Origin of the sequence: Petrocella sp. FN5, assembly GCF_029210395.1 — a bacterium.
Taxonomy (GTDB): Bacteria; Bacillota; Clostridia; order Lachnospirales; family Vallitaleaceae; genus Petrocella.
The window spans coordinates 1-102,993 of record NZ_JARGDP010000004.1 but is presented as its reverse complement, the minus strand read 5'-3'; the positions used below and the strand labels follow the sequence as shown (position 1 = coordinate 102,993).

General features: G+C 36.4%; 88 protein-coding genes and 1 other RNA gene. 77 read left to right on the top strand and 12 right to left on the bottom strand.

Annotated elements, in window-relative coordinates; all coding sequences use genetic code 11:
- Positions 1-286 precede the first annotated feature (286 nt).
- The 5 genes from P0N36_RS02415 (at position 287) to P0N36_RS02395 (ending at position 2,447) form a co-directional block, all read left to right on the top strand.
- Positions 287-661 carry a hypothetical protein gene (locus P0N36_RS02415; RefSeq protein ID WP_275841227.1) on the top strand — a complete coding sequence of 125 codons (375 nt, stop codon included), beginning with the start codon at positions 287-289 and terminating at the stop codon, positions 659-661.
- Positions 648-1,265 (top strand): GGDEF domain-containing protein, encoded by a 618-nt coding sequence (locus P0N36_RS02410; RefSeq protein ID WP_275841226.1) that lies wholly within the window; start codon positions 648-650, stop codon positions 1,263-1,265. The genes P0N36_RS02415 and P0N36_RS02410 overlap by 14 nt, the downstream gene beginning before the upstream one ends.
- Positions 1,266-1,349: 84 nt before the next feature.
- Complete coding sequence (locus tag P0N36_RS02405; protein ID WP_275841225.1) at positions 1,350-1,604, top strand: permease of phosphate ABC transporter; 255 nt, start codon at positions 1,350-1,352, stop codon at positions 1,602-1,604.
- Positions 1,605-1,777: 173 nt separating this feature from the next.
- Positions 1,778-2,119, top strand: coding sequence for a hypothetical protein (locus P0N36_RS02400; protein ID WP_275841224.1), 342 nt, complete (start codon positions 1,778-1,780; stop codon positions 2,117-2,119).
- Between the two features lie 10 nt (positions 2,120-2,129).
- Positions 2,130-2,447: a hypothetical protein gene (locus P0N36_RS02395; protein WP_275841223.1), complete on the top strand. Its 318-nt coding sequence runs from the start codon at positions 2,130-2,132 to the stop codon at positions 2,445-2,447.
- A 146-nt stretch (positions 2,448-2,593) separates the two neighbouring features.
- Here the strand turns inward: P0N36_RS02395 and ansA are convergent, their stop codons facing one another.
- Both ansA and P0N36_RS02385 read right to left on the bottom strand, forming a co-directional pair.
- Positions 2,594-3,607, bottom strand: a complete 1,014-nt coding sequence (gene ansA / locus P0N36_RS02390; RefSeq protein WP_275841222.1) for an asparaginase — start codon at positions 3,605-3,607, stop codon at positions 2,594-2,596.
- 33 nt (positions 3,608-3,640) lie between these two features.
- Positions 3,641-4,297 (bottom strand): DUF2179 domain-containing protein, encoded by a 657-nt coding sequence (locus P0N36_RS02385; RefSeq protein WP_275841221.1) that lies wholly within the window; start codon positions 4,295-4,297, stop codon positions 3,641-3,643.
- 434 nt (positions 4,298-4,731) lie between these two features.
- On the opposite strand from P0N36_RS02385, the gene P0N36_RS02380 reads away from it, so the two are divergent.
- From P0N36_RS02380 to P0N36_RS02230, 31 genes are all read left to right on the top strand, one after another.
- Positions 4,732-7,296: an HD domain-containing phosphohydrolase gene (locus tag P0N36_RS02380; protein WP_275841220.1), complete on the top strand. Its 2,565-nt coding sequence runs from the start codon at positions 4,732-4,734 to the stop codon at positions 7,294-7,296.
- 292 nt (positions 7,297-7,588) lie between these two features.
- Positions 7,589-8,209 carry a TetR/AcrR family transcriptional regulator gene (locus P0N36_RS02375; RefSeq protein WP_275841219.1) on the top strand — a complete coding sequence of 207 codons (621 nt, stop codon included), beginning with the start codon at positions 7,589-7,591 and terminating at the stop codon, positions 8,207-8,209.
- Position 8,210: 1 nt separating this feature from the next.
- Complete coding sequence (locus P0N36_RS02370; protein ID WP_275841218.1) at positions 8,211-8,603, top strand: response regulator; 393 nt, start codon at positions 8,211-8,213, stop codon at positions 8,601-8,603.
- A 369-nt stretch (positions 8,604-8,972) separates the two neighbouring features.
- Positions 8,973-10,226: a sensor histidine kinase gene (locus tag P0N36_RS02365; protein ID WP_275841216.1), complete on the top strand. Its 1,254-nt coding sequence runs from the start codon at positions 8,973-8,975 to the stop codon at positions 10,224-10,226.
- Between the two features lie 50 nt (positions 10,227-10,276).
- Positions 10,277-10,633 carry a response regulator gene (locus tag P0N36_RS02360; RefSeq protein WP_275841214.1) on the top strand — a complete coding sequence of 119 codons (357 nt, stop codon included), beginning with the start codon at positions 10,277-10,279 and terminating at the stop codon, positions 10,631-10,633.
- An 18-nt stretch (positions 10,634-10,651) separates the two neighbouring features.
- Complete coding sequence (locus P0N36_RS02355; RefSeq protein WP_275841213.1) at positions 10,652-12,751, top strand: chemotaxis protein CheA; 2,100 nt, start codon at positions 10,652-10,654, stop codon at positions 12,749-12,751.
- A gap of 18 nt (positions 12,752-12,769) precedes the next feature.
- Positions 12,770-13,267, top strand: coding sequence for a chemotaxis protein CheW (locus P0N36_RS02350; RefSeq protein WP_275841212.1), 498 nt, complete (start codon positions 12,770-12,772; stop codon positions 13,265-13,267).
- Positions 13,268-13,279: 12 nt separating this feature from the next.
- A complete protein-coding gene (locus P0N36_RS02345; RefSeq protein ID WP_275841211.1) occupies positions 13,280-15,013 on the top strand; it encodes a HAMP domain-containing methyl-accepting chemotaxis protein in 1,734 nt (577 codons plus the stop codon).
- Positions 15,014-15,069: 56 nt separating this feature from the next.
- Positions 15,070-15,885: a CheR family methyltransferase gene (locus P0N36_RS02340; RefSeq protein ID WP_275841209.1), complete on the top strand. Its 816-nt coding sequence runs from the start codon at positions 15,070-15,072 to the stop codon at positions 15,883-15,885.
- 15 nt (positions 15,886-15,900) lie between these two features.
- A complete protein-coding gene (locus P0N36_RS02335) occupies positions 15,901-16,911 on the top strand; it encodes a protein-glutamate methylesterase/protein-glutamine glutaminase (protein ID WP_275841208.1) in 1,011 nt (336 codons plus the stop codon).
- A 3-nt stretch (positions 16,912-16,914) separates the two neighbouring features.
- Complete coding sequence (locus P0N36_RS02330; protein ID WP_275841207.1) at positions 16,915-17,391, top strand: chemotaxis protein CheD; 477 nt, start codon at positions 16,915-16,917, stop codon at positions 17,389-17,391.
- Between the two features lie 9 nt (positions 17,392-17,400).
- Positions 17,401-19,689, top strand: a complete 2,289-nt coding sequence (locus P0N36_RS02325; protein ID WP_275841206.1) for an ATP-binding protein — start codon at positions 17,401-17,403, stop codon at positions 19,687-19,689.
- 57 nt (positions 19,690-19,746) lie between these two features.
- Positions 19,747-20,136, top strand: a complete 390-nt coding sequence (locus P0N36_RS02320; protein WP_275841205.1) for a response regulator — start codon at positions 19,747-19,749, stop codon at positions 20,134-20,136.
- A gap of 15 nt (positions 20,137-20,151) precedes the next feature.
- Positions 20,152-20,619: a methylated-DNA--[protein]-cysteine S-methyltransferase gene (locus tag P0N36_RS02315; RefSeq protein WP_275841203.1), complete on the top strand. Its 468-nt coding sequence runs from the start codon at positions 20,152-20,154 to the stop codon at positions 20,617-20,619.
- A 266-nt stretch (positions 20,620-20,885) separates the two neighbouring features.
- Positions 20,886-22,013, top strand: coding sequence for an S-layer homology domain-containing protein (locus P0N36_RS02310; RefSeq protein WP_275841202.1), 1,128 nt, complete (start codon positions 20,886-20,888; stop codon positions 22,011-22,013).
- A 17-nt stretch (positions 22,014-22,030) separates the two neighbouring features.
- Positions 22,031-24,271, top strand: a complete 2,241-nt coding sequence (locus P0N36_RS02305; RefSeq protein WP_275841200.1) for a vWA domain-containing protein — start codon at positions 22,031-22,033, stop codon at positions 24,269-24,271.
- A gap of 179 nt (positions 24,272-24,450) precedes the next feature.
- Positions 24,451-25,188 carry a 23S rRNA pseudouridine(2604) synthase RluF gene (gene rluF / locus P0N36_RS02300; protein ID WP_275841199.1) on the top strand — a complete coding sequence of 246 codons (738 nt, stop codon included), beginning with the start codon at positions 24,451-24,453 and terminating at the stop codon, positions 25,186-25,188.
- 45 nt (positions 25,189-25,233) lie between these two features.
- The gene (locus tag P0N36_RS02295) at positions 25,234-25,803 is read left to right on the top strand and encodes a hypothetical protein (RefSeq protein ID WP_275841197.1); all 570 of its coding nucleotides are present in this window, start codon (positions 25,234-25,236) and stop codon (positions 25,801-25,803) included.
- A gap of 22 nt (positions 25,804-25,825) precedes the next feature.
- Positions 25,826-26,026 (top strand): YwbE family protein, encoded by a 201-nt coding sequence (locus P0N36_RS02290; protein ID WP_442957179.1) that lies wholly within the window; start codon positions 25,826-25,828, stop codon positions 26,024-26,026.
- 182 nt (positions 26,027-26,208) lie between these two features.
- Positions 26,209-28,122, top strand: coding sequence for an NAD(P)/FAD-dependent oxidoreductase (locus P0N36_RS02285; protein ID WP_275841194.1), 1,914 nt, complete (start codon positions 26,209-26,211; stop codon positions 28,120-28,122).
- A gap of 100 nt (positions 28,123-28,222) precedes the next feature.
- Positions 28,223-29,203, top strand: coding sequence for a polyprenyl synthetase family protein (locus P0N36_RS02280; protein ID WP_275841193.1), 981 nt, complete (start codon positions 28,223-28,225; stop codon positions 29,201-29,203).
- Between the two features lie 22 nt (positions 29,204-29,225).
- A complete protein-coding gene (locus tag P0N36_RS02275; protein WP_275841191.1) occupies positions 29,226-29,609 on the top strand; it encodes an FMN-binding protein in 384 nt (127 codons plus the stop codon).
- Complete coding sequence (locus P0N36_RS02270) at positions 29,609-31,189, top strand: Spo0B domain-containing protein (RefSeq protein ID WP_275841188.1); 1,581 nt, start codon at positions 29,609-29,611, stop codon at positions 31,187-31,189. Before P0N36_RS02275 ends, P0N36_RS02270 begins: the two co-directional genes overlap by 1 nt.
- Complete coding sequence (locus P0N36_RS02265; protein ID WP_275841187.1) at positions 31,152-31,844, top strand: response regulator; 693 nt, start codon at positions 31,152-31,154, stop codon at positions 31,842-31,844. The genes P0N36_RS02270 and P0N36_RS02265 overlap by 38 nt, the downstream gene beginning before the upstream one ends.
- Complete coding sequence (locus P0N36_RS02260) at positions 31,834-32,790, top strand: 1,4-dihydroxy-2-naphthoate polyprenyltransferase (protein WP_275841186.1); 957 nt, start codon at positions 31,834-31,836, stop codon at positions 32,788-32,790. The genes P0N36_RS02265 and P0N36_RS02260 overlap by 11 nt, the downstream gene beginning before the upstream one ends.
- A gap of 258 nt (positions 32,791-33,048) precedes the next feature.
- Complete coding sequence (locus P0N36_RS02255; RefSeq protein ID WP_275841185.1) at positions 33,049-33,246, top strand: cold shock domain-containing protein; 198 nt, start codon at positions 33,049-33,051, stop codon at positions 33,244-33,246.
- Between the two features lie 231 nt (positions 33,247-33,477).
- Entirely contained in the window at positions 33,478-33,675 is a 198-nt protein-coding gene (locus P0N36_RS02250) for a cold-shock protein (RefSeq protein ID WP_125138068.1), read from the top strand.
- Positions 33,676-33,809: 134 nt separating this feature from the next.
- Positions 33,810-34,745, top strand: coding sequence for an AEC family transporter (locus tag P0N36_RS02245; RefSeq protein WP_275841181.1), 936 nt, complete (start codon positions 33,810-33,812; stop codon positions 34,743-34,745).
- A 49-nt stretch (positions 34,746-34,794) separates the two neighbouring features.
- On the top strand, positions 34,795-35,460 hold the full coding sequence (locus tag P0N36_RS02240) for an HAD family hydrolase (protein WP_275841180.1): 666 nt from the start codon (positions 34,795-34,797) through the stop codon (positions 35,458-35,460).
- Positions 35,461-35,662: 202 nt separating this feature from the next.
- Positions 35,663-35,926 (top strand): TfoX/Sxy family DNA transformation protein, encoded by a 264-nt coding sequence (locus P0N36_RS02235; protein WP_275841179.1) that lies wholly within the window; start codon positions 35,663-35,665, stop codon positions 35,924-35,926.
- A gap of 86 nt (positions 35,927-36,012) precedes the next feature.
- Entirely contained in the window at positions 36,013-37,641 is a 1,629-nt protein-coding gene (locus P0N36_RS02230) for a putative manganese-dependent inorganic diphosphatase (RefSeq protein WP_275841178.1), read from the top strand.
- A 66-nt stretch (positions 37,642-37,707) separates the two neighbouring features.
- On the opposite strand, the gene P0N36_RS02225 is transcribed toward P0N36_RS02230, so the two are convergent.
- A complete protein-coding gene (locus tag P0N36_RS02225) occupies positions 37,708-39,459 on the bottom strand; it encodes a M3 family oligoendopeptidase (protein WP_275841177.1) in 1,752 nt (583 codons plus the stop codon).
- 175 nt (positions 39,460-39,634) lie between these two features.
- On the opposite strand from P0N36_RS02225, the gene P0N36_RS02220 reads away from it, so the two are divergent.
- On the top strand, positions 39,635-40,438 hold the full coding sequence (locus tag P0N36_RS02220) for a hypothetical protein (RefSeq protein WP_275841176.1): 804 nt from the start codon (positions 39,635-39,637) through the stop codon (positions 40,436-40,438).
- Between the two features lie 64 nt (positions 40,439-40,502).
- Here the strand turns inward: P0N36_RS02220 and P0N36_RS02215 are convergent, their stop codons facing one another.
- On the bottom strand, positions 40,503-40,931 hold the full coding sequence (locus P0N36_RS02215; protein WP_275841175.1) for a DUF3783 domain-containing protein: 429 nt from the start codon (positions 40,929-40,931) through the stop codon (positions 40,503-40,505).
- Between the two features lie 283 nt (positions 40,932-41,214).
- Between P0N36_RS02215 and P0N36_RS02210 the strand changes: the two genes are divergently transcribed.
- The 8 genes from P0N36_RS02210 (at position 41,215) to ssrS (ending at position 49,471) form a co-directional block, all read left to right on the top strand.
- The gene (locus P0N36_RS02210; protein WP_275841174.1) at positions 41,215-42,222 is read left to right on the top strand and encodes a deoxyguanosinetriphosphate triphosphohydrolase; all 1,008 of its coding nucleotides are present in this window, start codon (positions 41,215-41,217) and stop codon (positions 42,220-42,222) included.
- A 136-nt stretch (positions 42,223-42,358) separates the two neighbouring features.
- The gene (dnaG, locus tag P0N36_RS02205) at positions 42,359-44,122 is read left to right on the top strand and encodes a DNA primase (RefSeq protein ID WP_275841173.1); all 1,764 of its coding nucleotides are present in this window, start codon (positions 42,359-42,361) and stop codon (positions 44,120-44,122) included.
- Positions 44,123-44,162: 40 nt separating this feature from the next.
- Complete coding sequence (gene rpoD, locus P0N36_RS02200; protein ID WP_275841171.1) at positions 44,163-45,287, top strand: RNA polymerase sigma factor RpoD; 1,125 nt, start codon at positions 44,163-44,165, stop codon at positions 45,285-45,287.
- 121 nt (positions 45,288-45,408) lie between these two features.
- Positions 45,409-46,098 (top strand): tRNA (adenine(22)-N(1))-methyltransferase, encoded by a 690-nt coding sequence (locus tag P0N36_RS02195; protein WP_275841170.1) that lies wholly within the window; start codon positions 45,409-45,411, stop codon positions 46,096-46,098.
- Positions 46,085-46,867, top strand: a complete 783-nt coding sequence (locus P0N36_RS02190) for a Nif3-like dinuclear metal center hexameric protein (protein ID WP_275841169.1) — start codon at positions 46,085-46,087, stop codon at positions 46,865-46,867. Before P0N36_RS02195 ends, P0N36_RS02190 begins: the two co-directional genes overlap by 14 nt.
- 11 nt (positions 46,868-46,878) lie before the next feature.
- Entirely contained in the window at positions 46,879-48,534 is a 1,656-nt protein-coding gene (locus P0N36_RS02185; RefSeq protein WP_275841168.1) for a nucleoside kinase, read from the top strand.
- A 5-nt stretch (positions 48,535-48,539) separates the two neighbouring features.
- Positions 48,540-49,217, top strand: a complete 678-nt coding sequence (locus tag P0N36_RS02180) for an RluA family pseudouridine synthase (protein WP_275841167.1) — start codon at positions 48,540-48,542, stop codon at positions 49,215-49,217.
- Between the two features lie 78 nt (positions 49,218-49,295).
- A non-coding RNA gene (ssrS, locus tag P0N36_RS02175) (6S RNA) lies at positions 49,296-49,471 on the top strand.
- A 91-nt stretch (positions 49,472-49,562) separates the two neighbouring features.
- Here ssrS and aroA read toward each other — a convergent pair.
- The 3 genes from aroA to hisC all read right to left on the bottom strand — a co-directional run bounded on the left by aroA (position 49,563) and on the right by hisC (position 53,212).
- On the bottom strand, positions 49,563-50,843 hold the full coding sequence (gene aroA, locus P0N36_RS02170; protein ID WP_275841166.1) for a 3-phosphoshikimate 1-carboxyvinyltransferase: 1,281 nt from the start codon (positions 50,841-50,843) through the stop codon (positions 49,563-49,565).
- Positions 50,844-50,862: 19 nt separating this feature from the next.
- Positions 50,863-51,954, bottom strand: a complete 1,092-nt coding sequence (locus P0N36_RS02165; protein WP_275841165.1) for a prephenate dehydrogenase — start codon at positions 51,952-51,954, stop codon at positions 50,863-50,865.
- A gap of 169 nt (positions 51,955-52,123) precedes the next feature.
- Positions 52,124-53,212, bottom strand: coding sequence for a histidinol-phosphate transaminase (gene hisC / locus P0N36_RS02160; protein WP_275841164.1), 1,089 nt, complete (start codon positions 53,210-53,212; stop codon positions 52,124-52,126).
- Between the two features lie 503 nt (positions 53,213-53,715).
- On the opposite strand from hisC, the gene fusA reads away from it, so the two are divergent.
- The 5 genes from fusA to mnmA all read left to right on the top strand — a co-directional run bounded on the left by fusA (position 53,716) and on the right by mnmA (position 59,190).
- Positions 53,716-55,791 (top strand): elongation factor G, encoded by a 2,076-nt coding sequence (fusA, locus tag P0N36_RS02155; RefSeq protein WP_275841163.1) that lies wholly within the window; start codon positions 53,716-53,718, stop codon positions 55,789-55,791.
- A 210-nt stretch (positions 55,792-56,001) separates the two neighbouring features.
- Entirely contained in the window at positions 56,002-56,442 is a 441-nt protein-coding gene (locus tag P0N36_RS02150; protein WP_275841162.1) for an RrF2 family transcriptional regulator, read from the top strand.
- A 9-nt stretch (positions 56,443-56,451) separates the two neighbouring features.
- Positions 56,452-57,645 carry a cysteine desulfurase NifS gene (nifS, locus tag P0N36_RS02145; protein WP_275841160.1) on the top strand — a complete coding sequence of 398 codons (1,194 nt, stop codon included), beginning with the start codon at positions 56,452-56,454 and terminating at the stop codon, positions 57,643-57,645.
- Between the two features lie 12 nt (positions 57,646-57,657).
- Entirely contained in the window at positions 57,658-58,104 is a 447-nt protein-coding gene (gene nifU, locus P0N36_RS02140; RefSeq protein WP_275841158.1) for a Fe-S cluster assembly scaffold protein NifU, read from the top strand.
- Between the two features lie 9 nt (positions 58,105-58,113).
- A complete protein-coding gene (mnmA, locus tag P0N36_RS02135) occupies positions 58,114-59,190 on the top strand; it encodes a tRNA 2-thiouridine(34) synthase MnmA (protein ID WP_275841156.1) in 1,077 nt (358 codons plus the stop codon).
- 105 nt (positions 59,191-59,295) lie between these two features.
- Here mnmA and P0N36_RS02130 read toward each other — a convergent pair whose 3' ends face one another.
- A complete protein-coding gene (locus P0N36_RS02130; protein ID WP_275841155.1) occupies positions 59,296-60,105 on the bottom strand; it encodes a histidinol-phosphatase HisJ family protein in 810 nt (269 codons plus the stop codon).
- Positions 60,106-60,412: 307 nt separating this feature from the next.
- On the opposite strand from P0N36_RS02130, the gene P0N36_RS02125 reads away from it, so the two are divergent.
- From P0N36_RS02125 to P0N36_RS02030, 20 genes are all read left to right on the top strand, one after another.
- Positions 60,413-62,083, top strand: coding sequence for a Na/Pi cotransporter family protein (locus P0N36_RS02125; protein WP_275841154.1), 1,671 nt, complete (start codon positions 60,413-60,415; stop codon positions 62,081-62,083).
- 873 nt (positions 62,084-62,956) lie between these two features.
- On the top strand, positions 62,957-63,991 hold the full coding sequence (locus P0N36_RS02120) for a 2-hydroxyacid dehydrogenase (protein ID WP_275841152.1): 1,035 nt from the start codon (positions 62,957-62,959) through the stop codon (positions 63,989-63,991).
- 220 nt (positions 63,992-64,211) lie between these two features.
- Positions 64,212-65,252, top strand: coding sequence for a sugar-binding transcriptional regulator (locus P0N36_RS02115; RefSeq protein WP_275841151.1), 1,041 nt, complete (start codon positions 64,212-64,214; stop codon positions 65,250-65,252).
- A gap of 92 nt (positions 65,253-65,344) precedes the next feature.
- A complete protein-coding gene (gene gap, locus P0N36_RS02110) occupies positions 65,345-66,352 on the top strand; it encodes a type I glyceraldehyde-3-phosphate dehydrogenase (RefSeq protein ID WP_275841150.1) in 1,008 nt (335 codons plus the stop codon).
- A gap of 150 nt (positions 66,353-66,502) precedes the next feature.
- On the top strand, positions 66,503-67,693 hold the full coding sequence (locus P0N36_RS02105; protein ID WP_275841148.1) for a phosphoglycerate kinase: 1,191 nt from the start codon (positions 66,503-66,505) through the stop codon (positions 67,691-67,693).
- A 27-nt stretch (positions 67,694-67,720) separates the two neighbouring features.
- A complete protein-coding gene (gene tpiA / locus P0N36_RS02100) occupies positions 67,721-68,467 on the top strand; it encodes a triose-phosphate isomerase (protein ID WP_275841147.1) in 747 nt (248 codons plus the stop codon).
- A 202-nt stretch (positions 68,468-68,669) separates the two neighbouring features.
- The gene (gene gpmI / locus P0N36_RS02095; protein ID WP_275841145.1) at positions 68,670-70,211 is read left to right on the top strand and encodes a 2,3-bisphosphoglycerate-independent phosphoglycerate mutase; all 1,542 of its coding nucleotides are present in this window, start codon (positions 68,670-68,672) and stop codon (positions 70,209-70,211) included.
- A gap of 204 nt (positions 70,212-70,415) precedes the next feature.
- Complete coding sequence (fabV, locus tag P0N36_RS02090) at positions 70,416-71,606, top strand: enoyl-ACP reductase FabV (RefSeq protein ID WP_275841143.1); 1,191 nt, start codon at positions 70,416-70,418, stop codon at positions 71,604-71,606.
- A gap of 176 nt (positions 71,607-71,782) precedes the next feature.
- The gene (gene eno, locus P0N36_RS02085; protein ID WP_275841141.1) at positions 71,783-73,084 is read left to right on the top strand and encodes a phosphopyruvate hydratase; all 1,302 of its coding nucleotides are present in this window, start codon (positions 71,783-71,785) and stop codon (positions 73,082-73,084) included.
- Positions 73,085-73,230: 146 nt separating this feature from the next.
- Positions 73,231-73,479 (top strand): preprotein translocase subunit SecG, encoded by a 249-nt coding sequence (gene secG, locus P0N36_RS02080; RefSeq protein ID WP_125138100.1) that lies wholly within the window; start codon positions 73,231-73,233, stop codon positions 73,477-73,479.
- Positions 73,480-73,702: 223 nt separating this feature from the next.
- Complete coding sequence (locus P0N36_RS02075) at positions 73,703-74,941, top strand: MFS transporter (protein ID WP_330683929.1); 1,239 nt, start codon at positions 73,703-73,705, stop codon at positions 74,939-74,941.
- Positions 74,942-75,048: 107 nt separating this feature from the next.
- Positions 75,049-76,134 (top strand): aspartate-semialdehyde dehydrogenase, encoded by a 1,086-nt coding sequence (gene asd / locus P0N36_RS02070; protein WP_275841228.1) that lies wholly within the window; start codon positions 75,049-75,051, stop codon positions 76,132-76,134.
- 182 nt (positions 76,135-76,316) lie between these two features.
- The gene (locus P0N36_RS02065; protein ID WP_275841136.1) at positions 76,317-77,141 is read left to right on the top strand and encodes a pirin family protein; all 825 of its coding nucleotides are present in this window, start codon (positions 76,317-76,319) and stop codon (positions 77,139-77,141) included.
- Between the two features lie 335 nt (positions 77,142-77,476).
- Positions 77,477-78,982, top strand: coding sequence for a replicative DNA helicase (locus P0N36_RS02060; protein WP_275841135.1), 1,506 nt, complete (start codon positions 77,477-77,479; stop codon positions 78,980-78,982).
- Positions 78,975-79,721: a DUF6063 family protein gene (locus tag P0N36_RS02055; protein WP_275841134.1), complete on the top strand. Its 747-nt coding sequence runs from the start codon at positions 78,975-78,977 to the stop codon at positions 79,719-79,721. Before P0N36_RS02060 ends, P0N36_RS02055 begins: the two co-directional genes overlap by 8 nt.
- The gene (locus tag P0N36_RS02050) at positions 79,699-84,132 is read left to right on the top strand and encodes a hypothetical protein (protein ID WP_275841133.1); all 4,434 of its coding nucleotides are present in this window, start codon (positions 79,699-79,701) and stop codon (positions 84,130-84,132) included. The genes P0N36_RS02055 and P0N36_RS02050 overlap by 23 nt, the downstream gene beginning before the upstream one ends.
- A gap of 27 nt (positions 84,133-84,159) precedes the next feature.
- Positions 84,160-85,146, top strand: a complete 987-nt coding sequence (locus P0N36_RS02045) for a lipoate--protein ligase (protein WP_275841131.1) — start codon at positions 84,160-84,162, stop codon at positions 85,144-85,146.
- A 9-nt stretch (positions 85,147-85,155) separates the two neighbouring features.
- Positions 85,156-86,064 (top strand): lipoyl synthase, encoded by a 909-nt coding sequence (lipA, locus tag P0N36_RS02040; protein WP_330683927.1) that lies wholly within the window; start codon positions 85,156-85,158, stop codon positions 86,062-86,064.
- Complete coding sequence (locus P0N36_RS02035) at positions 86,058-86,969, top strand: D-alanine--D-alanine ligase (RefSeq protein WP_275841126.1); 912 nt, start codon at positions 86,058-86,060, stop codon at positions 86,967-86,969. The genes lipA and P0N36_RS02035 overlap by 7 nt, the downstream gene beginning before the upstream one ends.
- Before the next feature lie 174 nt (positions 86,970-87,143).
- Positions 87,144-87,989 (top strand): rhomboid family intramembrane serine protease, encoded by an 846-nt coding sequence (locus P0N36_RS02030; protein WP_275841125.1) that lies wholly within the window; start codon positions 87,144-87,146, stop codon positions 87,987-87,989.
- Between the two features lie 5 nt (positions 87,990-87,994).
- On the opposite strand, the gene P0N36_RS02025 is transcribed toward P0N36_RS02030, so the two are convergent.
- Positions 87,995-88,420 carry a hypothetical protein gene (locus tag P0N36_RS02025; RefSeq protein WP_275841122.1) on the bottom strand — a complete coding sequence of 142 codons (426 nt, stop codon included), beginning with the start codon at positions 88,418-88,420 and terminating at the stop codon, positions 87,995-87,997.
- Positions 88,421-88,842: 422 nt separating this feature from the next.
- On the opposite strand from P0N36_RS02025, the gene serC reads away from it, so the two are divergent.
- The 6 genes from serC to argC all read left to right on the top strand — a co-directional run bounded on the left by serC (position 88,843) and on the right by argC (position 95,957).
- Positions 88,843-89,925, top strand: coding sequence for a 3-phosphoserine/phosphohydroxythreonine transaminase (gene serC / locus P0N36_RS02020; RefSeq protein WP_275841120.1), 1,083 nt, complete (start codon positions 88,843-88,845; stop codon positions 89,923-89,925).
- Positions 89,926-89,942: 17 nt separating this feature from the next.
- On the top strand, positions 89,943-91,106 hold the full coding sequence (locus P0N36_RS02015; RefSeq protein ID WP_275841119.1) for a phosphoglycerate dehydrogenase: 1,164 nt from the start codon (positions 89,943-89,945) through the stop codon (positions 91,104-91,106).
- 102 nt (positions 91,107-91,208) lie between these two features.
- On the top strand, positions 91,209-92,453 hold the full coding sequence (locus P0N36_RS02010; RefSeq protein ID WP_275841117.1) for a DUF1015 domain-containing protein: 1,245 nt from the start codon (positions 91,209-91,211) through the stop codon (positions 92,451-92,453).
- 402 nt (positions 92,454-92,855) lie between these two features.
- Positions 92,856-93,791 (top strand): FtsH protease activity modulator HflK, encoded by a 936-nt coding sequence (hflK, locus tag P0N36_RS02005; RefSeq protein WP_275841116.1) that lies wholly within the window; start codon positions 92,856-92,858, stop codon positions 93,789-93,791.
- A gap of 1 nt (position 93,792) precedes the next feature.
- Positions 93,793-94,812: a protease modulator HflC gene (gene hflC / locus P0N36_RS02000; RefSeq protein WP_275841114.1), complete on the top strand. Its 1,020-nt coding sequence runs from the start codon at positions 93,793-93,795 to the stop codon at positions 94,810-94,812.
- Positions 94,813-95,003: 191 nt separating this feature from the next.
- A complete protein-coding gene (argC, locus tag P0N36_RS01995; RefSeq protein WP_275841113.1) occupies positions 95,004-95,957 on the top strand; it encodes an N-acetyl-gamma-glutamyl-phosphate reductase in 954 nt (317 codons plus the stop codon).
- A gap of 38 nt (positions 95,958-95,995) precedes the next feature.
- Here argC and P0N36_RS01990 read toward each other — a convergent pair whose 3' ends face one another.
- On the bottom strand, positions 95,996-97,168 hold the full coding sequence (locus P0N36_RS01990) for an MFS transporter (protein ID WP_275841111.1): 1,173 nt from the start codon (positions 97,166-97,168) through the stop codon (positions 95,996-95,998).
- A 297-nt stretch (positions 97,169-97,465) separates the two neighbouring features.
- Here P0N36_RS01990 and glgB point away from each other — a divergent pair, with 297 nt between their 5' ends.
- Positions 97,466-99,652: a 1,4-alpha-glucan branching protein GlgB gene (gene glgB, locus P0N36_RS01985; protein WP_275841110.1), complete on the top strand. Its 2,187-nt coding sequence runs from the start codon at positions 97,466-97,468 to the stop codon at positions 99,650-99,652.
- Between the two features lie 161 nt (positions 99,653-99,813).
- Here glgB and P0N36_RS01980 read toward each other — a convergent pair whose 3' ends face one another.
- Together P0N36_RS01980 and P0N36_RS01975 are read right to left on the bottom strand one after the other, a co-directional pair.
- Positions 99,814-102,300, bottom strand: a complete 2,487-nt coding sequence (locus P0N36_RS01980; RefSeq protein WP_275841107.1) for an FAD-dependent oxidoreductase — start codon at positions 102,298-102,300, stop codon at positions 99,814-99,816.
- A 138-nt stretch (positions 102,301-102,438) separates the two neighbouring features.
- Positions 102,439-102,885 carry a nucleoside-diphosphate kinase gene (locus tag P0N36_RS01975; protein WP_275841106.1) on the bottom strand — a complete coding sequence of 149 codons (447 nt, stop codon included), beginning with the start codon at positions 102,883-102,885 and terminating at the stop codon, positions 102,439-102,441.
- Positions 102,886-102,993 lie beyond the last annotated feature (108 nt).

The following is a 102,993-nucleotide window of genomic DNA, read 5'->3' as shown; positions in this document are numbered from 1 at the left end:
ATAGGAAAAGGGTAAGGAGAAATAAATTGAATAAACGTTTATATTATAAGACATTTTTTTATATAACGTCATTCTATCTTATTTTTACATTAGTAATAATGGGTAGCCGACAATTAATGGGTCTTGAAATAAGCCTAGTGGCTGTTGGTGTAGGACTTATATTTTCTTATCTTTTGATTTTATCATTATTTACTGTTTTTTTCATATTTATATCGCCATGTTCGAAAAGGCAAAAAAAGAATCAAATCTTAACAGGATTTTATTTGAACTCATACAAAAATCAGTTATGGTAACAAATAGTGATGATTTATATCAAATGATTCTAGACAGTGCTATAGCTTCCATTCCTTCTGCGCAAAAAGGTTGCATCATGTTGCTAAATCCCAAGACGGATATCCTTCGATTTGTTGCAGCCCAAGGTTATGATTTTGATGTTCTTAAGAATACTTATTTAAGATTGGACCAGACATATCTCTATCGTGAATCAAAAGGTGAGATTAAAGAAACAGTGGTTATTGATGATCCCTTCGACTATGATAGATTGAATCTTCATGATGATAACATTGACACCATCTTAGAAGCGGGTTCAGACGCCGTATACACGACATTAAGCACGCCAGTTATGTTAGGGAGACACGCTTTATGGCATGATCAATATTGACAGCAAGTATAGAGAGGCATATGACAAAGATGACAAGCACATTATTGAGTTATTTGCTTTTGAAGTGATTAATGTTATAAAACTTTATCAATCTCTAGAGAAGGTTAATTATTTTATGCATCATGATATACTGACGAACGCTTATAACCGTCATTACTTTAATAAGTTTTTAGAGAAAAAATTAGAGGAAGCGGAGCTTAATAAGACGAGATTGACACTGGTTACAATAGATCTCAATAATCTAAAGGTTACCAATGACACTTATGGCCATGAATGCGGAGACAAGCTATTGATGACTTTTGCTTTAGGGATTAAGAAAGAGATTCGATCCACGGATTGCTTTGCACGTTATGGAGGCGATGAATTCCAACTTTTACTCATTGATTTAAAAGATCAAGAAGTGGATGCTTTGATTAGTAGAATCCAACAATATTTTGAAGGTCATCCCCTAATGTATAAAGAACAACGTATACATATTAGTTTTTGCTATGGAATAGCACGGTTTCCGGAAGATGATTTTTCCTTTGGTGGCTTAATATCTAAAGCAGATCAATATATGTATGTACAAAAGAAGCAGTTTCATTTAAGACAAACTATGCAATAGAGTAAACCATGTTAATACCAATACAATAAATGCTATATCAAAACTACTCTCAACCACGAATAAAATATATAAGGAGGTTTCATTATGGAGAAATGTAAACAATGTTTTGAAAAATGTATGACCGTTACAGATACGTATATGAAGGCATCAACGTGGAAAGATTTGGCTCTTATTAAGTTATGTGTATTCTCAGTAGGTGTATTATTAGGGATCTGTATACCTAAAAAGCATAAAACTGTCTATAGTATCATAGGGGCATTGGTCATTGGTGTAACATTGACACCAATTATGATGAAATTTGTACCGATGTTGATAGACGAATTTGAAGATTTCGAGTAATAGGAATGGATATACTTTAGCTAAAATCAGAAATGATTTTAGCTTTTTATTTTTAGTGTAGTTGATTAGCTAGTGTTAAAAAACTTTGTTGGTTTGAGTAATAATCATGGGGTATGTTATAATAGTATTAAGAATCTTAAGAATCCCCTTATTATTCTAGAAGGAGTGAGATCATGCCCTATTGTCCTAAATGTAAACGTGACTATGAAAAAGGCAAGACAACCTGTACTTACTGTGAAGTGACGCTAGTGGAAGAGGAATCAGATGAAGTCGGAAACGACCAATTAGAGGAGATTAAAAAACTCTGTAGTGTTTATACCTTACAAGAAGCAGACATCATCATTGCTTTATTGAACAGCTATGAGATACCGGCCATTAAGAAGAGTGAACAAATTGGCGATTACTTGACAGTGGCCATGGGAAGTAGCATGTACGGTTATGATATATATGTGCCGATTAGGTTGTTTGACCAAGCGGAGTTATTACTAAACGCTCAAAACATAGAAGAAGACTAGAGGTTTTCACATGGCAAAGCGTACTTTTAAGAAAGATAATAAAGAGTATTTGGAACTTAAAACCGAAACAGTCAAAAAAGGAGAACATATTATGAAAGATATAGGAAAAAAAATAAAAAAAGATGCAGAGCATTTAAAAGATAAAATTGAAGGTGGCGTAAAAGAAAATGTTGGTAAGGCGACAGGTAATCAAGAAATGGAGTTTGAAGGCAAAGTGAAGAATAAAGTCACTAAAGCAAAAGAAGAGGCAGCGGATATGAAAGAGAGTATTCTTGAGAAAGTCAATGACAAGATGGATGAAAAAGATAAGAAAAACCAAAAGAAGTAAATGAAAAAATTAGATGCTTAGTTTTGACCCTATAACCAGTAATGGGAGGTTGAGAAAAAACAAAATAAGGCATAATTATTTAAAGCAAGGCTATTAGTATTATTTAGGCCTTGCTTTTTATGTTTATATTTTATTTCGTTTCTATTCTATTTTCTTGACAGTTCGCCCCTTAAGTTCTCTGACATCAAATGTTTAATTTTTTCCTGATTATAACCCTTGCTCATTAAGTAATAGAGCTTTGTCGCAGCAGCTTCCGGTGTCATATCATACCCGCTGACAGCGCCTGCTTCTACTAAAAAAGCGCTGGTTTCATACTCGCCTATATGTGCAAAGCCTTTTAGACATTGAGTACATACCACTATAATGACCCCTCTATCAGCCGCTTCTTTTAATACCAAACCAAGTCTCTCATCCCTACTTGGAATATTCCCAGCTCCAAGTGCTTCGATAATAATGCCTTTAAGGGGTGGCTTTAGAATGTTTTCCATGACTTCCGTTGAGATACTCGGAAAAATCTTCATATCTGTAATTGGATAGTTCCCATACTCAAATGCTTTCATCTTTTTTCCGTTTTTCTTATTAATTAGAGATTCATTAATCTCAATGTGCACGCCTGCAATGGCAAGAGGTGGAAAATTAGGTGATTCAAAAGCATCAAGGGCATCTGAACTGGTTTTAACCGCTCGGCACCCTCTTAATAACTTCCCTCCAAAATAGAGGCAGACTTCCGGAACATCACATTCTGCTGCAATCTGTACCGCTGCAATAATATTTTCTCTGGCATCGTTTCTAATCTCACATAAAGGTATCTGAGACCCTGTCAATATAACCGGTTTGCTTAGGTTTTCAAGCATAAAGGATAGTGCAGACGCAGTATAGGCCATAGTATCTGTCCCATGTAAGATTACAAACCCATCATAATCATCATAATTGCTTTCAATATCTTTTGCGATCTTTATCCATTCTTGTTGGGTCATATTGGAAGAATCAAGCAAGGGTTCATACTCTTTTATAGTATAATCCGGCATGATATCTGCTTTTAACTCTGATATATTATCAAGCTCTTTTTGCATATAACCTTTTTGGGGGGCATAACCTTTTTGGGTTCTAATCATGCCTATCGTACCACCGGTATAGATAATATATACTTTTTTATTCATATCTTGCTCCTTGAATATATTTATTTTCTTATTTTATTCTGTTGAATCATGACTAGAAAGCTCTTTAAGTTCAAAAGCGATTTCTTCGGCGGTTTTCTTAATCCAGGATGGCGAGGTTTCTTCCGTTTGTGTTGGAGGAAGTTTTTTACCCATGAACCCTTTGGGGAAAACTTTGCTTTGTTTTTTCATCATAACAGCAAGGTAACCACCCTGAAAGCGTGTTGGTTCATAAACAATAACGAAAGCGCTCGGCTCATAATGATCGATGATACCCATAAGCTCAAGTTCACGCGTACGCTTTGTTAAAATATCCATTCGATATCTGGAACTGTCTTTTCCTTCTCCTTGAAAAACGGTGACGCCAAACCCTTGAAGTCTTAAGTGATCAATCAGATCATCATTTTTGTGGCTGATATTAACAACAACAGTGTTATAACCAATAGCAATTTTTTTCTCTATATGTATTCCTACTACAAGTCCCAATCCAAACCCAAGTGCATAAACAAGCATCTGTAAGATGCTTTGTTCACCAGAGATAACGATTGCAAGACCAAACACATAAATTAGACTTTCAAGAAATCCGAATATGGCTGTAAGTAAGGTGAGTTTTTTAACCATACTAATGGTTCTTAGTGCCAACATAGGAACATAACAGAGTTGTAAAATAAGGATTAGTATGATTTCTTTCATAATAGCCTCCTAAGCTGCAGGGATGATTGTGTCTTTGGATTCGGATTTGAGTGAGACACTTGCCATTTTACACCATTCATCTTGGAATTGCCAGTGGTGCAGCAAGATAAATCCTAGATAGCCCACATTAATAGGCACATTGACCTATTTATATACAAAATCAGTGTTGCATAGGTAAAAGGAACTACAAATAAGTTGATTACGCCATCTGATGGTGGTAGAATAGAATGATTATTATATATTGGGTTAAGGCATCAAAATCGTGTAGTTGAACCTAGACATATAATATATGTGAACTTAGTGAAACTTAGTTTTGATGCAATAGCCATAAAGAATTATCAATCATTAGGATGTATATTACGGGGAGAGTTCAAGGAATAAGGGTTTTTTGCAACCAATCTTAGAAAGAACTGAACAGACTTAGGAGCAACTAGATGAAATCCTTTATAAAAAATTACTATAGTATTGGTATAATAATGGCTGCTATCATCGGCCTAACCATGTGGATTCAGTACAATAATTATATTGAATCTATTAAGATGGAAGTGGAAAATACAATTGATAGCAGATTAGATTATATGGCCAGTGAAATCAATGGACATATACAGAGAAATCAGAAAGCATTGGAAGCAGTGGAAAGCTTTATCCTTATAGAGAAAGATGAAGAGAAAATAATTGATTTTATGCAAGCTTTGATGACAAGCAATCCAACATTTCAATCCATCTATTTTGGCACACCGGAAAACAAAATGATCAATGGTAGTGGTTTTATACCGCCGGCGACATTTGATTTACTGGCAAGGCCTTGGTATATTGCGGCCTTAAATGAGAATAAGCATATTATAACCCGTCCATACTTGAATGCATCAAAAGACAAGTGGATTGTAACGCTTGCAAAACCGGTTTATGATCATCAAAACCGTTTATTAGGTGTGGTAGCAGGCGATAGTTTACTTGAAAGCACCTTGAATTTACTTGAAGAACAGAAAATATCAGATGAAAGTTATACCTTCTTATTGGATAATGATCGCAATGTATTATTGCATCCGGACTATGAAAACATGACGGATTTAACCCTTTCTTTAGGTGATTTATCAGTGGACCTTTTAACAGAATTATCAAAAAATAAAAATGGGATTATACTTACATCTTTAGATGGTGTTATTGGCTATGTGGGATGGCGTACCTTTGATGATTCGGGATGGGTTATTGGTGGTTTTGCACCTATGAGTGATTTTGTAAATCAACGCCTCCAAAACATGACCATCTTCTTAATTACCGCCTTGTCCACCACTATAATTTTGTTCGTCGTCTTTATTTTGCAGAAGAAATATGTCATTAACCCAATTAGTGAATTGGATGAAGATATACAAAAAATATCAGTGGATAAGAACGTCACCTACCGCCTACCAATAAAACCAGGTGATCCTTTTTCTGACCTTCGAACAACAACAAATAAAGTACTTGAAAAAACCGAAGATTATTTTAAAACAATGAACAAAAACCAAAAGGCCTTAAAAAATGCTAATAAAGACCTTTACGCTACGTTACAACAATTAACAGCAGTGGAAGAAGAACTAAGAAGTCAGAATGATGAGCTGGTAGAAAACAAGCAAGCTCTAGAAGTTAGTGAAAGAAAAAATAGAGCAATTATTGAGGTCCTACCGGATATTATTTTCATTTTAAACGAAGAGGGTATCTTCTTAGATTGTTTAGTGAATCAGGAGGATATGCTGTATACTAAAAAAGAACACTTTATGAATAAAGCATTAAGTGAAATCATGCCTGAGTCAATTGTTGTTATAGGTATGCGTGCAATTCATCAAGCAATGAACACCGGACAACTTCAAAGATTTGAATACGCTTTAGAGATAGAAGGCAAACAGCATTATTATGAAATGCGTATGATTAAGTTTATGGATCAAGGTGTTTTATCTATTGTGAGGGATATTACTGAGCAAAAGCAGGACCAAATACGCATAGAAAAACTAAGTTATCACGATCAACTAACAGACCTCTATAACCGTCGTTTTTATGAAGAAGAACAAAGACGATTGGATGTACCCCGTAATCTACCACTATCAGTCATGATGCTAGACGTAAACGGCCTTAAGTTAACCAATGATGCATTTGGACATCTGGTAGGTGATCAGTTATTATTGCATGTGGCCAAAGTCATTAAAGATCACTGTCGTTTAGATGATATCATCGCCAGAATTGGTGGGGATGAATTTATTGTTCTATTACCAAAAACAGATACAAGAGAGGCAAAAAGAATAGCAGATCGAATACGTAAAGGTGCTCTTGAACAAAAGATGGATAATGTGGTCATATCTGTATCCATAGGATGTGCTACAAAAACCATTGAAGACCAGTTGATATCGGATGTTTTTATTAGTGCAGAGGATCAGATGTACCGTGAAAAACTAACAGAAAGCCAAAGTATGCGCAATAAAACCATACAAGTCATTATAAAAGCTTTGAATGAGAAAAGCGCAAGAGAAAAAGTACACTCTGATCAAGTTGCTCATTTGTGTCAAGAAATGGGCAAGGCCATGAATCTAGGCGCTCAGACTTTAAATGAACTGGTAACAGCCGGTCATCTACATGATATTGGTAAAATTGCTATTAGGGATGAAGTGTTGAATAAATCAGATCGATTGACAGAACAGGAATATGAAGAAGTCAAAAAGCATTCTGAAAGTGGCTACTTGATTCTAAAATCCGTGGATACTTATTCTTCATTGGCAGAGGATATATTATCACACCATGAAAGATGGGATGGACAAGGTTATCCTAGAGGCCTAAAAGGCACAGAGATTCCATTGATTGCAAGAATCATAAGTGTAACAGATGCATACGAAGCGATGACATCTCAACGACTTTACAAAGCGACTTTTAACCATAAAGAAGCCAGAGCGGAACTTAGAAAACATGCAGGAACACAGTTTGATCCTGAGATTGTTAACATTTTTTTGGACCATAATATCGGACTATAATATAAGCAACAATAGGAATAAGACCTTTAGGGGTCTTATTTTTTGTTCTTCTCAAGGAGCGTGTCCAGCAAAGCTGGCCACTTGCAAGTTATACTTTAGTATATACGTCAAAGACCTTTCCTATCGAACGTTTAGAAATATGAGCAGAGCTCATAACGAGGCGAAGCCTCTTTTCTTGATTTATAAGATGAACTTGTGCAAATATACTAAAAATTAAAAATATATTTTCTGACTATTGAATTGAATTTAGATGAATGCTATACTAGGTTAGTGAACACTAACGAGGTGAAATATGATAAAAAGAAAAGACAAGATTTTAATCAGTGCCATTGATCTGTTATACAGTGAAGGTGTAAATGGTGTAACGACGAAAAATCTCGCAAAACTTGAGAAGGTAACAGAACCGGCATTATATCGACAGTACAATAATAAGCAGGAGATATTGAACCATATTGTGGAAGCCTATGCGCAGTATGATGAAAGAATCATCAACACCATCAAAGAGAGTCCATTATCCGGTTATGATGTTATTAGGTATTATATTAAAAGATTTATTGAGTTTTATGAGAATTACGTTGAACTGACCACAGTAATGTTTTCAATGGATCTATATTATTATCACGAAACAACGAAGACAAGAATGGAAGAAATTGTAAAGAAACGCATAAGTTTTTTAGAAAACCTAATAAGACTCAATAAAGAAACACTTCTAAAAAACAGTAGATTCAACAGTGAAGAAATGGCTAGTATGATACATGGCACCTTATTTGCCCAGATTTATGAATGGCGTATGACAGGCATGCATTATTCTTTAAAGGAACGTGTTCTGGATTATGTAATGAAGCTTTTAGGCAATAGTAATGAAAATGAACACATAGAAGAGAAAGATGAAGAGAGAAAAGAGGAGATGTAATATGAAGATTCTTATTGCAGAAGATGATTTGACCAGCCGCTTATTTATGAAAAAATACCTATCTAAATATGGTAACTGTGATGTGGCCATGAATGGCCTTGAGGCCATTGATTTGGCAATGAATGCCATTGAGATGGAGAACCCATATGAATTAATTTGTTTAGATATCATGATGCCAAAAGTAGATGGCATCAAAGCTTTGAAGGCCATACGAGAGATTGAAAGCACCTCTATGAAGGAAGGGATGAAGCCTTCTAAAATCATTATGACCACCGCTTTAAATGATAAGGAAACCGTTGAAGAAGCTTATAAATATGGTTGTGAAGCATACGCCTGGAAACCGATTGATGTTGAGAAATTTGATGAAGTTCTAAAAAAAATCAGTTTAATTTAGAGTTACTTTTAAATGGGGGGTACAAGTGTGGCTTATTGGAAATATAGAGAAAGCTCATTAAGATTCATTAATATTGTATATATAATTGTATATTTTATATTAGTTCGTTTGTACAGGACCACAAGTGGTAGTCACTTTTTCTTTAATATCTATGTGAATATAGTCATCTTTAGTTTATTGATTCTTGTACTTGGCTCAAGTTTTATAAAAGCTTGGACAGAACAATACCAACTAAGGTTAAATCATTTACTATGGACAATAACAATAGTCAGCACAGTTATAGCCTATTATTCTAGGAGCGATATTTATATCACCAGTCATTTACTACTTCTCTTGATTTCACTTTATTCTTTATATAGTAGAAGTAGGATGAAAAATTATATTCATATTTACCTTATAGTTATCTTGCCATTTGCCACCATATCAGAGGTTGATTTTGACAGAAAACTGATTTCAATAATTGCCATGGTTGTTGTTATAACTATGGCCTACATCAGAAGTATCTATGATGAACACATTTATAACGCCTATGCGGATACGAATCAGTCTCAAAATATGTTGCTCATGAATGCTCAAGAAGGCTTTGCTCTACACCGGATTATTCTAGATGACTCAGGTAAACCGGTAGATTATATATTTTTAGCGGTTAACGCTGCTTTTGAGAAAATCACGGGCCTTAAAGGAACGGATATTATCGGTAAGACAGTATTAGAGGTACTCCCTAATACAGAGGATTACTGGATTGACATCTATGGTGAGGTGGCGATTGAAAGAACTTCCAGAAGTATGGTCAACTATTCTAAGACCTTTGATAAATATTATGAAATTAGAGCCTATCCGACAGAAGACCAGGAATTTGCTGTACTATTTATGGATGTTACAGAACGTATTCACAATGAGAATAAGCTAAAGTATGCTATGAAACAGTCGGACAAGGCCAATCAATTAAAAAATCAATTTCTCAAAGATATCAACCATCGTTTAAGAACACCCCTTAACGGTATGATGGGGATGATGCAACTTATAGATGTTAACGAAGTAGGTCAAAATAATAGAGAGTTATTTGAAGCCATGGTTCTTGAGATGAAACATACCAGAAATATAATCAATCAGATATCAAAATACATTGATATACAGGGGATGGAATTTGAATACACCCATCATAATATTTATAACTTGGTTATGAGTGAATTAAAGAGCCTTGATGGAGAAGATATGGATATAAGCATTGAACAATCAGAAGATAAAGATTTAGAAATCTTTATTGAGAAAAAAGTGCTAGTATCTGTCCTCAGAGAATTGGTAATCAATGCAAAAAACCATACAAGAAATAATAAAGTACATATCAAACTTCAAAGTCAACGAAACCGAGAAAATAAGATTAGCTATATGAAGATTAAAGTAATAGATTACGGAGAAGGTATTGAGAAAGACCGACTTAAGTATATATTCAATGAATTTTATCATCATGATTTTATTCATATTTATAAGGAAAGTGATAGTATCAGCATACCAATGTGCAAGCAGATGTTAATGTGCTGTGGTGGTGATTTGATTGTGGAAAGTGTTCAGGATTATGGCACTACTTTTACAATGATTCTACCGGTCTATACCATACGATAACCATCAACATAATACAAAATCAAAGATATATAAATAACGGAGGGAAAACGATGAGATTAATGATTGTAGATGATGCGTCTTTTATGAGGGTCGCGATTAGAAGGATGATTGAAAAAGAGGATTATGAGGTTGTGTGCGAGGCAGAAGACGGTCAAGATGCTGTAGATAAGTTCAAAAAGTATAGACCGGATGTAATTACCATGGACATTACCATGCCAAACCTTTCCGGTATAGAAGCCCTAAAGGAGATAAAAAAAATAAGTTCTACAGTAAAAGTCATCATGGTCTCAGCTATGGGTCAGGAAGCACTCATTCGAGAAGCAGTAATGAATGGTGCAAACTCATTTATTGTTAAGCCTTTTAAAGAAGATAAACTTATTGAAGTATTGGAGAGTATGAAATCATAAACGAGGGGGGGAGAAGAGTTGGAAAATTCATATATTGATGAACCGATGTTGGAAGCTTATGTCTATGAGACGTCACAGATCATAGAAACCCTTGAGCAACTGATGATACAAAGCGAAAAAGTAGGCACATTTTCAGAGGAAGCTATGAACGAAATCTTTCGTTTTATGCATACCATTAAAGGCTCGTCGGCCATGATGATGTTTAATGAAATCAGTACATTAGCTCATAAGATTGAAGATATATTCTATGTGATTAGGGAAAACAAGACCATAGAATATGATTTTGCTACTTTAGTGGACTGTATACTTGAAAGTGTGGACTACTATAAGATCGAAATGATCAAAATCAGAAACGGAGAAAGGCCGGATGGTGATACTGCAAGTCTAACTGATAAAGTCAATGATTACCTTGTTAAGCTAAAAAAAGATAACGGACTTGATAAAAGCAAAAAAGAAGACAAAGAAAAGCCTAAGGCCGATCAGAAATACTATATTAGTCCCAATAGAAAAGAAGATCAAGCTAAGTATTATAAAGTCAAAATCACTTTTAAAAAAAACTGTGAGATGGAGAACATCAGAGCTTATACGGTCATACATAATATTGTGGATTTGGTTGAAGAGGTGCTTTACAAACCAAGTGATATCATAGACAACGATCAATCGGTTGATGAAATACGATCCAATGGCTTTCACATGGCCATCAGATCAACAGCTCATGAAGCAGACATTCAGAAATATCTAGATAGTACCATTTTTTTAGAAAAACTAGACTTTGAAGAAACTAATCAGGAATGGTTCAAAGAATTTGAAGTCATCTATCAAGACCAAGAGATATCTGACGAAATCAAGATACCGGAAACTTCAAAAAAATATGTTGAAATTCAAAAAAATAAAAAAGAAAAAGAAGATAGTAAGCAAGAAGTCACAGCGACAGCAGCCCAAAGCATTATCAGTGTGAATGTAGATAAGCTGGATAAACTCATGGACATGGTAGGTGAACTGGTCATAGCAGAGGCCATGGTATCACAGAATCCGGAAGTGGTGCGACTGGAGATAGAGAGCTTTGATAAAGCCTCAAGACAACTGCATAAAATATCCAGTGAACTCCAAGATATGGTCATGGCCATACGGATGGTGGCACTGTCTACAACGTTTATGAAGATGCACCGAATTGTTAGAGACATGACAAGAAAGCTATCCAAAGATGTGGTTCTTGACGTATATGGAGAAGAAACAGAAGTAGATAAGAACATTATTGAAAAAATAGCAGACCCCTTGATGCATATCATAAGAAATGCTATTGATCATGGCATAGAAGACGCAGAAGAAAGAAAGATTGCTGGAAAAGACCCTCAAGGTAATCTGACTCTAGAAGCTAAGAACTCAGGCAGTGACGTACTGATCATCGTCAAAGATGACGGTAAAGGTCTAAACAAGGAAAAAATTTATGAAAAGGCCTATAATCTGGGCTTAATATATCAATCTATAGAGGATATGAATGACAAGGATATCTACCGGTTAATATTGCACCCAGGCTTTTCCATGAAAGAACAAGTGACGGAATTTTCCGGTAGAGGTGTGGGTATGGATGTGGTCGCCAAAAACATCGAAAGCATTGGCGGCTCTGTCATCGTAGACAGTGTTCTTGGTAAAGGCACAACCATCATACTGAAAATACCTTTAACCTTAGCCATCATAGAAGGTATGAACGTTAAGGTAGGCGACTCCAGATTCACAATACCCATTGTATCCATAAAGGAATCCTTCAGACCCCTTAACAAAGAAATTATAAGAGACCCTGAAGGAAGAGAAATGATTATGGTTAGAGGTCTATGTTATCCTATCATAAAGCTCTACGAACACTATGGACTTCAAACAAATGTACAGGATTATGAAAAGGGTATATTAATTATGGTGGAGGAAGATGACCGTAGCTGTTGTTTAATGGCCGATGAATTACTGGGTCAACAACAGGTTGTGGTCAAGTCGTTGCCTAATTATATAAAAAAATATAAGCAAATAAAAGGTTTAGGTGGTTGCACTTTACTAGGGGATGGCAGTATCAGTCTAATACTGGATGTGGGAGAATTCGAACTATCCAACGTTCATGAAAAATAAAAGGATGAAGGTGATAAGATGAATGAAGATATGAATAGTTTTATGGATGAACAAGAAGAAGACACCCAAAAGGGCAAGTTTTTAACCTTTTATTTGGGAGACGAATGTTATGGCATCGACATCTTGTATGTGACGGAGATTATAGGCATTCAACCCATCACAGTGGTACCGGAATTGCCTCATTTTATAAAAGGTATTATTAACCTAAGAGGTAAGATTATACCAGTCATGGATGCCAGACTTAAGTTTAACAAAGAAGCTAAGGATTATAATGACCGAACCTGTATCATCGTCATAGATGTGGCACAACTGTCCATTGGCATCATCGTAGATGCTGTAGCGGAAGTCTTAAACATAAGTGATGATAACATTGTACCGCCACCGAACTTGAATACCGGTGGACGCAAATACATAAAAAGCGTGGGAAAAAGTGAAGAAAAAATAACCTTAATCTTAGATTGTGAAAAGCTACTGGATGAGAACGAAGTCAATGAATTAAATCATGCAAACGACTAGGAGGAGAATCATATGAAATGGTATTTAAACTTAAAAATAGGGGTAAAACTGATTATCGGCTTTATAGCGGTTGCAATAATAGCTGGAGCAATCGGTGTGGTGGGATATATAAGTACAAATACATTAAACGATCATTTGCAAGAGGTAGCAGATGTGAGGCTACCAAGCGTGAATGCACTTTTAATGATTCGTGAATCTCAAACAGCAGTGCGAGCAGGACTTAGAAACTTAGCGAACCCTCAAATTTCAGTTGAGCAAAGAACAATAGAGTATAAATATATAGAAGACGCATTTGCACGAAGCGAAAAATACTGGGCAATATATGAACCTTTACCTCAATCGGAAGAGGAAGCAAAAGAATGGGAAAAATTTGTACCCTTATGGGATGCATGGCGCATTACAGTTGATAGATCCGTTGAAGCCTCAGAAAAATATGATGTAGCGGTTAGAGAGAATGCAACTAATCAGGACAGCCTTCTAAATGATTTGCTAAATACAAACAGCATTTCGGCAGAAGCATTTATACCAGCAGAGGAAGCTTTATTAAGAGTAGAAGAGATAAATCTTGATTTAGCAGATGAAGCAAATATTGCTGGAGACGAAGCGGTAGCGACAGCGATAACGCTAATTGTGACAATATCTGTATTAGGTGTAGTTGTATCTATTATACTAGGTGTATATATATCCAATATCATCAAGAATCCTATTAATAAAATGGTAAGGGCAGCAAAAAGTATTGCAGATGGAGATCTTGATGTTGAGATTCACGTTGAATCCAAGGACGAGATTGGTATATTGGCTGAGGCATTCCTTAGAATGACGGATAACATCAATGAAGTTATGACCAATATTAATTCAGCCTCCGAACAAGTGGCATCTGGATCAACACAAGTCTCTGATTCCAGTATGTCTTTATCACAAGGTGCTACAGAACAAGCAAGCTCAGTAGAAGAATTAACAGCATCTATAGAAGAAATCGCAGCTCAGACCAGACAAAACGCTGCTAACGCAGAAAAAGCCAAAGAAATGTCCGCTTCCGCACAAAAATATGCAGAAAAAGGGAATACACAAATGGCAGGTATGGTCAAAGCCATGGAAGGCATCAACGATTCCTCCAACAACATATCTAAGATTATCAAAGTAATAGACGACATAGCCTTCCAAACCAATATATTAGCCCTCAATGCAGCTGTTGAAGCCGCAAGAGCAGGACAACATGGCAAAGGATTTGCTGTTGTAGCCGAAGAAGTAAGGAATTTAGCTGCAAGATCAGCCAATGCAGCCAAAGAAACCACCAGCATGATAGAAGGTTCTATCAAAGAAGTAGAAGGTGGTACTAAGCTTGCCAACGAAACAGCCGAAGCTTTAAACATGATTGTAGAAGGTGTGTCCAAAGCAGCGGAACTTGTTGGAGAAATAGCCGTAGCATCGAATGAACAAGCCCAAGGCGTTGAGCAGATTAATCAAGGCATTATGCAAATATCCGATGTGGTTCAAACCACAAGTGCAACAGCAGAAGAAACCGCTGCAGCCAGTGAGGAACTATCCGGTCAAGCGGATATGCTTAAGACCCAAGTGGCAAAGTTCAAACTAAAACAAGCTAAAAGCAATAGAAACCAAGGGTATGATGATATACATCCGGATGTACTAAAGATGTTAGAAGATATGAAAAAAGGTGAAGACTCAAAACCCCAAAAACAAAACAAAAAGATTACTCTAAGTGATACGGATTTTGAGAAATATTAAGCAATCATCATAAATTATGAAGGGAGACTTGTCTCCCTTCAATAAGTGGGTGTGGCATGATACATATATCAGAAGATGAGTTTAGACTTATTACGGACTTTATAAAAGAGCATAGTGGTATACATCTAAAAGATGAAAAAAAGACATTGCTGGTTGGTCGATTGGGTAGCATTGTCAGAGACCATAACTTAAATAGTTTTATGGCTTATTATCAACTTTTGAAGAAGGACAAAGAAGGTAAGGAACTAAGTCGTCTGATTGATAAAATCACCACCAACCATACCTATTTTATGCGCGAAGCAGAACATTTTAGTTTTCTGACACAAGACGTGTTACCCTATTTGAAGAGGTCCATTCAGAACAAAGACTTACGGGTTTGGTGTGCAGCCGCTTCTTCAGGAGAGGAACCTTACACTCTGGCGATACTTTTAGCAGACTATTTTAAAAATGAAGCTTTTTTATGGGATAAAAAACTACTGGCTACGGATCTGTCTTTAAGTGTTCTTGAAGAAGCCAAGAGAGGCGTATACTCAAAAGAAAAGCTAAGCGCTCTGCCTAAGATATGGGTACTAAACTACTTTAATAAGATCAATGACCATCAATTTCAGATCAAAGAAAGCCTAAAAAAGGAAGTCATTTTCCGTAGATTCAACCTTCTTGAACCGCAATTTCCTTTCAAAAAAAAGTTCCATATCATCTTTTGTCGTAACGTTATGATCTATTTTGACCATGAGACAAAAGCACAACTGATTAGCAAACTATATGATGCCTTAGAACCTGGAGGTTACTTATTTATAGGGCATTCAGAATCCATCAGTAGAGAAAGCACCAAGTTCAAATACATTAAGCCGGCGGTCTACAGAAAAGTATAAGGGGGATGAGCAAGGATGGCTATAAAAGTATTGATTGTTGATGATAGCCGTGTTTTTAGAGAAATTTTATCAAGGGGCATTCAAATAGACCCTTCCATCATGGTAGTAGCAACGGCTATAGACCCTTATGACGCAGTCGACAAAATCCTTGAGTTTGAACCGGATGTGGTCACCTGTGATATTGAGATGCCCAAAATGAATGGTATAGAATTCATTAGACGTTTGATGCCACAATACCCTGTACCGGTTATTGTGGTAAGTGCTGTTAGTAATAAAGTCTTTGATGCTATGAACGCCGGTGCAGTTGAGTTTGTCTCTAAGCCAAGTGCCCATTCTCCGGAAAGCGTACAAGGTTTTATTCTTGAGTTGGTAGGCAAGATCAAGGCAGCTTCTAAAGCAAGTGTCAAAATCAATGAAAAGCCCATAGTGGTAGAAAAAAATGATCATCAAGAAATAAAACAGTTTGACTTAATCGGGATTGGTGCATCCACAGGGGGTACAGAAGCCATATTCAAGGTACTAAAGCAACTGCCTAGTGATATGCCGGGTATTGTTATCGTTCAACACATACCACCTGTTTTCTCGGCCATGTTTGCAGAAAGGCTAAACAATCAAACCCATTTCACAGTCAAAGAAGCAGTTAATAACGACATCATCAAGAAAAACCATGTATATCTGGCGCCGGGTGATCAGCACATACAAGTCAAAAAAAGTGGCGCTGGTTACAGTTTGAAAGTATATTTTGGTGAAAAAGTCAGTGGACATTGCCCTTCCGTAGATGTCTTATTCCTATCTATAGCAGAACAAGTAGGTAGTCGTGCAATGGGTGTTTTACTCACAGGTATGGGGTATGATGGAGCAAAAGGTATAACAGCTATGAAAAGAAAAGGTGCTATTACCATAGGCCAAGATGAAGCATCCAGTGTGGTATATGGTATGCCAAAGGTGGCTTATGAACTAAATGGCATAACTAAGCAGACGTCCTTAGATCTAATGGGTCACTATATGATGAAATACTTGAGGTGATATATGTTAAATGTAGGTATTGGTGAAGTTGTAATATCCAACGATCCGAGTGAAACCATTGTCACCCATGCCCTTGGATCTTGTGTTGCATTAATCATTCATTGTAATCATGCAAAACATACAGCAATGGCTCATATAGTACTTCCTGAAAATTCAAGTACTAGAAATCAGGCTCTTTATAAAATGAAGCCGGGTTATTTTGCATCGGATATAGTGCCCCTTATGGTAAACTATTTTTTAAAAAAGCTAGGTTGTAGCAAAAGCCAATTAGAGATAAAACTGGTAGGCGGTGCAGTATCAAGCCAAGAGACAGATCGATTTTTAGTCGGACAAAAGAACATAGCTATGGTGAGGCATTTAATTAGGGCCTATGGTTTAAAGATGGATGATACAGAAACCGGTGAGCGTTTTAGCCGGACAGTTACAGTTAAGGTCTCAAATGGTCACGTACATGTCAAACGGCAAAATATGATTTTATAGGTGATAAATATGAAAAATAAACTCGACTACTATAATATTTTGGAAGCCCTAGGTGACGGTGTCATTACGGTTAGCGCCTTTAATGAGATTGAGTATATTAATAAAAAAGCGATAGAGATTATTGGTAGTAGACCTAAAGAACTTGAAGATATCTCCCTTTTTTTTCCGGTGAAAACAGATGAAAAGGGAGAAATCATTAGAGGTATTATTGAAGAAGTTAAAACTTCTGGAAATACAAGAGGGCTTGAGAGAGGCGCTTATATTAATGTGCCCCAAATAGGTAAAAGATATATGTCGGCCAGCATCACACGCATACAGGTTCAAAATCAATACCAAGTGGTGCTTAGTATTCGCGATGTAACGAATTTAATAGAACTTGAAAATGATCATATTGAGCAGAAAAAAAACCTAGAAATCATCAACGATGCTTTACCTTTAGGTCTTGTTGTTGTGGATAAGCAAAGAAAGGTTGTTAAGATTAACCGATACATCTCTCATAACTTTGATGTGAAACACTTACAAGCCGGTGAGGAACTATTAGGGAACTTGTTAAAGTGTTCAAATGCCAAGGATAAACTATGTGGGTTAAGTGAACGATGTGCTGACTGTCAAATGAAACAAAGTGTTTATGCTCTATATGAAGACAATCAAGACTATCTAACCAATAGGCTACAGTTTAAACATACTATTTTTGACAAGAATATTTACAGAGATTATCAACTGGGATTTGTAAAAATCATGAGTCACGATGAAATACAGACCTTAATTATCATTCAAGACATAACGGAACAAGTTAATTATGAAAAAAGAATACAAAAGGCAAAAGATGATGCCATAGAAGCCAATCGTTTAAAAAGTGAATTTTTGTCCAATATGAGTCATGAAATTAGGACGCCTTTAAATGGTATCATTGGTATGGTGGATCTTACGAGACGCTATTTAACAGATGCATCATTAATTGATAACCTTGATATAGCAAAATCATCCAGTATGAATTTGCTTAATATTATCAACAGTATTCTAGATATTTCAAAGATTGAAGCAGGTAAGCTGACTTTACTAATGAAGCCTTTTTACATAGATCGTCTATTTGATGAAGTCTATAGAGAAAATCTATTTAAGACCCAAGAGAAAAACATACTGCTTAGTGTACAAAAATGTCCCACATCCATAGGTAGGGTTATTGGTGATAGGGTGAGGCTAAAGCAAGTGTTGACCAATCTGGTGGATAATGCCATCAAATTCACAGATGAGGGAGAAGTCATAATGCAGTATCGTTTTTCTATGACTGGGCATAATAAATTAGAATTGCATGTACATGTAAAAGATACCGGTATTGGTATTAGCGAAGAATTTATGACGAATTTGTTTGAAAGCTTTACCCAAGCCGATGGTTCTTTCACAAGAAAAAAAGGTGGTACAGGCCTTGGCTTAACTATTTCCAAAAAAATCATTAAACTATTTGGCGGGAATCTAACCGTTGAATCAAAAGAAGGCATCGGTTCGGATTTTTATTTCTGCATACCTTTTGAGGTTGAGACAGATTCGGGACAGGATGTAGAGGCTAATTATAGAAATTTAGAAACCTTGCATGAGCCTTACAACAAGAAGGAAACATCTATGAGTAGTCATAAAAAAGGAAGAATCTTGGTGGTTGAAGATGATGATATTAACCGTAGGATTATTTGCAAACAGCTAGAACTTGACGGTCATATAGTAGATATAGCAGAAAATGGGAAGATGGGTGTGGATATAGTAGAAAATACTTCGGCCTATGATGTGATTTTCATGGATATTCAGATGCCGGTTATGAGTGGGTTGGAGGCCATTGATATCATTCGAAAAAACGATAAAGGCAAAAAGCCAATTATTATCGCATTAACAGCCTTAGCATTAAAGGAAGACAGAGATGTGATTATGAAACATAGCTTTGATTTATATATGACTAAACCAATTCAGCTTCAGAAAATATCTGAGGTGGTAGAGTCTCTATTGTCCGGTGATAAAAGGATTATTTATGATGGTAGATACAATGAAGCATTGGTTGTTCAACATGACGAGACTATGATCGAAGAAGACCCAACAATAGAAGCCATCTTAGAGAAAATAAGACGCCTGTATGAAGCTAAAGCCATCGATGAGATTACCATACATGCTCAGACCTTGGTTGATTATTTTGAAAAAATGAAGAAAGAAGATTCAAGGATATTGGCATTTAAACTGGTAATGGAAGCACGAAAGGGAAAAAGGGAAAATATTTTAGACCTAATAGAAAAAATAGCTTTAGATTTAGAATAAAATGTAGTAATCTTATAGTATAGAGAATAAAAAAGAATATATGGGGAGTGACGTGATTTGAAAATACTTATAGCAGAAGATGATGTGGTCAGTAGAAAACTCATGTGGAAAATATTGTCCGATTATGGTGACTGTGATTTGGTGATTAATGGGCTTGAAGCAATTGATGCCTTCCTTTTAGCCTTAAAAGACCATGAACCTTATGACTTGATTTGCTTGGATATCATGATGCCTAAGGTAGATGGCGTAAAAGTATTAAAAACCATTCGAGATTTGGAGATTCAAAATCAAATCAAGAACCCAGCTAAAATAATTATGACAACGGCCCTTGGTGAAACAGAAGTGGTAGATGATGCTTTTATAAAAGGTGCAAATGCTTATGCGACCAAACCCTTGGATATAGAGAAACTTATTGATGTTATTAAAAACCTACAGTTGATAAGCTAAAGAAGGAGCCGACCAATGAACTTAAATATTGCTTATTATGAGTCGCTTATTGGATTAATCATGATAGAAGCAAAGGATGAAACCATTGCAGGCGTGTCTTTTGTAGAAAGTGCAATAATACCTGAAAACATAACACCAATACTTCAATTAGCAAAAAAGCAAATGGTTGAATATTTTGAAGGTAAAAGAAAAGAGTTTGATTTACCTATAGTATTAGAAGGTACAGATTTTGAGATGAAGGTGTGGAAGGCACTTACAGAGATAGGATATGGAAAAGCGACTACATACAAAGACATTGCACAAAACATTGGACATGAGAAAGCGTATCGTGCCGTTGGTGGAACCAACCACAAAAATAAACTGGCTATTGTAGTACCGTGTCACAGAGTTATTGGTAGCAATGGCAAGATGACCGGATATGCAGCCGGTATCTGGAGAAAAACATGGCTCATTGATCATGAAAAGAAATATAGTAGCCAATAATTGAATAAGGGTCAAAACTAAGTTTTGACCCTTAATTGTAGCCTGAATAAAAAATATCCAAGCTTTACGCTTTGGTATTTTTTTAATGTAAAGACATCACAACGGACCTTTTTATTAGGGTTATGTACATGAAATTCTTCAATCTGGGACCTATGAACTTACAATAATTTATGTTATAATTAATTAAATCTATAGTGCTTTAGACGCATTTTGCAGGCATAAGTACTATTGGCGGATAATTTGTAAACAGCTTGAGGGAGGGTTATATGTTGAGGAAAATATTAAAACCATTTGTAGGAATTTTAATGCTGCTAGCTATGACAACGACGGTTATTCTTGGCAATGAAAGTACACCAAGCAATTGGGCAATAACTGAAGTCAATGAAGCGATTGGTCATGGACTCATTCATGAGAGCCTAATGGAAGGCTATCGTCAGCCAATCAAACGTTATGAGTACGTACTCTTAGCATTATCGATTGTAGAAAAAACAGGCAGAGATATTATACTAGAATCAGAATATGCCTTTTCAGACATATTAGGACATCCATATGAGCGTGAAATATTAAAAGCTTATAGTTTTAAGATTATTGATGGGTATGGTAACGGATTGTTTAAGCCGGATGCCAATATTACGCGCCAAGAGGTAGCAAGCCTTGTGTATAAACTTATGAAGGTCTTAGCTCTTGATGATGATACTCTTATTCAAGCAGACACCCAATATTCTGATGGAATCCACATCAGTAGCTGGGCAAAAAAGGCAGTGGACTATTGTTATCAGAACGATATTATGAAAGGTGTCGGTAAAGATCAGATCGGTCTGGATATTATAAGACCATTAGGCACCACAACACTAGAAGAAGCCATTTTACTGATGTACCGACTGGCCAATCAGGAACAGATCATCAATGCACCTTCTATTGGACAAATAACGATCGATGAAAACAATACCGATAGCACGGTACTTAAAGAAGCAGGAGACCTTTTTGACCTCACACTTTTTTCGAGACAGTTTTCCGAAGAAACAGCAACCGTATTGTTGGGATTAGAAGACTCGGAGGAAGTAAGAATTGTTGATGTATCAGATCGTTCCGCCTTGCTAAGTATTGGTGGAAACAGCACGATTTATATGGTTCGAGACTCAAGAGGTATTATTTTGGAACTTAATAGTCAGACAAACATAGATGCAAGTCTAGAGACATTATATAAAGAATTACTAAAAGCAATGAACGGCAATGATTTTGTCCTAGGAAGAATCGAAGATGGCATAAAGGGACTAAGGAACAATGGAATAAGATTCGAAGAAAGTATTGGAGAAACCTATCAAATTATGGGATATTTTGATGATACGGTAGATGATGTATATATCGTCAAATTCCATGATGTAGCGCGATGATAAGAAGGAGGGCTATAATGACAAAAATAAATGTAAAATCATGGATGAGTATGCTTTTGGTAATGGTGATGGTTGTTAGTATGGGTGCATCGGTACAGGCCAATACTGTTAGCTATGAAGCGCCGATCTATATGAACAAAACAATTGTTGAAAACAAGACACAAGTATTGGTTGATGATACTTTTCAAGTCTCTTATAAGTTTCAACCTCAAGACATTCCGGCAGATATGTTGTTGCCGGAGGATTATAATACGCCAAAAGATATAATATTGATTATTGACACTTCAGGAAGTATGGCTTTTGATATAGAGGGCAATGATAGATACAATTGGTATGAAATATCATATAGTCAATACATAGATAAAAGAGAAGATTATAAAAAAACAAGCCATTGGTGGTGGGGTGTTCGTTATTATAAAGGTGTTCTGATTGATAATACAATTCCATCTAGAATGGAATTGGCAAAAAATTCAGCTAAAAATTTTCTGAAACAATTGGAAGGCTTACCAAATACCAATGTTGGTATAATTGAATATAATACATATACATCCGTTAAAGACGGAAATAATAGTGTTTTACTTCCTATAGACAACACATCCAATTATAACCACTTGGTTTCAGCGGTTAATAGCCTAAGTGCAAATGGCGGAACCAATATCGGTTTAGGAATGTACGAAGGCTTCAAGGCTTTGAATACAAATAGTGATTCGGAAAAATATTTTATTTTTATGACTGACGGTGTACCAACCTACTATTCATACTATGTAAGCAATGGTTATTCATATTATTACAATACTGAAACTAATTTAAGCATACAACTAGGTGGGACCGGAAATAGTGACAACGATGGGAATGCCCTTAATTATGGAAAAAATATAGGAAGACTGATAAAAAACAGTAACCTTGATATTCAAAGTTATTTTATTGCATTTGCAGATAATGATGCTGGCAATACTTTAAGAGCTATATCTGATACAGCAAGTGGAACTTATAAAAAAGCATTAACGGGTAATGCTTTGGAAGATATTTACAATGAACTTGGCGAACAGATCAGCAGTGATTTTTCACTGAAAAATGTCTACTTCCAAGAGACTTTTGATGAAGGTTTTGAGATTGTTAGTTATCCTTCAAGCATGGAGAAAGTTAATAATACAGTAAAAGGTCAGTTCGGTAGCATCAATTATAATCTGAATTCAGCAGGAACACATTTTGTAGCTAGTCCGATGGAGTTCACCATAACCCTAAAGGCTAAGACGCCGGGTGAGTACGTCCTTGGTGAAGGGCAGAAATCCTTTATCCGTTATAGAGACTTAGATGGTGAGGAAAAAATCAGAGGATTTGCGGAACTTGAGATGATTGTAACAGAAACGCAAGTCCCTAATATGAATGTGAATTTGTCCAATACAAAAGAGCATTTATCAAACTACATTTTGACCATTGATATTAATATTAATGCGAGTCTTCAAGTATACGACATCAACGATACGCTCTTATTCACACTTGCAGGTGCAAAAGGTGAGAATGCGTTTGATATGACTAGAAATCAGCTCATAGGAACCTATCTAAAGGTCAGGGCAACAGATCCATATGGCAATGTAACCAATGAAACAGTTCCAATTATTACAGTTTTATCTATTGGGAGTCAAGTGCATTCAGAGTTGGTATTACAAACTCAGATTAACAGTACTATTAGCAAAATCGATGTCAATGAGGTAAATATTATAACCAATGGGTTTATCGATGCACTGGGTCAATCTTCACACAGCCTACCTTTAGTGGAGGGTGGTAATCTGATTGAAATCGGTGTAGAAAATGCCTTCGGAAATACAAGTAACCTGTATCATGAAAAAAGTATTGAAGCGGATAACACGCCGCCGATCATAAAATACGATCATATGAAAGGTTTTGTATTAGATGGTTCAGCTATGCCAGTCTATGTTGAAAGTAACGGAACCGGTTCTAGAATTGTTGAGACCCACTATATGAAGCTACCTGATGGTATAACCAATGCTGATGTATCCGACTTTAGTGGTTTGATTGGAAGCAATCAAGGTCTAATGGTTGAGATGACGGAGGCAGAGATTGATGCTATCGATAATTTTGCGCCTAATATAAATGCCTACGAATACCTTCATGAAAGATTTGATGTAACCGAAAATGGTTATTATGCTGTGTATGCAAAAGACGAAGGTGGCAATGAAACAGTTATTGTAATAAGAATTAATAATAGAATGGATGAATTACCAAACCTACTATAATACATAGCTTTGACGCTTAACCATACCTTAGTATAAATAAAAGAGTAGCAAAGCCTTTGCTACTCTTTTATGATGTCTACGTATAACTTAGTTTTGACACTTTAACCATTCATGATATAATAAAAAAAGAGATAAAATAACCAAATATATTGAAATCTAAATTTAAAGGTGTGGTATATATGACTGATTCAATGCGACTGAATAAATACATTAGTGAATCCGGTACTTGTTCTAGAAGAGAAGCCGATAAGTTGATTCAAAAAGGCGTGGTTACGATAAATGGTAAGATCGCTCTGGTAGGCTCAAAAGTAGAAAATGAGGACAGTGTAGCAATAGAGGGGGAAATCATAAAGTCTAAAACCGATAGGGTTTATATGGCCTTTAACAAGCCTGTAGGTGTAACCTGTACCACGGATATGAAGGACCCTACTAATATTGTGGATTACATTGGTTATAAAGAACGCATTTTTCCTATTGGTCGTTTGGACAAAATGTCAGAAGGCTTAATTTTTATGACCAACGATGGTGATATTGTTAACAAAATACTACGGTCTGGTAACCAACACGAAAAAGAATATGTTGTAACCGTGGACAAACCAATAACGGATGACTTCATTAGGAAAATGGAACGTGGTGTTCCTATACTAAAAACAAAGACCAAGCCTTGTAAAATAGAACGTATTGGTAAGAGCAGGTTTAAAATTATTTTGGTTCAAGGTTTGAACAGGCAAATCAGGCGTATGTGTGAGGTCTTTGGCTATACGGTTGTGAAGCTTAAGCGTATAAGAATTATGAATATTGAGCTTAGAGGCATCGAATCTGGTCAGTGGCGTTATTTAGATCAGGGTGAAATAAAAGAAATTAATCGACTCATAAGAAGTTCCAGTAAAACAGAAGAGGCTTCATTAAAAGAATAAAGCAATACGATGGTATAGTTTCTTAGAAATGATTGGGGAGAACTTATGAATGAAAAGATGCTAAAATCAATATACCGTTATGATAAAAAAGAAAAAACCTATCATATAGATGTGCATCTTGACAATTATCGGGATGTGTACAGTGAATGGGACTATTCACCTTTTGTGAATAGAGATATGGACGAAGACTTATTAGAATATTTGATGTCATGTTCTTATGAAATACCCATGAAAAAGAACTTGGCTATTAACTTTTTCTTGTTAAAAACACTACAAGATGCCAATCGAGAAAAAAGAAGTATAGAGGGTATTCATAATTATTTTGGGTATCGTATTCGTCAAGTGAAAACACAACGGTTTCGCCAGATGCGTAATACCTTTACTTTCTTTATAATAGGCGTAATTTTGTTAATATTCGCCGTTTTTTCAAGCAACTTAATTAAGAATCCGATTCTGGAACAATTGTTATCAGAAGGCCTTTACATTGGTGCTTGGGTAGCTATGTGGGAAATGTTTTCTATTTGGTTTTTTCATATCAATGGATTCAATTACCAAATTAAACATTATTTGCGATTAAAATCCGGTAATATTTATTATCATTATGTTGATAAATGAACATTGTCGACAAAAAGGAGGTATGCCTGTGGAAGGTAGTGAAAGAGATTCAATTCGATTAGGTATGACTGTGAAAGTTGTCCAGAAACAGGATCAAAAAAGTGGTCAATTAACGGAAGGTGTGGTCAAGAAAATATTGACCAATTCCAAAAATCATCCTCATGGTATTAAAGTCATGCTAGAAAATGGTATTGTCGGCAGGGTTAAGATGATTGTTTCCTGACAAACGAAGAACAAAAAGAACAAAAAGAACTAAAACGACCGTAATATTGACAAATAAATGTCAAACTTGTATATTTGGTTAAAGGGTCAAAACTAAGTTTCACCAAATTCACATACAATATATAGATTTGACACCTTAATCATATTTAGTTGAGTGAATAAAACGGATAGGAGCGAAAAAAAATGGGAAATGAAAAACACATCGTGGTCTTAGGTGCAGGTTATGGCGGTATTCTCACAGCTAAAAAGCTTGCAAGAAGATTCAAGAAAAAAGAAGATATAAAGATTACATTAATTGATAAAAATACATATCATACTATGTTGACGGAGTTACATGAGGTTGCTGCTGGTCGGGTACCGGAAGAATCTATAAGAATTGACCTTGATAAGATTTTTGAGGGTCGTAATGTGGATGTGGTATTAGATGAGATTAAAAACATCGACTTTGACAAGAAAGAATTAGCCGGTGATTTGAATACTTATAACTATGATTATTTGGTACTGGGAACAGGCTCGAAACCAACTTTCTATGGTTGTAAGGGTGCAGAGGAAAACGCTTTGACCTTATGGTCTTATGAAGACGCTTTGAAGATTAAGTATCATATTTTAGAAGCTTTTGGTAAGGCAAGTGTAGAAAAGACACCTGATAAAAGAGCCCACCTTCTAACGTTTGTTGTTGTTGGATGTGGTTTCACAGGTATAGAAATGATTGGTGAACTCGCTGAATGGACAGATAAATTATGTTTTAATTTCAACATACCAAGGGAAGAAGTTAAACTTATGGTAGTTGACTTGTTACCAAGAGTGTTGCCAATGTTTAAAGACAAATTAATTCATAAAACAGAGAAGCGCTTGGAAAAACTAGGTGTAGAAGTCTTAACCCATTCCAATATTATCGAAGTAAATAGAAACAGCATAAGCATAGAAGGTAAAGAGCCTATTCCGACCTATACCACTATTTGGGCCGCTGGTGTTGAAGGCAGCGACTTGATGGGGACTTTGAAAAAAGAGCATTTTAGTAAAGGACCAAGAAATCGTGTTCAAACGGATCAGTACCTAAGATCTGAAAGTCATGATGATGTTTTTGTGGTAGGAGATAACATCTTCTTCATTCCGGAAGGTGAGGAACAACCTGTACCGCAGATGGTTGAAAATGCTGAGCATTCATCTGCTTTGGTTGCACAAAATATAGTAGCAACGATTAAAAAAGAACCTCTTAAACCTTATAAACCGAAGTTTCATGGTGCTATGGTAAGCATCGGTGGTAAGTACGGTGTAGCTCAAGTCGGTTCGCCCAAAAACCAAATGGTATATTCCGGATTTATCGCGATGTTGATTAAACACATGATTAATATGGTTTATTTTTTACAGGTATCCGGATTTAACAAAGCATGGACTTATATGATGCATGAATTTTTCCATGTTGAAGACCGACGTAGTTTTTTGGGTGGGCACTTTTCAAAACGATCACCTAATTTTTTCTTAGTGCCACTCAGGTTGTTTGTTGGTTTGAAATGGTTGTTAGAAGGTCTTGCAAAATTACCGAGAATCATGGAAAATCCAAATGATATTTTCTTGATACCAGCAAAAATACCAACGTCCGGGGCATCAGAACCATGGGTTGAAGAGGCGACAGAAGCCATCGTATGGACAACATCATTGCCCTTGCCACAATTTGTTGAAGATACCGTTAGTTGGATGCTTAACTTAAGCCAAGGTGCGGCCCTTCCGGTTCCGGAATTCATAACGAACATGGTAGATGCTTCTATGGATATGATGTTCTATACATCTACGGGAGACTTTACAGCCATGGCATCCGTTTTTCAAACAGCCATGATCCTTGGTGAAATTGCAGTCGGTGGTGCGCTTATACTGGGTCTATTTACAGCACTAGCATCTATTGGTTCTATTATAATGGGTATTATGATTTGGTCTTCTAATATGGCACCTGTGGAGATGTTATGGTATCTTGCAGGCGGATTTGCATTGATTGGAGGCAGTGGCAGTACATTTGGTTTAGACTATTATGTCTTACCCTTCTTGAAGAAACAATGGATGAAACTAAATTTTGTTAAAAAATGGTATTTATTCACATAATAATACAATGCTTGGGTAGGATGCTGGCCAGTGGCCTGCATCCTAAACTAAAGCGGTTCCTATAGTATCTAAGAAATGACATAAAACAAGTGGTGATAATATGAATACAAAAATAACAGAAGCATCTTTGTTTCTACAACTTGAAAAAGTAAAAGAGAATATGAAATCTCAAACGGCTTCAGGTGATGCCTTTTTAAATGGATCTCTTGATTATTTAATGGCTACTGGTGGAAAAATGTTAAGACCTACATTTCTTTTGGTTGGAAGTAGAATGGGTGAAGCCTATATGGAGCGAGAGTCTGAAATTATAAAACTGGCAACGGCTATAGAAACCATACACCTTGCAACCCTAATTCATGATGACATTATTGATGAAGCAACCATGCGAAGAGGTAAAGCTTCTATACAAGGCAAGTATGGCCAATCCTATGCCGTCTATATGGGCGACTATTTGCTTAGTCAATGTTTTTTGATGCTTACTAACCTTGATCTTGAAAAACCCCTTGCAATTGCCCTTGCAAAAGTTGTTAGTAGAATTTGTCTGGGTGATATGAAACAAAATCAGTTGCGGTACAATGTTAAGATTACACCTTACAAATACATTAAGATGGTATCAGGTAAGACGGCTGCATTGTTTTCTGTAGCGATGAGTTCGGGCGCATACTATGCAGGCGCCGATGAGAAAGATGTCAAGATTCTCAGTAGAATTGGCTATGAGATAGGAATGGCTTTTCAACTTGTAGATGATCTTCTTGATTTTGAAGGAGATACGACAACGGTGGGTAAGGAAGTTCAAATGGATGTACGTCGCGGCTACTATAGCATGCCAATCATCTTTGCACTTCAAAAAGAAAATCATTACTCCGAAAGACTAAAAACGTTGTTGGGCCAAGATATGGATGATGATAGCCTAATTGAAATGTTTGAAGCGGTCAAGCTTACAGGTGGTGTTGAACAAACAAGGGCTTTGGCTAATAAGTATCATATGAGAGCCATGGCTTTATTGGATAAGTTACCTAAAGGCGATACTAAAACAATACTTAAAGACATGATTCCTCCTTTATTGAGTCGGATGAACTAAGGTAGAAGAAAAAGAGGCGATAATGGTGTATACAAAAAAAACAAGAGGGTTAAGGGGTTTCTTCTCATTAACCTTTTTTCTCATAGTTATGATGATTATGGCAACGGGCTGTACTGAAAAAGAGCCCATTTTCATACCGGGAACATATATTAACGAGACAGAGGGTTATTACAGTAACCTTAGAGTCAGTGTTACGGTGGATCATAGTCATATAACCAATATTGAGATATTAGATCATGAGGAGCCGGAATTATTGGCGAATGTGGTTTTTGAAAAATTACCTAAGGCCATTATAAAAAAAAATAATACGGATGTGGATATTGTATCAGGTGCGACTTATACAAGTGAAGCCTTGATTGATGCCGTAAAAAAAGCCCTTGAACAAGCAAAGGTGGCGGAGGAATAATGAAGCTACATTATAAAATCATGATTGTTGTGACAACGGCCATTATCTTAGTAATTGGCTTAATATCTCTAGTAGCAAATCATCAACTGAAAGCTTCTATGGAACAACATATGGGGAGTGCGGCAAGTGACATGGCTGTGGTTATTGCGAAATTGCCTGAGCTTGGTCAGAAGTTGTCTGAAAAAAGAGAAGATGGATCCATTCAAAGGCAAATTGAAAGATTAAGAGTACTGACAAGGTATCAGTACATTATAATAATGGATATGGAGGGCATACAATATGCCTATCCCTATAAAAGCGGTCTATATAAGCCGTATAAAAATGGCGGTGAAGAAGGGGTTCTAAATGAAGGCAAGGCCTATATATCCGCCGATAATAATGAGCTTATTTCTGCAATAAGAGCCTTTCATCCAATATATTATAAAGATGAACAAGTAGGTGCGGTACTTGTGGGATTATTAACCGATGAAGTTCAGAAAGAAAATGAAACCCATCGAGAAAATATCGAGTATGCATTGGTTATAGGTATGGTCCTTGGGGTTATTTTGGCTTTATATCTAGCGATGGATATAAAGAAATCTATCTTTGGACTTGAACCAAAAGAAATAGCCCTATTGGTTAGTGAACGGGAGTTGATTTTGCACAGCATTGAAAAGGGTATTATAGCCATAGATCAAAAAGGTGAAGTCCTTATTTGTAATAAGAAATCTCAAATGATGTTGAATCTACCTATAGATGATAAGTGTTCAATAGAACATCTATCACAAACACCAATATATGACTATATGTTAGATGCCATTCGAACAGAGTCTGATATAGCAAATGAGCAATTGTTTTTACCAAACAAAACAAGAATCTTAATTAGCTTATGTCTCATGCATGACAGTAACAATCAAGTAATTGGTGCAGTTGCCAGTTTGGAAAATTTGACACAAGTCAGAGCCCTAGCGGAGGAGTTGACAGACTATAGACATTTGGTGGATTCTTTAAGAGCTCAGAATCATGAATTTATGAATAAACTTCAAACCATATCTGGTTTATTACAGTTAGGCGAGCATGAAGAAGTTTTAGATTATATTGACACTCTAGCGTCAAAAAATAGTAGGTTTAATCACCTTCTAAGTGAACATATAAGAGATAATAAAATTGCCGGCTTACTGTTGACCAAGTACGCATTATTGTCAGAAAACAAGATAGACTTTGTTATTGATCAGGATTCATTTGTAGATGGTTTACCGACGGAGTTAAATGCAGAAGAAGCCTGTTCAATTATTGGTAATTTACTTGAAAACGCAATGGATGCGGTTAATCAAGGCGTTCAAAAGAAAATCATTATTTTTTTAGATAGCAATCAAGACCACTTTATTATGGAAATATATAATTCGGGTCCTCCGGTAGATGAAGAAGCTTTGGCTCATATATATGAAAAAGGATTTTCAACAAAAGGTAACAATCGAGGCTACGGCTTATATCTGGTTAGAAGTATTGTAGACAATGCAGAAGGCATTATTGATTATGTATATGATGAAGGAGTGAGATGGTGTGTCAATATCCCAAGAGATAAAAGTATTGATCGTTGAAGATGATTTAATGATTCAGCGCATACTGACAGAGTTTCTGAAAAAAATAAAAGGGTATACTTTAGTTGGTGTGGCTTCTGATTACACAAATGCAAAAAGCTTTATTGAATCTACAGCCATTGATTTTGTACTATTGGATATATATTTGCCAGGTGGCTTAGGTATAGATCTTCTAAAGTGGATAAGGCAGCAAGAGAGGGCTATAGATGCCCTACTTATTACCGCAGATAATAGATCAGAAACACTTGAAAAGGCTATGCGGTTTGGCGCGGTTGATTATTTGATTAAGCCATTTAGATTTAGTCGATTTCAAGAAGCATTAAAAAGATATTTGACAAAAAAAGCGCAGCTTCATAGTATAATTATGATGGATCAAGAGAATATTGATCAATTAATGCGTTTGAATAAAAATCCAATCTATGAAGAAAGTACGAATCAGACATTTGAAAACATAATGGGTTTTTTGCAAAAAAATCCGGATCAGAGCTACACATCTTCTGAAATTGCCAAAACATTAGGGATTTCCAGAATAACAGCTCGTAGGTATCTGGAAGAGATGGAGAATGATGGGATTGTTGTTTTGGAACTTGCATATGGTGGCGTAGGTCGACCTAAAAATCTTTATCGCTTCGTTGGAGGTAGAAATGAAAATTAGCTCTTTTTTTAAGCTCGTGGAAATACAGACAAAAGTAGCAAGTGTGTTGCCTTTTTTAACAGGGGTTGCCTTTTGCTACTATAGATACCGTGAATTTGATCTACTAAGACTTGGATTGTTTTTTTTGAGTATGTTATGTGTGGATATGGCAACAACAACCATTAATAACTATTGGGACTACAAAAAAGCGATTCTAAAAGAGGGCTTTAACTATGAAAGCCACAACGCAATTGTTAGAGACAGGCTTACAGAAAAACAGGTCATATTAACCATTGGTATATTGTTAGTGATTGGTGCTCTTTTCGGTTTTGCTCTATTTCTTTTAACGGATTGGGTAGTACTAGTAATAGGCATCCTTGCCTTTGGTGTTGGCGTTTTATACTCTTATGGGCCGATCCCCATATCTCATACACCCCTTGGCGAAGTGGTATCAGGTACAATGATGGGTGGGCTTATATTTTTCATTACAAATTATATTCAGATTTTTGAAAGAGGTTATATTAATTACTATATGGAGTATATGACTTTTCATTTGGCAATTAATATGAAAGAAATCATCATCATTATATTTATTGCAGCGCCCCTTATATTTTTGATTGCCAACATAATGCTCGCCAATAATATTTGTGATATGGAGGACGATTTAATTAATAGGCGCTATACACTGCCAGCTTATATAGGTAAAAATAACGCCATCCATTTATTTGTTCTATTGGTTGGGCTGTCCTATTTTAGTATGTTGATTGGCATTATAATGAAATGGCTGCCTATTTCAACTTTATTAGTTTTTTTAACTATTTTTCCAGTGTATAAGGGCGTAAAAGAGTTTTTGAAGGAGCAGAATAAGGCCAAGACATTCGTTGTCTCTGTGAAAAACTTTGTAGTAATATCAGGAAGTTATGTGGCTTCTATATTTCTAAGTATTATAGTATCTATGTTAGCATAGACATATTTATTTATAATATTATACGCAAAACTATATATAAATATCAAATATTAAGTTTTACAAAGAAAAAATGGGAAAAGGCTTGCTTTTTTTTCAAAATGCTTTATTATTAAGGAGAACCTTGTATTGTTAGTAAATGAATCAAATTATAAAAATTATCAAGACCATGTACCATGTACAAGTTGATTTTGAATTTTTATTGAATGATGCAATTTTACCAAATGATAGTAAGGAAATAAAAATTCGGAGGTCACTAAAATGACAGGTACAGTAAAATGGTTTAACGCAGACAAAGGTTTTGGATTTATCACTACAGAAGATGGAAATGATGTGTTCGCACATTATTCACAAATTCAAAAAGACGGATTCAAATCATTAGAAGAAGGACAAGCAGTTAACTTTGATGTAGTTGATGGCGCTAAAGGCCCTCAAGCAGAAAACATCACAGTAGCTTAATTAAACCTATCAAGACCTGAAGACTTGTCTTCAGGTCTTTTTTATAAAAAAAGCTTGCAATTTTCAGGAAATACTATATGCTTATATAGAACCTTGTATTATTTAAGTAAAAGAAGTATCCTTTTCAAATAAAACATTTAAAACCATATATGACTTGATTTTGAATTTTTATTTTAAGATGTAATTTTACCACAATGATAATGAGGAAATAAAAATTCGGAGGTCATTAAAATGACAGGTACAGTAAAATGGTTTAACGCAGACAAAGGTTTTGGATTCATCACAACAGAAGCTGGTAATGATGTGTTTGCACATTATTCACAAATTCAAAAAGACGGATTCAAATCACTAGAAGAAGGACAAGCAGTTAACTTTGATGTAGCTGAAGGCGCTAAAGGCCCACAAGCAGAAAACATCACAGTAGCTTAATCTACTTAGATGAATACGAGATCTGGAGCTTTGCTCCAGGTCTTTTCTTATTCTCAACATTTGAATGAATAAGTTATATGGTATGACGAAGTCAATCTTCTAATTCTTCAAGGCTAAAAATAGAAAGGGCACTTATGGATTTCTCTCTCGTTATTACTCAGGTCATTATTTTATTTTTTATTATGCTTCTAGGCTATGTTCTTAGAAGCAAGCATATCATTACTGATGAGGGTATAAAAAACTTTTCATCCCTAATTTTTTATGTGACCATGCCTGCCATGATTATAGCTTCTCTTGGTAATACAGCAACAACAAAACTTTCAGATCTTTATGATATTGCCTTGGCTACATTTCTTACCTATATCATTCTTATTGGAATGGCGCCGGTTTTAACCAAATTAGTAAAGGTACCAATAGGTAGTAAGGGACTTTATAGATTCATGGTTATTTTCGGTAATGTTGGTTTCATAGGCTTCCCTATGATCATAGCGCTTCTTGGTGAGGATGCCTTATTTATGGCGGCCATTTTTAATATCCCTTTTAACTTACTCCTTTATACACTTGGCGTTTATCTTATCCTTTCTGATAAAAATAAAAATCATAAAATAGAATGGTCAGTAAAGCAGTTCATGAATCCCGGCATTATTGCAACACTCATTGGCATCACTTCTTTTTTAACAGGATGGAAACTACCAAGCACAATCTTGAATATATCAGATGTACTAGGAGGTATTACAACGCCTTTAGCTATGATTGTGGTAGGCGCATCTTTATTTGGTGTTCAGTTAAAAACAATATTTAAGAACTATAGAATCTTTTTGCTGAGTTTAATAAGGATGATTCTTTTCCCTTTAGGCGTAGGGTTTGTTCTGTCATCTATTGGGTTGACCGGTTATGGTTTGTGGGTCCCAATCATCCTGTCAGGTATGCCCATAGGTACCAACACCGTCATCATGGCAAGACAATATGAAGGAAATACCCTTGAGGCTTCAGAAGCTGTATTCTTGTCTACACTTATGATGGTTCTAACGATTCCTATACTTATTATGATTGTGGGTTTATACACATAAAATCATTTGGACGACCAATTAACATTTATGAATAGAACAGGAGGAACCAATGGAAAACGTAATGATAATATTTGATTTAGACGGTACACTTGTAGATTCGATTGAAGGTCTTGCATATTCAATGAATTTGGTATTGAAAGCAAACCAGTTAAAAACCCATAGTACAGAAACTTATTTTGAATTTTTAGGAGAAGGTATTGAAAGACTTGTCTTTAAAGCATTACCGGAAACCCATAGAGATGCTGCTTTGGTTACAAGCTACTATAAGCAGATGTTGGCATCCTATAATGAACATTTTGACAAGGATTTAGTACCTTATCATGGCATTTACGACATGTTAGATGCATTTGTTGACATGGATGTAAAAATGGTAATACATACCAATAAAAATGAACGTATGGCCAAGATAATTGTAGAACATCATTTGGGACAGTATGACTTTCTTAGACTTATTGGTGATGACGGAATAAGGAAAAGGAAACCGGATTACCAAGAAGTTATGGCGCTTCTAGATGACTTTGAGATTCAGAAAAATCGCTGTTTCTTTGTCGGTGATACGGAAATTGATGTTCAAACAGCGCAAGCAGCCGGTGTTCCCATGATTGCTGTTTCTTGGGGATTTAGAAAACCAGAGGTATTGAAGGCCTTAAATCCGACTTATTTGGTGAACAAACCAGAGGAGATTGTGGATATTGTAAGAAAAGTGACAAGCTAGCTTGAGAAAAATACTTTCTTATGGCATAATGATAATGAGTTGTTGAGGGACAACTTTATTTTTCAGTCATAAGTTGTAAAATAAGGGTGTATTTAGTGCGTTTAATTAATTTTTATTTACCATTAAGTACAGACGAATAAGAACTTAAAGGCTAGGGCCTAATAGTCGACTAAATTTTGAATGTATTTTGGAGGTAAGAATTATGAGAGTATCGAATCTGGTAAATATTGGACCAAAATTAGAGAGCTTGTTAAATGAAGTTGGTATTCACGAAGCAGAAAAGTTAAGAGAAATTGGAAGTGTTGAAGCAACCTATCTTCTTTATCAGAAAGATCAGGACTGTATCAACAAACTGTTTGCACTTGAAGGTGCAATACGAGGCGTACGATGGCATAACATTCAACATGAAGAAAAGATGAAGCTGAAACAATCTTTTGATGAAAGGTGTTTGGATGTGAATGGATGATGGTGGATTGTTGTTATAGTGCGTCCATATAAAAGTGAAAATGTTACGAATGACTGTATTTGAGTTGATAATGGAGGTGGTTTTATTTGAGAGAAATCGTCTATATTTTTGGTCACAAAAACCCGGATACTGATTCGACTTGTTCTGCTATTGCTTATGCGAATCTAAAGAATCAGATAGATTCAAGTCATGAATATGTTCCGGTTTTACTGGGTGAACCAAATAAGGAAACCCAGTTTGTTTTGAAACAGGTTGACCATGAGGTACCCAAAGTTGTACATCATTTAAAGCCACATGTAACGGATCTTGAGATCAACCAAGTTGGTTTTGTAAAAGAGGCGACTTCCATAAAATCAACCTTAGAAACCATCGTTACACAGGTGGGGCGGTCGATTCCTGTTGTAGGTGTTCACGAACATTTAATTGGTGTTGTTTCTATTTCAGATATATTACCCTTATATATGTCTATGGAAGGACAGAATTTCTTAAAAGATACTGGTACACCTTATAGCAATCTTATCTCGGAATTATCATTAGAGGTATTTTATGGTAAAAAGCCGACAGGTAATGTTACAGGTAGAATTATTCTATTTGATGATATTCAAGAAGAGGAAGAATTTTGTAAGAAGGACATTCTCTTTTGTGATGTTAAGACCTATATCAGCGGTAAGACAGAAGGCATAGAGGTAGGCCTACTTGTTCTTGCTAATATAGTAGATAAAGAGGCCTTACAGATTGATGTGAAAGAAACCAGATCGATATTGATAACGGATAAGTCTTTGTGCGCCTTATTAAAGATCATTAATCAAACAGCACCTATAAAAAGTGTGGTTAAAAAAGATAATCTAGAGTATTTTTCAACTTATGAGACCATTGAAGATGTTAAAAGAAATATGTTGACCTCAAAATTCAGACGATTCCCTGTTGTCGATGAAAATGGTTTTATCAAAGGTATGATTTCAAAAGGTGATTTGTTTGAAACTAGACAGAAAAAAGCTATTTTGGTAGATCATAATGAAAAGGGACAATCTATTGATGGTATAGAAGACATTCATCTGATGGAGGTCATAGATCATCATCGGGTGGCAGATATCCAGACTATGGGGCCCTTGTATTTTAGAGTGGAGCCCGTTGGATGTACATCTACGATTGTAGCTAAGATATACGAAGAAAAACAAGTAAAGATAGATAAAAAGATGGCAAAAATAATGTTGAGTGCCATTTTATCAGATACATTGCTGTTTAAATCGCCCACATCTACAGAAGTAGATGAAGGGATGGCCAATAAACTTGCAAAAATAGCAGGTGTGGATATTCAAATGTACGGCATGCAACTTATTCATGCAGGTGCAGATCTTGAAGGATTGACGGCTATGGAAATCTTAACCACAGACCTTAAACGTTTCACCTTTGGAGATAATAGGGTCATCATAGCTCAAACCAATACCAGTGACTTTGACGGATTTTTCAAAGTATATGATGAAGTGTTACAAGCGATGCGTAATATGAGCGATGATCAGGAAGTGGATCTGGTTGTGCTATTGGTAACGGACGTTGTTATGGGTGGTACTGAGCTTATAGCTGTGGGACCAGCCAAGTGGATTGTAGAACAAGCTTTCAAAGTACAGTCAACTGAAAACAGCATCTTCTTGCCTAATGTATTTTCGAGGAAAAAACAAGTGGTGCCGAACCTAATGAAAGCGGCTAAATTATAGACAAAAAACGACGTATTATTCAAGTTAAGATCTTGAGTAATACGTCGTTTTTTTAAAAGTAGGTGATTAATAAGTCAAGAATAAATCGATGTCTTTTTTGATTAACTCAAGTGAAGCTCTAAAAAAATCAGGGCTGTGGGCATCGACACCAACAATGGATAGAACGTCTTTGATATTGTTTGAACCGGTTGCTTTAAGAAGTTCATCATACTTAGGTATAAAGCCTTCCTGATTTTCAAGGTACATGGCGTATAGTCCCTTTGCAAATAATAAGCCAAAAGCATAGGGGAAGTTGTAAAAGTTATAATCAGCAGAATAATAATGAGGTTTACAAACCCACATATAAGGGTGTAAAGAATCATGGTTTAATCCATCTCCATAAGCTTCTTTTTGTGCATTTAGCATCAAGGTATTCAACTCTTTAACAGAGAGAGAAGCAATGCTGCGTTGTTTGAAAAGTTCGGTTTCGAAAAGATAGCGGCTATAGATGTCAACGATGACTTGACAAGCGCTCATTATTGCATTCTCAATAATGACGATGGCTTCATCTTGGGTAGCATGGTTCAAAGCGGCATTGTTAACTATGGTTTCACAAAAGATAGAGGCAGTTTCTGCTAAAGGCATAGGGTAGTCACTGTTGGTTTGGACCTCGTCTTTAAGACATTCACCATGGTAACCATGGCCAAGTTCATGGGCCAAAGTGCTAACATCGTTGAAGTTGTTGTTGAAATTAGCCATGATACGGCTTTCGGAAACACAGTGAATATTGCTACAAAAAGCGCCGGAAGCTTTACCTTCCTTTGGGAAAGGGTCAACCCAATCCATTTCAAAGGCTTTTTTGGCATAGTCGCCGAGAACATGACTATAACTTGAAAAATTTGAAATAATGAAATCTTGTGCTTCTTCATATGTATATGTCATATGAACATTACCTATTGGGGCAAATAAATCATAAAAGGGTAGGCCATGGTCATGGCCGAGCATTGTTGCTTTTTTCTTAAGATATGCCCTAAAATGGGGTAGGTATTCAGAAATAGCGGTCATCATGGCATCAAGTGTTTCTTGATCCATTCGGGCATTTTTTAGAGTCATTTCAAGAGGTGAAGCGTAACCACGTTTTTGTGCCACAGTTATAACTTCACCTTTGATTGCATTTAATGCAGCAGCAGAAATGGTGTCTATTCGTTTGTAAGATTCAAGTTCTGCCTCGTAAGCGCGACGCCGCTTCTCACTGTCTTGATCATAAGCGAGGCTTCTAACAATGGATATAGGCAAGATATCTCCATCCACAGAGGCCGTTAGAGAGGCGAGGGTTGCTTCCTGAAGCTTACTCCATGCATTGGACCCTGTATTGCGCATATGGGAAAGCAGGGACTCCTCAGCATCACTTAACATATACTTTGCTTCATCTCGTGCATTTAGAATTGCAAACGCATAAGGTTTTAACTGAGGTGTGCTATTTATAATTGTCTCTAAATCAGATACTCTACCTAACCATTTCTTGAAACCAACAGTAACGAGTGTGAGTATAGGGTCATATCCCTCTACGGTTTCGATGAGTTTTAAGGCCTTTGAATTTTTTGTATCTACAGAGTAGATGAGTTGGCCAAAGTTGCCTAATGCCTCGAGAATGGCTTCTAAAGCATCCATAAGTTGATAATATCTGAGTATTTTTTCCTCTATTGGTTTTGGACCCTTTAAATCCTCATTTATGTAATTCTGAGCTTCTTCCATGAGTTGGTGAACGGTATTTTGGTCTGTGGTTAGCTTGGGATCTTCAAAAGATGTGTATAAGACATCTAAATTCCACTGTTTCATAGGCCTCTCCTTATAATATATATTTTTGAAACGTTAACCATAGATGGGTAACGACTAAATTGTAACATATCGGAATTATTTATGAAATAGAGGGTTTTAAAAAAAGAAGGAATGGTCTATAATTAATCTAGCGGTCATGGGAGCAAAATGGCTAATTCAAAGAAGGAGGTTTCGTATGCCTTGGTGTCCGAAATGTAAAACAGAATATGAAGACCATATAGCACAATGTGTAGACTGTAACATAGATCTGGTACCGGATTTAGAAAACCATACCTATATGAGAGATTTGATTGCGGTCAAGCCCGATGATTCAGAAGAATTGTTAAGGTATCTCACTTACTCGGGTATAGAAAAAGTGGAAACGGTTCAAGTAGAGGATAACTTGGTCATAAAGGTTGGAGAAAAAGAATATGAATCTGCTATGACATACGTTAAAGTCTATATACGTGAACATATGGAAGAAACTAAGGAAGATGATTTCTATTTTGATGAGTACGAAGCAGAGACAGTTGATGTAAAAGGCAAGGTCAGCGAAATGAAATCAACGGTATACACGTTTGGTATTGTAGGAATATTGGCGATCATACTTGGCCTATTAAACTATATGGAGGTCATAAAAATCGGTGGGTTTAACAAAATCATGATTTCTTCCGTATTGGTTATTATGGGTGGTATATTTACATATATTGCTGTTCATACCAGAAAAGGTATAGATGTTGCAAAAGCTGAGGGAGAAACAAAAGAACAGTTGCATCATCAATTGGTAGCAAACTACTTCAATACAAAATCAGAAGAAGGTTTGTTTGGATTAAGTGGCATTAAGGAAGAAGATTTTGATGACCCTGCAATGTATTTTGCAATCATTGATAAAATCAAGGTACAGGTCAAAAATCAAAATCCTGATGCGCCACCGGCTTTGATTAATGGTGCATGTGAAACTATTTATGATCAAATCAATGAAAATAGAGAAAGCAAATAAAAAAAGATGGCTGCCTTTGACTTAAATGTCAGGTGCCATCTTTTTTTATGTTTGGTTAAAGATTCTAATCTTTTTTAGATTGTTTTTGCTTTGAGGCAATCATTGCCCGTTCATCTAGCAAATCTTTTAGAAGCTCGTTAAATGGCCAATTAATGGAAAGAGGTGTAACAACGGCAAATAGGGGACGTGGTAGGCCTAATGTTTTGAAATTGCGAACAAAGTCATTTAATTCTTGAGGTGAGACAGCATTAAGGACAATGGCTTGAGTATCGACCCACTCAATACCGAAAGTTGGTTTATCAGTATGGTTGATAAGCCTCTCCAAAGCATTACCCATTGTTGTGGGTGTTACAAGCACAAGCTCAAATATGTCATAATTAGAGGCATAGTTCTTAATCTTATCCAATGCAGTTTCATCATACCCATAGACCAGAAGACAAGTCTTACCTTCCGGTCTATTATTGTTGTTATAATCTATTTTTTCAAAAGCCATAATGTATCCTTTCGTGTTGAGTCTGTTAATAGTTAAGGAAAGTTCTATTATACCGAAAAAAAGACTTCATGACCATAAGGATTACATTTTATTTCAGAATAATAGCCTCATATAATAAAAAAAACAGATATTAATGAAAATTTAAAGGAAAATCACCTTTTATGAAGTATATTATAAAATAGATAGAATTTTATAGATTCAACCCTGGTTAAAGGGTCAAAACTAAGTTTTGATACCTTAACCAACTATTTTATGAATCAAAGTCATAAACAGGAGGTACAAAATGAACCTTAGAGAGCAACAGGAGAATTTTGAAGAGCAGTTCTTAAGTGAATATGCCGTGCTTTCGAAAAATTCAGCCGGCAGAGAGACGGAAGAGTTACCTTGTGATATAAGAACGGATTTTCAGAGAGATCGAGACCGGATTATTCATTCAAAGGCATTTAGAAGGTTGAAGCATAAGACGCAAGTGTTTATTTCACCGGAAGGTGATCATTATAGAACCAGATTAACCCATACTTTAGAAGTTGCTCAGATTGGTAGAACCATTGCAAGAGCATTAAGGTTAAATGAAGATTTGACAGAAGCCATAGCCCTTGGTCATGATTTAGGACATACGCCATTTGGCCATGCTGGAGAGCGTGCCCTAGACAACATATGTGAACTTGGCTTTAAACATTATGAACAAAGCATAAGGGTTGTTGAGATGTTGGAGAATAAAGGCAAGGGTCTAAACTTGACATGGGAAGTAAGAGACGGTATATTGAATCACCCAACAAAGGGCGAACCAAGTACACTAGAAGGTAAGATCATAAGATTATCAGATAAGATCGCATATATTAATCATGACATTGACGATGCCATTCGTGCAAAGATTCTAATGGCAGATGACATACCAAAAGCCTATTTAGATGTACTCGGTCAAACGGCGAGACAAAGAATTAATAATATGATTCACGATATAGTTGATAACAGTATTGATAAAAACGATGTTGTTATGAGTCTTACAATGATGGAAGCCATGCAAGAATTGCGAGTTTTCATGTTTGAAAATGTGTATATCGGTTCTAAAGCCAAGGAACACGAGAATAAAGCTATTAACATGTTGACGCAACTTTTCTTATATTTTAAAGAACGGGAGCATCTTCTCCCTTATGAATATTTGGAACGTATTGATAACAAACAAGATACCCTTGATCGTGTGGTGTGTGATTATATTGCCGGAATGACAGATCGTTATGCTATCAACACTTTTACAGAGTTATTTATACCATCATCATGGAAAGATTGAATGAATCTTAATGTTGAGACTTTACTCAAATATTAAAAAGACCAAAGAAAAATAAAGGAAATTTGATAGACTTGTCGAAAACTACTTAGGTACGACAAAATAGATACGTACACGGGCAGAAAAAGAGGTCAAAAGGATGCTTTATCCAGAAGAGTTGATTGAAGAAATAAGAACTCAAAACAATATCATTGATGTAGTAGCAGAGTATGTCCATCTAACAAAAAAAGGTAGTTCTCATTTTGGTCTATGTCCTTTCCATAATGAAAAGTCTCCGAGTTTTTCTGTTAGTGAAGACAAGCAGATGTATTATTGCTTTGGATGCGGTGCCGGTGGCAACGTATATACCTTTGTTATGGAGTATGAGAATTACAACTTTGTTGAAGCAATAAAAGCATTAGCGGACAGGGCTCATATTCAATTACCGGAAATGGAGTATTCAGAAGCTCAGAAAAAAGAATTGAGCTTTAAGCAAAGACTGTTAGATGCTAATAAAGAAGCTGCTAGATATTATTACTATCAAATGATGAACGACCCTAAGAAAAAAGCCATTCAATACCTTGAAAAAAGAGGTATAGATGAAATGAACAGAAAAAAATTCGGATTAGGGTATGCTAACTTTTTCAGAGATGACACTTATAAGTATTTGAAAAGTAAAGGTTATACAGATCAAGAACTTTTTGAAGCAGGATTAACAGCAAAAGAAAAGACGAAAAAGGAGGCTTATTATGATCGCTTTTTTGATCGTCTTATGTTTCCCATCTTTGATGTTCATAACAGAGTAATAGGTTTTGGTGGCCGTGTATTAGGTGATAGTAATCCAAAATACTTAAATACAGGAGAAACCAAGCTTTTTGATAAAAGCCGCAATCTATATGGCATGAATATTGCCAGAATGACACGTAATAAAAAATTGATAATCGTAGAAGGGTATATGGATGTAATTGCTCTGCATCAGGCGGGATTTACTACAGCCGTTGCATCCTTAGGCACAGCTTTTACAACCGGACACGCCAGTTTGATTAGACGTTATGCAGAAGAAGTGGTGATTGCATACGATACAGATGACGCAGGTATAAACGCCACACTAAGAGCGATTCCCATACTGAAGAAGGCAGGCATCAGTGTTAGAGTGTTAAGTGTCGAAGGTGCCAAAGATCCAGATGAGTATATCGAGTTATTTGGTGCTCAAGGATTTTTAGATTTGATAGAACGAGCAGAACCCAGCTTCATGTTTGAAATTAGGCAACTAGAAAAATCTCATAACCTAAAAGACCCGGAAGGTCGAACCAATTTTGACTATGCTTTGGCTAAAAAGATATTAACTCTGGAGAATGAAATCGAACGAGAGAACTACTTGGATGCTGTGGTAGATAAATATAATATAAAAAGAAGTGCAATGGAAAGTCTTCTGGGAAAGATTGGAAAAAACATTGGTATAACCAGTCAGCCTAAAGACCAAAACGATGGGACAACAAGTAGGGATTCGAAAGATGTTATCATGAGGGCCCAAAAAAACATGTTAACATTAATCACAAGTCATCAAAAAGTCTACAATGCCATAAAAGAATTAATTACGCCGGAGGCATTTTCAGATAACACATATCGAAAAATGGCACAAATGGTTATGGAAGCCTATGAAAAGGATGAAACCATTGAGCCAGCAAGTTTGATTCAACAGTTTGATACCATAGAAGAACAGAATATGATTGCAAATGTATTTAACAATAACATGCCCATTGAACACGCTGGACAGTTTGAAAAAATGATTCGAGAGAACATTCAAATCATCAAGCGGCAACATATAGAGCAACTATCCAAACAAGTGAATGACCCGAAGCAGTTACAAGAGATGATCAACATGAAAAGACAGCTAGATAGCTTAAATATATCACTTGATTGAACCAACCATAATCTATAAGATTAAGGAAAGGATTGAAAAAATGGCTAAAAATAAACCTGAAGTTGAAACATCTGAAGAGGATATAGCATTGTTTCAAGAGAAGCTTGCGGAATTATTGAATATGGCAAGAGAAAAAAAAGATGTTCTTGAATATGCGGAGATTGAAAGACATTTCAAGTCTCTTGAGTTAACACCGGACCAAATTGAGCTTATTTATGAGTTTCTTGACAAAAATGATATCGATGTTTTAGGTATGGTATCCGATGAGGATGAAGTTATCGAAGAAGAAGAGGAAGAAGAAGAAATTGAACTGGACTTATCCTTGCCGGATGGTATTAATATCGATGATCCTGTCCGCATGTATTTAAAAGAGATTGGGAAAGTAAGTCTCTTAACGGCTCAAGAAGAAATCGATCTTGCCAAAAGAATGGAAGATGGTGATATTCAAGCAAAACAACGTTTAGCAGAGGCCAACTTGAGGTTGGTGGTTAGTATTGCAAAACGTTATGTAGGGCGGGGTATGCTGTTTTTAGATCTTATTCAGGAAGGCAACTTAGGTCTGATTAAAGCGGTGGAAAAATTCGATTATAGAAAAGGCTATAAATTCAGTACCTATGCGACTTGGTGGATACGACAGGCCATTACAAGAGCCATAGCCGACCAGGCTAGAACCATACGTATACCGGTCCATATGGTTGAGACCATTAACAAGTTGATTCGTGTCTCTCGACAACTTCTTCAAGAGTTAGGAAGAGATCCGTTACCGGAAGAAATTGGTGAAGAACTGAACATGCCGGTTGAAAAAGTTCGAGAAATTCTTAAGATATCACAAGAACCTGTTTCTTTAGAGACACCAATAGGTGAGGAAGAAGACAGTCACTTAGGTGACTTTATTCAGGATGATAATGTACCTGTTCCAGCAGAAGCAGCAGCTTTTACCTTACTAAAAGAGCAACTGGTTGAAGTGCTTGATACTCTAACAGACCGAGAACAAAAGGTCTTAAGGTTAAGATTTGGCTTGGATGACGGGCGTGCAAGAACACTTGAGGAAGTTGGCAAAGAGTTTAATGTGACAAGGGAACGTATCAGACAAATTGAAGCCAAAGCTTTAAGGAAGTTGCGACATCCAAGCCGCAGTCGTAAACTAAAAGATTACTTGGAATAAAATGTATGGTCTAAGGTCTTGGTTTTGGGGATATCTCCAAGACCAAGACCTTTCATTTCTTGAAGGTATGGTTAAGGAGTCAGAACTAATTATCAAATAGCAAAATAAAGGGGGGATGACAATGTTATCAGATCGTTTACAGGCTATAGCAAAAATGGTACCTCATAATTCTATTGTTGCCGATATAGGAACAGACCATGGCTACTTGCCTATAGCACTTGTCAAAACCAACCAAGTATCTAAAGCTTATGCTATGGACATCAATGAAGGACCTTTGATGAAGGCGCGAGAAAATATAATGTCTTATGGATTGGAAAGTCAAGTCATTGCAATCAGATCGCCGGGTCTTGAACGGTTGCCTATGGATGTGAATGCTGTTGTTATAGCAGGGATGGGTGGCATTTTGATTGGCAACATATTAATGACATCCAAGAAAAAGCTCAGTTATGTAAAAGACCTAATTCTATCACCTCATTTGGATGTACCCCATGTCAGAAGAACAGTTCATACTTTGGGGTATAGGATTATTGAAGAAAAAATGATTATAGATCAAGAAAAATACTATACAATTCTTAAGTGTAAACAAGGCCAAGAGGTCTATACTGATCTAGAATATGAGTATGGGAAAAAGTTGATGGAAGAAGGTACGGATACTTTTTTGGCTTATTTAGAGGCAGAAAAAAATAAGTTAGAAAAAGTCATAAAGCGTCTAAATACGATAGATACAAAAAGTACAATTGGAAGAAGCATTGTTCTAAAAGATAAATATGAGACAATTGTAAAACTAAGGAGGCATCATGAAACTAAATGAGATTATTAAGATAATAGAAAATGTCATCCCTATGGAAGCCATTGAGCCTGGAGATCCAAGCGGTCTTCAAATCGGTAAATATCAGAAGGATATAAAACATATTAGGGTTGCCTTAGAAGCATCCATAGATGTGATAAAAGGTGCTATAAAAGATGATGTCGATATGCTTTTTGTACATCATCCTTTAATATATACACCAATTCAGAGTATCTGTGATGACACGGTTTCCGGTTATAAAATACAGGAATTGATTCGTCATGATATAGCGCTGTATGTGGCACATTCCAATATGGACCGAGCTGCTAATGGATTAAATCGCTATTTTGGGAACAAAATAGATTTAGAGCATATTACTGAAATGTTAATAGATAGCCAGGGTTATACCTTATCTGGCAGCTTGAAGAAACCAATGAATCTAAAAGAATATACTGCGTTTTTGGGGAATCGCTTATCAACACCCAATCTAAAGTATGTTGGGGAAGATTTGAAAATCATTAATAAGGTAGCGTTTGTAACAGGAAGTGGTATGTCTCTTCTAAGAAAAGATATGTTTGAAGAAGTGGATGTGTTTTTAACAGGTGATCTAAAGTATCATGATGCTATGTGGGTTTATGAATCTGGATACAGTGTTATTGATGTCACGCACTATGGTAGTGAAGTAATGGTTACAGAACTTATGTATGAACTGTTACTAGAACATATGGACAAAAGTCTTATCTTAAGCAAGGACAATTATTTAAACAACCCAATAAAAAACTGCGAGGTATAGGGATGAATGATATGATTAAGATCAACGTGATGAATGAGGAAGTAGAAGTAAAGGCGGGGACCACTTTATTAGAACTGGCATCTGTATATCAATCTCAGTTTCAAACACCCATCGTATTAGCTGTTGTTGACAGTAAGCTTAGTGAGTTGAATCAAAAAATCAAAGAGCCGTGCAAGGTTGTGTTTCTAGATATCTTAAACAAGGATGGATTTAGAACATATCAACGCAGTCTGTCTTTTGTCATGATCAAGGCGGCACATGATGTTATTGGTCATGAAGAACATATCAAAGTTATTGTTCAGTATTCAATCAACTATGGCTTCTATTGTGAAATCGAACCAAAAAGACTTTTGAAATCAGATACGTTGACAAAAATCAAGGAAAGAATGATTGAGCTTATTAATCTCGGTTTGCCCTTTGTTAAGGAAACGGTCAAAACGGATTATGCCATCAAAATTTTTGGAAATCAGTTTATGGAAGATAAAGTGAAACTGTTTAAGTATCGCCGAGTGTCCAATGTTAATTTATACCGTTTTGATGATTTTTATGACTATTTTTATGGCTATATGGTACCAGACACAAGTTATCTAAAAGTATTTGATTTATATCCCTATGAAGGTGGCATGATTTTACAATTCATTGACTTTAAAGATCCAAGTAAGGCAGCTCATTTTGAACCAGACCAAATGCTATTTGAGACCCTGAAAAATGCAACTGATTGGGGGCACTTGATGGAGGTTGACACAGTTGGTGATCTTAATGATGTCATTTCACAAGGCAATATGAATGAACTTATTATGGTACAAGAGGCACTAATGGAAAAAAAGATTGGTAGAATTGCAGACCGTATAATGAAAGATATTAAGCACAAGAAGTTTGTTTTTATTGCCGGTCCATCATCATCCGGGAAAACAACTTTTGCTCATCGCTTATCGATACAACTTAGGTCGCTAGGGTTAAAACCAAAGCCTATATCTTTAGATAACTATTTTGTTAATCGAGACGATACACCTTTAGATGAAAATGGAAACTATAATTTTGAATGTCTTGAAGCGTTGGATGTGGCTCAGTTTAATTATGACATGCACCAACTCTTAAATGGTGATATTGTATCTATGCCGGTTTTTGATTTTATTTCCGGATTAAGGCAGTATAAAGGTGACACCCTTAAGTTGGAAGACAATACAATATTGGTTATTGAGGGTATACATGGTTTAAATCCAAAGTTATCTTCAGCGATACCTGAAGAAAACAAATATAAAATCTATATAAGTGCCTTAACCCAATTAAACATTGACAATCACAATCGGGTTCCGACAACAGATGCTAGGTTACTTAGACGCATGGTTAGAGACAATCAATATAGAGGCGCCTCTGCAACAAAAACACTTGGGATGTGGCCATCTGTAAGAAATGGTGAAGAACAGTATATTTTTCCCTTCCAAGAGGAGGCGGACGCCATGTTTAACTCATCTCTTATCTATGAATTATCGGTTCTGAAACAATATGCAGAACCTTTATTATTCAATGTTCATAGAGGAAGCTCGGAATACTTAGAGGCCAAAAGATTGATTAAATTCTTGGATTATTTTCTAGGGATATCTAGTGAGAGTATACCGAATAACTCTATCATCAGAGAGTTTATCGGTGGCTCTAATTTCAGGTAACCATAATGAAAATACTCTATGAAGATGAACATATAATCGTTGTTATTAAAGAAAAAGGCATGCCAAGTCAACCGGATTTAACAGGAGATACAAACATATATGAAGAAGTATTTCGACATGTGTGTTCTAAAAAGAAGAATATAAAACTAGGATTGATTCAAAGACTGGATCGGCCCGTCGGCGGGATAATGATGCTGACAAAATCATCTGAGGCCAACAAAGCCTTTGTACAGAAATCATGTCTATCAAAAAAGTACTTGGCTGTTGTTGAAGGGGAAGCGAAAAAAGAGGTAAGGTTAGTAGATTATCTTCAAAAAGTTAGAGGTAATAGGACAATCGTTACTTCAAAGCAGGTCCCACAGGCTAAGGAAGCCGCATTAACATACAAGTGCTTGAAAAAAAGAGTGGTTGATGGAAAAACCTTAAGTTTATTGGAAATTGAATTGGAAACAGGAAGGCATCATCAGATTAGAGCTCAAATGGCACATCATAAATTACCCATAGTCGGTGATACGAAGTACAATCCGATTAAAAAATGTGTCTGGGTTGATATTGGACTACAGGCCTATAAACTTCAAATCGAACATCCAATGACGGGCAGAATATTGTTATTTAAGCATATTAGCAAGGATTATCCATTTGATATTTTCTTTGAAGGTGAAGATGATTATGAAACTTTATAATAAGTTATCTTAATCGTCTGAATATGCCGTATCATTTGATTTTGACGGCTCATGATGGTATAATGAGTAAAAGAAAGATACTTCCTGGGGTGTTCGGAGAAACCTGTATTTTGAACCTACATAGTAACATTGGGAATCCTATATTTTATGTTGGACGTCAAGCCTTCTTGAATGGAAGACGGAAAGCATAGTGCGGATACCCACCTAGCCGAAGCTAGGGATCAAAATCCGGGGAACGGCATTTCGGGTAATCATTTAAAAAAATAAACTGTTGCTTCCTAAAGACTAGGAAGTAACAGTTATTTTTTAGTTCAAATATAGGGTTTAGCACCTTTATAAATGTGGTTAATGAAGGGTAAGTGCGCTTAAGTCGGATTCGAAATTAGGGTAGGATATAGCAATACAAGAGCTATTTTCAATGGTTGTATTGCCCGTTGCACCAAGTGCTGCAATAGCCAAGGACATAGCTACCCTGTGATCATCATAACTTTTCACCTGTGCGCCCTGTATCCGGTTACCACCAACGATAACCATTCCATCTTTTGTTGCTTCAATATGGATGTTCATCTTTTTTAGTTCACAGACCATGGTATCAATCCGATTGGTTTCTTTTACTTTCAACTCACTGGCATCTTTAATGGTTGTCCTACCTTCAGCATAGGCTGCAGCCACAGCAATAACAGGTATTTCATCGATTAACGTAGGAATAATATCACCTTCAACTACCGTTCCTATAAGTTTGCTGGACTTGATGTGAAGGTCTGCAATAGGTTCGCCGTTGACAGTACGTTCATTAATTATTTCAATAGAACCGTTCATATTTTTAAGTACATGAATAATACCGTCTCGAGTAGGGTTAACACCAACATCCTTTAGTAGAAGGTCACTATTTGGACAGATAAGACCGGCGACCATAAAAAAAGCTGCAGAAGAAATGTCAGAGGGTACAACCACATGATTAGCGAACAATTCCTTGATTGGATAGCTGGTTACCAATGACCCTTTGATCTCTATCTTGGCACCAAAATGATTGAGCATAATTTCGGAATGGTTTCTAGAGAGTGTGGGTTCATTCACGGTTGAAGTTGAACCGGTATAAAGATTAGCCAGTAGTATAGAAGACTTTACTTGAGCGCTTGCAACCGGAGAAACATAGTTTATAGGCTTTAGTATGCTTGGTTTTATTAATAAAGGCGCAAGACCGTTACCGGATAAACTGCGGATGTTTGCATTCATAGAAGTTAGTGGACGTATGATACGGTCCATAGGTCGTTTTCTAATTGAGGCATCACCGGTTATTTCAACTTCGAAAGCCTGTCCGGATAATATGCCGGACATTAGACGCATTGTAGTACCACTATTGCCAACATCTAAAACAGAATCCGGTTTGGTTAATCCATAAAGGCCCTTACCTTGGATGGTCACTTTATCCTGAGCTTGTTCTATGAGTATGCCCATTTGTCTGAAACAAGCAATGGTTGACATACAGTCTTCACCGGTTAAAAAACCTTCGACTGTAGTTGTTCCTTTTGCAAGGGCTCCAAACATAATGGAACGGTGGGATATTGACTTGTCCCCCGGTACTTTTAATGTACCTTTTAGTTGTTTTACAGGTTGAATATGCATAAAAACCTCCTCATAAGCTTTATGTGTAGATGGTATAACCAAGATTGCGTAGCAATGTAATGCTCAAGTCCATATGGCTCTGATCTTCAAAAAGTATATTGAGTACACCGTTATCAATTTCTCTATTGTTGATGATGCCGATGTTTTTAATGTTGATTTTTGCTTCACTGAGAAGGGTGGCGATTTTTGCTATAATACCAGGCTCATCCTCTACGTCAACACTAAAGCTATATTGCCTTGGAAAAATACCGGATGAGGTATCGTTGAAAGTATTTCTATATGCTTGAGCTTCACTGAATAGTTCGAAAAGATGATGTGCATCTTCTTCTTTGATATAATGTTCTATTGTTATTAGCATGGTTTTATAATAATCAAGTACATCTAAAATGGGTTCTTTATTGCTTAAACATATTTGTTGCCACATAACCGGAGAGGCTGAGGCAATTCGAGTAATATCTTTGAAACCACCTGCGGCAAGTGTATGCATATAACCGTGATCAGTGTCTAGGTGTTTTACGGCATTAACAATAAGTGCAGCAAGTACATGCGGTACGTGACTAATTGAAGCCGTTGTTTTGTCATGTATAGAAGCATCCATAATAAGAGGTATACTGTCAATACCAATCACAAGATTCTTTAAGACATCAACATCTTCTTGTCTAGACGTTTTGGAGGGGGTAAGTATGTAGAAAATATTTTCGAATAATTGAGAGGAGGAAGCTTCATAACCACTTTTCTCAGAACCTGTCATAGGATGTCCGCCCACAAACTTTATGTTTGTATTCAAGGTGTCAAGGGCATTGTGGATGTCACATTTGGTTGAACCTACATCGGTTATAATACACTGATCATGCACGATACCAACCAGTTTATTGAACATCTCAATATTAATCTTCACAGGACAACATAAGAAGATTAAATCACATAATTCAAAGCCATCTTCTAGAGAGGTTGCAACATAATCTAGAACCCCCTCATTTATAGCTTGATATAGGGGGGCTTGATGAAGGTCATAAGCAATTAATTTTTCGGCTAGGCCGTACTTTCTAATGCTTTTTGCTAAGGATCCACCAATGAGTCCGAATCCAATAAAACCAATCTGCTTAATCATTTCTTTATCCTTTCTTATGAAAGTTCAAGATATTGTTTTGACACATTAACCTTTTCTTTAAGGTTAATTACAAAACAAAGTTTCACTAAGTTCACAAGAATATATAGATTTCGTAGAAGCATTCGCAACTATATATTCTTATGAAAGTTCAACATATTGTTTTGACACATTAACCTTTTAAAATGCCTTCTACAACATTGAAGAATGCTTCCATCTGTTCTGGTGTGCCAAGGGTGACGCGTTGGAAACCGGGCATACCTAAGTTGTGTCCGGGACGTACGATATACCCTTCACTTTGAAGCGCTTCAAACATTTCAGGGCTAGGTCGACCAAAATCAATCATGACAAAATTGCCAAAGGTTTCTATATATGAAAGTTTCAGTTGATGACATCTATTATATGTATAAGCTTTTGAAGCTTCGTTTACTTCATATGTACGCTGAACAAAAGCCTCGTCATCGAGCGCCGCTTGAGCGGCCACTTGAGCGGCTGTGGTGACATTGAACGGACCTCTTACACGATTGATTTTTTCGATGATATCCGCATCTGCGATACCATAACCGATTCTCATAGATGCTAGTCCATACATTTTAGAAAATGTCCTAAGCACCATTAGGTTTGGATATTCATGAAGAAGAGGGATCGTTTGAGGGAAATCAGAGTCCCTGATGTACTCAACATAGGCTTCATCCATAACAACGAGAATATCTTTTGGAACTCTGTTTAAGAAATTCAGTTGCGCAGCAGCGTTAACCATGGTTCCTGTTGGGTTGTTTGGATTGGCGATGAAGATGATGCGTGTTTGATCTGTTATATGTGCAAGGATGCCATCTAAGTCGAATATATAAGACTTTAAAGGCACTTCGATAATTTTTCCGCCCATTTGAAGGGTGCCGGCTTTGTACTGGGGAAAGGTGATATCTCCCGTGATGACTTCATCATTTTTGGAAACATAGGTTTTTGTAATCATGTTAATAATTTCATCTGAACCTGCACCAAAGATCAATTGATTTGGGCTTAGATTGTATTTCTTAGCAAGCTTTGCCCTAAGAGCTGTACAGTTGCCGTCCGGATAATAGCTGGGTTCATTTAGAGATTCAATAATACTTTGTTTAGCCAACTCGGAACATCCAAGAGGGTTTTCGTTAGATGCTAGTTTGACGATATGGGTCAGCCCGTATGCCTGCTTAACTTCATCTATAGATTTGCCTGGAATATATGGCCTTAAGCCTTCTACTTCTTTGCGGTATTTGATCATAATTATAAAGCTCCTCTCAAAATAATGACTATATTATAACATATAATTAGGGCCGAATATATTTTAATGTGAAGATTAAAAGAATATTTTAAGAAGAAAAAAACCTTTAAAATAGACGTATTTATGCCTTTTAAAGGGTGAAGTCATATTAACATGTGGGGATGATTGTGTCAACGGTTTAAAGCTTTAACTTGTAAAGTCAATATTCGGAAAATTATGACTATTGAATGAAGGTGATAGTATAAGTGCCAAAAAAGGAAGAATGTAGCATATTGTAAGATAAATAGAGTTAAGGCTTTGGTTAACTTGCATAAAAAAACTTTAATAAAATAAAATTCTTTGAAGGAAATAGATGAATAATGTAGAATACTAGAGGTATCAGCAATTTCTCGTAATATAGGATATATACTGTGCCGCTGCGTATAGGTGGTCATATCTAGTCAGATATTATGAGTGATAGCGCTAAGGTTTCAAAATACTAACTTAAGATTGGGGGACATACGATGAAGATTTATAAGTCCGAACAGATTCGAAACATTGTATTATTAGGCCATGGAGGAAGCGGTAAGACTACACTGGTGGAAGCTATGGCCCATGTGGATGGCATTGTTAAACGACAAGGAAAAGTGGAAGAAGGCAACACGATTAGCGATTTTGATAAAGAAGAGATCAAGAGAGGCTTTTCAATTAGTACTTCTTGTATACCTATTGAATGGCAGGACTGCAAACTTAATTTATTGGATGCACCTGGATATTTCGATTTTGTCGGTGAAGCAAAGCAGGCCACACGTGTTGCCGATAGTGCCATTGTTGTAGTCTCAGGCAGATCAGGTGTTGAAGTGGGGACGGAAAAGGCTTTTGAATACACAGAAGAAATGGAAATACCCAAAATTGTATTTGTGACAGATATGGACGATGATAATGCAGATTTAAACAAGGTGCTGAACCAATTAAAAGATATTTTTGGTAAATCGATTGCACCGTTTCAAGTTCCGATTAAAGAAGATGAACATTTTGTTGGGTTTGTTAACATTATAAAAATGGAAGGCAGAAAATTTGTAAAAGATCATGTAGAGCCTTGTGATATACCAGAAGACTTAATGGATGAAGTCAATGAGGTTAGAGAAATGATCTTAGAGGCTGTTGCAGAAAGTGACGAAGCCTTAATGGAAAAATACTTTGATGGTGAAGCATTTACACTTGAGGAAATTCAAAATGCTTTACATAATGGTGTAATAGATGGGTCAATCATACCTGTGCTATGTGGTTCAGGAACAAATAACACAGGTGTCACAGTCTTGATGGATTCTTTAGTAAAATATATGCCCTCTCCTAGAGAAGAACACACAAGTGTTTATGGTGAGGATCCGGATACCGGTGAAGAAGTGGAAGTTTTTTGTGATATCGACCATGAGGCAACAGCTCTTGTGTTCAAGACAATTATTGACCCTTATGTAGGAAAGTTATCTCTATTTAGAGTTTATTCAGGAATCATAAAGAAAGACATGCAATTGTTGAATGTCAATAAGGATCAGAAGGAAAAAGCAAACCACATCTATGTATTAAGAGGTAGAGAACAGTTTGAAGTGGATGAGATTCATGCGGGTGATATTGGCGCCTTTGCTAAAATGACAGATGTGAGTACAGGGGATACTTTGTGTGATCCTGCTAAGCCGGTTAAACTACCTGGTATCACATTCCCAGAATCATTAGCATATAGAGCGGTTCTTCCAATCAAAAAAGGTGAAGAAGAGAAGATGACATCCGGTATTCATAAATTAATGGAAGAAGACCCAACCATCAACATCTTTCTGGATACGGAGAATCATCAGGAGTTATTGTATGGTGTCGGTGGCCAACATTTGGAGATAATCAAGAGTAAGTTATTGGATAAGTTCAAGGTTGAGATTGAGTTGGTCAAACCTAGAATTCCCTATCGGGAAACAATAAAAGCAAAGGGTCAAGTACGGGGAAGACATAAGAAACAATCAGGAGGTCATGGCCAATATGGTGATGTGGTCATGGAATTTGAACCTTCAGGTGACCGTGAAAAGCCATTTGTTTTTGAGGAGAAGATTGTCGGTGGTTCTGTACCTAAGAACTATTTCCCAGCAGTAGAAAAAGGCTTGATTGAATCTGTAGATCGTGGTGCATTAGCAGGATATAAGGTTGTAGGTGTAAAAGCAACACTTGTAGATGGCTCGTATCACCCGGTTGATTCATCAGAGATGGCTTTTAAGATGGCAACGATTGCAGCCTTCAAAGAAGCGATGAAAGTCTGCAAACCAATTATATTAGAGCCGATTGCCAGTGTTCGAGTTGTTGTGCCAGATGATTATATGGGTGATATTATTGGTGACTTGAATAAGAGAAGGGGACGTGTCATGGGCATGAATCCTGTAAAAGGTAAACAAGAAGTTATGGCTGAGGTCCCAATGGGTGAAATGTATGGTTACTCAACGGATTTAAGATCTATGACACAAGGTAGAGGCATGTTTACTTTGAACTTTGAACGATATGATGAGGCACCGGCAGAGATACAAATGAAGGTTATCGAAGACCGAGCTCAAGATAAGTAAAATCATTATAATCCTATACATAGAAATATTTCAACAGGCTGTACCCAGCAAAGGTATGGTCTGTTTTTTGTACATTTTTCATATCCGACCAAATAAGTTGGATATGTACTTATAAAATACATGTCAAAGTATTGACAAAGTATCAATGGGCATGATAATCTTACATAGAATCATATCCGAGTCATTTAGTAGGAATTATGAGGTGATGCAGTGAAACTCTCAACAAAAGGAAGATATGGACTTAGAGCCATGATAGATCTTGCCATACATTCAAAGGAAAATCAGGTATCCATCAAGAGCATATCAGAACGCCAGGAAATATCAGAAAACTATCTGGAGAGAATCATAGCACTTCTTAAAAAAGCAGGCTATGTTAAAAGTACAAGAGGTGCTCAAGGTGGTTACATGCTTACAAAAAAACCGGACCAGATTTCTGTAGGGAATATATTAAGAGCCCTTGAAGGGGACTTAAATCCAGTAGATTGTTCATTGATTAATGATGAAAAAGTGTGTTCGGAATCAGGTTTATGTGTAACAAAATTTGTATGGAAACGTATCAGTGACAGCATTAACGATGTTGTGGACAATATTAGTCTTCAAGACCTTGTGAATGAACAAGTTGAAATAGATAAATCTCAGGCGAGCAGATAGGAGCAGGTTATGAATAAGAAAATCTATTTAGATCATGCAGCAACAACACCTACCAAACCGGAAGTGGTGGAGGTGATGCTACCGTATTTTACTGAAAAATTTGGTAACCCTTCAAGTATTTATGAATTCTCAGGGCAAAATAAGGAAGCCATTGAAGAAGCAAGGGAATCAGTGGCAAAAGCTATTGGTGCCAACGAGAGAGAGATTTTCTTCACCAGCGGCGGTACTGAATCAGACAACTGGGCAATTTTAGGTATTGCAGAAAGCTATAAGGCCAAAGGGAATCATATCATCACAACAGCGATTGAACACCACGCTGTCCTTCATACCTGTGAGTACCTAGAAAAAAATGGCTATGAAGTGACGTATTTGGAAGTGGATAAAGATGGATTGGTTAATCCTAATGACCTTAAAGAGGCTATAAAGGATTCGACCATATTGATAACAATTATGCTAGCCAACAATGAGGTTGGTACAATTCAACCAATAGAAGAATTAGGTGCTATTGCTAAAGCGGCAGGTGTTCTTTTTCATACAGATGCCGTTCAAGGTGTAGGACATATACCAATTGATGTGAATGCCATGCATATTGATCTGTTAAGCATAAGTGGCCACAAGTTATATGGTCCTAAGGGCATAGGTGCCCTATATGTAAGAAAAGGCATAAAACTAAGATCTTTTATTCATGGTGGCGGGCAAGAAAAAAAACGTCGTGGAGGTACTGAAAATGTACCGGCTATTGTAGGTTTTGGAAAAGCAATCGAATTGGCAATAAGATCCATGGAAGCAGAAAGCAAAAGACAGGCAGAACTTAGGGATTACTTAATCGAACAAGTACTAGAAAGAATACCCCATTGTCGACTTAACGGACATAGAGAGTATAGACTTCCAAACAATGCTAACTTTAGCTTTGAATTCATCGAAGGTGAATCCTTGCTAATCATGTTAGATATGAAAGATATATGTGCATCTAGCGGGTCAGCTTGCACATCAGGATCTTTAGATCCTTCTCATGTTTTATTGGGCATAGGCCTACCTCATGAGATTGCCCATGGCTCTTTAAGGATTAGTCTTGGGGAACAGAATACAAAAGAAGAAATGGATTATCTTATTGAGTCTTTAATCGTCATTGTAGCTAGGCTAAGAGAAATGTCACCCTTGTATGAAGACTATTTAAAAAAACAAGTAAAAATTGAAAGATAGAGGTGTAATGGTATGTATACTAAAAAGGTAATGGATCATTTTCAAAACCCTAGAAACATGGGTGAAATAGAAGACCCTTCAGGTGTAGGCACAGTTGGTAACGCAAAATGTGGCGATATTATGAGAATCTACTTGGATATTAAAGATGATGTGATACAGGATGTTAAGTTTAAAACTTTTGGATGTGGTGCTGCAGTAGCCACCAGCTCTATGGCAACAGAATTAGTAAAAGGAAAGACAGTTATTGAAGCTATGGAAGTGACCAATAAAGCGGTTATGGAGGCACTAGACGGTCTTCCTAGAGCTAAAGTGCATTGTTCACTTCTTGCAGAAGAAGCACTCCAAGCAGCACTGTGGGATTATGCGAAGAAAAACGGTATTGTTATAGAGGGATTAGAAGAACCTAAGCCTTTTGAAGACCATGAAGAAGAAGAAGAAGAAGAAGAAGAAGAATTCTAGAGGAATATTATGAATACTAAAACAGTTGTAGTAGGGATGTCAGGAGGTGTGGATTCATCTGTGGCAGCCTACCTATTAAAAGAAGCAGGTTATAATGTCATTGGTGTCACCATGCAAATATGGCAGAATGAAGAAAGAGACCTTGAAGAAGAAGAAGGTGGATGTTGTGGCCTCTCGGCAGTAGATGATGCCAGAAGGGTAGCCCAGTCACTTGACATACCTTATTATGTTATGAATTTTAAGGAAGAGTTTAACCGTGAAGTTATTGATTATTTTGTTACATCTTATAAAGAAGGCAAGACACCAAATCCCTGTATTGCTTGTAACCGAAAAGTAAAGTGGGAATCTTTGTTGACACGCAGTATGAATATTGGCGCTGATTTCATTGCTACAGGTCATTATGCTAAAGTGGTCAAGCTGGAAAATGGCAGATACGCTTTAAAACAATCCGTAACCATAAAAAAAGACCAGACTTATGCTTTATATAACCTGACACAGGATCAGCTTAGTAAGACCTTGATGCCCGTTGGAGATTATGATAAGGATACAGTGCGAATTATAGCAGAAAAAATCAATCTAAGAATTGCCAATAAACCGGACAGTCAAGACATATGTTTTGTACCGGATGGTGACTATGTTAAATTCCTTGAAACCTACACTGGAGAAAAATCCATAGAAGGTAACTTTGTAGATGAAAAGGGTAATATTTTAGGACGCCACAAAGGCATTGTTCACTATACGATAGGTCAAAGGAAGGGGCTTGGATTAAGCCTCGGAAAACCGGGATTTGTAACAGCAATTAGACCGGATACAAAGGAAGTGGTTATTGGCGATAATAAGGATACCTTTGCTTTTTCCTTACTAGCCAACCAATTGAACTTTATGCCATTTGAAAAACTGGAAGGCGAAAAGTTTTTCACAGCAAAAATCAGATACAGCCATAAACCTGCCGGTTGTCATGTTAAGATGGTTGATGATGACTTGATGGAAGTGAGATTTGAAGATGCTCAAAGAGCGATTACACCAGGGCAAGCGGTGGTTCTCTATGACGGAGAGCTTGTTGTGGGTGGAGGAACCATCATTTGAGCTCTAAATGAATGAAAATAAATCAAAAAAACACCAATAAATCGTTGATTATGAAATCAATGAGATTGAAGGTGTTTTTTTATTGTTACAAAAAAAACTGAAGACCTAATTAAAGCCAATTTGCTTCGGTACCCTTTTTTGGAATTGAGTATAGGACTTGAATCCGATGTCTTTGAGATGTTTTTCAACCAAATCAAAAGAGGTCGCCACATTCTCTGGTCGATGGGCATCCGATCCGATGGTAAGCAATTCTCCACCAAGCTGATGGTATCTTTTTAGAACTTCATAACTTGGATGAGGTTGATCTAATTTGTAAACATAACCACTGGTATTAACCTCAAGTGCCTTGTCTTTACGAATCAAAGTGGTCAAGATTGCATCTAATACATCAGAAAAGTCAGCATAGGTATATTTTTTATGATCATCTCTGCGCCAATACCTAATGACATAATCGAGATGACCTAAAGTATCAAAGTCATCAAAATGCTGAACATTAAAGAGGGTATCCTCAAAGATGCTGAAATAGCCTTCATTTCGAGTTAAACCATCAAAATAGGTGGGCTCATAAGGATCTTTACCTTTTGCAAAATGTGTGGAACTAATGATGAAATCAAAAGCATGACGCCTTGCCAATTGACGTAAAGGTTCATGTAAATGCTTTTCTATCCCAAATTCGATTCCTGTCAACAGATTAAAGTCATCGGTCAACCCAGTTCTTATTTCATCTATGGCTTTTATGTAATTAAGAACATCTAGCTCTCCAGATATGCCTTCATAATTAAAGTCGATATCATGATGGTCAGTAAAGGCCATGGTACTTAACCCTTTTTTTCTAGCAGCCTCAATCATATCCGACATTGAGGCCTGACTGTCAAATGAAAAATAGGTATGGTTATGTAAATCTGAACGTATCATATAGATTCTCCTTTTAAGATAATCAAATATGGTTAAAAGGGTCAAAACTAAGTTCTACCTAATTAACATTCAAGATGTGAAAGCTCAACTAAATAGTTTTGACGCCTTAACCAAATATGAATTAATTTTAACATAGAATTCGTGGTATATAAACAAAAATGAAGGGAATTCATAAATCACTTGTTTTATGCCTAAGTTACATGGTAATATAGTCTTGGTTATTTACGAGTATATAATATTTATTTTACAAAAAGATGACATTGATCATAATAACGTATCAATGGTTTTGATTTAGGAGGATATTGCAATGGACTGGGTTGGATTTCAAAACGTACTTTTTAATATTTTTGCACTATTTGGCGGATTTGGTATGTTCTTGTATGGTATGCATATCATGGCAGATGGTTTGCAAAAAACAGCCGGAAATAAAATGAAAAACCTACTTGGTGCATTAACCAATAACCGCTTCATTGGTGTTATTGTTGGAGCACTTGTAACGGCGATTGTTCAGAGTAGTTCAGCCAGCACAGTTATGGTGATTGGATTTGTAAATGCAGGCCTAATGAATCTGGTACAGGCAACTGGTGTTATTATGGGTGCTAACATCGGTACAACCATTACTTCTTGGATTGTTTCAAGTGCGGAATGGATGGTGTTTTTTAAGCCTGAGAAGATTGCTCCATTAATTATGGGACTTGGTGCTAGTGTATTGTTTTTTTCTAAAGATAAAAAAAAGCAACAGATTGGTGAGATTCTGGTTGGTTTTTCACTGATTTTTATTGGATTAGAGTTGATGAAATCAGGTATAACACCCTATAAAGATTCTCAAGTTTTTAAAGACGCTTTTATTGTTCTTGGAAAAAATCCAATTCTAGCTGTTTTTGCCGGAGCGGTAGTGACGGCAATTATTCAAAGCAGTTCCGCATCTGTGGGTATCCTTCAGACACTAGCTGCAACTGGCATTATTCCTTTTAGCGCAGCTATTTACATTGTTCTTGGTCAAAATATTGGAACAACCTTTACAGCAATGTTGTCTAGTATAGGGGCCAGTAAGACCGCTAAACGTGCGGCCTATGTCCATTTATTGTTTAATGTTTTTGGAACAGTCGTGTTTACGGTGGGAACATATATTTATTTTGAATTCTTTGATATAACCCATGGACATACGATTATTACCATGACGCAGATTTCTATTTTCCACACATTTTTTAATGTGACCAACACAGCCATGCTATTTCCTTTTGCAACACAGTTGGCAGCAATCGCTGAGCGAATTGTACCTGGTGTTGATCGTTTGGTGGAAGATGAAGAAGAGCTTGCCCTTAGGCACCTAGATGCAAGGATATTAGAAACCCCTACTTTTGCCGTAGAAAATGCAATCAAAGAAGTGGCACGAATGGGTGACTTGGCAGTTAATAATACACAATTGGCAATAGAATCGTTACTTGAAAAGGATACTAAGAAGATAGCTGAAGTCCTAAGTAATGAAAAGAAAATTAACAAACTAGAAAAACTAATTACAGATTATTTGGTGAAAATCAGCAATACCGTTTTGAATGAACATCAAAATCTTGTAATAACAAACCTGTTCCATTCGGTTAATGATATAGAACGTGTTGGTGATCATGCTGAAAATATAGCCGACTTGGCAAAGTACTATATTGAAAATGAGTTGAAATTCTCAGATGAAGCAGAAGGGGAATTCAAAGTAATTTCAAAATTGGCACTAGATACTATACGCATGGCGATTGAGGCTAGAAGAGATGACAATGCGGATTTGGTAAAAATGGTTGAATCCAACGAAGAAGAAATGGACGTTATGGAAGAACACTTAAGAGGCCAGCACATTAAAAGGCTTGGTAAAAATGTTTGTGATTCTTCAACTGGCGTTGTCTTTTTAGACTCCATCAGTAATCTTGAAAGAATTACAGACCATGCATTGAATTTGGCCTATTATGTTAAGGATGAAATTATATAATAATTTGAAGCGGAGGTTTAACTTACTTTTGTCAAGTTCATTAGCAATTTCTATCGAATGAAATTAACACAGCTAAACCTCTGGTCACTATGGTCAATATGAACAAAAAAAGTCAACATAACTCTTATGAGCTATATTGACTTTTTTCTTAATGGATCACATAATTACTGAGAACTTTCTCTCTACCTTCGAATTGACTTCGGTTAATCAATCGAGACAATAGTGCGTATGCTTCTGCTCGCGTTAATGCTTTTTGCGGTTCAATATCAACCTTTGGATAAAAGTCTGCTGATGCAAATGCACTACAGATAAAAAATGAAAGTGTATTTTCCGATGCTCCCTATTATTAGAATCATCACCATTAACATTACTTGAATCGTTTTTTTTCACTTGCTTCATCTCCTTAATTCTAATTGTTTCCTCATTTCCCTGCTATTGAAAAAGTATAGCCTCTTTGGCCTAATAGCACATCGCAAACAAGTATGAATTCAAGAAAAAAAGCCTCATACTAAAGTATGAAACTTTAAAAAAACGAATATATTAGCCATATACGGAAACTATTGTAAGTGTTATAATTTTTAACAACTTAGCTTTGACGTCCAAGCCATAGTGTACTAATTAACTCTGCACGTGTACTAACTTTTCATAGTATTTTCAAGGAATTATTTCTAGGTAACATAGGTAACCAGGGACGGTTTTTCTGATTCTATTACAAAGATATGAGTATATACTAGTTGGGGTGTGAACTATAAGGACTAACCAGAGGAAAGACAATATTTGTATGCTACCTTACTCGACGTTTACGAATTCTTGATATATAATTGCATTATACTAAAGGCACAAATTTACTAGATTTGGATAGGGAGTGTGTATATGAGAATAGCTTTTTTTGATACAAAGCCTTACGACCGTCAATCCTTTGATCAATATATTGATCAATATGATATGAAGATTAAATATTTTGAATCAAAATTAAATGAAGATACAGTGGCTTTGGCAGCGCATACAGATGTTGCGTGTGCATTTGTAAATGACACATTAAATGAATCGGTTGTTAATGCCTTGGTGGATATGGGTATAAAATTATTAGCGCTGCGATGCGCAGGTTATAACCATGTCGATTTTAAAGCGGCATACAATAGATTGCATATTGTAAGAGTTCCGGCATATTCACCTTATGCAGTAGCAGAACACGCAATTGCACTGATGTTTTCTTTGAACAGAAAAACCCATAGAGCATATGTACGAACACGAGATAATAACTTTAATATAAACGGCTTAACCGGATTTGATTTTCATGGTAAAACCGTTGGTGTTATTGGAACAGGAAAGATAGGACGCATATTTATAGATATTTGTAAGGGACTGGGCATGAAGGTAATTGCATATGATATGTATCCATCAGAGATTGAAGGTGTTGAGTTTGTCGAACTTGCAAGTCTTTATCAAGCATCGGATATTATTTCATTACATTGCCCTCTAACCAAAGAAACACATTATATGATTGATGACCATGCAATACAACAAATGAAAGAAGGCGTAATGCTTATTAATACTTCTCGAGGTGCACTTATTCAGACTGAACATCTTATTGATGGATTAAAATCAAAAAGAATCGGGTCAGCAGGATTAGATGTTTATGAAGAAGAAAGTGAATACTTTTTTGAAGACTTTTCATCTGAAAGTATTGATGATGATATTCTTGCGCGGCTTTTATCGTTTAGCAATGTACTTGTGACGTCTCATCAAGCATTTTTGACAAGAGAAGCATTAAGCAATATTGCAGAAACAACTCTAGAAAACATAAAAGCATACCAAGAAGCTAGGTTGTTAGTGAACGAAGTATGTTATCACTGCCCGGAAGGTCCGTCTAAGTGCAATAAAAAAGAAACCGGTCGATGTTGGTAGTAGAATATATATCCCATGAAAACATATACAGTTCCAGGAACTTCATAGTCGATACTGGCTTGAGCTATATTTGTGAAAAGTACAAAATTTCAACTAAAAACCTTGTAATTTATTTGTAAAATGTTATAATAAGAGTGTGCTTAACAGATAAAGCATTTTTTTGGAAATGACTTGGGACGAAAAATGACAACAGGGACCAAAAAGGGTCCGGGAGTTGATTATGGAAGCATACACAGCCGCTTTACAGAAAATAATTCCAAAAGAATTAACGGTATTAAGACGTAGATACAAAGTTCTTCGAGGCATTCATCTTTTTCAACCTATTGGCAGACGCTCATTGTCCTATCGTTTGCATCTGAGTGAAAAGTTAATACGAACAGATACAGAGTTTATGCGTGATGAAGGATTTATTTCCTCGTCTGGATCAGGTATGATGCTTGAACCTATGGGTCTTCAATTGATTCATGAACTGAAGGATTTCATGGAACAGATTGAAGGTTTAACAACGATTGAAGAGCAGATTAAAGACATCCTTGAATGTGAAGAAGTTGTAATCGTATCTGGAGACGCAGACCAAGATGATGAAGCTATTTATAATATTGGTCATGCAGCAGCAAAGGTATTGCTTAGAAATATCACGGACAATGATATAATTGCATTGACAGGGGGCTCAACTGTACATCGAATGATTGAAGCCATACCTTCAAACCCAATTAAAGCAAAAAATGTATATGTTGTACCGGCTAGAGGCAGCCTTGGAAATAATGTGTCATATCAAGCCAATACTTTGGTAGCCATGTTAGCTGAAAAAATTCACTCTAACTATACTTTATTAAATATTCCGGATAATCTGAGTCAAAAATCCTTGGAAAGTGTAAGGGAAGAGCCGGAGATTCAAGAAACACTTAATAAACTTATCAAATCCAATATACTGATTTACGGAATAGGAAATGCCTGTAAAATGTCTGAACGTAGGAATCTTGGGGAAGACATTGTTAAATTACTGACGGACGGTCAAGCAACAGCTGAAGCCTTAGGTTATTACTTTAATCAACAAGGCGAAGTGATTTATGCATCTAGATCGATTGGTATAACCATGGATCAAATGACAGAATTAAAATATCCAATAGCGGTGGCCGGAGGGCATAGTAAATCTGATGCAATTTTATCAGTTAAGAAGCTATTAAGCCGTGGATGTGTTATAATGGATGAGGGTGCGGCAAATGGTGTTATAGCACTTTCAAAAGACAATGGTCAATAAGCTGTTTTACAGCTTTAGATTTATGGCCCTTTAACATAACAGGGCACTAAGTCATAGATAAAAACAATAATATATTCTAGGAGGAAACAAAAATGACAAAAATCGCAATTAATGGTTTTGGACGTATCGGTCGTCTTGCATTTAGACAAATGTTCGATGCAGAAGGTTATGAAATCGTAGGTATCAACGACTTAACAGATGCAAAAACATTGGCTCACTTATTGAAGTATGACTCAGCACAAGGTAGATTTGGTAAAGAAGTTACAGCTACTGAAGATTCAATTATCGTAGAAGGAAAAGAAATCAAGATCTATGCTCAAAGAGATCCTAAAGAACTTCCTTGGGGTGAATTGGATGTTGACGTTGTACTTGAGTGTACTGGATTTTTTGCAGATAAAGACAAAGCTTCAGCACATATCACAGCTGGTGCCAAAAAAGTTGTTATATCAGCACCTGCTACCGGCGATTTAAAGAGTGTTGTATTTGGCGTTAATGAAAATGTCCTAGATGGCTCAGAAACTGTAGTTTCAGCAGCATCTTGTACAACAAACTGTCTAGCTCCAATGGCAGATACATTGAACAAATTAGCTAAGATCGAAAAAGGTTTTATGACTACGATTCATGCTTACACCAATGACCAAAACACGTTAGATGCACCACATGGCAAAGGTGACTTAAGAAGAGCTAGAGCAGCAGCAGCAAATATCGTACCTAACACAACTGGTGCAGCTAAAGCAATCGGCCTTGTTATTCCTGAACTAAATGGTGTTCTTGATGGCGCAGCACAACGTGTTCCAGTTATTACAGGTTCTTTAACAGAATTAGTATCTGTTGTAAATGGTGAAGTGACTGTAGATCAAGTCAATGCAGCTATGAAAGCAGCATCAGACGATTCATTCGGTTACAATGAAGAGCCTATTGTATCAACTGACGTTATCGGAATCACTTTCGGTTCATTATTTGATGCTACTCAAACGAAAGTAACACCACTTGGTAATGGTCAATCACTTGTTAAAACTGTTTCTTGGTATGACAATGAGAATTCCTACACAAGCCAAATGGTTAGAGTTATTAAATACTTAGATGAATTAAGTAAGTAATCCTACTAAGTATAATAGAATTTAATATGATCCATAAATGGGTCCGGTCTTGTAGCTTGACTATGCGGCCGGGCCCATTTTGTTTAAATTCCAATATTACAACCTATACTATAGCCTATATTATTAAGATATTAGAAGGGAGCAGTACATATGTTTAGTAAAAAAACAGTAGAAGATATTCAAGTAGCAGGTAAAAAGGTATTAGTAAGATGTGACTTTAACGTTCCGATTATTGATGGTGCAATAACAGATATAAACAGGCTTGAAGGTGCACTACCAACCATTAATAAGCTAATTAGTTCAGGAGCAAAGGTTATTTTGTGTTCTCATCTAGGAAAACCAAAAGGTCCAGATGCTAAATTTTCATTAGCACCAGTTGCGATTAAACTTTCTGAAATGCTGGGTAAAGAAGTTGTTTTTGCAGCAGATGATGAAGTGGTAGGACCAAAAGCAAAAGCAACCGTTGAAGCGATGAAAGACGGTGATGTTGTACTTCTTGAAAATACAAGATTCAGAGCAGAAGAGTCAAAAAACGGAGAAGCTTTCTCAAAAGATCTTGCTTCTTTGGCACAGATTTTTGTAAATGATGCTTTTGGTACAGCACATAGAGCACATTGCTCCAATGTTGGTGTTACAGAATATATGGAAACCAGTGTTGTTGGTTATCTTATGCAAAAAGAAATTGACTATCTTGGTAATGCCATTGAAAGTCCGGAAAGACCTTTCGTTGCTATTCTAGGTGGTGCAAAAGTTTCTGATAAAATCGATGTAATTAACAACCTTCTTGATAAAGTTAATACAATTATCATTGGTGGTGGTATGGCTTATACATTTTTGAAGGCTCTTGGAAATGACGTAGGAAGTTCATTACTTGAAGGTGACAAATTAAATTATGCCCTAAAAATGATTGATAAGGCAATGGAAAAGAATGTAAGATTCTTATTACCAATTGATCATGTTGTAGCAAAAGAATTCAAAAATGATACAGAATTCAAGACGGTTCATCGTGGTGGAATTGAAGGTGAATGGATGGGTCTTGATGTCGGTCCAGAAACTCAAGTGCTATATGCAGATGCAATCAAAGGTGCAAAAACAGTTATATGGAATGGCCCTATGGGTGTGTTTGAATTTGAGAATTTTGCAAATGGTACAAAAGCGATAGCTCAGGCACTTGCAGACTCAGATTGTATTTCTATAATCGGTGGTGGTGACTCAGCAGCAGCTGTAAATCAACTTGGATTTGGTGATAGAATGTCTCACATATCAACAGGTGGTGGCGCTTCCTTAGAGTTTTTGGAAGGTAAAGAATTACCGGGGCTTGCAGCAGCTGACAACAAATAGATTATATAATATTATGGAGGTAGTAAAATGCGTAGAATGATTACGGCAGGAAATTGGAAAATGAATAAAACCCCAAAAGAAGCGGTGGCTTTAATTGAGGAGTTGATACCACTTGTAAAATCAGAGGATACAGATGTTGTTTTCTGTGTGCCTGCAGTGGATTTAGTAGCAGCGGTTGAAGCAACTAAAGGTACAAATGTTGCAATAGGTGCTCAAAATATGCACTTTGAAGACAAGGGTGCTTATACCGGTGAAATAGCAGCAAACATGTTGACTGAAATCGGTGTTAAGTATGTTGTCATTGGTCATTCAGAAAGACGTGAGTATTTTGCTGAAACCAATGAAACAGTTAATAAAAAAGTCATAAAAGCGCTAGAGTATGGTATAGTACCAATCTTATGTTGTGGAGAATACCTTGAACAAAGAGAACAAGGGGTAACTGTTGATCTTGTGAGACAACAAATCAAGGTTGGCTTACTTAATGTATCTCCGGAAGAGGCTAAAAAAGTAGTTATCGCTTATGAGCCAATTTGGGCGATTGGTACAGGTGTGACAGCTACAAGTGATCAGGCAGAAGAAGTATGTGCTGCTATTAGAAAACTGCTTGTTGAGCTTTATGGAACAGAAGTTGCCGAGGCTATGAGAATTCAATACGGTGGTTCTGTAAATGCCGGAAATGCAGCTGAATTATTCTCAAAACCAAATATTGATGGTGGTTTGGTTGGTGGTGCTAGCCTAACAACTGGATTTGGCGATATTGTAAATTTTAAATAATAATAAACCATAGTTGAAGTGTCAAAGGGTTGCATCCAGCAACCCTTTGAAATACTTTATAAAAATCTTATTATGAGTGATTCAAACTTTTCATTGAATATGGTATAATGATAACCATAATCAGTACTTAATGCTTAAGCTTTTGCATAACCTGTTATGCAAGTGCTTAAATATTAATATACAAAGAAAAGGAGTAATGATGATGATAAAAAAACCAACAGTATTAATGATCTTAGATGGATATGGTCTAAATGATAAAAAAGAGGGCAATGCAGTGTATATGGCAAATAAGCCGGTTATGGACAAGATTACATCAACCTACCCTTCAGTAAAAGGAAAAGCCAGTGGTCTAGATGTAGGTTTACCTGACGGTCAAATGGGTAACTCGGAAGTAGGTCATCTTAATATTGGTGCAGGTAGAGTTGTATATCAAGAACTTACAAGAATAACCAAATCCATAAAAGATGGAGATTTCTATGAAAATCCGGCATTCCTTAAGGCAATTAACAATTGCAAGGCAAATAATAGCGATCTTCATTTGTGGGGCCTAGTATCTGATGGGGGTGTACATAGCCATAATGAACATTTGTATGCATTATTAGAGCTTGCTAAAAAAGAAGGTCTTGAAAATGTTTATGTCCACTGCTTTTTAGACGGAAGAGACACACCACCGGCTTCTGGTATTGAGTTTGTTACAGAATTACAAAATAAAATGGATTTGTTAAAAGTCGGTAAGATCGCTTCTGTTCATGGGCGCTATTATGCTATGGATAGAGATAATCGATGGGACCGTGTGCAATTAGCTTATGATGCTTTGGTTGAAGGCATAGGTCAAACAGCGAATTCGGGTATAGAAGCGGTTAAGAATTCATACGAACAAGGCAACAATGATGAGTTTGTGCTACCAACGGTTGTTATAGAAGATGGCAAGCCTGTGACAAGGGTTAAGAATGGTGATTCTGTTATTTTCTTTAATTTCAGACCGGATCGTGCACGTGAACTGACCAGAGCTTTTTGTGATGAGACATTTGGAGGCTTTGAAAGAAAACAGGGTTTGATGAAACTTGTGTTTACCTGTTTTACCAATTATGACATTACAATAAATAATAAAGAAGTAGCCTATGGTAAAACTTCTTTAACCAACACGCTGGGAGAATATATTTCAGTTCTTGGTAAAACTCAATTGAGACTGGCAGAAACAGAGAAATACGCTCATGTCACCTTCTTTTTTAATGGAGGTGTAGAGGTTGCTAATCCTTTAGAAGACCGAATACTTGTGCCTTCACCAAAGGTTGCGACTTATGATTTGCAACCGGAAATGAGTGCATATCAAGTCAGTGATGAGTTGGTAAAAGCAATTAAGGGTGGCAAGCATGATTTGATTATTGTTAATTTTGCAAATCCGGATATGGTCGGACATACGGGTATAGAATCGGCGGCAATTAAAGCGATTGAGACCGTTGATCAATGTGTTGGAGCTGCTTATGAAGCCCTACTTGAAGTGAATGGTGTTATGTTCATATGTGCGGATCATGGAAACTCTGAACAACTTATTGATTATACAACCCATCAGCCTTTTACGGCACATACAATTAATCCCGTACCATTTATATTAGTAAACGGAGATCCTGGCGTGACTTTAAGAGAAGGTCAACTGGCAGATATTGCACCGACCTTATTAGACTTAATGGGTATTAGTATCCCTGTTGAGATGACCGGTACCTCTTTATTAGTAAAACCTTAAATAAAAGCATATTATTACAAAAATAGATTCATTTTTTAGGATGGTAGTTCTCAATTGACCTACCATCTTTTCCTATGTTATGCAAAAGCATCGAAGGAATATAATGTACTTTCTTGAAGATTTATATGCGGTAGGGTTGACAAAAAACAGTTATTCAAGTAAAATTACTTTGAAAATCAAAGTAATTTTGATAGGAGATTAAACATGATAGTTGAACCGAAAGTCAGAGGCTTTATATGTACCACTGCTCACCCAGAAGGATGTGCAGCAAGTGTCAATCATCAAATAGCTTATGTAAGAAATCAAGGCAATTTAGATGGCCCTAAGAATGTACTGGTTATAGGTGCATCAACCGGTTATGGTTTGGCAACAAGAATCGTGTCCATGGCGGGCTGTAGTGCAAATACCCTTGGCGTATTTTATGAAAGAGAATCCAATGGAAAAAGGACTGCTACGGCCGGTTGGTATAATACGGCAGCTTTTGAAGTGGCGGCATCCAAAGCCGGATTATATGCATCGAGCATTAACGGAGATGCCTTTTCTCATGAAATTAAAGATCAAACTATTGAAAAAATCAAAAATGAAATGGGTAAAATAGATCTTGTAGTTTATTCATTAGCTGCACCAAGAAGGATTGATCCGGATACAGGCGAGAAATATGGGTCTGTGTTAAAACCTATCGGACAATCTTATACAAATAAATCCATTGATGTCATGCAAGGCCAGATTACTGAAGCCACCATTTTGCCTGCAAGTAAAGAAGAGATCGAAAATACGATAAAAGTTATGGGTGGCGAAGACTGGGAACTATGGATTAAGAAGCTGATGGATGCGGATGTGTTGGCCGAAGGTGTAAAAACCATTGCCTATTCTTATATAGGACCGGACATTACTTTACCAATGTACCGTGAAGGTACTATTGGTAAGGCAAAGGAACATCTAGAACAAACCGCAATGGAACTTACTGAATTACTAAAAGATCTAAAGGGTGTTGCATTTGTGACGGTTGCTAAGGCGTTGGTGACTCAAGCCAGTGCGGCAATTCCTATCGTACCCCTCTATATTGGTGCATTATACAAGGTCATGAAGGCAAAAGGGACGCACGAAGGTTGTATTGAACAGATTTACAGGTTATTTAGAGATTTTTTATACGCCAAAGAGGTTAAGACAGATGAAGAAGGGCGTATTCGTACAGACGATTATGAAATGGAAGCAGATGTACAGCATGACGCGATTGCTCTATTTGATCAAGTGACCACAGATACTTTGCAGCAAGTGCTAGATATTCAGTCTTATCAAGATGAGTTTTTCAAGCTTTTTGGATTTGGGTTTGATGAAGTGGATTATGGGCAAGATATTGAGGTTAAGGTGGATATACCGAGTATTGACTTATAAGGGTCTAAAAGCATAGATTGTATTAATGTGTCTAGTTAGAAAAGACTATAGTTGATGAAAATCATTCTCATAAAATAGTTTTCAATCTTGTACCATTATAGTATAATGGAGTAGGAAGCTGGACAACTCGATTGGGTATGGTCCTAAATAATTATATATATGAAAGGAGTCATATTATGAAACTGTATTATGAGATTACGGATATATTTGCAAGAGAGGTATTGGATTCAAGAGCGAATCCTACCATCGAGGTCGAAGTTGTTGTGGATGATCAATATGTGGGGCGTGCTATTGTACCATCGGGTGCATCGACGGGGGCATTTGAGGCTGTTGAATTAAGAGATGGCGGCGATCGCTATATGGGTAAAGGGGTTCAAGATGCGGTAGACAATGTCAATGATATTATTGCAGATGAACTGATGGGTATGAATGTTATTGATCAGCGTTTGTTGGATGAAACGATGATTGCTCTTGACGGAACGGATAATAAATCAAAGCTAGGCGCGAATGCGATTCTAGGTGTGTCTATGGCAGCTGCAAGAGCGGCAGCTGAAGCACTTGGTTTACCACTGTATCAATATTTAGGTGGCTTTAATGCACATACTTTACCTGTACCCATGATGAATATTATTAATGGTGGTGAGCATGCTGATAATACCATAGATTTTCAAGAGTTTATGATTATGCCGGTTGGAGCAGAGTCTTTTAGAGAAGGTCTTCGAATTTGTTCTGAGATCTACCATAACCTTAAAAAAGTCTTGAATTCAAAAGGCTTATCAACGGGTGTAGGCGATGAAGGTGGTTTTGCACCAAACTTATCTTCTGTTGAAGAAGGCATTGAGATTATTATTGAAGCAATTGAAAAAGCAGGCTACAAACCAGGTGCTGATGTAGGTATTGCAATGGATACAGCATCAAGTGAGCTTTATGATGCTAAAACAGGTAAATATCACTTCCCGGGCGAAAGTAAAGTAAAAGGTCATGAAGTTATTCGTACTTCTGATGAACTGGTAGCTTTGTTTTCTGAACTTGTTGATAAATACCCAATTCTTTCAATTGAAGATGGTCTTGATGAAGAAGATTGGGAAGGTTGGAAAAAACTAACAGATGCTATTGGAGACAAAGTTCAACTTGTAGGTGACGATCTTTTTGTTACCAATACCACCAGATTATCAAAAGGTATCAAAATGGGTGTGAGTAATTCCATACTCATTAAAGTGAATCAGATTGGTACACTTACTGAGACCCTTGACGCCATTGCAATGGCTAATAAGGCTGGTTTTACAGCCGTTGTTTCTCATCGTTCAGGAGAAACAGAAGATACGACCATTGCAGATTTAGTTGTAGCTATGAATGCAGGGCAGATTAAGACTGGCGCGCCATGTCGATCTGACCGTGTAGCGAAGTACAATCAGTTACTACGTATTGAAGAAGAACTTGGAGATGTTGCCTATTATCCGGGTCATGATGCATTTTAGTAGATGATTATATGAAGGGTTATCGGTTAGACAATCGGTAACCCTTTTATTATTAGGCCTTTATTGTTAGTGCCATAATTACAAAAAAGCATTGCAACAATTTGGGGTTTATGATAATATGTTAATGTTGACTAGGAGGTGTAATTATGGCAGCATTATTAGTTTTGGTTAAAGTATTATATTTTGTGTTATGTATCGCATTGATTACCGTTGTATTGTTTCAAAAAGGTAAGACTGCAGGACTATCAGGTGCAATTGGTGGCGCTGGAGAATCATACTGGGGAAAAAATAAAGCGCGTACAATGGATGGTAAATTACAGAAAGCAACCGTTGCTTTGGCAGTAGGTTTTATTGTCTTCGCATTGTTGATTTCATATGTTGAGAAGTTTGTATAAAATGTGCTCATGCGCAAAAGTAGAATGAAGTATATAGAAAACACCAGATTACTGGTGTTTTTTTAATATACTTTTTTAATATACTTTTTTAATTTACTATTTGTAGTTATCATTAATGGATTCCATGAAAATCCTTCCACAGTCACTATCTTACTTGTATTTTTTTAGTACTATTTTGACGGTTCGGAAAGTGGTATAATGAAAAAAACAAGGGAGGTATGGCATGTCAAATCCTATTAAGCTTTCAAAAAAAGAAAAGAGTTGGATTTTGTATGATTGTGGTAACTCAGCGTACTCAATGGCTATAACAACAGCACTTTTTCCTGTTTATTTTGGTATGTTTAAAGGTGGAAGTAATATGGATATTGGTTACTTCAACTCTATTGCCAGTATTTTGGTCGCTCTTATTAGTCCCATTCTTGGAACTATTGCAGATTATAAGGACGTCAAAAAACGTTTTTTTGCTTTTTTTGCCTTATTAGGCATTGTATTCACAGGCGCAATTGCAGTGGTACCGGACGGTCAGTGGCAACTATTAATCGGTATATATATTGTGACAGCAATTGGGTTTTCAGGTGCCAATATTTTCTATGATGCTTTTCTGGTAGATGTATCCATAGATGCCAATATGGATTCTGTATCAACAAAAGGCTTTGCTTATGGTTATATTGCTTCCGTTGTACCCTTTACCATATCACTTGTGGTTGTATTCTTTATTGGTTTGGATCAGATGTTAGGCTACCAACTAGGCTTTGTTATCACCGCTTTGTGGTGGGGGTTGTTTACCATTCCTATGCTTAGGCATGTGCGTCAAGTGCATTATGTTGAAAGAGAACCCAATCCAATTAAGAACAGTTTTATTCGATTGGGACATACATTTATAAATATAAGAAGACATAAAACAGTATTTGCTTTCTTAATTGCTTATTTTCTTTATATTGATGGCGTGGATACAATTATCAAGATGGCGGTACCTTATGCCACAGATTCTCTCGGACTGGATGCGACAGATGTTTTTATGCTACTTGGTATTTTGTTGGTGATTCAATTAATTGCTTTTCCTTGTGCTTTGTTGTATGGTATTTTTGCAAAGAAATATTCGACTAAAAAAATGATTATTGTTGCGATTTTAACCTATATCATAACAACAATCTTTGCCTTTATGATGACGCAATTATGGCATGTATTTATATTGGGCGCGCTTATTGGTTCTGCGCAAGGTGGCATACAGGCACTCAGCCGTTCCTATTTTGCTAAAATCATACCAAAGAACAATTCTAATGAGTTTTTCGGTTTTTATAATGTGTTTGGTAAGTTTGCTGCTATTATAGGACCGACATTGATGGCCCTGGTTGCTACAATCACTGGTGAGGCTAGATATAGTATTCTAGCCATCATACCTTTGTTTGTTCTTGGTCTTATACTTTTCTTATTCTTACCTTCTCAAGAAAGTGCAACTTAAAGTCCAATGTAGAATATGCTTGATTAAAAAGTCAATATATGCTAAAATACGCCTAGTAAAGACAAATGTGTTCCTTAGAAACACACACACTAAAAAAGAGGTGCTAAATAATGAAAAATTTAAATGTTGGTATAGTCGGTGCGACTGGCATGGTTGGTCAAAGATTTATAACGTTACTTGAAGACCATCCTTGGTTTAATATTGTGGTGTTAGCAGCAAGTCCAAGGTCGGCCGGAAAAAAATATAAAGAAGTTATGGGTGATAGATGGGCGATGAGTCATCCAATTCCTAAAGCTATTGGTGAAATGACCATTGAAGATGCCGGCGATGTGAATAAAATTGCCTCCATGGTTGATTTTATCTTTTGTGCAGTAGATATGGACAAGCAAGCGATTAAGGAACTTGAAGAAGCCTATGCTAAGGCAGAAGTGCCGGTTGTTTCTAATAACTCAGCCCACAGGACAACACCGGATGTACCCATGGTTATACCTGAAATCAATCCTGAACACCTAGAAGTGATTGCAGCACAAAGAAAAAGGCTGGGTGTATCTAAAGGATTTATTGCGGTTAAACCAAACTGTTCCATACAAAGTTATGTGCCTGTTTTTCAGGCCCTTATGGATTATGAGCCAAAAGAAGCGGTAATATGTACCTATCAAGCCATATCGGGAGCAGGAAAGACCTTCGAATCATGGCCTGAAATGGTTGATAATGTGATTCCTTATATTGGTGGCGAAGAAGAAAAAAGTGAACAGGAACCTTTGAAAATATGGGGTAAGGTGAAGGATGGTATTATTGTAAATGCTACATCCCCAGTTATATCTGCTCAGTGCATTCGTGTAGCTGCATTAGATGGGCATATGGCGGCGGTTTCAGTTAAGTTTGATAAAAAGCCTACTATGGAGGAAATGATACAAAAGCTCGAGCGTTATGAAGGAAGACCACAATTGCTAAAATTACCAAGTGCACCAAAACAATTTATTAAGTATATGATCGAAGATAATAGACCTCAAACACGCCTGGATCGAGATTTTGAAAATGGCATGGGTATTTGTGTAGGACGTATGCGAGAAGACCATATCTATGACTACAAATTTGTAGCCTTGTCCCATAATACAGTACGAGGTGCAGCTGGCGGAGCGGTCTTAATAGCAGAGCTTCTTGCCGCGGATGACTATATTACAAAAAAATAAATGGACAGACGGTTATCTTGACAGTTAAAATGCACAAGTTTATAATTCATATAAAGGTTAAAGGCTCACAACTCAGTTTCACTAAATTCATATAAATTGTAGGTGAAAGTACAGCCATTTAGTTTGACGCCTTAATCATTTAACCGCCAATGTGCTAGTCATCAATTCGAAAGGGTGAGACGATGTCAAAAATCAAAAGTTCCTTCCTAGCAAAGAGAACAAAAGATGAAATGGGGTTCTATCTAAATCGGATTTTTGGCCATGAAGAAGCCGCTGAGTTTGATCCTTTTCTACTATTAGACTATGTAGAAGGCAATTCAGAAGAAGTGAAAAAAGGTTATCCATGGCATCCTCATAAGGGTATAGAAACGGTTACATATCTAACTAAAGGTAGCGCCACCCATAAGGACAGTCTTGGTCATGAAGGTGAGCTTAAACCTTTTGACGTGGAATGGATTACAGCGGGTAAAGGGATTTATCACCAGATGATACCTAAGACGGTGGACCCTATCATTGAAGGCTTTAAGTTGTGGATTAATATGCCGGCTACAAGAAAAGGACAAGATCCGGTATATCAGGCTTTTAATATAGGCGATTTAAAGCATATAAAAAAAGACGGTAAGCATATTAAGTTAATATCCGGTTCCTTTGAAGATGAAACAGGACCTGTTGAAAAAAATGACCGAGATGTGTTGTTTATGGATGTAGAATTATGGCAAGACAATCATATTCAAATCATGCGAAACCCGATGAAAAATGGTTTTATATTCATTTACCAAGGTTATGGTGTTATTAATGAAGAGGATTACATGAACCCTTTAATGGCGTATAATCTTGAAAGTGGTTTGTTGAATATTCGTAGTACATCATCAGAGTCTTTGAAGTTTATTTTTGCGGAAGCTTATCCGGTGGATGAACCGATAGCATGGAAGGGTCCTATCGTGATGAATACGTATAAGGAATTGGTTGAGACCTTTAGAGATATTGAGATGGATAGATTTATATAGAGTTGTCAAAAACAGTAAGTGTGTTTTCGCCAGACCATTGATGGTGTAGCAAAAAATCACTTACTGTTTTTTAATATGCAAAAGAAATGAGTTTACTATGTGGGTACCATGAACACCCCTCCACAGTCTGTATGAATACGGCCACCAACCCCGATTGGTATTTACTATACTTTTAGGATAAGTTATAATTGTTAGTGAATGATTTTGTAGAGGAATGGATAAAATGCCTATCTTATAGATCAATCAAAATCATATTGAGGAGATGAGCTGTCATTTGTCTGAGGCATATATACCATAGGAAAAACCTTCTAAGGATGAATTAAAAAGGCTTATAAGTGATTAAAATGCATGAATATATGAATATGTTAAACGGCTATAGAGACAGAGTCGCTCGTATTGCGCTTTTTGATGTTTTCTATCAATTGGAAAGCAAATTACAAAAAGATGATCAAGGTAGACCAATCGATTTTTTTGGGGTTGGTCTTCTTGGGTTACTTTTCTTCTTTGAAAACATGTTAATGCGTAATCAAAAAACTGGTATTAGAGAGTTGGCAGCATTTTTAAAAAAAATGATGGGTAAGAATATAGCCATGGATGATGATGGTTATGTACGTTTATCAAAGCAACTGGTGGAAGTCATGCGTCCGGCAAGTGGGAAAAGACGTATAAGATTTTTCTATAATTATGAAACCGGTGAGCCGGATCAAGTTGAGTACGCCCTCTTAAAAGCGGAGCATTGGGATGCGGATAATAACATACAATACTACGCCCTAGCTGAAGAGGGTCTTGAGCTTATTTTTGCTACAAAAGAGTATTTTAGTGAATTCCAAATCTCCATAAGTCAACTGGTTCTTAGGAAACAATTGGAAAAAGGAGAATTTTCAGGCGCCCTTAGACAAGTGGATGAGATGCGCATCAGTGTCCATACTATTAAAGAAAAAATGTTGAAAATCAAACATGATGTTCAAAGGAACATTATATCAGATGATACCTACGAGCGTTATAAAGAAATCATTGAAGACATTAACCGCAGGCTGACCAAGGAACATGATGAGTTTAACGAGCTTCGTACTTTTATAAAAGCCACGAAAAATAGATTAAACGCGAGTCAAACCATGACTTCAGACAGAGAATCTAAGGCTTTAGATTATATCGTTCGAATAGATAATGAACTTGAACATGTTCATTATCTTCATGCTTCACTATTTAACGAGAGCATAGAACTAAAAACAACGGCCATAGAGGCAGCAGGTGAATCGTTATATTATTCAGGTGTTACCTCCTTTAACTTTGACCAAGAAATTACAAGAAAAATGATGACAGCACCTTTACCATTTGAGACTGGAAAAGCTTTGGCTACACCTTTTTTGACAACTAAGAAATTTAGAACATGGTCGTTATTAACTGTATTTGAACCACAAGTTGTAGAGCACAAAGAGATGCCGATAAGTCATGGATTCATGGAAGTTCAAGGTGATTATAAACCTGAAGATCTGTTGATTTTGCAGCAAGTATACAAATTCCTTTTGTCCCAGATGATGAAAGATTATGGCAACAGAACCCAAATAGCCCTAGAAGAAATTCTGAAAAAAGGGGAGCATGCCTATTTTAATACAAGAGAATTTTTTGATCTCTGGATAATGTTACATCAAAGATCTCCAATAAGTATAAAATCAGTTCTGGAAAATGAGGAAGATTTGTTTCATCCAGCATTTGAATCGTGTTTTTCTAACTTTGATTCTATAGAAGTGGTGGAATTAAGTGAAGATATAGATGTGCAGACCTGTTATACTGTGAAAAATATGATATTGAATATAGGAGGTAAAGAGGATCATGAATGACCAACTGTTAATGGAAACCTTCAAAATCTATGCAGTACTAAATGCTGAGGGGAAAATACTAAAAGAAAATGCCCAATTATATCAAACCGATGATGAAGTCAGAGGAACCCTCATGGCCTTTGCTCATGAAGTGGATTGCACAATTCTTTCAGCAGATCCTTATATTTATCTGGTACCCCTAACCAAAAATTCTATTTTTCATATAACCAACGATGAAATTAAAAAACAGTATTTTCCCAGTAGAAGTTTAAATGTGGACATCTATCTTATGTATGTTGCCATCATTATATTTATTGGTGAGTTTTACGACAGCTATCAGACCGCGAGGCCAACGAGAGATTTTTTGACAACAGTAGAATGGCTTTCGAGTTTGAATGAACGGTTGATGACACTGCGAAATATTGATGAAGAAGTATTGAAAGATCTGGAAGAAGAATACGCTTATAATTGGTTGGATATCCTTACAAACTGGGAAGCCATGGATAACATAAAGGAAGGTGTAAGGCGACATACAGCTAGAACGGTTAGTCGAATGAGCTTTATTTTGATTGTTAAGCAGTTTATGATTAAGGAAGAAATCGCTATGGAAATAGGACAAGATGAGTTGTGTCTTACAGATAAAGCACATGCCATCGTACGAAAATACTTTATGGAATATGAGTATAATAAAGGTATTTTGGAGTTTATATATCAACTGGAACAGGGGGAGACAATCGATGCCGGCAATAGCCAAGATTAGGTTTACCAATGTCATATATGAAAACGGTAGTAAACGGTATAATGATGAAATATTTGAATTTGACGGACATAACGGTGTCATGCTCTTAGAAAACGGTGGTGGAAAGACTGTTTTTATTCAAACTGCGCTTCAGGCGATTATTCCCCATACGGATATGGCAGAAAGAAAGATTAAAGATACACTTTCTCTTGATTCAGCTCCGGCTCATATAGCAATAGAATGGATCCTTAATGAACAGCCCAGACGTTATGCCACTACGGCCACCACCTTATTTATAGAAAACAATCAGCTCAACTCCATAAAGTATACTTATGATTATGGAGCGGGTGACTCAAATAGCATAGAAAACATGCCTTTTTCATTGGAAATAGAGAATCAAGTTAAACGCCCTGCAACACGAGGAGAGATGAACGATTATTATCAAAGAATGACCAAACAATCCATGAACGCCAAGCTTTTTTCTACTATCTTGGCTTTTGGGAACCATATCGAAAGAGAATATAAGATTATCCCTTCAGAATGGCGAAAAGTGGCAGTCATTAATAGTGCTGAAGGCAACGTAGATGAATTTTTCAGCAAATGCAAAACAACAGAACAACTGTTAAATAATCTACTAATACCTGTTGTAGAAGAAGCCATTGAAGGTGATCATAAAACCACTTTTGTTGATACATTTGAAAAACAACGAGAGCATTTTAAGAAAAATCGAATTCTGCATGATAAAATCGAACAAAGTCAGAGAATTAAACTGAAATTAGATGCATATGTTGATGTTTTCGGTAATTATGAGGAAGAACGTCTTGCCATACATGAGATAAAGAGAGAAGCAAGAACCTTAACCAATTATATAACCCATCAAATCGATACTAAGAAAAATGATCTTAATTATAACGAAGCCAATCGATTACGTTTAGAACAAGAATATAAAGATCATGCTCAGAAGAAAACCACTTATGAGTTGCTTCTCTTAGAAGAAGCACTTGAAGTCATGAAAAAAGAGTATGACGGGATAAAAAATGAATTAGATCGTGTTCAAAAAGAATATGATTTTCTTGGAAAAAGAAAACAGAATATAGAAATATGTAACTTGGAAAGAGATCTACGTCAATCTGAGACACAAATAAAGATACTTGAAAAAGAGTTAGATTTCATAGATGCTGATATTGATATCTCAGACATCAAGGCTCAGATGAATGAGAATAACGCCCATATAAAAGGTTATTTTTCATACGAACTTGAGCTTATTGAACGCGAGCTTTTGAGAATTGGTAATGAAAAAAATATGGAATCAGAGCAACTTAAAAAAATAAAAGTTGCCTTGGAAAATGCAAAGTCTTATGAAAAAGATTTGATTGAGATGCGCAGCGGTATAAAAACCCGTTATGAAATAGCTTTATGTCAAAAAGAGGATATAAAAAAGATCTTGTTTGATAACCGGGAAGAAATGGATGCCTCCGTATACTTAAACTTACTTAAGAAGACTTGCCACGATATTGAAAAAGTTCTTCTACAAAAAAAAGCTGAGATTATGGCGTTGTCCGGTAAGAATCAGGAGAATAAAACGACACTTCTTGAGCGTAAGGAAGCCTTGAAGGTCATTGTACGAAACCTGGAAAAGTACAAAGAGACTGAGGGAAATATCCAGTCAGAGATGAGGTACCTTATTCAATCAGTAGAAGCCACAGGAAAGAATCTCTACATATCAAACAACATATATGGTAAAGAAGAAACCATACTAGGTGAACTGGAAGAACAAAGGCTATACGCTGAAAGTCAGAAAGAGGAAGCCTTAAGAGAAGAGCGTGCTTATTTTCATTTAGCAGATATATATGAGAATACGCCTTATTTTATTGCAGAGCCCCAATTGGCCCAAATAGTGGAAAGCTTGAAAAGTCAGACGGATTTTGTTGAACTAGGGACAAAGCATCTTCAGATATATAAAGATTCTTTAGAATTAGATGAGTTAACATTATACAATAAGTATCCCTACTGGGCAATCACCATTGTTACCTCTTCACAAGATGAAAAAAAAGTGATCGAACATATGGATAGAATGGGGTATGAATTATCGTCAATGATTCTGGTAATTACAATTGAAAACTTAAATAAGTGGATCGAAGAGGAACATAACTTATTTGATCAGAATCCTTCTAAACCCCTTTTCCCAAAAACCTGGTCTAGTAATCTAAAACATGACCAGTACTATATATGGCAACAAAACATATTAAGTGAAGCTTACAGTTACCAAAATAGTAGAAAAGACGCAGAAAAATCGTTGAAAGAAAAAGAAAAGCTTCTGGATCTTGCAATGACCTTCTTTAATAAATACCCTTATGAAGCATACAATGCACTTAATAACTCCATTGTGGACGGAGAAAATGAAAAAAGAGCCATTGAAAGTGAGCAAGAAGCACTTATTGAAAAAATACAAACCAATGAGCATCATATAGATATATTAAATGATGAGATATATCAACATAAGGTAGTTATGGAAAGCAACCAAGAACAGATGTCCATTGTTGAAAAATGGATTGAAGCAGAAGAAGCCCTTGTTCATATTGGCACCCAACTGGATGAAGTTAACAAAAGCATGGAGGATTTACTCAGTAGAATAGAAGTCTATCAGAAAACCATAGATCAACACAATCAACGCCTAAAACTATTGGAAGTAGAAAACCATAGTTTTACAAGAGAAAAAGACAAAATATTAGATAATGGTCTTTATATTGAGGTTCAGGATATTCAAGCCATTTGTGCTAACATTGGTTTTGATGTATTAAAAGAGCAAAAAGCCTATCTTGAGAAAAAACTAGCGGGTATGGGGCATTCTAGAATGGTACTTGAAGAACGTATCATGAATGAGAAAAAACAGAAGGAAAAGTATCAAAAGAGCCTTACACAAAAAAGAAGAGAAATGGAATATGATTTTGAACCGATTGATATTAGCTATGAAGATGAACTGAAAGATCTGTTTAATCAGATGAAAGCACATTATAAGGTACTGGATAGATTGAAAAATGACCTAAATCTTAAGGAAATGAATCTAGGTCAAATAAAAACGCGAAGAGAAATCACCCTAAACAATCTCCTTTCAGAATATTCATGCAGATATGCTTTTAATATTGCCCTTAATCTAATTCCTAATCAACTTAAATCGGAGCTTTCAAACCTTAAGGAAAGAGAGAAAAAACTTAACATTCAAAAAAACAAAATCGAAGAAGAGATGCATACATTTGAGCAAATCCTTAGAGAATTACAAGTTAAAGACGGTACATATCATTATATGATGGATGGTATTGAACCTTTAATGTTAGAGCTGGACTATTTTGAAGCCTTTGACCAAGATGCTATTTTTAAAGTCAATCAATTAATGAGTGCCCTTAGTGGGCAGAGTGTCATTGTAGAAAAGGCTTTAAATCAAGTTAGGAAGGAGAAAGAAGACTTAAAACAGTATTGCCAAGAGCATATTGAGGACTATAGACTAAAAGATATGGTTATTAAAGGACTCGAGAGTAAGGATGATTACGATGGGCTTGTTCACTACCAAGAAAAAATGACAGAAATCATTCTAAAAATTATAAAAGTAGCAGAAGATGATAAGAGAGAGAGTGATACAGAACTTCAAACATTTTTATCACATTTATTGATGTATGTTCGTCATGTATCTACGGAACTTGGGGATATACAAAATAAAACAAGAATTAAAGTGGGTGAAGGCTATAAACAGATTTTTATTTTTGATATTCCTAAGTGGGAAGATGATGAAGGAAAAAATATGCTAAGAACTTATATTAATGAAACCATAGAAGCTTATGAAAAAGAAAGTGAGCAAGGGGAACATGACGAAGTTCTGCTTAGAAAATCCATAGAAGAAAGACTGAGTGTTAAGAATCTCTTAAAGGTCATTATGAAAGAAAATACGATTAAAATCAAATGTCGAAAAGTGACAAATGATATGCAAATCAATAAAGCACCTATGGTATGGGAAAGTACGAATAAATGGTCCGGTGGCGAGAAGTGGAGCAAAAACATGACACTTTTTTTAAGCCTGCTAAATTACATGGCAGAGAAGAAACAACATCTGGATGTTCATCAGAAGAAACAAAGAGCCGTTATTTTGGATAATCCTTTTGGAAAAGCTTCCAGTGACCATGTCTTAAAACCTGTATTCATGATTGCTGAGAAGCTCGGTTTTCAGATTATTGCTTTAACAGCCCATGCAGAGGGTAAATTTATTAGTGAATATTTTCCGGTGGTCTACAGCTGCAAGTTAAGAGAAGCCAAGGCTACAAACAAGCAAATCATGACCAATGAACGCATAATTAACTATGCTTATTTACGAGAGCATGCACCGATGACCATTATGCGTATGCAGGAAATAGAACAGTTGAATTTGTTTGAAAGTATTTAGGCCCATTGAAGATAGGAGGCAACAAAAATGCGATTAATACTAAACGAAAACACATCAGCTTACTATAACCTGGCTTGTGAAGAATACATGGCGACCCATTATGATGAGGATATCTTTATGATGTGGACAAGTGTACCCTCAATCTTAATTGGGAGACATCAGAATACTTATTCGGAAATTAATGTTGAATATGTAGAAGCCAATAAAATACCTGTCGTAAGACGTAGGTCGGGTGGCGGAACAGTCTTTTGTGACCGAGGTAATATGAACTTCACCTTCATAGAAAGCAACCCTTCTGATTATACAGACTTTGAAAAGTTCACAAAACCAATATTAAAATATTTGAGATTTTTGGGCGTGCCTGCTGTGTTCTCTGGTAGAAATGATATGACCATTGAAGGGAAAAAATTCTCCGGTAACGCACAATATAGAATAAAGAGCAAAGTGATTCATCATGGAACCTTACTATTTGATTCTTCATTATCAGATTTGACCAAGGCTCTGACCCCTAGAAAAGAGAAATTTCAAGATAAAGCCATTAAATCAGCAGCGTCTAGAGTGACAAATATCAGCAATCATTTGAGTCAAGGACCTTTGACCATTTTAGAATTCAAACAAGGGTTATATGACTTTATAGCTAAAAATTTTGAGGGATTTACGTATTATCCAATTTCTAAAGAAGATCATGAAGGCATTATAAATCTGGTTCAATCTAAGTATGAGACGTGGGATTGGAATTTTGGAAAATCTCCAAAATACAGCTATAGGCATTGTCAAAAATTCAGTGGCGGCTTAATAGAAATAGGATTGAATGTAAATAAAGGTCTAATTGGGGAGATTTCCATTCAAGGTGATTTTTTTGGTTATGAACCTATTGAGAACATTGAATCGATGTTAATTGGCGTAAAACATGATAAACAGGCATTAACAGAAGTACTTGAGCATATTGATTTATATCCCTATATGGGAAAGATTATGGTCGAAGAGTTGGTAAGCGTCATTTGTCAAGGATAGGAGATGGGTATGGAGAGAAAACCGGCATGGTTAAGAGTACGCTTAAGTGATACAATCAAATACAATTCAGTCAATGAGATTATTAAATCTCATAAGCTGACAACAGTTTGTGAAGAAGCCAATTGCCCTAATAGGGTGGATTGTTATAGTAAAAGAACAGCAACGTTTATGATATTAGGTAACCAATGTACACGTAACTGTAGGTTTTGTAATATAAGACAAGGTATTTTAGAAGAGCCTGACTTACTTGAACCGACTAGGGTGGCACTGGCTGTTAAGGACTTGGGATTGGTTCATGCGGTTATAACATCTGTGACCAGAGATGATTTACCGGATCAAGGTGCATCCTTGTTTGTAAGCACGATTAATGCTATAAAAAAAGTTTCAAATAAGACGATTGTAGAAGTATTGATTCCAGATATGCAGTATGATAGTAAAGCCATTGATTTGGTTATTGAGGCAGAACCTGCAGTCATCAACCATAACGTGGAAACAGTGCCAAGGCTGTATAAGACGGTAAGACCGGAGGCGGATTATAAGCGCAGCCTTAAGGTTCTAAGCTACATTAAGAAAAAAAACTCAAACATATTGACAAAATCTGGTCTTATGTTAGGGTTAGGAGAAACTATAGATGAGGTTAAGGCCGTCATATCTGATCTAAAAAAAGCAGGTGTAGATTGCTTGACCATAGGGCAATACCTCCAACCGTCACAAGATCATATTAAAATGACTGAGTATATTACGCCTCAAGTTTTTGAGCTTTTGGCTACGTATGCAAAATCCATCGGAATCATCGGAGTAGCATCAGCACCATTAGTTAGAAGTTCCTATTATGCTAAAGATTTGTACGAACAAATGTTGTCATCTGCTGGTAGGGATAAGGAGTGGGTGGAGAAAGAGAGGAATTTGGGATGTTAAGAGTAGGTGTGGTTATGGGTGGTGACTCCTGTGAACATCAAGTTTCAATGCTTACCGGCGCAGAGTTTGTCAAACACTTAAATAAGAATAAATATGATGTGATTGAAGTGGTGATTGAGAAGCCTAAAGATATTTTAAAATGGCATGGAAGAATAGATTTTGCCCTTTTGGCTTTACATGGGAAAAATGGTGAGGATGGTAAGGTGCAGGCTCTGTTAGAAGCTTTAGAAATACCATATTCTGGAAGTGGCATTGCCTCAAGTGCCATATGCTTAGATAAGAATATCAGCAAGCTTATTATGGAAAGCCATGGTGTAAAGACGCCAAAATGGATAATGGTAAAAAAAGATTATCCCATGAGTGTTGACTTGTTTTATGGCCTATCATTGCCAGTGATTATAAAACCCAACCAAGGAGGATCCAGCATAGGTATTCATATTGCCTATACCTATGAAGAAATAGATGCCTTACTTGCAGATAGCTTTATATATGATGATGAAGTGATTGTGGAAGAGTGGATAAAAGGTCAGGAAATCACTTGTAGCATGATAAAAGGTGAGATTATTCCTGTATTAAGTGTTCAGCCGAACATGACCTTTTATGATTATACGGCCAAATATTCTGAAAATGACAACATACAGAAGCTTGCAATCTTAGATGAAGAAATAACAAATGAAATAAAATCAATAGCAAGTCTATGTTGGTTTTTATTCAGATTAAAAACCTATGCCCGTATCGACATAATAATTCAAGAAGGACAGATTTATGTCATAGAAATTAATACATTACCGGGGATGACAAGATTTAGCCATTTACCTAAAAGCGCTATGGCTATGGGACTTAGTTATGAAGAAGTCTTAGATCAGATTATTGAGTCATCATTGACAGATCATCCGAGTAATTAAAATGGAAAAAAACAACTGAAGATGGTATAATTAATTACTATAAAATTCATAAGCTTAGAACACAAAAAGTATTGCAAAACAAATAAAGAAGTTTGTAACAATATAAACAGATTATTCAACTTATAGATTTATGAAAAGTTGATTAGATAATTCAATAAGACTTGGAGTGATGACATGAAGTGGTTAGATCGACTGGAAAAAAAGTATCACAAATATGCAATTCCTAATTTGATTCAGTATGTTGTTGGTGGTATGGCGCTTGTTTTTGTATTTGGGCTTATAAACCCTTCTATTTATAATGTATTGGCTTTTTCACCGAAGCTTGTGATGGAGGGACAAGTTTGGCGTATTTTTACATTTATTTTTCTACCTAGAACCAGTAGTTTATTATGGATTATTTTTTCTCTACTGTTCTTTTTGTTTGCTGGTAGAACCATTGAACAATACTGGGGTTCCTTCCGTTTCAATGTTTATTACTTAGTGGGTACTGTAGGTACTATTATTGCAGGTGTTATTGTCGAAGCCTTATATGGGGGTATGATTGCAATCCCTTTGACAAATTACTATCTTAATATGACCATGCTCTTTGCACTTGCAGCCATTATTCCTAATTTTGAAGTTCGGATATACTTTATTCTACCTGTCAAAATGAAATACATCGGTTATATATTCGGTGGACTATTATTATGGGAGTTTTTAGTAAGTCCTATACCTCAGAAAATTATTATTTTCGCAGGCGTACTCAATTTTATTCTGTTTTTTGGACCGTCTTTGATTAGCAAAAGCAAGCAAACGTATCGAAAACAGCAATACCGACAAGCAAACAAACCAACACCAAAAGCAAAACCAAAGGCAAAACAAGGTGAGGTTATTCAAGTGGCTTTTCATTGCTGTGAAGTTTGTAATAGAACAGAAGTGGATGATCCGAGTCTTGAATTCAGATATTGTTCAAAATGTGAAGGCAGACATGAGTATTGTACGGAACACATATTAAGCCATACCCATGTAAAGGAAGAATGATGGACTTAAGCAAGTATGGTTTCTTTGCATTCTAAGAGCAGCATATTGGCATGAATAAGGTTCATTTTATTGTAAATCGTATATATGATGATTGAATCCCTTTTGTCCTTTGGATGAAGGGGATTATGTTTTGCTAAGGTTAAAAGTCTCTGAGTAGCTTCGTAATCTAAAGATAATCCATAACTGAGCATTAGTGTCTTATCACGGGATGGATTTTTGGAACCTGAAAAAATCTCATAAGCATAGGATCTTGTCATATTCATTGAGCGGATAATATCTGATTTTTTTTTGTTTGACTGGTCAAAAAGCGTATTTAAGTAATCTACAAAAGACATGTTGGAACTGCTTAAATCATATTTTTTTAAGTAAGCGAATAAATCTTTTGAAGACTTTAGTTCTTCAATCAATTGCATCGTTTCATCCAAAAGCATATTATATCTCCTATCATTTATTTCATAAAACTAAATATTGACACCTTAAGAAAATTATAACATATTTCTAAAAAAATGAATGGTTAAAGAGGCATTTGTTGAAAAAGAATGGTGACGTTCTATACTGGACAATGATAACATGAGATTTAAAGCAAATGTATTTTTATATAAAATCCAGTGATATATTAAATGAAAACACTTAATATGACAACATATTAACGATTAATGTAAGCAAGACAACTACTTATGTCCACGATTCAAAGACACACGATGTAGATGCATCGATTTTTTTAGTTGACTAAAAATATATCTTGTTATATTATATATTTAATGATTTAACACGGTGAAATGAAGCTGTGAATATGTTAAATTATTATCGTAACTTAATTTAATGTAGATTTTTAGAAATAGGAGTGAGAAACGTGGAAAGACTATATAATTTTTCAGCAGGTCCATCCGTATTACCAGAAGAAGTTTTAGAACAAGCCGCATCAGAAATGTTGAACTATGAGGATTCAGGCATGTCCGTAATGGAAATGAGCCATAGATCGTCCGTATATGAAAATATTGTAAGTGAAGCAGAAGCCTCTTTGCGTCAACTCATGAATATTCCAGATAATTATAAAGTGTTGTTTCTTCAAGGTGGCGCATCCACTCAATTTGCCATGGTGCCACTAAATCTCATGGTCAACTCAAAAAAAGCAGACTTTGTTAATACAGGCGCATGGTCGAAAAAGGCCATTTCAGAAGCGAAAAAATTCGGTCAAGTTAATGTGTTGGCCTCATCAGAAGAAGCAACTTTCAACTATATTCCTAAACTGGATCCAAGTACTTTTACTAAGGATGCTGATTACTTTCACATTACAACCAACAACACCATCTATGGAACAGTATTTAAGAATCTGCCGGACACAGGTGATGTGCCATTGGTAGCAGACATGTCCTCCAATATATTATCAGAAGTAATAGATGTTAGTAAGTTTGGCCTTATTTATGCAGGTGCTCAAAAGAATATGGGACCTGCAGGTGTAACCGTCGTCATTATACGGGAAGATCTAATTGGAAAAGCGGAAGCTTCAGTACCATCTATGCTTCAATACAGTGTGCATGCTGAGAATGGTTCAATGTATAACACACCACCTACATATAGTATTTATATGGCTGGACTGGTATTCAAATGGCTTATAAAGTTAGGTGGTATAGAGGCCATAGAAAAAATAAACAACCTTAAGGCATCAATGATCTATAATTTATTAGATAGCAGCGACTTTTTCAAAGGAACAGTTGTTAAAGAAGATCGTTCACTCATGAACATACCATTTCTGACACCTTCAAAGGAATTGGATGCAATTTTTATTAAGGAAGCAGAGAAAAATGGCTTTGTTAATCTAAAGGGTCACAGAAGTGTAGGTGGAATGCGTGCTAGTATTTATAACGCTATGCCTGTTGTAGGAGTACAAGCTCTCGTGGATTTCATGAAAGAATTTGAAGCAACATACAAATAGGTTCATAGGAGGATTAGATGTATAATATTAAGACTTTAAATAAAATAGATCAAGAAGGATTAGATATTTTTACAAGTGAATACCAAATTGTTGAAGAAGGCGATGTAGATGCAATTGTTTTGAGAAGCTTTAAGATGCATGATTACCCACTGGATACGAAGCTACAAGCTATTGCTAGAGCCGGTGCCGGAACCAACAATGTACCAGTTGATAAATGTGCTGAAAAAGGGATTGTCGTATTTAATACGCCAGGTGCTAATGCAAATGGCGTAAAAGAATTGGTAGTGGCCGGTCTATTATTAGCATCAAGAAATATTGTGGGTGCCATAGAGTGGGCCAAGACATTGGTAGACGAAGGCGATGAGATTCCTAAATTAGTAGAAGCCGGTAAATCTAATTTTGCAGGACCGGAGATAAAAGGAAAAACTTTAGGTATTATCGGACTGGGTGCAATTGGTGTTTTAACAGCCAATGCGGCAAGTGGTTTGGGTATGAAAGTCATTGGATATGATCCTTTCTTATCCGTTGGACATGCTTTAAAGTTATCTAGAAGTGTTTCTACAGTTAAAACAATTGAAGAAATCTACTCGAAATCAGATTATATATCTGTTCATGTACCACTTGTAGAGGCAACAAAAGGTATGATTAATGAGGATAGCATTGCCTTAATGGAAAATGGTGTTAAGATTCTTAATTTCTCAAGAGCAGAATTGGTAGATGATGATGCTATGTCAAAAGCCTTAGAAAGCGGTAAAGTTAGCAATTATGTTACCGATTTTCCCAATGCGCATAGTATCAAAATGAAAAATGTTATTGCAATACCACATCTTGGAGCTTCAACGCCGGAATCAGAAACCAATTGCGCTATTATGGCTGTTAGTCAGGTTATGGAATACCTTGAAAATGGAAACATCATCAATTCAGTGAATTATCCAGATTGCGATATGGGTGTTTGCCCGGTTGCCAGCAGGATTGCTGTTAACCATAAGAATATCCCCAATATGGTTAGTCAAATCACAAGTATACTAGCTGACCATAATATTAATATTGCAGATATGATCAATAAGAGTCGTGGAGATTGGGCATATACCATGCTGGATATTGAAAATGAAGCTACAAAAGAAATCGTCACAGCCCTAGGGAAGATTGACGGTGTTGTAAAAGTTAGAATAATTAAATAAATGGTTAAAGCGTCAAAACTGTATACCATAAATCATAAAGGGCTAGATTAGAAATGATCTGGCCCTTTCTAGAATAAGCAAGGAAAGAAAAGGAGGCAGAACATGTCAATCATTAAACCATTTATGGCGGTTAGACCTGCCATAGACCTCGTTAAAGAAGTAGCGGCTTTGCCATACGATGTCTATAATTCAAAAGAAGCCAGAGCAATTGTAGAAAAAAATCCTCGTTCTTTTTTGGCAATTGATCGTGCAGAAACCTTTTTTGATGAATCCGTAGATAGTCATAGTGAGCAAATCTATAAGAAAGCCCACGATGTTTTGTATGCATGGATTGAAGACGGAACTTTTGTTCAAGACGATAAAAACACCTTATATTTGTATGAACTGGTTATGAATGGTCGTAGCCAAATTGGTATTGTTAGTTGTACATCCGTTGATGAGTATCTGGATAATAAAATTAAGAAGCATGAGAAGACCAGAGCAGATAAGGAAGCGGATCGAATCCATCATGTGGATTATTGTAATGCAAACACAGGTCCGATTTTTCTGACTTATAAATCGAATGATGCGGTTAATGCATTGGTTGAAGCATGGAAAACTCACAACAAACCAATATACGATTTCGTGGCAGAAGATGGCATTGTACATAGAGTGTGGTCTGTAGATGATGATCTAACAATAACGTCCCTTAGGGAAGCGTTTGAGGCTATTGAGACGCTCTACATAGCAGATGGGCATCATCGAGCTGCATCGGCTGTGAAAGTCGCTCAAATGCGAAGAGAAGCCAATCCGGGCTATACAGGGGATGAAGCCTTTAATTATTTCTTGTCTGTATCATTTCCAGATGAACAACTATGTATAATGGATTATAATCGAGTGGTGAAAGACCTTAATGGCTTAACGGAATCTGAATTTTTTGAAGCAATAAAGAAGCAGTTTGAGATTGTTGAAACCAGTAAAGAGCCTATTAGGCCAAGGGAAAAGGCTATGTTTGCCATGACTTTAGATGATATATGGTATCTACTAAAAGCCAAAGAGAACAGCTACAACCATGAGGACCCAGTATTAAGCCTAGATGTATCGATACTACAGTTAAACCTTCTTTCTAAGGTACTAGGTATAGGAGATCCACGTATCGATCAGCGTATTGACTTTGTTGGTGGCATAAGAGGTCTAGAAGAGCTTGCACGAAGGACCAAATCGGATATGAAAATTGGTTTTGCAATGTATCCCACAAGTATAGAAGAATTAATGGCAATAGCAGATGCCGATCAGTTAATGCCGCCCAAATCGACCTGGTTTGAGCCAAAACTTAGAAGTGGATTGTTTATACATTTATTAGAATAATGGTTAAAGTGTCAAACTAAGTTTCTCTAAAAAGCATAAGACATATTGTTTACTTTGATACATTCATAACTATATGTTTTAAGTAATAGTTCAACCCTATAGTTTTGACATGATCACTTATTATTTAATCATCAAGGAACCTTTTATAAAAGAACTATAAAAAGGTTTCTTTTTTTTATTGTATTTTAATAAAAGAAACCACTATTTATGTTATAGTTAGTAAGATAATGAGAAAGTATTTTCTGAGTGAAGAATTTTCTTATGATATAAGATATAAGTAAATTATATTTACCTTATGATGTAAGTGTGATATACTATATCTGTACTGATAAAGAATGAAGCTTTTCATGAAAAATCAGTATAACCACAAGAGAAAGTAAGAAATTATAAAAGGAGGATTATATGAAATCGAGTAAAATCATACTAGCTATTATAGCAGTGGTCATTGTTGTTATGGTTCTAGTAAGTAGTGTTTATATGCTGGATAATGCAGAAGCAGCGGTGGTTGAGAGACTGGGTAAACTTCATCGTGTTGAAACGAAGGCGGGTCTTAATTTTAAGGTGCCTTTAATCGACAATCTGTATATCGTCAACACCAATGAGATTAACTCTCTTCAATACGGTTACCGATCAGAAACAGCACCAACGACCACAGACGCAGCCACTTATAGAAATGTTGAAAATGAGGCTATTGTTTTGACCAGCGGTTCTTATTTAATTGATCTTGGCGCGGTTATTCAATACAGAATCACAGATCCGGCAGCCTATATTTATGAGGTTGATGATGTAGAAGGCACCGTTAGATTGGCTTTTGAGAGTGTTTTAAGAAGTAACATTCAGAACCAACTATTGGATGAGGCGCTTATTAACAAGGACAGTATTGCACAGGAGATCATGCCGGACCTAGCTCGGAAGATCAACAGTTATAATGTAGGTATCACCATTACAGAAGTTCGTTTGACAGATGTTCTATTGCCAAAAGATGTTCAATTTGCCTATGATGATGTCAATATAGCGAGTAATGAAAAAGATGCACTACGAAGCCAGGCGACCCGTTATTCTAATGAAATGTTACCAAAAGCAAGAGCTGATGCTTATCAGATGATTCAAGGTGCTGAAGCTTATAAGGCTGAAAAAGTGGCTCAAGCACGGGGTGATGTTGAAAACTTTAATCAGGTTTATGAGCGTTATGCTGTAGCAAAAGACATCACCAGAACAAGACTATATATAGAAACCATGGAAAAAGTGCTTTCTTCAGTAGATCAGAAATTTGTGATTGATCTAGATAACGATAATGTACTTAAGTTCTTACCTTTAGATGTGAGAGGAGGCGAATAATATGGATCCTAATCAAAACGAACCTCAATTTAATGCGAAAGCAGAATTTGATAAAAATATGGAACGTGCCAAAAAAGAAATGAAAAAAAATATGCGTTATGGCATCTTAGGTGTTGTTGTTATTCTAGCCATTATTTTCTTAAGCAATTCCTTTTACATTGTAAGAGAAGATGAAGTGGCAACCGTTAGACAACTTGGAGAAATAACACGTATAGTTGTAGATGAGACCAATATAGAGGCACAGCTACAAAATGATTTAGACCCCAGGTTTAAAGACGTAATAATCGACAATCAAAAAGGTCTGAAATTTAAGATTCCTTTTATAACAACAGTAGAAAAAAATACAAGTAAGCTTTTGACTTATTTTTCTAACACGGCCAACATCAACACCCAAGATAAGATCAAATATGACATAAATATGTATGCTCAGTGGCGTATAACCCATCCGGGTATATTTAGAACATCACTAGGTACGGTAACAAGAGCCAATTCAAAAATAGATGAAATCACTTATGCGGTGGTCATTGACCGTATTAACCGACTTAATAGCTTAGACTTCCTTGCCAATAAAGATGCTTTATATGACATACTTGAATCGGCAAGACAGGAACTGAATGTGAACTTGGCGAACCAAGGTATTATGCTTATCGATATTGATGTCTATAGAACAATACTACCACCGTCAAACATAGCATCCACATATGAAAAGATGGTACAAGAAAGAGCGGCGATTGCACAGCAAATTCGTTCAGAAGGGCTTGAGTTCTATCAGAACACAGTGGCAGATACAGATAGAAATGTTGCCGAGATCAATGCTGGTGCCATTCAGGAAACAGAAACCATTAAAGGTTTAGCAGATTCAGAAGCCTTAGAAATCTACGCCAGTGGGTTTAGTAAAGATCCTGAGTTCTATGAATTTTGGAGAACGTTACGATCCTATGAAAGGGTCATAGATGCGGACACGGTTATTTACTTAGATCGCAACAACAGTTATCTGGAGTACTTTTCAGGCGGACAATAAATAATTTAGAGGCTCATCATTTGAGTCTCTTTTTTATTTTCTACAAGGACCGTTCAGAAATATGAGCAGAGTAAGTCCAACGAATCAAAAACATATGAGAAATTATAGAATAAGGTTGTTCTTTGGCAACTTAAGATGTATAATTATAAACAAATAAAGTATAATATACAAAAAGATTGAAAGGAAATATAATGAAAAAAATATTTGTAGATGGTTTAACAGGTACAACCGGTCTTCTTATTCATGAAAGACTGAGTCATTACGATCAAATAGAGATACTCAAAATTGATGAACATCAAAAAAAGAACTTGAATGAAAAAAAGAAGTTCCTCAATGCAGCGGATATTGTTTTTCTTTGCTTACCGGACCAAGCGGCTAAAGAATCCGTTGCTTTGATTGATAATCCAAATACGAAAGTCATTGATGCAAGTACAGCTCATAGAATCCATAAAGATTGGGCATATGGTATTCCGGAGTTGTCTAAGGACCATAGGAATAGAATCATGTCATCATCAAGGGTAGCCAATCCCGGATGCCATGCATCAGCATTTGCATTGGCAATATATCCTTTGGTCAAAGCTGGAATTTTGGGAAACGATTACCCCATTTCATTGCACACACTGACGGGTTATAGTGGGGGTGGAAAAGAACTTATATCAAAGTACGAGGATTCTAGTGAATTCAATCCCTATCTCAGAGGGCCTAGACATTATAGACTTGGTCTAGATCACAAACACCTTCCTGAAATGAAAATCCAGACCGGTTTGAGTGAAGAACCTTTATTTAATCCAATTGTAGGCAACTTTTATAAAGGTCTGGTAGCAACCATTCCAATAAAAATGTCTTTAATGAAAATAAAAAAAACAGGAAGAGAGATTCAACAATTCTTAGCTGACTACTATAAAGACGCCTATTTTGTTAGGGTTAACCCTTATGATTTGAAAGATAATTTATTTGAGGGTGGTTTTGATGTGACCGGTTCTAATGACACAAACTATTGTGACTTGTTTGTGTTTAGTAACGAGGAGAAGGGGACCATGGTCCTTATGTCGAGACTGGATAACTTAGGCAAAGGTGCCTCAGGTGCTGCCCTGCAGAATATGAACATTATGCTGGGTCTTGATGAATGGACGCATTTAATATAGCCTTACACTTTAATAAAATATTTACTATTTGGAAGAGTCTACGGAGTTAGACTTTTTCTTTTTTTGAAATCATTCATTAAGAGCAAACCAATGTAAACAAGAGCAATAAATGCAATTAAGTTCATAATGTCATAGAAGCGCTCTATTCCATAATCGTCAATTAAAAAACCACCTAAAAGACTAGCGACAATAGAAGAAAGACCAAAAGTAACACCGGCAGCAATGGTCTGAGCACTTGCTAAAAGTCGGGTTGGTGTAATCTTAACCACATAGAGTTTGAAGGACGCCAAAAACAGACTAAATCCAATTCCTTGTAAAATAGCTGTCAGTATGGCTTGGGTGGGTGTGATAGCAATGGTGAGTAAATACACCCTTAAAAAAGTAATAAAGCCAACAATAAAAAAGATTTTTAGAGGTGCAATCTTAGAAATAATTTTACGAGCATAGATAAATCCAATAATTTCTGTAAAAGCAGCAAATGCAGCAGAAATACCAATATGTGAGGCGTTACCGCCAATATTCTTAAAGATATAGATATAGAAATTGTTAACACCCATATGGGTGATAAACAACAACATACTGTAGACTAAAATGGCCATATAAGCTTTATTTTTAAGTAAAGACTTTACATATATTTTTTCTTTTGTATGCGGTTCTTTGATGGTGTCCGTCTTAGTGAAAAAGGCCATAACCCAAAGAAAACCGGCTGTAATGACATAAGCATAAACGATAATATCATAGCCATATTTTATAACAAAGCCACCAAAGAATAAGGTCATAATAGCAAATCCGAAGGAAGCCCCTGCGCGCATAAATCCATATAGGCTTGAATCCAGTCCTTTGGTAGATAGAATCCAACTGTCAAGAAGGGATTCAAGGGGCAACCAAACAAAGCCGATGAGGGACATCACCATAATCATTGGGAACAAATGCTTTGCAGCAAACCCAAAACCAATGACAAAAAGAATTAACATGAATAAGGCTCCTAAAAATACATACTTAATTTTTGAAGTTTTATCACTGATGTATCCAAGTACATATTGGCCCAAAACACCAAAAATCGTAGATAGTATAATGGTGAGTGCAATAAGTTTACTACTGTATCCCAAATCTTCAAGGTAAGCAATATAAAAAAGACCAAAAGTTCCCCAGGAAAACCACAATAAAAATTGGATAATGGTGAAATTGATTTGAATTCTATGAGTATGCATGATCAATCCTTTCTTTGCACTATAGGATATGCTATTTTTCAAAATGCATTCAGACAACATACATCATATAACTACTAAGACTAAGTTGCAAGTGTATTTTTAGTAAAAGTGACATCGAAACAAGAAAATCTGCATCAAAGGTAAGAGATAGGTTAACCGCATAAATTATTATGTAAAACTATGGTGTATGCCTTGTCAATACTAGGGTATAGTGATAAACTGTTACTAGAGTTGTAATTCGTATAGGGAAGATGATACCGCTTGATAAAAGACAAATAAAGGAAAAGGGTGTTCAATATGGAGAAATATATAAATGAGATAGAAATGTCGGAAATACTGGGAACAGAACATAGAGACCCCCATCATTTTTTGGGAATGCATCAGCAAGATGGTATTTATTACATTAATGCTTATAAACCATCCGCATTTAAAATGGAGGTTCTTGATTTAACCCATCATCAACAAATAAAAATGACAAATATCAAAGATACCGGAATATTCACAGCGGTTGTAGGGGATCAACCGATCGACTATAAGTTAAAAATAGTTGAAGGCTCAGGATATGAATGGGAAACCTACGATGCTTATGCTTTCGAACCTGTAATTCAAGAATTAGATATGTACTTATTTGGTAATGGAACCCATTATGAGATATACAAAAAATTAGGCGCACATCTTATGACCATCAATGGCATCTCAGGTGTACATTTTGCTGTATGGGCACCTAATGCTAAAAGGGTAAGTGTTATTGGAGATTTTTGTGGTTGGGATGGTCGTGTATACCCACTTAGAAATGTAAATAATTCGGGTATATATGAAATATTCATTCCCGGTTTGTTGGAAAATGAGAAGTATAAATTTGAAATAAAAACACAGGAAAATTATATACTGGAGAAATCAGACCCTTATGCGAACTATGCTGAGTTTCGTCCTAATACTGCATCCGTGGTGACAAACTTAGAAGGTTATGAATGGCAGGATGGTGAATACAAAGAGCGAATGATGTCTAAGGATGTCCTAAATCAGCCCATCGCGATTTATGAGGTGCATCTTGGATCATGGAAAAAGTCAGAAGGCGAGCCAGGCTATATGAATTACAGAGATATAGCAGAAGACTTAATTGGTTATGTAAAAGAAATGGGTTATACGCATATTGAATTAATGCCGATAGCAGAGCATCCATTCGATGGTTCATGGGGATATCAGGTAACGGGTTATTTCGCGCCCACCTCCAGATTTGGAACACCCAAGGACTTTATGTACTTTGTGGATCGATGTCATCAGAATGATATTGGTGTCATATTAGATTGGGTACCGGCACATTTCCCTAAAGATGCTCATGGTTTAGTGGATTTCGACGGAACGGCTTTATATGAGCATGAAGACCCCAGAAAAGGTGAGCATCCACACTGGGGGACTATGATTTTCAACTATGGCCGAAATGAAGTTAATAACTTTTTAATTGCCAATGCATTTTATTGGATTAATGAATATCATATTGACGGATTAAGGGTAGATGCCGTCGCTTCCATGCTATACCTTGATTATGGAAAGGATTATGGTGAATGGATTCCTAATCCCCATGGCGGTAGAGAAAATTATGACGCAATTGACTTTTTCAAGCATCTCAATTCCATACTTTATAAAGACCATCCGGATTTGCTTATGATAGCAGAGGAATCCACTTCATGGCCAGGCGTGTCAAGACCAACAAATTATGGAGGTCTTGGTTTTGGTCTAAAATGGAACATGGGTTGGATGAATGATTTCTTACGGTACTTATCATTTGATCCAATTCATAGACAATACCATCATAATGATTTAACATTTAGTATGGTGTATGCTTTTACTGAAAATTTTGCATTGGTACTTTCACATGATGAAGTTGTTCATGGAAAAGGCTCCATGATTAATAAGATGCCCGGTGATTATTGGCAAAAATTTGCTAATCTAAGAGCTGCCTATGGATACATGTACGTGCATCCCGGTAAAAAACTGATGTTTATGGGCTGTGAGTTTGCTCAGTTTGATGAATGGAGTGAAAACAAGAGTCTAGATTGGCATTTGTTAGGATTTGAAAAACATCAGCAAATGCAACAGTATGTGAAAGACTTAAACCGTCTGTATTTAGAGGAGAGAGCATTGTGGTTCGATGATTTTACCAGCGAAGGTTTTGAATGGATTAATTGTATGGATTATGCCGCAAGCATAATTTCGCTAGTAAGAAAAAGTGATCAAATCGATGAGACCCTCATTGCGGTAGTGAACTTTACGCCGGTGCCAAGAACACTACATAAGATTGGGGTGCCATATAAAGGTTATTATGAAGAGATTTTCAATTCGGATGACTTTAAGTATGGTGGAAGTGGTATTACCAACACAGGTATGTTAACCAGCTTTGATGAACGATATGATGAACGAGATCAGACTCTAAGCATCAAAGTACCGCCACTTGGCATGTCAGTAATCAAATATAAGGGATAAACAAAAATGCTCCTATTTAAATATGGGAGCATTTTTCTAGCACTAAATAATCTTCGACTTGGAATTGTGTTATTAAAACAGACTGAAGAGGATAATACAATTTTCTATGATCAGTCAGAAATATGAAAATAGTATAGATACTTAAGGTTAACCATATTTTACTAAATAAACAAATTGTGGTTGGATTCTTCTGTAGCTCCAAGGTAAGCGGCAACACCACCATACTCAACACCATCAATTAATTCTTCTGCTTTGATGCCCATGATGTCCATGGACATAGTACAAGCCACAAACTTAACGCCGGAAGACATTGCAGAAGCGATTAGTTCATCCATTGTATTTACATTTTTTGAGGACATAACATGGTGCATAAGAGAAGTCCCAAGTCCACCCATGTTCATTTTACTTAGCTTTAATTTATGCGTACCCCTTGGCATCATTTTGCCAAACATATTATCAATAAGTGATTTTTTGACCGGAACCTTGTCGTGTTTTCTGAGAATATTTAAGCCCCAGAAGGTGAAGAACAATGTAACATCTTTACCCATTGCTGCGGCACCATTGGCGATGATCATAGAGGCTAAGGCTTTATCAAGATCGCCACTGAAGATAACCATAGTACTGCCGTTTCCACCAGATGACCCTGATTTATTTGATTTTGTGCCACCCTTTGCCACATATGCGACATAGATTTTATCTTCTTTATCGGATTTTATAAAAGTGTTACCTGTTTTTTTGCACCAAGCCTTTACATCAACGATAAATCCCGGATCGGTAGCGGTAACCTTAAGTATATCCCCATCGGTGAGTTCGGTGATTGATTGATTCAGTTTCATGATAGGACCGGGGCACTGAAGACCACATGCATCCAATGGTATTGCGTCACTTAATTTTGAGCTGGTCACGGTTGTATTGATATTTTTTTCAGGTGCACCATCATCATTTAAGGGTTGATCTTTAAAGTCAATGATACAGTTAGGATTGGTGTAGTCTTTACCAAAATACTTGTATAGATTATAACCACCGATTAAGTTTTTAACTTTGTAACCGGCTTGTTGAAGAATTCTGGAAGCGATGTAACCACGTAAGCCAACAGCACAATATACGACGATGGTTTTATCTTTTGAAAGCATATGCATTTGATCCCGAAGATCATTGATTGGAATATGTAGAGCACCATCAATGGTACCAAGGTCAACTTCAATAGTTTCACGAACATCTAATAAGATATTTTGATTCAGGTCAAGTTTATCTATATCTCTCCACAAGAAAACATCCTGGTCTTTGTTGAGTATGTTCTCTGCTGCATACCCAATCATATTAACGGGATCTTTTGCAGATGAGTAAGGTGGTGCATAAGCAAGTTCTAGCCTTTGTAAGTCATAGACGGTAGCACCAAAACGCATAACACTGGCTATGACATCGATGCGTTTTTCTATACCATCAACCCCAACATTTTGTGCACCTAGTATTTTGCCGTCCAAATCAAAAATAACCTTGAGGGTCATAGGGAAACTACCGGGATAATAACCGGCATGTGACTTAGGTTGTATGATGGTCATCAAATAATCATGTCCGTATTTTTTGCCGGCACCTATGAGTGACTTTTCATTAATGCCTGTTGTCGCTACAGTTAAGTCGAATATTTTAGCCACACTGGTACCTTGACTACCTTCATAAATGGCGTCACGACCACATATGTTATCCGCAACAATACGACCTTGTTTATTAGCAGGTCCGGCCAAAGGAATCATGGTCTTGCCATGGGTAACATAATCATCCACTTCAATAACGTCACCTAAAGCATATATTGATGGCTGAGAAGTACGAAGATGTTGATCGACAACAATACCACCTCTTGAATTGACTTCTAAACCAGCGGCTTTGGCAAGTTCACTATTTGGTGAGATGCCAATACTTAGAATGACCATGTCGGCTTCTATCTGGGTACCATCTTGTAAGGAAATAGTTGTGATGCCTTTATCATAATGGAAGTCTTTAACACCATTTTTTAAGTATAGATGAACACCCATAGAAGATAAATGGCTATGAACCAATTGAGCCAGCTCAAAGTCCAGTGGCGCCATAACTTGGTCAGCCATTTCGACAAGTGTAACTTCAATACCTAGATCATGAAGGTTTTCAACCATTTCTATACCGATGAAGCCACCGCCTATGACCGTTGCTTTCTTAATATCATGTTCAGTTACATAAGATTTGATTCTATCGGTGTCTGGTATGTTCCACAATGAAAAGATATTGTTGCTCTTAATGCCGGGAATAGGCGGCTTAATAGGGGTGGAACCGGTGGAAAGAACGAGCTCATCATAAGATTCTTCATACTTTGTTGACGTTTTGATATCCAAAACGGTCACGGTTTTTCTTACGGGATCAATAGCGATGACTTCGTTTTCTGTTCGGATGTCAATTTTAAACCGTGTTTGCATAGCCTCAGGGGTTTGAACCATGAGATCATCTCTATCTTTAATGGTACCGCCGATATAGTAGGGTAAACCACAATTGGCATAGGAGATATAGGCGCCTCTTTCAAAAATGATAATTTGTACATTTTCATCCAAGCGTCTAAGACGCGCAGCAGTTGTTGCACCGCCTGCAACACCGCCAACAATTAGAACTTTTTTATTCATAAGTGACCTCTTTTCTTTGATTGACAAATGTTTAACTAATAAGCATAAATCATTTAAATCATATATTATAATAATATAATATTACAAGCAGAATATCTTGTCAAGTTATATTGCTATTTATTTACCATGAAGTATTCATTAATATAAAGTGGCTTTAAACCATAAGTTTTTTTCTTTATTATAGGCATCTTGACTATCACTGGCATGAACCAAATTCATACTGGGTAGAGAAGGGTCTAACACTGGGATACCATAATCGTGTCTTATTGTACCGGGTTTAGCACGATCAGGACGATAATGACCAATAAGTTCTCTTGCAATGGTGATGCCATCATCAGAATCATGGCCTAAAATCATAGGTATAGTTGGTTTGCCAACAAAGGCAGTCTTTAACCAATCCTTAAATCCTTCACCTTCTCTTAAGATGACTTCTTTATAATGTTCTTTAATTAATCTGTAATCGACAACACGATAATGAATGTGCTCGATTTGAAAGCCGGCTTTCAAAAAGCGACCGGTAATTTGATCGACGAGACCTCTCTCAAGAGCATCCGGTTTTAGAATGATAAATGTTTTTGAACTCATCTTGCTGCCTCCTAATCCTTGACATAGTATGTGTTTTTTTAATTGTAACACTTTTAGGTATGAATTCAAAGATGGTTATCGTAAAACTTAAATGGTTTTTATTTGAGA

Bases quoted from the DNA above. Each gene is read 5' to 3' on its own strand.
- P0N36_RS02415 (WP_275841227.1), top strand. From the start codon at position 287: ATGGTAACAAATAGTGATGATTTATATCAAATGATTCTAGACAGTGCT.
- P0N36_RS02410 (WP_275841226.1), top strand. From the start codon at position 648: ATGATCAATATTGACAGCAAGTATAGAGAGGCATATGACAAAGATGAC.
- P0N36_RS02405 (WP_275841225.1), top strand. From the start codon at position 1,350: ATGGAGAAATGTAAACAATGTTTTGAAAAATGTATGACCGTTACAGAT.
- P0N36_RS02400 (WP_275841224.1), top strand. From the start codon at position 1,778: ATGCCCTATTGTCCTAAATGTAAACGTGACTATGAAAAAGGCAAGACA.
- P0N36_RS02395 (WP_275841223.1), top strand. From the start codon at position 2,130: ATGGCAAAGCGTACTTTTAAGAAAGATAATAAAGAGTATTTGGAACTT.
- ansA (WP_275841222.1), bottom strand. From the start codon at position 3,607: ATGAATAAAAAAGTATATATTATCTATACCGGTGGTACGATAGGCATG.
- P0N36_RS02385 (WP_275841221.1), bottom strand. From the start codon at position 4,297: ATGAAAGAAATCATACTAATCCTTATTTTACAACTCTGTTATGTTCCT.
- P0N36_RS02380 (WP_275841220.1), top strand. From the start codon at position 4,732: ATGAAATCCTTTATAAAAAATTACTATAGTATTGGTATAATAATGGCT.
- P0N36_RS02375 (WP_275841219.1), top strand. From the start codon at position 7,589: ATGATAAAAAGAAAAGACAAGATTTTAATCAGTGCCATTGATCTGTTA.
- P0N36_RS02370 (WP_275841218.1), top strand. From the start codon at position 8,211: ATGAAGATTCTTATTGCAGAAGATGATTTGACCAGCCGCTTATTTATG.
- P0N36_RS02365 (WP_275841216.1), top strand. From the start codon at position 8,973: ATGAAAAATTATATTCATATTTACCTTATAGTTATCTTGCCATTTGCC.
- P0N36_RS02360 (WP_275841214.1), top strand. From the start codon at position 10,277: ATGAGATTAATGATTGTAGATGATGCGTCTTTTATGAGGGTCGCGATT.
- P0N36_RS02350 (WP_275841212.1), top strand. From the start codon at position 12,770: ATGAATGAAGATATGAATAGTTTTATGGATGAACAAGAAGAAGACACC.
- P0N36_RS02345 (WP_275841211.1), top strand. From the start codon at position 13,280: ATGAAATGGTATTTAAACTTAAAAATAGGGGTAAAACTGATTATCGGC.
- P0N36_RS02340 (WP_275841209.1), top strand. From the start codon at position 15,070: ATGATACATATATCAGAAGATGAGTTTAGACTTATTACGGACTTTATA.
- P0N36_RS02335 (WP_275841208.1), top strand. From the start codon at position 15,901: ATGGCTATAAAAGTATTGATTGTTGATGATAGCCGTGTTTTTAGAGAA.
- P0N36_RS02330 (WP_275841207.1), top strand. From the start codon at position 16,915: ATGTTAAATGTAGGTATTGGTGAAGTTGTAATATCCAACGATCCGAGT.
- P0N36_RS02325 (WP_275841206.1), top strand. From the start codon at position 17,401: ATGAAAAATAAACTCGACTACTATAATATTTTGGAAGCCCTAGGTGAC.
- P0N36_RS02315 (WP_275841203.1), top strand. From the start codon at position 20,152: ATGAACTTAAATATTGCTTATTATGAGTCGCTTATTGGATTAATCATG.
- P0N36_RS02310 (WP_275841202.1), top strand. From the start codon at position 20,886: ATGTTGAGGAAAATATTAAAACCATTTGTAGGAATTTTAATGCTGCTA.
- P0N36_RS02305 (WP_275841200.1), top strand. From the start codon at position 22,031: ATGACAAAAATAAATGTAAAATCATGGATGAGTATGCTTTTGGTAATG.
- rluF (WP_275841199.1), top strand. From the start codon at position 24,451: ATGACTGATTCAATGCGACTGAATAAATACATTAGTGAATCCGGTACT.
- P0N36_RS02295 (WP_275841197.1), top strand. From the start codon at position 25,234: ATGAATGAAAAGATGCTAAAATCAATATACCGTTATGATAAAAAAGAA.
- P0N36_RS02290 (WP_442957179.1), top strand. From the start codon at position 25,826: ATGCCTGTGGAAGGTAGTGAAAGAGATTCAATTCGATTAGGTATGACT.
- P0N36_RS02285 (WP_275841194.1), top strand. From the start codon at position 26,209: ATGGGAAATGAAAAACACATCGTGGTCTTAGGTGCAGGTTATGGCGGT.
- P0N36_RS02280 (WP_275841193.1), top strand. From the start codon at position 28,223: ATGAATACAAAAATAACAGAAGCATCTTTGTTTCTACAACTTGAAAAA.
- P0N36_RS02275 (WP_275841191.1), top strand. From the start codon at position 29,226: ATGGTGTATACAAAAAAAACAAGAGGGTTAAGGGGTTTCTTCTCATTA.
- P0N36_RS02270 (WP_275841188.1), top strand. From the start codon at position 29,609: ATGAAGCTACATTATAAAATCATGATTGTTGTGACAACGGCCATTATC.
- P0N36_RS02260 (WP_275841186.1), top strand. From the start codon at position 31,834: ATGAAAATTAGCTCTTTTTTTAAGCTCGTGGAAATACAGACAAAAGTA.
- P0N36_RS02255 (WP_275841185.1), top strand. From the start codon at position 33,049: ATGACAGGTACAGTAAAATGGTTTAACGCAGACAAAGGTTTTGGATTT.
- P0N36_RS02250 (WP_125138068.1), top strand. From the start codon at position 33,478: ATGACAGGTACAGTAAAATGGTTTAACGCAGACAAAGGTTTTGGATTC.
- P0N36_RS02245 (WP_275841181.1), top strand. From the start codon at position 33,810: ATGGATTTCTCTCTCGTTATTACTCAGGTCATTATTTTATTTTTTATT.
- P0N36_RS02240 (WP_275841180.1), top strand. From the start codon at position 34,795: ATGGAAAACGTAATGATAATATTTGATTTAGACGGTACACTTGTAGAT.
- P0N36_RS02235 (WP_275841179.1), top strand. From the start codon at position 35,663: ATGAGAGTATCGAATCTGGTAAATATTGGACCAAAATTAGAGAGCTTG.
- P0N36_RS02225 (WP_275841177.1), bottom strand. From the start codon at position 39,459: ATGAAACAGTGGAATTTAGATGTCTTATACACATCTTTTGAAGATCCC.
- P0N36_RS02220 (WP_275841176.1), top strand. From the start codon at position 39,635: ATGCCTTGGTGTCCGAAATGTAAAACAGAATATGAAGACCATATAGCA.
- P0N36_RS02215 (WP_275841175.1), bottom strand. From the start codon at position 40,931: ATGGCTTTTGAAAAAATAGATTATAACAACAATAATAGACCGGAAGGT.
- P0N36_RS02210 (WP_275841174.1), top strand. From the start codon at position 41,215: ATGAACCTTAGAGAGCAACAGGAGAATTTTGAAGAGCAGTTCTTAAGT.
- dnaG (WP_275841173.1), top strand. From the start codon at position 42,359: ATGCTTTATCCAGAAGAGTTGATTGAAGAAATAAGAACTCAAAACAAT.
- rpoD (WP_275841171.1), top strand. From the start codon at position 44,163: ATGGCTAAAAATAAACCTGAAGTTGAAACATCTGAAGAGGATATAGCA.
- P0N36_RS02195 (WP_275841170.1), top strand. From the start codon at position 45,409: ATGTTATCAGATCGTTTACAGGCTATAGCAAAAATGGTACCTCATAAT.
- P0N36_RS02190 (WP_275841169.1), top strand. From the start codon at position 46,085: ATGAAACTAAATGAGATTATTAAGATAATAGAAAATGTCATCCCTATG.
- P0N36_RS02185 (WP_275841168.1), top strand. From the start codon at position 46,879: ATGATTAAGATCAACGTGATGAATGAGGAAGTAGAAGTAAAGGCGGGG.
- P0N36_RS02180 (WP_275841167.1), top strand. From the start codon at position 48,540: ATGAAAATACTCTATGAAGATGAACATATAATCGTTGTTATTAAAGAA.
- aroA (WP_275841166.1), bottom strand. From the start codon at position 50,843: ATGCATATTCAACCTGTAAAACAACTAAAAGGTACATTAAAAGTACCG.
- P0N36_RS02165 (WP_275841165.1), bottom strand. From the start codon at position 51,954: ATGATTAAGCAGATTGGTTTTATTGGATTCGGACTCATTGGTGGATCC.
- hisC (WP_275841164.1), bottom strand. From the start codon at position 53,212: ATGATCAAATACCGCAAAGAAGTAGAAGGCTTAAGGCCATATATTCCA.
- fusA (WP_275841163.1), top strand. From the start codon at position 53,716: ATGAAGATTTATAAGTCCGAACAGATTCGAAACATTGTATTATTAGGC.
- nifS (WP_275841160.1), top strand. From the start codon at position 56,452: ATGAATAAGAAAATCTATTTAGATCATGCAGCAACAACACCTACCAAA.
- nifU (WP_275841158.1), top strand. From the start codon at position 57,658: ATGTATACTAAAAAGGTAATGGATCATTTTCAAAACCCTAGAAACATG.
- mnmA (WP_275841156.1), top strand. From the start codon at position 58,114: ATGAATACTAAAACAGTTGTAGTAGGGATGTCAGGAGGTGTGGATTCA.
- P0N36_RS02130 (WP_275841155.1), bottom strand. From the start codon at position 60,105: ATGATACGTTCAGATTTACATAACCATACCTATTTTTCATTTGACAGT.
- P0N36_RS02125 (WP_275841154.1), top strand. From the start codon at position 60,413: ATGGACTGGGTTGGATTTCAAAACGTACTTTTTAATATTTTTGCACTA.
- P0N36_RS02120 (WP_275841152.1), top strand. From the start codon at position 62,957: ATGAGAATAGCTTTTTTTGATACAAAGCCTTACGACCGTCAATCCTTT.
- P0N36_RS02115 (WP_275841151.1), top strand. From the start codon at position 64,212: ATGGAAGCATACACAGCCGCTTTACAGAAAATAATTCCAAAAGAATTA.
- gap (WP_275841150.1), top strand. From the start codon at position 65,345: ATGACAAAAATCGCAATTAATGGTTTTGGACGTATCGGTCGTCTTGCA.
- P0N36_RS02105 (WP_275841148.1), top strand. From the start codon at position 66,503: ATGTTTAGTAAAAAAACAGTAGAAGATATTCAAGTAGCAGGTAAAAAG.
- tpiA (WP_275841147.1), top strand. From the start codon at position 67,721: ATGCGTAGAATGATTACGGCAGGAAATTGGAAAATGAATAAAACCCCA.
- gpmI (WP_275841145.1), top strand. From the start codon at position 68,670: ATGATAAAAAAACCAACAGTATTAATGATCTTAGATGGATATGGTCTA.
- fabV (WP_275841143.1), top strand. From the start codon at position 70,416: ATGATAGTTGAACCGAAAGTCAGAGGCTTTATATGTACCACTGCTCAC.
- eno (WP_275841141.1), top strand. From the start codon at position 71,783: ATGAAACTGTATTATGAGATTACGGATATATTTGCAAGAGAGGTATTG.
- secG (WP_125138100.1), top strand. From the start codon at position 73,231: ATGGCAGCATTATTAGTTTTGGTTAAAGTATTATATTTTGTGTTATGT.
- P0N36_RS02075 (WP_330683929.1), top strand. From the start codon at position 73,703: ATGTCAAATCCTATTAAGCTTTCAAAAAAAGAAAAGAGTTGGATTTTG.
- P0N36_RS02065 (WP_275841136.1), top strand. From the start codon at position 76,317: ATGTCAAAAATCAAAAGTTCCTTCCTAGCAAAGAGAACAAAAGATGAA.
- P0N36_RS02055 (WP_275841134.1), top strand. From the start codon at position 78,975: ATGAATGACCAACTGTTAATGGAAACCTTCAAAATCTATGCAGTACTA.
- P0N36_RS02050 (WP_275841133.1), top strand. From the start codon at position 79,699: ATGCCGGCAATAGCCAAGATTAGGTTTACCAATGTCATATATGAAAAC.
- P0N36_RS02045 (WP_275841131.1), top strand. From the start codon at position 84,160: ATGCGATTAATACTAAACGAAAACACATCAGCTTACTATAACCTGGCT.
- lipA (WP_330683927.1), top strand. From the start codon at position 85,156: ATGGAGAGAAAACCGGCATGGTTAAGAGTACGCTTAAGTGATACAATC.
- P0N36_RS02035 (WP_275841126.1), top strand. From the start codon at position 86,058: ATGTTAAGAGTAGGTGTGGTTATGGGTGGTGACTCCTGTGAACATCAA.
- P0N36_RS02030 (WP_275841125.1), top strand. From the start codon at position 87,144: ATGAAGTGGTTAGATCGACTGGAAAAAAAGTATCACAAATATGCAATT.
- P0N36_RS02025 (WP_275841122.1), bottom strand. From the start codon at position 88,420: ATGCTTTTGGATGAAACGATGCAATTGATTGAAGAACTAAAGTCTTCA.
- P0N36_RS02015 (WP_275841119.1), top strand. From the start codon at position 89,943: ATGTATAATATTAAGACTTTAAATAAAATAGATCAAGAAGGATTAGAT.
- P0N36_RS02010 (WP_275841117.1), top strand. From the start codon at position 91,209: ATGTCAATCATTAAACCATTTATGGCGGTTAGACCTGCCATAGACCTC.
- hflK (WP_275841116.1), top strand. From the start codon at position 92,856: ATGAAATCGAGTAAAATCATACTAGCTATTATAGCAGTGGTCATTGTT.
- hflC (WP_275841114.1), top strand. From the start codon at position 93,793: ATGGATCCTAATCAAAACGAACCTCAATTTAATGCGAAAGCAGAATTT.
- argC (WP_275841113.1), top strand. From the start codon at position 95,004: ATGAAAAAAATATTTGTAGATGGTTTAACAGGTACAACCGGTCTTCTT.
- P0N36_RS01990 (WP_275841111.1), bottom strand. From the start codon at position 97,168: ATGCATACTCATAGAATTCAAATCAATTTCACCATTATCCAATTTTTA.
- glgB (WP_275841110.1), top strand. From the start codon at position 97,466: ATGGAGAAATATATAAATGAGATAGAAATGTCGGAAATACTGGGAACA.
- P0N36_RS01980 (WP_275841107.1), bottom strand. From the start codon at position 102,300: ATGAATAAAAAAGTTCTAATTGTTGGCGGTGTTGCAGGCGGTGCAACA.
- P0N36_RS01975 (WP_275841106.1), bottom strand. From the start codon at position 102,885: ATGAGTTCAAAAACATTTATCATTCTAAAACCGGATGCTCTTGAGAGA.